This is a genomic window from Paenibacillus sp. AGC31 (assembly GCF_057334655.1).
This window is the reverse complement of record NZ_JBHFJH010000049.1, coordinates 57,672-173,014: the sequence shown is the minus strand read 5'-3', so window position 1 is coordinate 173,014 and position 115,343 is coordinate 57,672. Positions and strand designations below refer to the sequence as shown.

Below are 115,343 nucleotides of genomic sequence, written 5' to 3'. Positions count from 1 at the left end.
TTCGGTTTCAAGAAAGGGAGCATTTCCGGGCACCATCTGTTGACGATCTCAAACAGTTTTACCGTTTCCATATCCACAATAATCACCCTTTCCTACTCGAATTCCAAAATGGTAAGTCATTCGGCGCGATTCGGGAAAGCATATGGCCTGTGAAATTGAAGGGTTGAACCTGCTATACAACATATTTAGGAGCCGTACACCGTTATTATACCACAATGTTGTGAATTGTTAACCGTACAGGTGTCTCAACTTCTGCGGAATGAGCCCATAACACCAACCGTTTCCACAATGTTAACAAAAGCGTTTGGATCAGTATCCTTGATAATACGTTTAATTTCAACCAACTCATAGCGGGTGGTTACGGTCATGAGCATGTCCTTTTCAATATCCGTGTATGCTCCCTGAGTCTTAATTTTGGTAACTCCACGAGGCCGAACAAGTAATTTTTTTAACATGGCTTCGGTTTCGTTAGTAATGATGTACAGTGTTACTTTGACGTGACTGATATGGATCAGATCGAGCACTTTGCCTGTAATGTAGATGGATACCATCGAGGCCAAGGCTGTATTCCAATTGTCACTCAGGTATCCTGCAAGCATAATGATCGTACCGTTCATGCCTGCCATCACTGTACCAATCGGAAAGTCTCGTTTTCGCGTGAAAATAGACCCAACAATGTCGAGTCCTCCTGTGGAGCCGCCGACTCGGAAGGAAACGCCTGTGCCCATTCCAATAAGCACACCGCCAAATACAGAACTAAGTAAAGGGTCTGTAGCCACAGCAAAAACAGGCAGAAGCGCAATGAACCAGGAGGTGGCTGCTACCGAAAGAATACTTAATGTAATGAAGCGTCGTCCAAGAATAAACCAACCTGCAATGAGCAGGGGAATGTTAAGAACAAAATACATTATACTAAGATTCAACGTTGTAAAATAACCCAGAAGCATTGAAATACCGGACACCCCGCCGCTTAAAAGCTGATGGGGGACCAAAAACCAGTTAAAGCCGCAGGCAATAGCTGCAGCACCCAAAATGATCACTAAAGAGTGCCAAATTATTTTGGGCAATTTAATCACCTCATTTATATTTAAAACCAGATTGCTGGTAATCTTGAATTGTTTTGTGATATAATAATTTGTGGATATTCTTGAGTAGGAAACTTTTCCTAAATGGAGCAATAAAATTTTGAAATGTTTCAAACACATGTATGTAGTTTTAGTCTTATGTTGGGGACCCATTCATGGAATTATATTCGTTAGTGAAAATAATTCGTCCCGTTGGGATACCCTATAAATATTAACGCTACTTAAGAATACAGACAACAAAGTGGATTGTCCACCATGTCCACCATATAAAAGGAGCATGAATAATTTTGACAAATTTAAACTTTACAGATTTCAATCTTGAACCACTGGTGCTGCAAGCCATCACTGAGCTCGGGTTTGAAGAAGCAACACCGATCCAATCCAAAGCGATTCCTTTGGCACTCGAAGGCAGAGATTTGATTGGTCAAGCTCAAACAGGTACGGGTAAAACAGCTGCATTCGGTATTCCGTTGATCAGCAAAATCTCAAAAAGTGACGAGAAAATCCGCGCCCTTATTATGGCACCTACACGTGAACTTGCAATTCAAGTTGCTGAAGAGATCGAAAAACTTACTCGCTTCAAAGGTCTTCGCTCCCTGCCAATCTACGGCGGACAAGATATCGTGCGTCAAATCCGTGCACTGAAAAGAAAACCACAGATCATCATTGGTACACCTGGACGTCTCCTTGACCACATCAACCGCAAAACAATCAAACTAGATGATGTACAAACTGTTGTACTGGATGAAGCAGATGAAATGCTTGACATGGGTTTCATGGAGGATATCCAATCCATCCTGAAACAAGTTCCAGACGAGCGCCAAACCATGCTGTTCTCAGCAACAATGCCTCCTAACATTCAAAAATTGGCACAACAATTCTTGAACAATCCTGAACACATTTCTGTGATTCCGAAACATGTTAGTGCACCATTGATTGACCAATCCTATATCGAAGTACCTGAGCGTCAAAAATTCGAAGCATTGAGCCGTTTGTTGGATATGGAATCTCCTGAACTGGCGATCGTATTCGGACGTACAAAACGTCGTGTTGACGAATTGGCTGAAGCTTTGCAAAAACGTGGATATTCTGCAGACGGTCTTCATGGTGACTTGTCCCAGAATCAACGTGATGCGGTAATGCGTAAGTTCCGTGACGGCAGCATTGACGTACTCGTTGCAACAGACGTAGCTGCACGTGGTCTCGACGTATCTGGCGTAACCCACGTTGTTAACTTTGACCTTCCGCAAGATCCGGAGAGTTATGTTCACCGTATCGGTCGTACAGGTCGTGCGGGTAAAGAGGGTGCTGCTTGGTCCTTCGTTACACCGCGTGAGATTGATCACTTGCATTTCATCGAGCGTGTAACACGTCACCGTATTCCACGTAAACCACTGCCAACAATGGCAGAAGCGGTTGAAGGTAAACAACGTTTGACAGCAGAGCGCTTGCTGGAAATCGTACAATCAGGCGAACTGAACGAATACAAAGGTATCGCGATTCAAATGCTTGAGCAGTATGATTCTGTTCAACTGTTGTCGGCTGCACTGAAGCTCCTGACAGGTGACAAGAAAGATGCTCAAGTTGATCTGACTCCTGAAGATCCAATCCGTGCAAAACGTCGTAAACCGGATGTTCGCTCTGGCGGACGTAAACCATCAGGTTACAGCGGTAACCGCACAAGTGGTAGCGGCGGCAGTGGTGGTGGTTACAACCGCGATCGCAACAGCAGTGGTGGCGGACGCGGCGGTTACAACCGTGATCGTAACAGCGGCAGCAGCACTGGCGGTGGAAGCAGAGAAGGTGGTTACAACCGTGACCGCAAACCGCGTCCAAGCAGCAACGAAGGACGTCGTCCAGCGAAAGATTCTTCATTCGAGTAATATAAACGTATGATCTGAAAAATGGAGCGGGCAACTGCTCCATTTTTTTATTTTCAAAGTGACTGCATCATTTTATTTTACTATCAGAAGCGGTCAGAAGCGCTAGCTAAGGGTAATGACGATCTGTTTTCGGGAAGTGCTGGCTTTTCCTATATATAATAAGGTATATTAATATTAGACTTCAGGTAATACGCAAGGCTGCAGAGGAGGAGAAATGTTTGGAATTTAAAGGAGCTATGGGTGGGATCTACCGGCTTACAGAGTGGATTACGAGACTGGCCGCAACCAATCTGTTGTGGGCTATTTGTTCGTCTCCGTTCTTGTTTTTCTTGATTATGAAACTGCTCGTGATGCAGCAGAACCTCGCAAATGAATCATTGCAAATGAACTGGGCTATAGCTATTGTGGCACCGCTTACACTGTTCCCGGCGACTTCGGCGCTATTTACGGTTGTTCGTAAATGGAATATGGGCGATACGGATGTACCGATCTTCCGTACTTTCTTTGTAGGTTACAAGGAAAACTACAAGCAAAGTTTAATTGGGGGCATTTTTTACACACTGCTGTTCGCAATTATGTATCTGGATTATACCGTGTACATGACGCAGTTCCGCAATATGCAGCTCGTGGGAATCATCATGTTAGTACTGCTTCTCTTGTTATTTGTATCACTCTTTAACTTTTTCTCGATGGTTGTACACTATCATATGTCCATCGGACTCATTATCAAAAACGCGGTATTACTTACGCTGATCAGACCATTCCGTGTATTTTCCACATTGCTGGGAAGTGGATTGCTGTTCTACATCGGTTTCCGTTATCCGGTTTTGTTCGTTTTCTTCATTATCAGCATCATTGCTTGGTTCGCTTTCTTTAACTTCTACGCAACCTTCAACAAGATGCAGGAGCAGATGGAGAAGATGCAACTCAAGAAGGAAGAAGAGGAAGCTGCTGCGCTGGCTGAACAATCAGCAGAGAATGGTGAAACATCTGAGCCATCAGACGACAAAAACATTACATTGCAAAAATAAAACATGAAGGATCGCCATTTACTTTTTACACAGTTAGGGATATAATAATTGTACATCCTGCGATGTACGTTTCGGTTATTCGTTGTTTTGAACCAATGATGATGTCTTCGGGAGATCAACACAGAATGTTGCTGAAAAGCCCTGTCTATACGACATGGGGACTTCAAAAAGCATTTTTGCGGTCACCCACCTGCCAAGCAGGTTCATAAGACAATGTAGCCGGACGGCATAGGCGGGTTCCTAAATTTTATGTACAGCACCCTGACTTTTCCTCTTCAGAAGGAATTTCAGGGTGTTTTTAAGTTGTGATGAATGTTTTTGATTGGTTTTATGATAAATATGATGCTTGCCCTTTTGTTACTACTTGAACAATGTTACACTAAGATACATAAATGGAACGGTTACAATCAAAGGAGGAAGGGTCTTGACCTTAAAGAGAACGCTCGTCGGAATCATCCGCAGCATGGAGGGGACCAGCGATCGAGCCAAGGATCCCAAATTAAAAACACGGTATTATAACTTATCCAAAGACAGAGCCTGGGAAGAGGTCTCTTCGACACTCAAAAAGATTCCGGGTTATAAAGTGCTGCATGAAGTGCCTTCTGTTGGAGAAGTTATTCTGGAGAAGCGGACTACCTTTGGACGGACGATGGATATTACAGTTTCCATTATCTCGGTAAGTCCTGTTCGCAGTGCGGTGGATATGTATTCAGCTTCACGTGGTTCACTTGGAGACTTGGGTTCCAATTATCGCACGATTATGAACTTATTCTCTGTACTGGATAAAAAGCTAAGCAAGTATAAAGCAAATGATTGAAATAGATGATAAATAACAAAAAGCGAGAGAAGGTTAACCTTCCTCGCTTTTGTTCTGAACGTATGATTACTTCTACAGCAAAGCTTTTACAGCTGCAATCGCTTGTTCGAAGTTAGGGGAGTCTGTCATTTCAGGCAGATACTCCACATATGTAATCCGGTCTTCGGCATCCAAAACAAAAATGGAGCGCATGTCGAGTTGGAATTCTTTGATCAGAACGCCGTAGTCTTCACCGAAAGAACGTGTTTTGTAGTCTGACAATGTAACTACGCGGTCAACACCAGCTGCTCCACACCAACGGGCCTGAGCGAACGGAAGGTCAACACTTACTGTCAAGACAACAACATTGTCTCCGAGTTCTCCAGCTTCCACGTTGAAACGACGAGTTTGCGCATCGCATACGCCAGTATCCAGGGAAGGAACAACGCTGATTAATTTGATTTTGCCTGCGAAGTCTTTCAGAGAAGCATCTTCAACCAGGTTCTTGCTCAGTGTAAAATCAGGTGCTTGATCGCCCACTTTCAGTTCGGGTCCGATCAATGTAATAGGGTTGCCTTTAAATGTGGCTGCGCCTGTACGTTCTTGTGTCATAATAATGTTCCTCCTTATAAATTGGTGATCCGTGCCAAAATCCATTATAATCTTTTATGAAAGGCATTGTCCAATTCGGACATGTACCATTACGATGGATCAGAGATGTAAGTCCGATCTGAACAGGGTGGAGTGAAAGAAGAAATTTATGATATTTATTCGCTATGAGAACTGGAAAGGTTATTTGAAGTATTTCCCTTTGACGTCGCTTTTTTTAATTGCCAATGTAGTCATGTTTATTGTGTTAACGGTGAACGGTGGATCAACGAACAATATGGTGTTGCTGAAATTCGGGGCACTTACGAATCATGAACTGTTCGCACATGAATGGTGGCGTTACATTACATCCATGTTCCTGCATGCGGGCTTCAGTCATTTATTGTTTAACAGCTTTGCGTTAATCGTATTTGCACCACCGATGGAGCGTTTGCTCGGATCGGTAAGGTATGGTGTATTGTACCTGGGTGGTGGTGTATTAGGTAATATTCTTGCTGTTGCGTGGTACAACTCGGTTGGGAGTATTACGATCTCGGTAGGTGCTTCAGGAGCGATCTATGCCGTCTATGGTGCATTCCTGTATGTAGCACTGTTCCAGCGAACGATGATGGACGAAGCTTCGCGCAAAACGATGTACACGTTGCTTTTGTTCGGAATCATATTCTCCTTCGCCATGTCGGGCATCAATTGGATGGCACACCTCGGCGGATTGCTGGGTGGATTCTTTATTTACGGACTGTTGATTAGATTGTGGAAACCCCGCAGCTTAAAGCGGTAGTCAGAACGTTCTCAAGATGGAATCAAGGATAAGTAGGGTATAACAGATTGGAGCGATCAGGCGAGTGGAATTAAGACAGTTGCATTACTTTTTGAAAGTGGCACAGAAGGAACATGTAACACAGGCTGCTGAAGAGTTGCATGTGGCACAGTCGGCGGTGAGTCGTCAGATTCATCAGCTGGAAGAAGAACTGGGCGTGGACCTTTTTATGCAAAAGGGACGAAATCTGCAGTTGACTGCAGTGGGGCAGCTTTTTTGCAAACGAATTGAAGGTATCTTGAAAGATTTGGACAAGGCAGTCGGGGAAGTTCATGAGTTTCTGGACCCGGAGCATGGAGAGATTCGAATTGGATTTCCGCATAGCCTGGGGATTCATCTCATTCCTTCCGTGGTGGCTGCTTTCCGTCAGCGCTACCCCAACGTGAAATTCAGATTCAAGCAGGGGATGTTCCCTACGCTGATTCGTGATGTGTTATCCGGAGAGGTAGACTTGGCATTCATTTCTCCTTTTCCAGAGAAGCATGATCAAGTAGATGGCGATATTGTACTCACGGAAGAATTACATGCCATCCTTCCTCCTAATCACCCGTTAGCTGGTGAGGAGACAATTGCGCTTGAACAGCTCAAGGATGATAAATTTGTATTGTTTAGCAAAGGTTATTCTCTTCGTCCTATTGTGTGGCATGCCTGTCTGGAAGCTGGTTTTACACCCAAGATCGCTTTTGAAGGGGAAGAGACCGACACCATCCGCGGACTGGTCGCTGCGGGCATGGGGGTCAGTCTGCTGCCTGAGATGGCGTTATTCCAGACGAACCCTTTGCAACCGGCACATGTGGCTATCTCCCATCCAAAAGTAACGCGAACTATCGGGTTAATTCATCGTGCACATGATAAACTGCCGCTGGTTGCTCAGTCCTTTCGTTCATTCTTGCTTGATTATTTCGGTTTACAACAAAACAATACCCCATCCGATTAACGGTGGGGTATTGTTTTTTGTTTTTGTTGTATTAGGTATCCAATTAATCGCGGCTGTTGAAGATTCCGATGTAACGAATCAACTCAAGCAGTGAAATCAACGCTGCAGCAACGTAAGTCAAGGCTGCGGCATTCAGAACTTTTGCAACCCCTTTTTCTTCTTCATTACGGATGTACCCTTCGGATACCATAATCTCTCTAGCACGGTTACTTGCATTGAACTCAACCGGTAAAGTGATGAGTTGGAATGCTACAGTTACGGAGAAGAAGATGATACCGATACCTACAAGGTTCATGGCATTGAAGATGAATCCTGCAATCAACAGGAATGGAGCTAATCCGGATGCAAAGTTCACAATTGGGAAGATCCGGTGACGTAGTGCCAGCATCGGATAACTTTCTTTATGCTGAATGGCGTGGCCAACTTCATGACACGCTACCGAAACAGCTGAGATTGAGTTTTCATAATATACTGGTTCCGATAAACGTACAACCCGATTAATCGGATCATAGTGATCAGAGAGTGTACCACGTACAGGTTCAATTGGAACATCATGCAGGCCGTTAGCATCAAGCATCTGGCGAGCGGCATCGTAACCAGTCATTCCGTTCTGGTTCGGTACCTCCGACCAACGTCTAAACGTACCTTTAACGCGAAATTGCGCCCATAAAGAGAGCAAAAAGGCGATAATGATCAATACGAACATACCGTTATTAAAACTCATATTCATTCCTCCGCTTTCTAAGAATAAGCTACATCATGGTGTTCTCAAGCAAGATTTTTAGTGCCTCCATTGTACCGGCACTTTTGGTGAGGAGTCCTGCCATCATTTTACGTGCTTGTACAGGTTTCATCTCTCCAAGTAGCGGTTTGAGTTCGTTAACCTCTCGCTCAAGTTGTTGTACATGAAGCTCCAACGTTGTCAATTTGCTGGCAACTTGTTCTTCTGTACTAACCAGACGCCACTTCTCAAGAGATTGCTTAATCTCGTCGAGACTATACTTCTCTTGTTTCATCTGTACAATACGTTCAAGCCTCGTTAAAGTTTCATTACTATAGAGACGATAATTTTTTTGTGTACGTTCTTCGGGAGAGATTAGTCCAAGCTTTGTGTAATAATCAATCGTCCGTTCACTAACACCAGCGGTCTTGGCAAGTTCGCCAATCCGAAAAAGTTTCATATCCCCAATGATATTCACCTCGCTTGCAAGTTCAAATGTAGGGAATTGTAGTTTCCACTTGTGAATTTCTAGACTACGCCCAATTTTTCTTACTAATAAGTATGATACATGATCTTTAACCGTACAGTCAAACGTTATGCTTTGGCAATCAGCATACTGCATTTCTATATCTATGTACTCATAGAATGTGATTATGTACTTAAGTGCAAGAAAAAGACGTATGACTTTATTCCCAGAAATAATTTTCAGTTTTGATGAAAATACTCTTGTCAACTTTCCTCTCTTCTGCTTATAATGACATTAAGAGTTTCACGTTATGTGAAGAAACTTAACATAAGAGGGAGTGGGGTATATGAGAAAGAAATGGTTGGTTTCCGTGTTAGTAATGCTTACTTTGTTCGCTTTTCCGGTCAGCGCATTTGCGGCTGCGGAGGGCCCGACTAACATTGAACTTCAAAGTGGTTTGAACTCAGCCTTTACGTTTTTGGCTGTTGTACTCGTGTTCTTGATGCAAGGGGGATTTGCTTTACTCGAAGCGGGTTCAACACGAATGAAGAATGCAGGACACATTGCGGGTAAGACCATCCTGACATTGGGAATTTCAGTAATTGCCTTCTGGGCTTTGGGTTTCGGTCTTGGTTTCGGTAATGGTAACAGCTTCTTTGGAACAACAGGATTCTTCCTGAGTGGTGACAAGATGGCTGCTTCCTTCGAATCACTGGCTTTCTCCGATGTTCCACTGACTATTAAATTCGTATTCCACCTCGCCTTTGCGGCGGTATCTCTGGCCATTGCCTGCGGTGGTATGGCTGAACGTGCAAAGATGAGCGTATATATTGTTTTCGGTACTCTTTATACCATTATCATGTATCCGGTTGTTGCTCACTGGGTATGGGGCGGCGGCTGGTTGGCTGAGCTGGGTATGCAAGACTTTGCAGGATCGACGGTTGTTCACTTGACTGGTGCGACTGCAGCATTGGTAGCGACCATCTTGTTGAAACCACGTATTGGTAAATATAACAAAGACGGCAAACCTAACATCATTCCAGGTCACAACCAAGTGTATTCCGTACTCGGGGTTATTATCCTCTGGATCGGTTGGTTCGGATTCAACCCAGGTAGTACATTATCTGCCATGGGGGATGGATTCTTCGGTTATGTTGCATTAACTACTAACGTAGCTGCAGCAGCTGGTGGTGTTGCTGCGCTGTTGATCTCATGGGCAGTACTTGGTAAGTCCGATATTCCTAGCATGTTAAACGGTGTGCTTGCGGCACTCGTTGCGATTACAGGAGCATGTGCATTCGTTGAACCTTGGGCAGCTCTGGTTATCGGTGCTTTGGCGGGTATCATCACATTCTTCACAGCACAGTACTTCGATCGTAAAGGAATTGACGATCCAATCTACGCTTTCTCCGTGCATGGTATTGCTGGTATGTGGGGTGCGATCTCCACGGGCTTGTTCGCTACTCCTGAACTTGCCGAGAATGCGGGTGTAGGTCAAGCGGGTCTGTTCTATGGCGGTGGATTCCACCAATTAGGCGTACAGCTTCTCGGTCTGGCAGGTGCTTTTGCCTTCGTACTGGTAATGTCCTTCATTATTCTGGGCGGAATGAAAGCGATCATGGGCATCCGTGTTACTGAAGAAGAAGAAACAATGGGTCTGGATATCAGTGAGCACGGTACTTACGGATACCCTGAACAAATGAAAAATGCAGATTCTAAATCCAATGGTGGTACGTTCAGCTCCTGAAGTGAATGATGCTGAATCATGCTTCAAGGAGGCTGGACATGATGGAACCCATCTCGTATACAAACTATTCCTGGTCTTATCAGGGAATCGATGGTGCGGTGTCTTCTCAAGAGCTGCGCCAGGCACGTGTGATATTACAGAACGAGCTCCAGGAATTGTTGTCCGCTTCCTTGTCGCCGATCGAGTGGTACCAAACGGTAAATGAACTGCATGACCGGATTGCACGGAAAGCAGTAGAGTTATGCATTCAGGGGATGGTTGAGGAAGGCTTCGGCCAACCTCCCGTCCCCTATGCCTTTATCGTATTTGGCAGTTCCGGCAGGGAAGAAGCAACGTTATGGAGTGATCAGGATAATGGCATGATCATTAGCGATACTCCGCATGAAGGTAAAGAGGAATATTTTGCTCAGCTCGGACAGCGTATGACGGATATGTTGGAAGAGCTTGGTTACGCCAAATGCGAAGGCAAAGTGATGTGCTCGGAGCCCCTCTGGAGAAAGACGCTGGAATCATGGAAGCAACAATTAGCAGGTTGGAGCTCGGATCTGAATTGGGAGCCAGTTCGTAATCTGATCATCGCTTCAGACATGCGTTTTGTTGCAGGGGAGCGTAGTCTGGCAGAGGAATGGATCACGAGTTTTTATGAACAGTTCAGACTGGTTCCTGAACTTTCGGATGCAGTTCTTCGCAATACGGTTAAACATAAAGCTACATTAAATGTACTTGGACGTGTGGTCACAGAACGATTTGGTGAACATGCAGGCGGATTTGATGTCAAGTATGGTTTGTACATTCCGCTGGTGAACAGTGCCCGTTATTTGGCTTTGCAACATGGGATCAAGGAGTCATCTACGTTAAAAAGAATGGAGAGACTGACTTCGCTTGAAGCTGTTCCGTTTACATTACTGGATGCCTGTCAGCGGGCATTCACAGCCGCTCTGAAATTTCGCAGAAGTACACCGGTTGTCATCCAAGGGGAATTGCAACATAGCAGTGGGTTCCTAGATGAGAAACAGATGAAACAAAAACAGATTCATTATGAGCTCAGGGATACGCTCGGATTGGTACGACGAGTGCATCGTGCTTTGCAAAGACAGTTGCGTTTTGCAGAAAGGAGACGTCCATGAGAGAGCCGGCAAGGGGCAATACAGGATTCTGGAATTCGCTGCGTCAGGGAGGGGTTCCTTCCGCCATCGCTTCCATTATGGGAGCCCCTACGGCGCAACACATGGCGTTTATCCGTTCGATGATGAGAGAACAACGCAGACCTGAGGTTTTGCATACACCTCTAAATGAGCTGGACGCAGTTGTATTTGATCTGGAAACGACGGGGTTTTCACCCCAGCATGGGGATGAGATACTCTCATTTGGTGCGGTCCGTATACATGGTGGTGTAGTTCTGGAAGGAGAACAGTTCTATACGGTGGTGCAGTCCAAGACTGCGGTTCCGGAACATATTACTGAACTTACAGGTATTACACAGGAGATGACGCTGGACGCACCAACTTTGCTGGAAGGGCTGCATGATTTCATGTCTTTTGTAGGTGGAAATGTTCTGATTGCACACGCAAGTGCGCATGACCGAGCTTTTCTGAATGCTGCTCTGTGGCGGACTTCAAAAGTAAGGCTGACACATCGTTTAATTGATACGATGATGTTGGCCCGCTGGCTTGAACCAAGCAGGCCGGGGTATGGTCTGGATGAATTGCTGGAATCCAGAGGGATTCCGATCTATGGGCGTCACCATGCACTGGAAGATTCGAAAATGACTGCGCAGTTATGGTCCTGCTACTTGGAGGACATGACTCGTAAAAATGTGGAAACCTTGGGTGATCTGTATACCCAGCTAAGTCACGCATAACGGAACGGGAAGCAGATTGTATGAAGGTACAACGCGTTGTGCCGGATCCTGCGATTCCTTCGAGGATTCAATCTTATAACCGTTGAGCTGCATATGAGATCGCAACCCGCTTGTTAGGTCAGGTGAGCCGATGAGGTACATTTGAAGCAAACCGGCGAAGGCCGGAAGAGCTTGCATGTCCTCTAAGGAAGGAACAGGCCTTGTCTGCGGATGAGAATGGAAGATACCAATGAGCTTAGGCTCGGAGAATATGCACCGAATCCATTCGGCATCGTCCAGAGTAAAATGGTGCAGCGGGTCAGGTGCTACGTTACGAATGGGCTGAAACCGACTGATTCGTATACCGCCCGCTGCGGTTTCACCCAGCATAACCCCGCAGGCTTCTTGTGGCAGCGAAAGGAACATGTGCTTTGACATCTCTTGTTCTACGGAAGAAGGGATGTAGAAGACGTTTTGCTGCCCGTGAAGTGCTGCCATTTGTATTCACCCCTCTCTCTTTGGCTCCTGCTTAGGCAGGAGTCCTTTTTCATTTTATTTTCTGTAATGCGGATTGTAAAATTTTAAAGGAAAAGGGTACAATAATAAAGAGAACATTGGGGAATCATGTTCTAGTGAACTGTCATAGAGCGTGATAAACACTTAGCATGTGCAGAAATTACGGTTTCAGTTTCAATATGCTAATTATATAAAAGGGTGGCGGGTTATGAAACGAAACATATACATACTCCTTGGTGTTGTGTTGCTGGTTGGTATTGCACTGGCGCAGAATAAGGGTGACGGCATTGCAGCCGTCTTTAAGCAGGAAGAACCCATGCCTACAGAGACGGGACCACGTGCGGGTCTTCTGGCGCCTGCTTTTTCTCTGACAGCAATGGATGGGAAGACGTACAGTGTGGGCGGTGCCAAAGATAAGGCCACGTTTGTAAGTTTCTGGGCATCCTGGTGTGAGCCGTGTAAGCAGGAAGCTCCAGAGCTGAATAGAATGGCTGCAAAATACAAGGATAAGCTTAACCTCTACGGTGTTAATGTAACATCATACGATAAACTCAAGGATGCCAAAGCTTTTGTGGATGAGTACCAACTGGCATTCCCTATTCCTTTGGATGAGAAGGGGACTGTGTATGCTCAATACAATGGGGTGGCTTTTCCCACGAATGTTCTGATTGACTCCAGAGGAGTTATACAGGAGATTGTTCTGGGCATATTGCCCGAAAAAGAGTTGGAGCGTAAGATTAAAAAGTTAATTGCGAATTAATTTTCTGCAAAGAAAGAAGCCTTTGCATCCATGAATCATGGGTACAGAGGCTTCCTTTTTATTTTCCGGGAAATAAGCGTTAAAAGGTTGTTCAAAAAAAGCTTTTTTGGACATGCATTTTAGTGGTTGCTTATCCCATGAGCAGGAATAGGGAGTGTGCCCGGCTCATCCAGCAATTTTTCTTGAAGCAAAGCATAGCGGAAACTGTGTACGAGTGCTTCCCAACTTGCTTCAATTACGTTCTCGGATACACCTACAGTGTTCCATGTGTTCTCCGTATTTTTGGATTCGATCAATACACGAACTTTGGCGGCTGTGGCATCTTTCTCATCCAGTACACGTACTTTGTAGTCCGAGAGGTGCATATTGGCAAGTGAAGGGAAGTATTGCACCAGTGCTTTCCGAAGCGCGTTATCGAGTGCGTTAACTGGACCATTGCCCTCAGCAGCGGTATAAGCGCTTGTTCCAGCGATATTCACTTTGACAAAAGCTTCAGAAACAACGGATTTGCCTGCCGTTTTCTCCACAAGCATTTTGAATGATTCAAAAGTGAACAATTCTTTCATGTCACCGTTCGCTTCACGAATTAACAATTCAAGCGAAGCATCTGCACCTTCGAACTGGTAACCCTGATGTTCCAGGTCTTTGATTTTCTCAATAATCTGACGTGAATTGGCACTGCTTGGATCGAACTCAAGCCCCAGTTCCTGTGCTTTGGATACAATGTTACTTTGTCCGGCAAGTTCAGAGACCAGCACACGTTGTTTGTTACCAACCAGTTCAGGCACGATGTGTTCATAGGTACGTGAATCCCGCAGGATGGCAGAGACGTGAATTCCACCCTTGTGAGCAAAAGCAGCATTGCCAACATAAGGCTGATTAATCGGCATATTCACATTGGCAATCTCGCTAACATAACGAGCCACGTTTGTAAGTTGTCTCATGGAATCCTCAGTAACACATTCATAACCAAGTTTCAGTTGCAGGTTCGGGATAATGGATGCGAGATTGGCGTTACCGCAACGCTCTCCATAACCGTTCATCGTTCCTTGCACCTGACGGGCTCCGGCTTGTACAGCGCTTAGTGTGTTGGCCACAGCCAGTTCACAATCATTATGTGTATGGATGCCGAGATGTGCATAAGGCAGGCTTCTATGCAATGTGGATACGATCTCGTGCACCTCGTTTGGCATCGTCCCGCCGTTGGTATCACACATAACGAGCCAGTCCGCTCCAGCTTCATGAGCCTTGGTCAAGACCGCTTGAGCATACTCCGGGTTATGTTTGAATCCGTCAAAGAAGTGTTCTGCGTCAAAGATCACTTCCATACCATTCTGTTTCAGATATGCGATGGAATCATAGATCATGGACAAGTTTTCTTCCAATGTAGTCTGCAAAGCGGTATGCACATGGAAGTCCCATGATTTACCGACCAAGGTTGCAGCCTGAGCACCAGATTCGATCATGCGCTTCAGGTTGGCGTCTTCACTAGCAACACTGCCTTTTCGGCGGGTACTGCCAAAAGCAACAACCTTTGCGTTCAGGTTTAATTCCTTGACTCTTTTGAAAAACTCAATGTCCTTGGTATTGCTGCCGGGAATTCCGCCTTCAATATAATGGACACCCAGGTCATCAAGCTTCTTGGCAATTTTGAGTTTGTCGTCTGCCGATAAGCTGACACCCTCCCCTTGTGTGCCGTCACGTAAAGTCGTATCGAAGATGGAAATGGCCTTTGACATGAAGATCCTCCTTTGAGATAAAGCGCTCTTTTAAAAGTTTGGATTGTAAGTTGGGAAAAGCTGTTAAGTACGTTAGTGGACGAATCCTTCGATTCGGCAACGCTACACTGTGTTAAACTCGATGCGCTGATTTGTCCTAATGTCGTCAATTTGTATAATTAATTATTATAGCACCATTATAGCCAAATGCTACATAGAAATCGCAGTTTCATGTAACAATTAACGGATTTTAGAGAAAAGAGAAGGATGGTAATCATAATCAAGATGTATGTTATAATCTATTATTAAGTTTTAATTTCAATATATGGAAGAAAAGGAGGGACAATTTTGAGTTTTGTATGGGAAAATACAGTTATTGCCCTGATCACTTTGATTCTTTTTGTAAGTGTAGGCTGGTTGATTATTCGGTCTCTGATCAGATCTCGCAGAAAATAAATGTTCGTGACTGAATTAACATAACGGGTTTGATATACTATAGAAGAAAGAAATTCGTTTCATTAATTAGTGTGCAAGAAAGGGCGGGGGTTCATGATGTCTTCAGACGGCAATCCTCCAGCAAATGTGGATCAATATTACCCTGCAGCCGGACGGGTGATTCTGCATGTCGATATGAATGCTTTCTACTGCTCTGTACATGAAGCCGAGGAACCAGATTTATATAGAGGAAAAGCAACGGCCGTTGCGGGCAGCAGTGAACTGCGAAAGGGTGTAATTGTAACCTGCTCATATGCCGCTCGTAATCGAGGCATCTCAACAGGTATGGTTGTCCACCAAGCCATGAAAAAGTGCCCTGATCTCATTGTGATTCGTCCTGATTTCCATTTGTATCGTCAATATTCAAGAGCGTTCATGCAGATTGCGTATAGTTATACGCCTCAACTTGAGGCTACATCCATTGATGAATGTTATCTTGATATTACAGGTTCAAGGCAATTCGGGAATCCAATGGAGATTGCGGAGAGCATTCAGCGTAGAATCAAGGATGAATTGGGACTGCCATGTTCCATTGGCATTGCACCCAACAAATTATTGGCAAAAATGGCTTCGGATCTGAAAAAACCGAATGGTATCTCCATTTTACGCATGAGGGACGTACCCCGGATTCTATGGCACAGACCATGCAACGAGATGTTTGGCATTGGCAAAAAAACGGCTGAAAAGTTGAAAAAACTGGGCATTGAAACGATTGGTCAATTGGCCAAGTCGGATGAGAACATGTTGACCGAACTATTTGGAGTTAATGGAACATGGCTCAAAAATTCCGCCAATGGCATTAACCACTCCGCAGTTCACGCGGAACGTGAGGCCAATAAATCCATTGGACATACAACCACTTTACCGGCGGATGTATCGGATATGAATGAGATTCATCGGGTATTCCTCAATATAAGTGACCAGGTAGCCAGAAGATTGCGCAAGCACGAAATGTTCAGCCAGGGGATTCAGATTACAATCCGCACACCGGATATGAAGACAATCACCCGATCCCGTCTAATGGAAGTTCCTACGGAGGATGCAACGGTCATTTACCGTGAGGCCTGTAAACTATTTGAGAAGCATTGGGGTAGTGGAAAGCCTGTACGCATGTTGGGTGTGACACTTCAAAACCTGATTCCAAGAGAAGAATCGGCTGTACAGATGGACTTGTTCGAATATGAGCAGAAGCCCAAGAAGGACAATCTCATTCGGATTATGGATCAGTTACGTGATAAATTTGGTGAGAATGCTGTTGTGACCGCCGGCATGCTTGGAGACGATCCTTCCGTGCTGCTTCGTAATCATAAAGTGCGCGGTACTTCCCTGCAAAAAGATAACTTGCAAAGTCTTGATTAAATAAGGGATAATAGAGACTTGTGGTTGCAAAATGTTTGTAATTATCCTTACTTTGTATTAATATGTTTCTAGATAAAAACACTGTACGTTTTGAATTTTAGGAGGAGAGAATGTAAATGAGTAAATATACTTGGGTTGAAAAAGACACATGCATCGCATGTGGCGCTTGTGGAGCAACGGCTCCAGACATCTACGATTATGATGATGAAGGTTTGGCTGAAGTTATCTTTGACGGCGATGCTAACCATGGTGTCAAAGCTATTCCAGACGACTTGTTTGACGATATGCAGGATGCATGCGATGGCTGCCCTACAGATTCAATCAAAGTAGCGGACGAGCCTTTCAATAAAGAAGGCTAAGTATTTCTCACATGAACATAGAGCACTTTCTTTTGTCTTAACGACAAGGGAAGGTGCTTTTTTGCATTCATTTAACTGTGATTATCTGATCTGTGGATCAAGGACGAACATTGTCGAACCCCTTTTTTCCACCGGGTACTCAAGTCCTATGGATTCAACGCTTGGTTATGCCGATATATAACGATATACGGAAAAAGGCGAAATAGTGGAGGATCGGATGCAAAATACTCATCTAAGAACATATGTCAAGAAACATCCCGACAATAAAATGGCTTGGTACTTGCTTGGAAAGGAGTATTTGGGCGAAGGACAGGAGGCCAAAGCCAATTATTGCTTTCAGCAAGCGGGCGAGGTTTATGAGGCATTTGAACGCAGTAAAGCTCCTGCTGACATCTGGGTAGACTATCAGGATAAACTGGTCGAGATGTCCGAGCAAAAAGAGAAAAAACAACGTAGACGCAAAATGTGGCTTACGTTGTTCATGCTGCTTGTGCTGGCAGGTCTGCCACCTGCGGACGCTCCGGGTTTCAGTCGTGAAGCGGCCGACGCACTGTCAGCAGCACTGGAATCCACAGATGATATCGCAGCGCCTGTAGAAGCGGATCAACAGGCTGGGACTGCATCCATTGCGCCAAGCAATGTGTTCACTGCTGCGGCATTTGGTGGAGGTAATCATGGCGAGGCTGCTCTCGCAGCTGCCTGGTCTGGGTCTGGTCCAAAAGTAGAGACTTCTGCTGTACTGGGTATGCAAACCTCGGATGACTGGTCTTTATGGAAGCGAAATATGCCTGTGAAATACATAGTACAAACCAATACAAGCGGGAAATTGACTGCACAGAGTTATGATACCAAGCAATGTAACTGTGAACCTCCTGAAATTACACCGAAAATCAAAAAGATGGCCTTGGCGTGGACCGCCAAGCAGGAAGCAGCTGCATCATTATCAAGTGCAATCGTTGCCTATCGCAAAAAAAATGACGCTTGGCCCAAGAGTGTAACGCAAATGGCCCAGCCATTTCCGAACAATATTCTGGGAGAGACTGCATCAGGGATGACCGAGATGTTTCCGAAGCTGTTAGCTCTGCATCAAGGAAAGGCACAGGAAGGAAAGAACGATTTGAGTGGTAAAGAGAGCGGTTCAACATCTTTGAATTCGTCTCAAGGCAACAATGCCACTTTTGCAGATACGCTGGGAGGTCAGCCTTTTTTGCAGGAACCGCTGGAGATTGTTATTGATAAGGATAAACATAAACTTGCACTAATCAGTGGGGATACCATTGTTCGTATGTATGATGTGGGGCTTGGGGGTGATCGAACACCTGAGGGTTCATTTGTCATCACGGATAAAGTGGTCAATCCGAATGGGCGCTCGAACGGTGAGTTTGGAAGCAGAGGTATGCAGCTCTCGAATACGAATTATGCCATCCATGGGACCAACGAGCCGGACAGTATCGGACTGGATGAGTCCCTTGGATGTGTGAGAATGCGTACAGGAGATGTAGAAGAGTTATTCGCTCTTGCTCCGCAAGGCACTCCGGTACGCATTGGAGAAGATGTACTGCCGGATCTGACGCTTGTTCCAGAAGCGAAGCAGCGTTATCAGCATACACTTGTTCCAAAGCAGAATAATCCGAACAAAACGTATCACTGGCTGAATTGATCTGCTTGATATGTAGAATCAGATGGATTCAGCCTGAATCATCTACATGTTGGCAATAATGATAAGAGCACCAATGATAATGATCAAGCCGCCTACACTGGCTGCAGTCCATGCAATGGCTTTGCGATTCACTTCTTCTTTCTTTTGCTGTAATGCAGGTGGTTTACGTTTGGGAGCCATGAGTTATTCCTCCTTATTTGGAATAGAACTGGTGTAGAGTAACCATGCTCTCATTGTAAAGAATTCAACTCGTCATTACCAGTGGGCGGGTGGATTTCTTGTGAGCATTTTGTATTATTCGATTTGTGCTGTCTATGCGCAAACTACTTTCCTTTTTAATAAGAAACAGATAGACTTGTGTGTAGAGTGTTTTTTACATATGAAAAGACGGAAAACGGCTTTTTGGCGTACCGGACCAGAACGGAGTGAGTGATTTGTTATACAGAAGTCTTGCTAAACCTTTGTTGTTCAAAATGGACCCTGAACAGGCCCATCATCTGATTATTGGCGGCCTTAGTGGCGTGGGTAGCATCCGTCCGGTTCCTTCCGGACTGCGAGTGATGTACGGCGTTCGTGAAACGTCTGATCTGGCTGTTGACATGTTTGGGTGTCATTTCCCTACACCTGTTGGTCTGGCTGCGGGTCTGGACAAAAACGGACAGGCCGTAACGGGCTTTTCTTCCATCGGATTTGGATTCATGGAAGTGGGAACCGTGACACCACTTGCACAGCCAGGTAACGATCAACCACGGCTGTTCCGTTTGCCACCAGATGAGGCTTTGGTGAACCGAATGGGCTTCAACAATCTTGGTGCGGAAGCGATGGCAGGTGAATTGGCACGTCTACAGGATCGGCGAATTCCAGTGGCTGTTAACATCGGCAAGAATAAGGCAACGTCTAATGAGGAAGCTCACCTGGACTATTCGAAGTGCATTCAGGCACTATACGATTATGCTGATCTGTTCGTGGTTAATATCAGTTCACCAAATACACCGGATTTGCGTAATCTGCAACATGGGAATGAATTGAAGGAACTGCTCGCTGCGGTTATGAACGAGATGAATGTGCAGCATGCACGAGCGGGTGGAGCGACCAAATCCGTTCTGGTGAAGATCGCACCGGATGTGAATGATCAGGAACTTGAATATATGGTTCGCACAATTGCTGACAGCGGTGTTGCTGGCATTATTGCAACGAACACAACCATCAGTCGTACAGGACTTTCCCACCAACATGCAAAGGAAACTGGCGGTCTGAGCGGTAAACCTCTGCGTGAGCGTTCTACGGAGATTATTCGCCAGATCTATCGTCAGACCGAAGGTAAACTTCCGATCATCGGCTCAGGTGGTATTTTCACAAGTGAGGATGCATACGAGAAAATTAAAGCCGGAGCAAGTCTGGTCGAAATATATACAGCATTGATCTACGAAGGACCTGAGGTGAATCGGCGTATTCATGCCGGACTGCGTGAGTTACTTCGAAAGGACGGTTATCGTCATATCTCTGAAGCGGTTGGTGCGGAGCATCGTTAAGAAGGAATGTGGATCCCCGGATTGAAAATATAGAAGCATGGAAGAGCGTAAAATGGTTCGGGACTCTTCCCCCCACCAAACATCATGTATAATGGAATAGAACAGGGGACGCTATAGAGACAGGAGGCATAAGCATGGACGGTAGAGACTGGGGTACATTTTTACTTCCTTATGAACAAGCGGTAGAGGAATTAAAAGTCAAGTTTAAGACAATGCGGGCGGAGCTGAAAAAACGGGAAGAATATGCCCCGATTGAATTCGTTACCGGTCGTGTCAAAAAAATATCCAGTATTCTGGAGAAATCCAGACGACTGAATGTGTCGCTTGATGACGTGGAAACAGGCATTGAGGATATTGCAGGTATCCGCATTATGTGCCAGTTCGTGGATGATATCCGTCGGGTTGCCGAGTATATTCGAGGTCGTAAGGATCTCACGGTACTCATTGAGAAAGATTACATTACGAATTTCAAAGAGAGCGGCTATCGCAGCTTCCATATGATTATTGAGTATCCCGTTCAGACGGCTCTTGGACAAAAGAAAGTTTTGGCCGAGATACAGATCCGGACGCTTGCCATGAACTTCTGGGCTACCATTGAACATTCGCTGAGTTACAAGTTTCGGGAAGGGTTACCTGATGAGATGAGAACCAGGCTGAAAAAAACGGCTGAGGCTGCGTTTATACTGGACAACGAGATGTCTGCAATTCGTCTACAGATTTTGGAGGCGCAGAAGGCATTTGAGGATGATTCCAATATCGTGTCAAGAACATTAAATATCATTCATCAATTATACTTCTACCATCTTGTCAGTGAAGCAATTGAAGCACAGAAGCGATTTAACGATTACTGGGAACGGCATGATATGGAAGGGCTCAAAGACTTGCTGGATGACGTGAAGAAACTTCTGAACAACGCCAGAAAGGGCGAAAACCCGGATGAGCATCTATGAGCCACTGTACGTTGACTACTTAATCTACTTCAATCGTGATCAGGATTATTTCGAGTGCCATGAGGTGCTGGAAGAATTGTGGCTTGAACGTAACCGGGATTCTCTCTATAAAGGGTTGTTGCAAATTGCGGTTGGTTTGTACCACTTCAGGAATGGCAATCTCCGCGGAGCAACGATGATGTTACAGAGCTCACTTGATCTTCTGGAACCTTATCCTGCTACGGTTCTGGGCATAGACCTAGGGGCTTTGGTACGGGATGTACAGGAAATCGTGAAGCAACTGTCCCAATCAGATGTTCAGTCTGTGACTTACAGGGATTTGTCCATACGAATTGTTAATGAGGTCTTGGAACAAGAGATATCTAGAAGATCGCTTGAGCTAAAACCTAATATTCCGCAGCGCCGGAGTCCTACCAGAGGGCGAATATACGAAGAGAAGATGAAGGCGATGGATCAGAGTAAAAGTTGAACCGTAATCAGCGTTAACATTCAAATGAGCATCCCATGGATATGAAGTTCCATGGTTATGAAACACCCCGACGATTCCTGTAAAGGGAAAGATCGGGGTGTTTTTGAATGTTGCGTCATATTCAGATGATTGCATGGTGGCACAGCCTGTCCTTCAACAGAACAGTATCGGTGATACAAGGCCTGATTGTAGATATTGTGGAAACGGAACTAGCAGTTAGCTTGCCGAAGGTGCGGCACTGCCTTTATATTTTTGGAAAAATTGTTTGTAATCGTCCAGTGTGTAGCCTTGGTCACTGCCATTCTCTTTCAGTCCGCCAACCATACGGTCTTTCTCGACACCAGCCTCATAATAGACGAGTGTAGGTGTGAACTCGATATTGTAATCGGTCCATCCTGCTTCGAATTCACGCAGATTGAACTGTGGAAGCTCAATACCTTCACTGTCAACCAGTGGCATCAACTGAGGTGTTGTGGCACGGCAGTGCGAGCAGTCGGAAGCAAAGAAATAAACAAAAAAGCTGTCTTTGTTATCGATTTTGGCTTTGAGATCAGTGGGAACAATAATTTGTTGATAGTTGGGATCACTAAGTAGCTCCCTTGTAGCTGGATTAAGCTTGGAAGCAGCGATGCCATAAGCATTTTCCACTGAATCCATCTGTTTCTTGGATTGCTGGTCTACGACAACCAGTGCTGCAATCATAATGATTAAAATACCCAGGAAAATAAGGATCGCAGCACTTTTCTTTTTCTTCTTGGATTTCATTGGACATCCCCCATCGATCATATCGAAATATAGTTTGGGCAAAAATAAAGGTTGGGATTATATGCATAAACACCCGAATTTTTGCTCAGGAATCAATCTACTTGCCATTATACTACATTACACGCTGTAGTGGAATAGATACGATATGATAGGAAAGCAAAGCTTGGATATGATAAAATAAAACGATATTGCAATCTTACCAAGACAGGATGAGTGGGAATATGGGTGTAAAGTTACCTTTGATATTTGCTGAGCGAATGAAAAGTTTGCTGGGCGATGAGTTTGAACAATTTATGAAATCTTATGAACAGTCTCCTCATGCGGGACTGAGAGTGAATACGCTAAAAATATCGATGGAACAATTCGATGAGATTGCTCCGTTTGATCTAAGACCTATTCCGTGGTGTGAGACAGGATTCTATGTACCTCATGGTGTTAAACCGGGGCTGCACCCTTATTATCATGCAGGCTTGTATTATATACAGGAACCAAGTGCAATGGCTCCAGTTGAATTATTGCAGGTGGAGCCTGGGGATCGCGTGCTTGATCTGTGTGCTGCCCCGGGAGGAAAAACAACACAGATTGCTGCAAAGCTGCAAGGCAAGGGCGTGCTTGTCACGAACGATATCCATGCGGAACGCACCAAAGCGCTGGCCAAAAACGTGGAATTGTACGGGGTGCGTAACGCGGTTGTTTTGAATGAGTCGCCAGAGCGGATCGCGAATGCATTTCCTCATTATTTTGACAAAGTATTAATTGATGCGCCTTGCTCAGGTGAAGGCATGTTCCGCAAGGATGAAGACATGGTGAAATCGTGGGAACATCATTCGGTGGAAAAATGTGTGCTTATGCAGCGGGATATCTTGGAGACTGCTGCACGATTGCTGGCCCCGGGAGGAACTATCGTATATTCGACATGTACCTTTGCGCCGGAGGAAAATGAAGCGATGATTGCGGAGTTTCTGAATGTAAACCGTGATTTCGTAGTCATGGACATTCCTAAAGAGACAGGGTTCGCTCCAGGACGTCCGGAATGGGTACGTCAGATGATGCCGGAGAAGGCTGAAGAGACGGAAGTTGTACTGGATCAAACGCGTGGCACCGCAAGATTGTGGCCTCACCTTTTGGAGGGAGAGGGACATTATGTCGCTGTATTACAGCATCGTGCAAGGCAAGGATTAGAAACAGATCAACCTGGAGTAGTTAAAGAAGGAGCAATGGAGTATGGACAGGTCGTGGATGTGTCCAGGATTGAAGCAGAGGGGAACAAGGATCACTCTATTGCTGCTTCTTCAATTGCTATGACCAAGGCTGATCGTAAAAAGGAACGTTTGTTGCGAATCGAATCCCGAGAGTCCCATGACAGACAGGCTGGTGGCGGCAAGAATTCGGATAGACAGAGCAAAAAAGGTAAAGATCACGGTGGACGTAAATCGGAACGGGGTCAGGGACGCGGAGCTGATTCGGCAAGTATTGATCCGGTTGCGATCTACAGTCAGTTTATGAAAGAACAATTGGAGATTGAGTTAACAGGGGAGACGGTATGTTATGGAGATCGTGTGTATCAATCATCGGTTGGTGCAGCTCGGTTGGAGGGACTGAAAGTCATTCGTCCAGGCTGGTTTATGGGCACGATCAAGAATGGACGATTTGTTCCGTCCCACCCGCTTGCGTGTGCTCTGAATGCATCTGAAGCACGGCGAAGCGTAAATCTGTCATCCGCTGATGGCGAAGCCGTGAGATACCTCAAGGGTGAAACGTTAAATATTGAAGAAGAACGGGTGGTGCTCAAGGCGGATACGTTTGCCAAAGGGTACGTTCTTGTATGTGTAGATGGTTATGCTGCTGGCTGGGGGAAATGGCTGGATGGTGTACTGAAGAATGAATATCCGGCAGGCTGGAGGTGGACATCGGTATGAGTGGAAAAGGCAAACAAACGCTGCGTCTGGACAAAATATTAAGCCATATGGGTGTGGGAACACGAAGTGAACTCAAAAAGATGGTGAAACAAGGCAGAATCCATGTGGACGGCAAAGCGGTGAAAGACAGTGGTGTACAAGTGAATCCCGAGGTCAACGTCATTGAAGCCGATGGCGAGCGGATTATGTATCGGGAGATGATCTATCTGATGCTGCATAAACCTCCGGGTGTCGTGTCTGCTACCGAGGATAACAGAGATAAGACGGTACTGGATCTGCTGCGGAAAGAGGATCGGGTCTTCAATCCTTTTCCTGTGGGACGACTGGATAAGGATACGGAGGGACTGCTCATTCTCACGAATGACGGTCCACTTGCCCATGATCTGTTATCTCCACGCAAGCATGTGCCCAAAACCTATGAAGCCCGTGTACTGGGAAACGTGGATAAGGAGGATGTGCAACGTTTCAAGGCGGGCATTCAATTGGATGACGGGTACGAGACGCTGCCGGCCGAACTGACTATACTTGGTCAGGAAGAGACGGAAGAAGGCACGATCTCGTCGATCTCGCTTATTATTCACGAAGGAAAGTTTCATCAGGTGAAGCGTATGTTTCAGGCGGTAGGCAAGCGAGTGATCTATCTGAAACGCGTAGCCATGGGTGAACTGGAACTAGCTTCCGATCTTGCTATCGGAAGCTATCGTGAATTAACCGCAGACGAGTTGAACCTTCTGCGGAAGTAAAAGCTCCCGTCCTTCGCGAAGCGGAGCAGGGAGTCGTGGAGGGAAGCGGAGCCCCGATACTAAAGCCGAAGGCGAAAAAGCTCCCGTCCTTCACGAAGTGAAGCAGGGAGTTGTGGAGGGAAGCAAAGCCCCGATACCAACGCCGAAGGCGAGAAAGCTCCCGACCTTCACGAAGTGAAGCAGGGAGCCGGGCAGAAAGCGAAGCCCTGCCCGTATTGGTCCCGGTTAAGCTTGGGCGGGACCGCCGCTGACCAGCGGTGTGCCCGGCAACAAGCGTTCCTACGACAACCGTGACATAGCAAGACCCGACCTAACACCGGTGAGCAGGACGGGAGTCCAGAGGGCAGAGCCCTCTGGGGCCCTCCCTCGGAAGGGAGGGGTTGGGTGGGTGCGACTACTAACAGATGAGGATGAAGCCAGAATGACTTATAAATTAATTGCACTAGATGTAGATGGAACACTGCTGAATGATCATCATGAACTTACCGAATGGACTCAGGAGACCTTGATCCAAGCTTCCCGTCAGGGAGCGGAGATCGTTCTGTGTTCGGGTAGAGGTCCGGCCAACACGATTCCTTTTATGGAGCAGATGGGACTGGATGGATATGTGATTACACATAATGGCGCCGTTACCGCGCAAGTGGATACCCGTGAGGTGGTTCATCATTTTGCATTAGATGGACAAGGACTGGAGCCAATCATATCCTACTGTCGAACCAATGGAGTACATTTTGACATCAATACAGCATTTGGTCTGTATGTGGATCAACCGGAAGGTTTGGGTTTGCAGGTGCGTGAGATGTATTACAACTTTATGGCAGAGCCACTGAAGTTACCCAAGTGGGTTGACATGACAGAACCGCTGGCGAAATTCACTGCATTTGGTCCGATTGAACAGATGGATGCAGTACTTCAGGAATGGTCAACTTGGAATCTGCCTTATTATATGACACGGAGTGGTGACTTTTTTATTGATCTGATGCATCCCGAAGCGTCCAAAGGCGCTGCGCTGAAAAGGCTTGCCGAATCGAAGGGAATCATGCCTTCGGAGATTATGGCGATTGGTAACTACTTCAATGATATTACGATGCTGACCTTTGCGGGCAAAGGCATTGCCATGGATAACTCACCCGACGAGGTGAAAGCTGCTGCGGACGAGGTTACACTCTCCAATAACGAGCAGGGTGTGGCACACGCAATCCAAAAATATGTGTTATCCATCTAACCTACATCTTATATTTGAAATGCATGCTTCCCTCATATTCTACCGTCCTTAGGGGCATCCTAAGAGAATAACGTTAGGAATAGAGGAGGACACGTGATGAAATACGATGTGGAATTGGTTGCAGACCTACGGACATCAGGTGGAGAAGTACAGGACGTGATGGTCAATGGACAATATGCAGGCTCACTTTTCCTTGTGTACAGAGAAGGAGATCGTTTATCTGGTAGTCTTCAGATCGAGCAGGAGTCTCTGTCAGATGGTACAGAGGAACGTATCGTGGAAAAAGTGCATGCCTATGTCCGATCTCTTGCAGATGCGTTGGAAGCTGCTTATTATGAAGTGCTGGTTAGTTGTGGTTCATTACATTCGGTTCTGCATAAGCCTGAGTCAGAGACCGTGTGGCCGTCTGAAGATATGAATCATGACGAAGGCAGTTATGACGATATAGACAGCAGTGGAAGTAAGGTAATCCCTGTTTCACAAGCCGAATCGTTTACATATGAAGATCGGGATCAGGTTCTGGAGATGGAAATGGTAAGCGCGGGACGCAGCATATCGACGTATATATTCAATGATGTCGAAGGGCAGGAACTTGCAGAAGCTTCCTTAAAACAATATGGCGCTGATGTACAAGGTGAAATACACTGGTATGACGAGCCGGAAGAGAAACAATTGGAAGCTGCGGCAGAGCTGCTGGTCAGAGAGCTGGATGAAGATATCATCGATACGATTACGATCCGCATATGGCATCAGGGCAACGAACTTGAAACGCTAGAGTGGGTACATCGCGATTTCTCCGAGGATTTTGAGGATACCGATGAATCGGATCTGGATGAGCTGGAAGATGCTGAAGAAATATGTTACGTCATGTTGAAGCGTAAGGATCGGGAGTTCCGGGTATATGAGCTGTTTCTTCAGGAACGAGGTGGATTGCCTGTGGGAACAGCAACAATAGACACTTCACATTCCGATCTGACGGGATACATTGATTACGAGGTTCCTGGTACCAGCATTCAGCGAAAGAGCCTGGTCGAAGTGTTGATGCAGGAGTTGGACAAGGAGATGGAGTTTGATACCTTGCACCTGACGATGTTGTATCGAAATCAGATTATCGATGAAGCCAGAATAGATGGGTAAAGGGCAACCGCCTTTTACCTTTTTTTTATTCTCATTTTGACGAAAAATTCATTTCCCGGTATAGTACCATTAGTTTAACAGAGATCAGGAAGCGGAAGGAGAAAAATGATGCACTCATTCAGGATCAGTAGCGAATATATTAACGATGGTTTTCAAGCGGTTCAGGCGAAGCCGGAAGATACGGAGGATGTGATGTCGCTGCTGGTGGAGACAGCCGAGTGGTTACAGAGCCAAGGTTCTTCCCAATGGAACGCTTTGCTTAAAGGTGAAGATTCACATGATACGGCAGGGGCAATCCGGCGTGGGGATGTGTTTGTATTTAAAAAAGGAGCGGACGTAGCGGGGATGGTCATCCTTTTGGTTCAGCCAAGCCCTTGGGATATTCATCTTTGGGGTTCAAAAGCTCATGCCGAGGATGGTGCAATTTATCTGCATCGGCTAGCGATTCGAAGAAAATATGCTCAGAGCGGTCTCGGACGGTCCATTTTGCAATGGTCCAGCAGCGGCATACATTTTGAAGGCAAACATACTGTTCGGTTAGATTGCGGAGCGAGCAATGCTACGTTGAACGCCTTTTACGCGCGGAACGGGTATACTTTTTTGGAAGAGACCGATGGTTACAGTACATATGAGAAGCCCGTGGAGCTACGGAGCTGAAATTCTGGTTATCCAATGAATATGTTGACGACAAGCGCGAGTGGTTGACTGCTGGATTAAAGCTTTTACTTCTGAGGGGAACGTTTCATGAATATGTTGTATATACGAGTTATCGTAATATAGATGTTCCGGCTTCCCTATGTCATAATGGATAGTGGAGCATTACGTAAGTTAGAAAGGGGGAAACTAACGGTGAGATTGCTGCAGGCGCTTTTCTTTCCTCCGGAGCAGCCCGGAGGTGTATCCTCTATGATTCCGTATATGCAAGAGAGATTTACAACCCCGAGGTGGGAAATGGATCTATTCTCGTTGCCAAAGCGAATTCGCAATAAGGGCAGAGAGGAAGTTCAGTTCGAAACGTTTGATTGGACGGAGTATCAGGATAGTCCTGTTGTCCAAAAATATATTCAAACTTATCGTGATTATCTATGGTGGACCAAACTGCGTATTCAGAAGCCCTATGATCTGATCCATGCCCACCACCCAATTGCAGGACTTGCGATGAAAACGGTTTTCCCGGATACACCCCTCATTCAGACGATACACTCCAGTTATGAACGAGAATTAATCCTTAATGGACGCATTGAAACGGATGGACCGGAGCATCGATTCCTGCTTGCGATATATGGTGAGCTCGAACACCAGGCAGAGCGCCTCTTAACGGTGTCGGATTCGTTCCGTCGTTATCTGGCTCCCTACGTGAAGGAACCTGATGTCATCGGTGTGATTCCCAATGGATTTGATGAGAAGCGGTTTAAGCCGATTCCTCATGATAATGCGATACCACAACTGGTCACGGTATGTCGGCTTGTTCCGGCAAAAGGGTTGGATATTCTTTTCAAAGCTTGTGCGGAACTGAAGGGCCGAGGTCATGATTATGTGTTACATATTATTGGAGATGGACCGATTCGTCCTGATCTGGAAGAATTGGCGCAACGATTAGGGATCTATAATGAGACCATTTTCTATGGTTATACACTGCACCCTGAGGAATTCATGCCATTCTTTGATATTTTTGTACTTCCTTCACGGGCAGAAGCATTTGGTTCTGTCTTCGCTGAAGCGGCGCTGAGTTGTCTTGCCCTTGTGGGTACGGATGTAGGTGGAATACCTGAACAGATCGAGAACGGTAGCAATGGGTTGCTTGTACCGGCAGAAGATCCTTCTGCATTAGCTGAAGCGCTTGAAAAAGTGATGCTGGACCCGGCTTATCGTTATGAACTTGCCCGTTCGGCGTGTGAAAAAGCCAAAACACATTACTCGCTTGGCAGATCGGTCAATGAGTTAAAAAAGATGTATCTACAGTTTCCTAGCAAAGCTTAAAACGTAGAGCAAAAAGTGCGAGCCGCTGTGATAAACAGCGGCTTTTTGTCATGTTTAAGGAAAGAGTACCTGCGATGACTTGTGGTTATGAGGCAAACAGATGCTCATATTCATGAAGTACATGGACCGTGAGATTTATATATTGTTGCGTCTACGAAAGGCGCCCCAGCGGTTCAGTACCAATTTGGCAGCCCAGATTAATGCCATACTTCCAAAGATGGGGTAAAGGATGGACAGCAGGGAACTGAATCCAAACTGACTGAGTGAGTAACACAACATCATAATGGTTAATGTAATGAAACGGGGATGGACACGTATATGTTGGCTGAGTTGCAAGGTCATTCCATAGATATCGGCTACAAAGGTACTGAATATTTCCATGAAAATAAGGGATACATATACAGATTGCACTGCCCATCCAAGTTGAAAGGCAATGCTGCCCATCGGGATTTCGAATTGAATGATGCCGGGCATTTGGGCTGACATGGCAAAATGAGCTGCCATCAGCATGAAACCTACGCCAATTCCACCCAATACTCCACCCCACTTCAGCACATTCCGACTACGAATCTGGTTACCTACAGGCACAAGAACAGCTTGAGCCAACACCAGATTGAATGAAGTATACAACAGTGGAGACAGCCACACTTGAATAGGGTTTGAATCTGTCGTCAGTGTGATGAATCGGGAAGCACCTGGATGATGGATGGTACTGGTGATCATGAGCAGAGATAACAGGAGCATCATGGGCACGACAATGCTATTCATTTGTAGGATGGCCTGAATGCCTCGACCGAGAAGCAGATATGACCCTACAAGTGTGACGATCAGACCTGTCTGATAATGCAAACCCAGATGTTCAACAAAAACGGAACCTGCTCCGGCAAGCATGACACTGTTCACGCCAATGAGAATGAGAAGGGTCACCCAGGTAATCCATTTGCCCGCCTTGTGGCCGAATAAATGTTTGTTCAGATCCTCATAAGAACGGGACCCGGTATCGTGAGCGATCAGCATCATTTTGGTACCTAACCAGACAAAGAGCATGGTTGATAAGCCTATGGTGATGGTGGCCCATTTGCCATACTGGGTAAAAAACTGCAAAATTTCCTGCCCTGTAGCGAAGCCGGCTCCGACAACCGTTCCGATGTATGTAAATGCGATCTGCAGCACCCGAAATGCCTGTTTCATGTGTTTCCCCTCTCAGGCCCCTGTATAGTTTGGACATGCGGGTACCATGGTACAAGGTATGCTTGACCCACGAAAGTCATGACAATCGATAATGAGCTTAGGCTTGAAATGCGTCCCAAGGACAACACGCAGGCAATTTCGCTTGAACTTATAGATAGATATATGATACTTTTACCTCATAGGATAGGCTTGGGAGGTCAAATCATGGAATTATTGAAACAACGAATTTTACAAGAAGGTGTGGTTATCTCGGATCAAGTTTTAAAGCTGGATGGTCTGTTGAACCACCAGATTGATCCTGCATTAACGATGGAGATGGGACGTGAGTTCGCTGCCCGTTTTCGTGAAAGTGGAGTAACTCGGGTAATCACGGTAGAATCCTCAGGGATTCCGGTTGCGTTTGCCGCAGCCTATGAACTTGGGGTGCCCCTTGTATTCGCCCGTCGCAAAAAAACACTTCTGGCTGATCCTGATGCATACTGTGAACGTGTACCGTCCTTTACCAAAGGAATTGTAACTGATATTATGGTATCCCGCGAGTTCATTCATGAGAATGACCGCATTTTGTTCATTGATGATATTATTGCCAATGGAGATGCCGCTCGTGGCGTCATCAAAATTATCGAGCGTTCCGGTGCGGAACTTGTCGGATTCGGCGTTGTGGTCGAGAAAAGTTTCCAAGCAGGGGCACGCACGATTCGTGAACAGGGTATTCCGGTGGAAGCCTTGGTACGCATTCGTTCCCTGAACGATGGTACGGTACAATTTGACGATAACGAAATGTGACATTTTAAAGGAATAGGGCCTATTTTTTGAACTATGCCTTTGCATGACCGCAGATTTCATTTATAATGGGGTTATGTTAGGGAGAGGAGGCAACACCATGGGGAACCAACTGGCAACAGAACAATTTTTTAATGATAAGCTGGCGGAATCGAAAGTTCATTTTGAACGTGCCCTGGATTGTAAACATACGGAATTCGATGACCTTTATCCCTATATGATTGAACATCCTCAATTTTTCTGGTACAAACGCTATGTTGCCTGGTCAGAATTACTGACGATTGTAGGCTTGTGCGAAGAGTTGTCCTTCTCTTGGAAAGAACAATTTACACCGCATCAAGTGGAGTACCTTGAAGAACGTGTGATGTCCGCCAAAGTGCTTGATTTTTGGTTTGAGAAGAACGACAGCAAAGAGCACGCGCAGCGGTAACTTTCAGTCGGGACATAATTTCGAATGACATGACAGTCCAATACAGTCACGTGAGACCTAAATGACTTTTCATTTAGGTCTCTTTTTGTAAATAAATTTGAAATATAGGAGCCATGAAGATGATTAGTGATACAGAATTGGACGCCCTGCGTCTGTCAGGTGAGAAAGTTAGAGTCGTACGGGACGAGCTGGAATCGAACGACGTGAAGGGGATTGTGGTTGCCTGGGATGGCGAGCAGGTACTTATCCGTCGTCAGAATCGACGTGTCGTTAAGCTGGACCGAGGTTACAGCTATCAGCTGTTCAGCGAGCCGCGCCAGAGTCCACTTAGTGAGTAACAGCTTATAATTATGGCAGAGCCATGCGCGTTAAATGTTTGGAATTACCATGATTTCTTGGCATAAATGGCTCACTCGGGAGAGAAGATAGGTACAGTGAGGAAGATCTGTAACTATAGCCGAGAGGGTGTGCTACAAGCCATGACATTGATGAATGATAAAGTTCATGCCTACAAGGATCAGATTGGAGCATTAAGCGATGTGCTGCCAGGTGTGGTGAAGTCGTATCATGAGTTTACCGGAGAATGTTTCCAACCTGGCGTGATTGATGCGAAGACAAAACAGCTAATTGCGCTTGGGATTGGATTGTTTGCCAACAATGAGGTATGTACCTTCTACCATGTAGAAGAAGCCCGTGCTAAGGGTGCAACAGATCAGGAGATTATGGAGACCGTTGCGGTGGCCGGAGCTGTTGGAGGAGGACATGCACTGTCTCAGGGTGCGATGCGAGTGCAGAAGGCGCTGCATTAATAAGCAATGCAACAGACATTTTTAAGTACAAAAAAGGCATCCGGTTAATAGACCGATGCCTTTTTGTATGTGAATTACATTTTACCTAACATTTTATCATACATAAACTGTCCAGTTACCCGACGTGCTGTTACATAGCGGTCATTAAAGTATGGATTCGATAACTTTGTGATGCTTACACCTTTACTGCTGGAGGCATGAGCGAATTGTCCGCCGCCGATATATACACCTGTATGTGAAATGCCTTTGCCTGTTGTATTAAAGAACACCAGATCACCTGTCCGAACATTGCTCTTGGATACCGGAGTACCTGCTTTGGCTTGCTGCTGAGAAGTACGTGGCAATTCAATGCTGTATTTGTTGAAAAGATATCTCATAAAACCAGAACAGTCGAAGCCGGCTACAGTTGTGCCACCCCATTTGTAAGGAATACCTGTCATGTTGTTCACTACGGAGTTGATACTGCTTGCCTCTGTGCTTGTTGCCCCGGATGTAAATAATACAGCTGCTCCAAAAATGGAGATAATCAGTTTTTTCAAAATCAATGTTCTCCCTTCGATGCCTACGGAGTTAGCTAAGGGTTCGGTAGAAGGTTCCCTATATTTCCTATGTATAAGAATAATTCACCCAAATTGGTTCCCCCGTTTTCAAACATGAAACTCGGCAATGAATAATTAAGTTTTTGTAACTATTTGAAACTATATTGCATAAATGCGTAATTGTCAAACCTATTTAAAACCCTTCGTAATACCTCAATGTTAGCGGAATTAAGGTTTTTATATGAAAGAAGGGATCAAGTTTGGGTATCATTCATGACAAAAACGTCATTATTGATTCGTTTAAGACGAATTTGGATAAATAAATAGGTTTGTCATGAGTTAAAAGAACTATCCCGTTATGTAGAATTAGAGAGATTATATTCATTAAGTTGCATATATTGACAAAAATCGATTTTTTGCATATTATCTGATTATCCAATCCACATATTGGATTAAAATTGATTTTATTATGCGATAAATACAAATAAAGGAGGTTCAGGGACGCGTATCATAAGTAAAGTATAAGTGGAAGATTTATAAAAACGAACATAGGAGAGTGTTACAATTGAAAGCGAAGAAAATAATTACTTTTGTCCTGGCATGTACGATGGTGTTCTCAGCAGTTGGAATGGCAGTTCTCCCTGTAGGGACGGTATCTGCTGCGGATGCATCGGGTACTACAGCGAGTATTTCTGATATTTTGAAGAACCAGCTGCCCGATGGAGGTTGGAGAAAAGATTATAAACAGACAAGTGGAGAGTGGGCAAAGTCCACGATAGACAACAAGGCTACATACTCAGAAATTAGAAGATTGGCGAAGGAATTTAAAAAGACGAATGATCCGCGATACTCCACAGCTGCAATCAAAGGAATTAACTTTTTGATCAACATGCAGTATTCAAACGGCGGATGGCCACAAGTTTACCAAAGCTCCGGATATCACAAGCACATCACTTACAATGATGATGCCATGATTAATGTAATGATCATGCTGGATGAAGTAGCGACACGTAAAGGTGATTTCTCGTTTATCGACAGCACACTTGCTAACCGCAGTAAAAACTCAGTTGCCAAAGGTGTAGATGCAATTCTGAATACACAGGTTGTTTCAGGCGGTAAGCTGACAGCATGGGGACAACAACATGATTCCAGTTCTCTTAAACCGGCAAGCGCAAGAATCTATGAAGTACCATCACTGACGGCTGGAGAGAGTGTAACGATTGTTAAATTCCTGAAAACCAGACCTGCTACCGCTAAAATTACGGCATCCATTAAGGGAGCTGAAGCATGGTTTAACAAAGTGAAGATTACGGGTTACAAGTATGAAAGAGCAAACGGAGACAGCAAAATTATCGCTGATTCCAAAGCTGCACCGATCTGGGCTCGTTTCTACGAAGTGGGAACGGATAAACCGATCTTTATTGGTCGTGACGGGGTCGTTAAATACAAACTAAGTGATATTGATAAAGAAAGAAGAGGCGGTTATGCTTGGTACGGTAACTGGCCTTCCAAGCTGTAATTTGTATTATGTTTCCGTTATAATGAACCAAACTATTAGCAGTTAAAGGTAAAGCCCGAATCGAAATGGACGTCTGTTTCGATTCGGGCTTTATTGTAATTATTTTCATTGTTGACATGATAGATTCCACATGATATATTACTTCTTGTCGCCGATATTGATCACGGAGATACAATATGCGGTCGTGGCGGAATTGGCAGACGCGCACGGTTCAGGTCCGTGTGGGCTAACCCCCCGTGGAGGTTCGAGTCCTCTCGACCGCATCTAATAAAAATACTCCTTAAGTTAACGCTTAAGGAGTATTTTTTTGCATTTTTTGATATAACACTAACTTTAGACTCGAGTATCCAAGAGGTTAGTGCTTAGCTGCACGTTCAGCAAATGTCTTCCATCAGCCATACGGAACGTTTATTGTGCTGCGGTAACATTAACGCTATCAATATTCGGTCCTTCCGATCCAGTGGTAACCACTTTCAATGTATTGGTCCCCGTGTTCATGGGGACCTGTATTGTTTTTTCAACCCAAGTGGACCAGCTTCCCGTAGCTGGAAAGGGCTCGTTGCTGATGACTTTGGTTCCGTTCACAAAAATGTCGAGGTTCCGAGTGCCGCTTTCCAGCGCATAACGAAACTTTACGTTTTTGGTACTTGTTGTAGTGTTATTAATGCCGTTCCATTGAATGGTCGAACCAGTCATCGCATTGAAGTTAACATACCCGGAGCCAGTGTAACCGGGGTAGATTGTTTCAATGGCAGCTTCCGTAAGTGAGGTTCCGGTCTCTGCTTCATACGTAGTGCCACTGCCTGTATTCCCGCCGCTATTACCGCCAGTAACGTTGGCAACAAACGTTGTTACGCTCTGAGGTGGGAGCTGTGCCGTGAAGGCTCCATTGGATACAGTAAGCGGGGTTCCGCTTGCCAAGTTTCGACCGCTGTCTGTAATCCATGAGGACACAGTGGAGGCATTACCATTCTGCAGAACGAATTTTTGGCTTGTGGCTGAAGTTCCACGGTTAATTGCCACAACGACGACTTTGTTATCACCTTTATAGGCTGAGACAAATGTGTTCGTATCCGGATTTTTCGTTGCATCGACTCGCAGGTAGCCTGGACGAACGAATTTAGAGAAATGAGCCATATTATACCCGCGTTTGCTTATGGTACCGTCCTCTTTCATCGGACCATACTGTCTGCGGATGTACCACCACACATAGGCCTGGAAATCACCTTCTACCATGGCATTGTGCATGTGATAGGAAACGTCTAATGCTTCAGGCCAGCGGTCTGCTGAGTTGTTATCACTGTTTGGAACATACACCTCAGTCATCCACAGTTCTTTACCGGCTCCTTTTTGCTTAAAGAGAGGGTAGGCAAAATTCGAAATCTGTGTTCCATACGTATGCGCTCCCAGAATGTCCATGTTGGCAAGCGCCTGCGGATCATTCAGGATTGGGTCGGATATGTTCTTTAAGTACTGGAAGGATTCAGGCGCCATGACTTTGGTACCTTGAATGGACCCGGCATTTTCTTTCATGAATCGAAGGATCTCTTGTGGAGTCCACCAGGTCCAGTCATGAGCATAATCCGGTTCATTTTGCACAGAAATGGAATATAAATCTACGCCGTTATTTTTCATGTAGGTTACAAAGTCGTTCAGATGTTGCGCATAGGCGGCATATTTGTCGTATTTCAGGCGTTTGGCATTTGTGTCTCCATTGTGGTTGAACGTTTCAACCATGCTGCTTGGAGGATTCCATGGGGATGCGAATACGATAGCACCCTTTTCGATAGCCCGTTTGGCTGTGGCAACTTCACGGTACCAGTTATTAGAATCTGGATCGACGTAAATCCTGAGAATTGAGAAGCCTAACTGATTCTGATCATTACCAAAAGCAGTTTCACGTTGAGCGGGAGTCAGATCACCAATCCAGGCAGGAAGGTTAATGCCTCCAAAGCCCTTGATTAGCTGTTTTTCCGAGGACAAATTAATGTTGGCATCGCTGGCTGCTGACACATGTGTCGGGGTTAACATCAAAGGCAGGGCTGTTAAACAGGCCAAAAGAACATTAATCGTCTTTTTTAGTTTGAATTTCACTACTTTCATCCTCCTCGATAATGGTAAATGGTTACATAGAGAAACCGCGACCAGGGATAACAAACAAAAATATCGGATTTTCTGGCATTTATTTTATGTAAACCCTTTCAAAACCTCCTTCCATAAATCATAGGAATGAAATGAAGCACATAACCTCTTTCATTTGTTGATTCTACTAAATAATTCCTAAACTGAAAACCTGACAAATTACAGTATTTTTTCTAATTAATCTCTATTTTCCAACTGTTCAATGACAGTTCCTGTCTGAATGCAAAGGAGAAAAACTGGCATGATGGGGATCTTCGTTTGAGATAGAGGTCTCCAATGGCGGGGATATTGTTATAAAGGAAGGCTTTGGCTTACATATTCCTCCCTTCATTATCAAACAATGAGATCACAGAAGTTACGGGGAGGGAATCATGATGAAGGAAAAGAGAAAGAATTATCGATTCATTGCAGGTATCATGGCATTTTTGATTGTGTTTTACGCAGGCATATCGGCAGGAGGGCCTACAGCGGCAGCTTCAGAGTCCCCATCGAATGACAAACGGTTAGCGATTATCATCGATGATGTTGGTAATGACATGAGGGGTACGGCAGAGATCCTGGCGATGCCAGTTAAATTAACGGTAGCGGTCATGCCTTTTTTGCCAACAACGAAGAAAGATGCGATAGCTGCACATGAAAAGGGGATGGATGTGATTGTGCACATGCCCATGGAACCCAAGAAAGGACGACCTGAATGGCTGGGCCCGGGTGCAATCACATCCAATCTAACAGATGAAGAAGTCCGCTCACGCGTGGAGAAAGCGATTGATGATGTGCCCCACGCCATTGGCATGAACAATCATATGGGTTCCAAAATTACTTCGGACAAACGCATCATGTCCATTGTGCTCGATGTATGCAATGAGCGGGGCCTCTTCTTTGTAGACAGCCGTACGAACTTTCGCTCCGTAGTGGGGGAACTGGCTGTATCCAAAAATATGCCACCTGTAGGTAATGACATTTTCCTGGATGATCAAAACTCCAAGCAACACATTCGCAAACAACTGGATCTGGCTGCACAGCGTGCGATCGATAAGAATATCTGTGTTGTCATTGGTCATGTCGGTCATTCGGGGATGAACACATCCGCAGTCATTCGTGAATCCGTCTCCCGTCTGCAAAATCAGGTTCAATTTGTGGGAATCGGTGATCTGGTTCGAGATGTGTGGCAATGGCATTCTGCTCCTACACTACCGACAGATAATAAATAATGCCATTGGCAATGGACTGGGCGATTCGTTTTTGCTCAGCGGGATCACTCATTCTGACTCGATCTGTCGCATTGCTCAAAAATCCGGTTTCGACGATAACGGCAGGTTGTTTCACGTAATTCAATAAATAAAAGGGCTTGCCCCATACGATCCTGTGCTCCGTTCCGTACAACTTGTTCATGGCATCCTGAATGGATTGGGCCAGCAAATAACTCCTGCCTTCTTTCTGGTGTAGTACCACCGGGCCGTGTACATTCGATCGGGGACTCCAGTTCGCATGAATGCTGACCACGATATCTGTACTTACTTCTTCGCTAAGGCTTTTACGTTGGGCAAGATCTCTGGTATGACGGGAGCGGTTGTTCAGCCAGCGGTTCTCATCACTAAGTGCATAATCACCAAGTCGATTGATGATAACGGCATAACCTTTGCTGCGAAGCAGCAGATAGACCTTTTGGCTAATGGCCAGGTTGATATCTTTTTCCAACACACCTTGGGCTGACGTACCTCCGTCAATACCGCCATGGCCTACATCGAGCAGGATAACTGGTGCTGCAAAGGCATGATGACTTGAGCGATATGCATCTCCATCGGTCACTGGCAGCATGGATGGACTGTTCTGGGACAGGGCTGCTTTTCCATAAGCCACATGGGGCAGCATGAGAAGGCAATGGAAGCTGATTAGCAAGGCTACCGAAGCGGTCAGCAGCTTATACATGGGAATACACACTCCTTCATGGAATAGGTATCAAATTTCAGATTAATGACTCGATGGATACCTTTGGCATTAGACTGTGCATTCTGAGGGTTTTCATACTTCTTTCAATAAAAAAATGTTTAACCAGTCCACATCCTGCACACAATAGAACTATCGTAAGCTCCGCAAATGTGCAGGAGCGAAGGAGGCAGAATTATGGCCAAAAGTGATGAGTTGGTAAAATACATTACGCAGCGTGTTGTTCATTATATCGATACACCGAAGGATGAGCGGAAAGGGCGCACCAAAAGGAAAGAGCCGTGGGCGATGAAGTGGTTTGGTATGATCCCTTTCGCTGTATCCCTGTGGGTGGGGAAAAAGGAAAAAGAATTCGATACAAAGTCTCATAACCGAAGTTCTTCGGGCGAAGGGTGACCATAGCTTACCTATTTCACTAATGTAAAACCAAAAGACGCAATCCCTTAATATAATGGGAAGGCGTCTTATTTGTTGTTTTACAGGTTATCTGACTGTATCTTAAGAATTTGCTGATGATCAAGGATTTACGATGTAAAAATGGCCATCTTGCTGCAATGTGCTCAAAGGGACAAATCGTTGAATGGATGATTTTCCACCTAGCGCTACATATAGAATAGACTCTGCTTCCTGATCAGTATGCCACAGCTGATAACCGCTAACAGGTAGAGGACCGCCATATACAACGTTACGATCACCCGCTGAGAAAACAATCTCTTGATTCTCCCCGTGTTGTATCACATCTTTTGCCCGGTCGGCATCAACAGGCTTGGAGGTAATCCACAACAGATTGTCAGTCGGATTAAAGACGGGTCGGAGATGAAGTGGGTCGACTGATAAAGATGGTGTTGTGGATAAATCAGTTATGCTGACAGAGGTCTGTTTGGAATCAGCCTCCAGCAGGTTCAGGAACTCTGACGGTAGTAAATCTCCGTTCGTAGCATCAATATAAAGTGCAGGATGGTTAGGTTGTTCCACTTTCCAATAAGCCAGCAGGGGAAGAGTATAACCAAGATGAAGCTCTCCTCCGCCAGCAAGTAATGCCTCAAGGTTCACATGTTGTCGATCCAAGGCTTGTCCAAGAAGTTCATTGTTGTATGGTGACTGTTCTCCATGACCATATTCACTAAGCATCATCTGACCCTGCTCTGTGACTGTAATAATCATATATCCGATCGGTTTGCCTTCAAACTCAGCTTGAACGAGCCAGCTATGTGTACCCGGACCCAGAGGGTAGAAGTCCAGGTCGGCGTTCTTCCAATGCGCTTCGGTATCAACTGAGCCAAGTGCAACAGCTTGTTGCTCTGCAAACCGTTGTACAGCAGCGGGAGCTAATTTGTCATTCTCAACGGCAAGATGTTCGGGACTATACTCTGTTGATGATGCGGGGGACAGTGAAGACGTTTCTTGTTCCTCTGCATTGGCTATCGACCAAAAAGAGAATAGGGCAAGACAACTGAGCAAGCCCAAGGTTATACAGGTTGTTTTCCGAGCGTTGTTCCAACACGTATGAAAGAATCGTTTCAAATTTACACCTACTTTTCATTTATCCGTTACCTGAGCGGCTCCTAGTTTCATTCTAGGGGACAGGCTATGCAAAGGTTGCCGCAACCTGTCGGGCAGCTGATCATGAATAAACACTACTTTTGCCAGCATTTGCAGGAAAAGTAGTGTCTTCGTCTATCTTAAGTGAAACATACCGCTGCTAATGGCAGTCACTTTCACTTTGGGTTCATATTGCCAGATCATCTCGGTCCGGCGTGTCTCATACTGCAATTTCATAGCTTCACGATCTATTACCGCCTGTTTTGTTTTCTCTTCTTCGGCATCTGTCTCGGAGTCGATCGGTACTGCGGCTTCTGCCGCCAGTTCTACATCTGCTCCAATGGGTTTAGCGTTAGTGATATCCAGAACTTTTTTCAGTGGTACAGGTGGCGTGCGGTTAGAATGGACATTCTCCGTGTCTGAGGTTGTCTTACCTGGTGATTCTACCTCAGGCGTATCTTCTCGGAGTACTGCTTCATAGTAGGTGTCCAACACGTCCAGCTCCAGATCAAGCCGCTCTTGGGCTTTCTCGGCCCAGCTATAATCGAGTTCCAGCAAGCGGTTTGTCAAATGAGATTCCAGAGCAGCTCCGGCGTCAAATATCGAAACTTTAGCTGTCTGCACATGCATGTTCTCCGCAAGTCTTGGACTGAGATCACGTCGGTTCAGCTTGGTGCCGAATTTCTCTATAATTTCACCCGAGCGTAGGGAGATGCCGAGAAAATGCAATTCCTCCCGTTTCAAATCACAGGCGAATTCCACCTTGAAACACACACCAAGCCAAGGCTCATATACGGCTGGCGCTGTAGCCCGCAATTGCCGTTTGGCAGCCTGTTCGAACAGATTCACGAAGGCACCGCCTTCACGGGCAGCGCCGAAAATCTGCTGGAGTCTGCGACTGCCGTACACCACTTCTTCACGTAATATTCGTCCTGGCCCCAGCTGTGGCAGTGATGGCGTAATACCGAAGTAACGGCCTAGAATAGTTTCTTTTGGTGGCTCGCCTTGAGGACTGCCGTTGGTTATGCCATTCGTTTCAGCAGGGTTAGGCACAACAGGAGGTGATGCTTGCGCAGCTTTGGCTTCTGCTGCTTCAATGGCCTGCTGATACCTGTCAGGATCAAATATAAATGTAAAGGACATCGTCTCAGCGGGTGCTCCGGTTCGTTCCACGAACCCCCAATAATAGGGGCGATTGGTCAACGCTTTGTCCGCCTCAGGCGAGAGTTTGACTGTAACATGGGCAGGGGAACTCTCCATAATCTGACAATCGAGTGCTTCCAGATAGGTGAGAACATATGCCTGCACTTCATGGGGAGACATGGTCATGAGTTAGCTACCTCCTTTGCGAAGATCTAACAACCCGGATACGTCAGGGCCTTCATCGGCAACCTCACGTTGAATGGAGTTCAGCGATTGTCCAAGTGAGTCCATTTTACTGCGAATATCTTCATCAGTTTGTGATTCCAATATGATTTTGTACAAACTTTTCTCAATAGACTCCTTTTTCTCCAGCCGTTCGAGAATGACATCCAGCCCGCCGATCACCATTTCAAACATATTGATCTTCTCATGCAGCAGACTCAGAATATGTTCCTCAATGGTTCCGGTCGTAGATAGATTGAAGATGTTCACGTCATTTTGCTGCCCAAGCCGGTGTACCCGGCCGATCCGCTGCTCTACCCGCATAGGGTTCCAAGGCAGATCAAAGTTGATCATATGATGGCAAAATTGCAAATTGATGCCTTCACCACCCGCTTCGGTTGCAATCATGGCCTGCACACGCCCGCGGAAGAGATCCATCATCCAGTCTTTTTTGCCACGATTCATACCACCCCGATAGGGTACAGCCGTAAGCCCATTGTTGCGGAAATAGTTTAGCAGATACTCCTGCGTGGCCCGGTATTCGGTGAAGATGATTACTTTTTCATTCATGTTCCGAATCAGTTCCATTGTTTTCTCGGCTTTGGTATTTTCCTTGATCGCTTTAATATGGGCAACGAGTTCCCAAATCTTGTCCCGAAGGGGAGAGTCCAGCGGAAGTTTCTTCGACAGATTAACCAGCGTCACAAATACAGCATCCCGACTGCTGCACACTTCACGCTGCAATGTAACAAGGGAGAGCATGCTGCTCAGATTGCCGCCAGCTTCCTGGTACTGGTCTTTGACAAAGGAAGTCACACCATCATAAAGCGCTTGTTCTTCGGGCGATAATTGCAGATTCACGTTGGAGACGTTCCGTTTGGTAAATTGAACGGGGCCTTCGCCGCGGCGGTTACGAATCATGACTTTGGATAACTCGTTCTTAAGCTGTTCCTGATTTTTCGGAACCCGCTTGTCTACAACAAAGTTGGCCGCAAAGTCACCCTGACGACCCAGTTGACCGGGCTTCAGCAGGTTGATCAGATTGAACAATTCACTCATATCGTTCTGCACAGGTGTAGCTGTGAGCAGCAGGCAATACTTTTTGCGCAATTTCAGCATGAATTGATAGTTGGTTGTTTTTTTGTTTTTGAGCTTATGAGCCTCGTCAATAATGATCATGTCGTAATCGGTATTCAGCAGCATATCTTTGTGCGGGTCACGTTTGGCTGTATCCATGGAAGCAACAACCACTTCATTCTGCCAGGAATAGGCCTTTTTCTGGGCAATAGCAGGGATGCCAAATTTCGAATTCAACTCCCGTACCCATTGCAGCACAAGAGACGCTGGCACGAGAATGAGTACCTTGGATACGAGACCTCGAACCATATATTCTTTCAGAATGAGACCGGCTTCAATGGTTTTGCCAAGACCCACCTCATCGGCGAGAATGGCCCGGCCTGACATTTCAAATAATACTCTGCGTGCAGTGTCCATCTGATGAGGAAGTGGAGTAAGGCCTTGTAGATGCTTCAAACACTGGATCTCGTCAAAATTGGGAATCAGATTGGTTTCTTCGGCTTGAATGCCCAGTTGGAAGAGTCGATAATCCCCCCAAGGACCTCCTTTATCCAGTCGTGATTCCAATTGATTAATCCAGCTTCGATCAAATTCCAGCGGAACGGGCAGCTCGGCTACAGGTTGATTCGTGTGGTGCGGGTTTTTCCGGTTCATGGTGTTTCCTCCCCTGCCATACGTGATGACGTTTTATTCGTAGGTAATAGTATGGACGAATGAGAGTCAGTTCATAACTATATAAGTTGAACTACAGTTTATTTGCACGAACACTACGATGACAGAACAACCTTCCAATCGCTGTTATCCCCAGATTTTTTGTGTGCCAAAAAATTCACAGATATCGTATTCATGCGTATGAGGGTGTGTGAAGAAGTTTGTCCGAGCAGGGGAGTCTATAAAATAAAGTCTGTGATAAAAGTCTTATGGAAAATCAATATATGGTGTAATATACTGGTTTTATATCACTATATGTGGTGTTTTATCATAATTTACTCTTATAGTGAAAATGGAGATTTATTTCGGGAGGTTGAACGTAGCGATGAAATCGAACCAACGATCGTACCCATTAGAAGGACTCAGCGAAAAAATATTTCTGGACCGATACGCCTGGAAGGACGCCGATTCGAATCATGCCAAGGTCGGAGATGTGGTATTGGTATTAACGAAGGATGATCCGAAGTTCCCAACCAAGGAAGTGGGCGAAATCATAGAACGTCAGGGTCAGCTTGTACAGGTAAGGACTCGAAGCGGAGAGATCATCGAGACAAACGTGGAGAAATTGACACTCAACATAGAAAAAACACCGGAAGAGATGTGGGACCGTCTTGCCAAAGCGATGGCTTCTGTCGAATCCACAGCGGATCAGCGGGCAACGTGGGAGTCCAAGTTCCGCTCCGTGTTGGAAGATTGGAAGTTAGTACCCGGAGGCCGCATTGCTGCGGGCGCGGGGGCAAGCGATGAGCTGACACTCTTCAATTGTTATGTCATTCCGTCTCCGCAAGACAGTCGGGGTGGCATCATGAAGACTTTGACTGAGATGACGGAGATTATGGCACGTGGGGGAGGCGTTGGCATTAATTTGTCCTCTTTGCGTCCTCGCCGAGCGGTGGTGAAAGGTGTCAACGGATCATCCAGCGGTTCCGTATCGTGGGGCGGATTGTTCAGTTATACGACTGGACTGATTGAACAGGGCGGAAGCCGCCGAGGTGCGCTTATGCTCATGATGAATGACTGGCATCCGGATGTGCTTGATTTTATTACCGTGAAACAAACGATGGGGCAGGTGACCAATGCCAATCTGTCTGTATGTGTGAGCAACACATTTATGGAGGCTGTCAAGCAGGACGGTGATTGGGACTTGGTTTTCCCCGATACAAACGATCCGGACTACGACACCGAGTGGAACGGGGATATGCAGCAATGGAAAGACGCAGGTCATTCGGTGGTACACTATCGTACACTGAAGGCTCGCGAAATCTGGCATACCATTATAGAATCAGCCTGGAAATCGGCAGAGCCTGGTGTGGTATTCATGGAGTACTATAACCAGATGTCCAACAGCTGGTACTTCAATCCGATCATCTGTACTAATCCTTGTTTTCATCCAAAGACCAGAATTACAACTGAATACGGACTTATAACAATAGAAGAACTATATAACCGGACTGCAGGCAAATCATTTCTAGTTGGAACAGATCATCGTCTTGTTGAGCAGGCAAAGATTGTAGGTGGCAGAGCATATGAAATTCCGGGATTACATTTGAGAACAGCAAGCGTTTATCCAACCGGAATAAAAGAGACGTTAACAATTCACCTTCAAAATGGATTGGAAATTAGCGTGACATCTGACCATCAGTTATATACTAATTCAGGTTGGAAACAAGCTAAAGACTTGACCTCCGAAGACTATATCTATATCCAATCGGCCGAAGGAGCTTTTGCCAAGGAAGATCAGCTAGGAGAGGAATGGGGACTTTTCCTGGGATGGTTAACCGGAGATGGCTGGGTCTCTAAGCGTGGTGAGGTTGGTATGGTTTTTGGTGCAGAGGATGAGGAAGTTATTCCACGGTTGATTGATGCTGGAGAAAAAATATCAGGCGTAAGAGCAAAAGTATATCAAAGAACGAATGGAACAAAACAAGTGTATTGGTGGCGCAAAAAGCTGATTGAAGAAATTGTAAGATTAGGTGTGAAGGCAGTTAAGGGACCTGAGAAGGAAGTTCCAGAAATGATATTTACTTCATCTAAAAAAACCATTACGGCTTTTTTACAGGCTTTATTTAGTGCGGATGGTACTGTATACGAAAGAGATGAGATGCATCGTACCGCAAGATTGACTTCATCTTCCAAAAAACTATTGCAGGGCGTTCAGCTACTTTTGCTGAACTATGGAATCAACAGCTCTATTTACGCACGCCCTAAGTCATCACAAGCCATGTTTAAATACACAACAAAAGATGGAGATCACAGGACATATTCCAGTAATGGTTTCTACGAATTGGTCGTGTCAGGGAACAACTTACTTTTGTTTAAAGAGAAGGTTGGTTTTAAATATGTAACAAGAAAACAGGATGCTTTAGAACGAATTTCCAGACCTTCTAGAAAATCAGAAAAGTTTATGTCGAAAGTTAAAAAAATAGGAAAGGGAGAGCAAGTAACTGTATATGACATAACTGAGCCTGTGACTCACTCCCTGATCGCTGGTGGAATTGTTGCTCATAACTGCGGGGAACAAGGCCTGCCTGGCTGGGGTGTATGTAATCTGTCTGCGATCAATCTGTCCAAATTCTACGATGAAACAAATCATGATGTGGCATGGGATGAACTGGCGGAAACCACTCGTATCTCGGCTAGATTTTTGGACAATGTCATCGATGCAACACCATATCATTTTGAGGAAAATAGACTGAATCAGCAGCGTGAACGCCGGGTTGGGCTTGGCACGATGGGACTGGCAGAGCTGATGATTAAGCTGCGTATTCGATACGGCAGTCCTGAATCTCTTGTTTTTCTGGATAAACTGTATGGATTCATGGCGAAGGAGGCCTATCTGGCATCGGCAGAGATTGCAGCAGAGAAGGGAGCTTTCCCAGCTTTCGAAGCTGAACCGTATTTAAAGAGTGGATTCATGAAAAATATGGTGACGACGTACCCTGAAGTGGGAGAGGCCATTCGTAAACAGGGCATTCGAAATGTCACACTGATCACACAAGCGCCAACGGGAAGTACAGGTACGATGGTGGGCACATCAACAGGTATTGAGCCGTATTTCGCCTTCAAGTATTTCCGTCAAAGTCGTCTAGGTTATGATGAACAGTTCGTACCGATTGCACAAGATTGGCTGGATGAACATCCGGGTGAAGCCTTACCAGATTATTATGTAACGGCGATGGATCTGTCGGCTGAAAATCACATCCGGGTGCAGGCTGCCATTCAGCAATGGGTGGATAGTTCGATCTCGAAGACGGCAAACTGTCCGGCTGATTTTACAGTGGAGGATACGGCTGAGCTGTACGAACTGGCCTTCGACCTTGGCTGCAAGGGAGTAACGATATACCGCGATGGCAGCAGGGATGTGCAGGTGTTGTCCACGTCGAAGAAGGAAGCGACCCAGGCTGAAGATCAGAACACGGCGGAAGCTGAAGAGAAGACAGTCGTATCTGTAATAGAAAACCCGAATAATGCTGAAGTACAGGCAAGTGATGGAACTTCCAATAGCCAGGATGGTGTTAGCACGCATTCTTCCGAGCAAACCCCTTCCTCTTCTACAGTGCTGGATAAACAATACAGAAGCCGTCCTCAAGTACTGCGCGGTGCGACATACAAAATCAATACGCCATTCGGTATGGCTTACATTACGATCAATGATCTGGAGGGAACGCCGGGTGAGATCTTCCTGAACGTGGGCAAAGCGGGATCGGACGTGTTTGCCATGGCTGAGGCACTCGGTCGAGTATGCTCTCTGTTCCTTCGATACGGAGATCATGGGCACAAGGTTGAACTGTTGATCAAACATCTCAAGGGAATCGGTGGTTCGGGCGCGATTGGCTTCGGAGCCAACCGGGTGGAATCAATTGCTGATGCCGTCGCCAAAGCATTGGAAAGTCATGTACAGAGCAATGTGCAGGAGAACGAAACTGATGCATTGAAAGAACAGAACCAAGTGGAGAGCGCATATCCACAAGTGGAGGATCAGAAAACCTTTATCGAATCGAGAGATTTATGTCCTTCATGCGGCTCGGCATCCCTGATGAATGTGGAAGGTTGCAAAACTTGCAGCAACTGCGGGTACAGTAAGTGCAATTAAATAGCATTTGGAAAAAGTAAAAAAGAAAAGGCACTCCTGACTTCTTCATGAAGTCAGGAATGCCTTTTTGTCATTTAGCTAACTAACACCAATCCTGGCATCGATCTGCAAGTGATTGCAATTCATTAAATAAAACGCCAGCATGGTAGCCGTCACACACGGCGTGATGTAACTGAACGGATAAGGGAAGATAGACGTTATCGTTTTGTTGAACATATTTTCCCATCGTGAAGATAGGCAACAAGTAGGTTCCCTCATTGTAAATATTCAGATTAAATCCCGTAAAGTTCACCCATGGAATGCTGGAAACGGGAAATGTATTTGGCTGTTCATTGGGTTTGGCAACAAATTGTTTGTGATCTTTGTAATTCTTCATATCTTCCAGATGTCGATTGTGGAACGTCTCGAAATCTTCATGGAATGCTGTCCAGATTGTTGAGAAACTTTTGTTGTCCTCATGAAAAATCGTATAACTCGGAGACATTTCGTCCCAGTAGCCCAATTTCCCCTCGGCATCAAAACAGGTTCGAAATTCCCTGTGTGCATTGACGACTGTAGAGATCATATGAATAAGAGCGGGATAGAACTTCAATCCTTTAAGCTTGAGTTCGGTGATCAATAGCGTGATATCCAGATTAGCAGTTATGCTGTAGGTACATCTGACCTGATTCAAGTAGTGGTCAAAGTATGGCTTTCGATCCCACTGATCTAACACGATTGAATTAAACATAAGTTATAACCTCCTAAATTTTGAATAATGTCTTCATTTAGGAGGTATATTTGACTGATTTGACCATATCCTATCACATTCCCAGTATCGTATTTTTAGAAATTGACCATCTCAGTATAACATGATAGTGAATGTGTTGCTTATAGCGAAATCCTCTGCAAAGCGCTTTTTCAACCTGCTTCTTTACTTTATAATTAAAGTTGTCTTTATAACGAAGAAGAGAGGGGATTAGATGCGTCAGCCGATAGAAGAACCCATATTTTATTCTTATCCTGGAATGGTAGCGGTGGTGACTTCACGTCATGAGGGAGTTCAGAATGTGATGGCGTCCGGATGGCATACATACATCGGATCATCACCAGGTGTATATGGCATCTCCCTTCGTAAGGAAACATTCTCCTATGAACTCATTGAGAAGAGTGGCGTATTCGGTGTTCATTTCCTGCCAGGTCATCGATCGGAGTGGATTCAAGCTGCAGGAACGTTCAGCGGAAGAGATACGGATAAATTCACAAGATTCGGCATTCCGTATGAGGAAGGGATCAGGGTAAGTGTACCGATTTTGACAGACGCTTATTTTGCTTATGAATGCAAGGTTATGGAGATTACGACATATGGTGACCATGAATGGATTGCAGGGGAAGTGTTGCAGCGATATCAGGATCAGAAGTACTTTCTGGAGAATGGAATGGTTGATCTGGAGAAGTTGCAAATCCCAATGTACACAGGGCGTTCAGCATACCGGATCATGGATGCGAGGACAGAAGAAAAGATTCACCCGTTCCACCTCTAGGGTCCTAGGCAAGAAGAAGCAATTATGAGCAAAACTTTCAATCCGGTCTGACATAGGTTTATAATGGATATTGGCTGCTGAGCAAGTCGGCAGCCTTTTGTTATGAATTCAATTGTTTCAATCGATGTGTGCGTGGGTATGCTGGTTTGCGCAAGCGGGACAGGTAATTTTAGCCACTCGATGAAAAGTACTATATTTAACGACAAAATTAGAGTATGATTTTACAGCTATATGAGCTGGCAGGAAAGGTTACATCGGTTTAATCGTTTGTAACTATTCCTGTAAAGTATGAGGCTTATTTCGGGCGTATAATGCTAAACGTGAACTCACGAATGAATATAAAGAATATTTTAATAATTAAACTTAATGGACAGGCAACTCGTCTTCTTTAAGATTATAGAATTCACACAGAATGTCGCATCATCGGATCGTGCTTCAAACAGAAGCTTTTCTTATGTTGTAAATGAAAGATGGAAGGTGCAATACGTATGTTAATGACAACCAGAACGATCAGGAGTTCCTTTATGCCCCCAACACCGATGTTGTTGACTCACAGTAACAAGGAGGGGCATGCATGTCACAATCGTTAAATCGTAAGAGACATATGAACGGACTTGACGGCTTGCGAGCCATCGCTGTACTTGCGGTAATCGCGTATCATCTGAATTTGGATTTTATTCCGGGCGGACTGCTCGGTGTAGGTATATTCTTTGTTCTCTCGGGATATTTAATTACAGATATTCTCGTGTCACAGTGGCAGGAACATGGACGCATTTCACTCGGTGATTTCTGGGTAAGACGGGTAAGGCGTTTGCTTCCAGGCATGCTGACCATGACAGCTGTGGTGATGATCTGGTTGGCCTGTACAGACCCATCCCGGCTTGCTGCGCTTCGTGGTGATATCGTTTCGGGTGTATTATACATAAGCAATTGGTGGTATATCTTTCACAACGTTTCCTATTTCGAAAGTTTTGGCCCTCCATCACCGTTTGGACATTTCTGGTCGCTGGCTGTGGAAGAGCAATTTTATCTTATATGGCCTCTTCTACTGATCGCAGCAATCGTAGTGTTCAAAAGAAAGGGATGGCTGGTCGTTTTCATTGTCGTCGCAGCTGAATTATCTGCTGGCGCAATGGCCATCATGTATAATCCGGATTTGGACCCGAGCCGTGTATATTATGGAACAGACACGCGGGCATTTGCACTGCTTGCTGGTGCTGCTCTTGCCGTGGTGTGGCCTAGTCGCAAGCTATCGAGCTCTCTGTCTGGCATGAACCGGCTTGTGCTCGATGTGTCGGGACTTGCTGCGCTTGTTTTGTTAATCTACATGATGCTGAACAGCAGTGAATATGATCCGTTTCTGTATCAAGGGGGCATGGTGCTTCAGGCTATTGCAACAACGTTGCTGGTAGCGGTGTTGGCTCACCCATCGTCTTTCCTGGCACGTATCATTGGCGCGAAGCCATTACGCTGGATCGGAGAGCGATCCTACGGCTTATATCTGTGGCATTATCCTGTCATTATGTTAACCAATCCCGCGGTGGATACGGGAGGAACACACCCTGTACGCATCATTTTACAGGTTGCTGCAACGGTTGTACTGGCCTCATTGTCCCTTAAATATATTGAAAATCCGATTCGGTACAATGGATTCCGTGATTCTTGGTCCCGATTATGGGGAAGAGGGCGGTCATCAATAGGTATACGTAACGTATGGTGGAAGCGGGCAGGTCTGTTGATGACGATTCTGCTGTTGTCCTATACGGTATCTCAGATGATGGTCTCACATGCAGCGAACTCCGACTCCCATTCGGTATCGATGTCCAACACATTGAATGGAGAGAATTCCGTAGCGGAGGAACAGGGACAGGATGTGTTACCAGCTATTACAGCAACGTCAGGCTCTGGCGAAAAGAACGATGCTCATACCCATAAACCGGAAGCAGGAACGAAAGATGATCCGGGGAAAAATGAGAAGCCAACAGGAGAGTCTGCTCCAGACTCAAAACCTGACGACCAAGACAATTCAGTCAATGCTGGCAAGGACGGTCAGTCTGAAGATAAGCCGGCTGATGACTCCGTGACGAACGAGAATGATACATCGGATGACGACGGAGCGAATCAATCCGATAATACGGATAATACGGATGATACACCTGATTCATCTCAGGACAATGAAGAAACGGCTCCTCCTGCCCAGGATGGTAAGGTTCATTATACCGTCATTGGAGATTCAGTGATTTTGGATGCAAAACCGTATCTGGAACAAAGTATATCGGGAGTGTATGTGGACGGACATGTCGGTCGTCAGATGTGGCAGGCAGGCGATGTATTGGAAGGTCTGAAGCAAAACAACCAAATGGGCAGCAAAGTGGTGCTGGAGCTCGGGACGAATGGTTCCTTTAACTCCAAAAACTTGAATGCTGTGCTTGATTATCTGAAGGATGAGGATCGGGTATATCTGGTTACTGTGCGCGTACCTCGTCCGTGGGAACGAACGGTGAACAGGGCGTTAAATGAGGCTGCATCCAAATACAGCAATGTCTCGTTGATTGACTGGAACAGTGCAAGTGAGGGACATGACGAATATTTTGAAAAAGATGGCGTACATCTCACTACGCAAGGGTCCGAAGCTTTTGCAGAACTGGTGAAGAACAGTATCCAATAATACGCAATCCATATTTAATACGATTTAGCACTTATTCATTATATATAGCCTGGGTGAAGCTACCGACGGCTGCAACAAGAAAGAGCTCTCATTGTGAGGGCTCTTTTTATATGTTATGAACAATAAGTCAGCAAAGTAAGTTCCAAACAGGGGAACCGATATTTTTCACCCCTGCATCCGTGGATCGTCACCTTACGGTATGATAGCGTTACCATTTACAATAAGTGTATTCAAATCGCCGAGGGGGATTATAGAGATGTTGAAAAAATGGCTTTCGGGTTTCCTGGCAATAACATTGTTCTCCATTATTCTGGCTGGCTGTGCTGGCGGGGACACTTCAGAAGGAGGCAGCGGCAATGACAAAGTAACCGTCACACTCTGGCACAACTGGACCGGACAGGATGCAAAGGCGGTTGCGATGCGCAAAATAATTGAAGATTTTCGCACGGCGCATCCAGATATTGAAGTTGTGGATGAAGGCCTGCCAACAGATGGTCTCAAAACCCGGCTTCGCACGGTGGCAGCTGCTAACGAGATGCCAGATCTGTTCGTGATGTGGCCGGATGCCATGACTAAGGAATTTGTCAAAGGGGATCTGTTACAGCCCATTAATGCAGAGCTGGATGCAAAGCCGGAGTGGAAAGACAACTTTATCCCGAATGCATTGGACGGATACACCGTAGACGGGAATATCTACTCCGTGCCGATGAATCTGGCGCCGAGTTCCTTCATCTATTACAATGAAGCTCTTTTCAAGCAGTACAACGTAAAAGTGCCTGAGACATGGGCGGAACTGGAACAAGCGATTGCTACTTTTAATCAAAATAAAGTCATTCCCATGGCACTTGGCAACAAGGCCAACTGGGTAGCTCAATCAACGATATTCAGTACACTGGCTGATCGGATTACCGGTACGGACTGGTTCCTGAAAGCGGCAGCACAAGATGGTGCAAGTTTTACCGATCCACAATTTATTGAAGCCTTGAACAAGATGCAGGAGCTTGGCAACACCAAGGCATTCCAGGATGGATTCAACAGTATCGATGAGACACAGATGATGCAGCTTTATTTCCAAGGTAAGGCAGCGATGGTCATGAACGGCGGATGGGCCTTGGCTAATCTGGTGAACAATGCACCTGAAGAGGTGTTGAACAACACCCATATTACGATTCTTCCTCCAGTGGACGGAGGTCAGGGTGAACCAAGAACAACATCCGGTGTAGTAGGAACCGGGTTGGGTGTAAGTAAAAAGCTGAGCGGTGCACAAAAAGAGGCAGCGATGGAGCTGTTCTATGCGCTGGCAGGACCTGATGGTCAGAAGGCCACATTGGATAGCAGCACATTGGTGAGTTACAAGATTGATTTGGACAAAACCAAAGCACATCCATTGTTCGTTGAATTATATGATCTGATGCAGGAAGTGAAAATCACGCCAGTATACGATTCCAAGCTGGGATCGGCAACGGTTGAGGTTATTAATAATGCATTGCAAGAGCTGCTAATGGGCGGCAAGGCGGAAGACATCGCAGCCAAAATTCAGGCGGCTCAAGCCAATGCAGTTAGTCAGTAATCATTCGTTAGAACCCCTTCCCGGCAGGGGAGGGGTTTTGAGTCTGGACGAGATAGTCAGTTGCAAGTTGAGAAAGGCATTCATTCAAGGAGAGGAAGTGAACAGATGAACGCACTGCGAAGTCGGCGTTTTATTATGCTGGGGCTGGCCCCGGCAGTCATCATTTATGCATTGTTTGTATTTGTACCGGTCGTATGGTCGGCATACTACGGTTTCTTCAACTGGTCCGGCATTGGCGCATCCAAATATATTGGTATGGATAATTACGTAGAGATCTGGCATGATCCTGTATTTTGGCGGGCACTGAAAAATAACGTTATTTTTGTGTTGGCATCGGTATTTGGACAAATTCCGTTAGCACTGATGTTGGCGGTCATCTTACACAAAAGCAATCCATTACAGCGGTTTCTGCGCTCAGCCGTATTTCTGCCGATGGTGTTATCCACTGTCGTTATCGGTATGATCTGGCAGTATATCTATCATCCGCAGATCGGGATATTGAATTTTCTGCTGGACGCCATGGGGCTGGAAAGTTGGAAGCTGCAATGGCTGTCCGATGACAAGATTGCCATTTTCTCATTGGTACCACCGCTGCTCTGGAGCTTTGTTGGGTTGTATCTGATTATCTTTATCTCGGCACTGCAAAATATTCCCGGCGAGATTCATGATGCTGCCAAAATAGACGGTGCTTCAGGAATCCGGAAGCTGGTATCGGTCTCTTTGCCCATAATCTGGGGTACGGTTCAGGTAGCGATGATTCTATGTATTTCGGGTAGTCTGAAATCATTCGATCTGGTCTACATCATGACCAAGGGTGGTCCGGCACATGCGACGGAACTGCTTGCAACGTATATGTACAATTCAACCTTTACAACATATCGATATGGTTTTGGTAGTGCGATCTCCACAACCATCGTACTGATCTCCCTGCTGCTGATCGGAACAAGCCAGTGGCTAACCAGTCGCAAACGAAAAGAGAATCAATAGAGAGGAGGGGCTATCATGCGCGTGACACCTGTATCCATGCCATCACCACGAAGCAGCACGGGCCATCCGATTCGTCGCTTACGTAGCGGAATTGTTTGGACGCTGCTAACGGTCTATGGTATTTTAACATTGTATCCGTTCTACTGGCTCGTGATTAGTGCATTCAAAACAAATGAAGATTTCTATAGCAGGCCTTTCGGACTGCCGGAAAACTGGAACGTAGCCAATTTTAGCAATGCATGGGAAAGCTCCAAGCTGGGGACCGCTTTTAGCAATTCACTCATTGTATCAGTTGGATCATTAATTCTGACGTTGTTTATTGCAGCGCTGGCTTCATTCATCCTGGCCCGCTTCCAGTTTCGCTGGAAAGGGTTGATCATGACTTTCTTTGTTGTAGGCATGCTCATACCGATCCATAGTACACTTGTTCCTTTATTTATTCTGATGAAACAGATGTCATTGCTGAATACGTACTGGGCATTAATCTTACCGTATACGGCCTTTGCATTACCTACGGCTATTTTCGTGCTTACTGCCTATTTAACAAGTGTTCCACGTGACATTGAAGAGGCGGCTTTTATTGATGGAACAGGCCTGTGGGGGCTGTTTACCCGAATCATGCTGCCGATGTCCGTCCCTGCGTTGTCCACGGTGACGATCCTGAGTTTCCTGCATGCGTGGAATGACTTTTCATTTGCGCTTGTGTTCATCAACAAAACCGGGTTGAAAACGTTACCGCTGGCGATTGCGAACTTTGCGGATGGATATCAGACGGATTACGGATTAACGCTTGCCGCCATGACCCTGTCAGTCATTCCAACCATTATCTTGTATCTTATATTCCAGGAACAGGTTATGAAAGGCATGACCGCAGGAGCTGTCAAAGGGTAAACGAAAGCGCATCCAGAGGAGGAGAAACGTTTGGCACGCTGGCTCACATCTTCATTACAAAGGAAGCTATCCGTCGTTGTGACGGCTTCAATGATTGTGCCTTTGCTGGCCTTGGGCCTGTTCGCCTTTCTGATCTCTTCCCGCATCACAGAGCAAAAAACAAAGCTGTCCGGCATGGATACGCTGAAACAGGTAGAAGCAAATCTTCGTTATATGTTGCAGGATGCCGAGAATCTCTCCATTTTCCTGATTGGAGAACGGGACATCCAGCAGTATCTTAGCCACAATGAAGATCATGAGCTGGACCGGGTGGATATCCTGGGCAGGATGACCAATCTGGCGGCTTCCAAGAAATATATCGCCAACATCGCCATATATCCGGGACGTTTTGATGCTACATTGTCAACCGCTACCTGGTATGAATCCAATGAATCCAATCTTTCGTATCCCTCTGTTCCCAGCGGTGAAGCAGTCAAACAATGGACAGGGGTATACCCCGTGCAGAATTACGCGGGTATTCAAAATGTGATCACATTGGTTCGGCCGATTCGTAGTATCCATGATTATCGACCCATCGGCTGGTTAGCCATTAGTCTGGATGAGAAGGCCATATCCAAGGGTTGGGCAGCTCTGGGATTAGGCAGAGGGCAAGGCAGACTGGAGCTCATCGGCAGTTCTGGAGAGATTCTGTCTTCGATGGACAAATCCCGGCTTGGACTTAAGCTGGAGCAGGCCGAACCAGGAGTCACAACGTTAATTCAGGATGGCGGTAGCGGAACAACCACACATGGCAGTGGTGACGATAAACGGACATTGCTCTATTATCCGGAAGAATTGACGGGGTGGACGTTGGTTGGAACAGTCCCTTATGACCAGTACAAGTCGGAGAATCGGTATATCCTTATTCTAACCGGGTGTGCCGTTGCCATGTCTGCTGTGATCAGTGCTGGCTTGGTCTGGTTTACGGTGCGGCGTGTGACGAGGCCGCTTCGTGTGCTTACCCGGCATCTGTCCCGAATTGATCCGGAACGCCCGCTTCCTTTGTTTCGATCTGAAAGTGATGACGAGATTGGCAGGCTTGGGGAGAGTTACAATCTGCTCGGTGCACATATTCAGTTATTGAAGGAAGAGGTTATTCGAGGTGAGGCTCGCAAAAAAGAAGCGGATCTTCGGGTGCTTCAGGCGCAGATTAACCCGCACTTTCTGTATAACACGCTCTCTTCAATTCATTGGATTGCCTTGATGTCTGAAGAGAAGCGGATCGCGGATATGGTTGAGGGCTTGAGTGACTTTCTACGCATCAGTTTAAACAATGGTCAGGATTATTGCCTTGTGGAACAGGAGATTGCTCATATTCGCCATTATGTGCGTGTGCAGTCGATTCGTTTCCCTGATCAATTTGTTTTGCATTATATCGTAGATCCAGCGCTTGAGAAGCGAATGATGCTGAAGCTATTGCTGCAACCGCTTGCTGAGAACGCCATGATTCATGGCATTCAGCCCAAGGCAGGCGTGGGCACCATCACCATAATGGTTCGCAAGGACCCGGATAATGAACGGATGAATGTGCTCGTGCTGGATGATGGTGTCGGCATGGAGTCGGACAGACTGGAGCAATTAAGGATAAGCATTAGGGAATGGAAGGGAAAACAGCCGGAAAAACAGCTAAACCAAGGCGGTTATGGGCTCTGCAATGTGAATGAGAGGTTGCTGCTCCATTATGGAGCGGATGCACAGCTTGAAGTAGACAGCAGGGTTGGGGGAGGTACTCGGATTTCGTTTTCCATTCCAATCTTGGAGGGTTCGCCATGAGACTATTAATTGTTGATGATGAAGTGATTATCCGTACAGGGCTTGCCAGCGTTATCGCTTGGCATGAACTCGGAATTGAACTTCTTCAACCTGCTGCTTCGGCAGAGGAGGCGTTAACACGCATGGCTGAGGAACGTCCGCATATCCTGATGACGGATATTCGGATGACAGGTAGATCAGGGCTGGAACTGGCAGAAGAGGGCCTGCGATTGCTACCTGAGCTGGAGGTCATTATTTTGTCCGGATACGATGACTTTTCTTATGCGCAACAGGCGATTCGCCAAGGCGTTACAGATTATCTGCTCAAAACAAGCAAGCCGGAAGAGATCATCAAAACCGTATTACAGGCCAAACAGCGCATCACGGAACGTTGGGCAGAGAAGTCCAGAGAGGGCCAGCTTATGCGGGAGAATCGGGAGCGGTTATTTGCTGGATGGATCATTGATGGTGACACCGCTTCGGGCCATTTTCCCTCATTCTTGCGATCTGATGCTGGAAAAGAGGCAGGGGTTGGTGGCCTTGATGATGAACAGCTTCTCAGACAAGTCATTATTCTTCGAGCAGAGGGTTGGGATCGATCCTCGGATGCGCTATTACGATTTGCGGTGCAGAATACCCTGGAGGATATGTTACCTGGTGCCATTGCTCATGTAGAGAAACAGCAAATTATTTGTGTAGTTTCATGGCCGCTTGTGGAACATGAAACTACGTTCAGGCTGGAGAGTGCATTACGTCGGGTGGAGCAATTACTGAAGTGCACCCTGCGCGTAGCGGTGGGTCTGCCTGTGCGTGGATATGCAGATCTGCACGAAAGCTACAGTACTGCCTCAGCTGCATTCCGATATCGGGGTTTGATGGATTATAAAGTATGGCATTATGAGCACATTCAGGATCGTCAAGGTGGCAAAACCGTACTTACGCACGAAGAGGAGACCACACTTGGTACATTATTGCTGGATAATGATTCAGTCACGTTAACGACATGGACGCGAGAACTTGTGGCTAATTTGATTACAGAACCAGAGGTCACACCAGAATCTCTCAGTGCTTGTCTGCACTCCGCCGTTATTGCAGGTCATCGCTGGCTGACTCGCACAATGCGAGCCACAGGGCGTGAAGAACCCGCAAGGCTCGAGCCCTGGTTGCCGGAACCGGATGCCGAAGCTGCGGAGCTCGGGGATATGCTGTTCCATCATCTGTATGGTCTGATGCATGTCTATCATAGCCGAATGGGTCAGGGACAGGCTGCCCATGTGCAGAAGGCTATCGGTTATATTGAATCTTCATTGGTGCAGGATATTAATCTGCAGCAGGTAGCTGGACATGTTCATTTGCATCCGGGTCATCTCAGTGAGCTGTTTAAAAAAGAAATGGGTGTGACCTTCGGAGATTTTGTCACCGATATGCGTATACGAAGAGCGATGGATATGCTCGCGGTGTCTCCAGCGAAGGTCAGTGAAGTAGCTGCCATCAGCGGCTACGAGGACGTGAAATATTTTAGCAGACTGTTCAAAAAACATACCGGCAAAACCCCGAGTGAATATCGCGAAGAGGCGTTGTCGTTCAAGCCTTCGGGAAGTTAGAAATGAGCAGATTAGGAAACATGTCTTGCCTTTCTGCAAACGTTTTCGATATGGTATTACTCAGGGTTATTGGAGAGTGAGGGCATACTGATGAAGACCTATAGTTCAAGTCAGGATTTATCGGGACAATGGAAGATACAGCATTTTGAAGTTGGAGAGAAGCGGGCAATGGATGTGGCAGCTGCTGCACTGGATGACCGTTTCTGGATCGGGGCTGAAGTGCCTGGCGATGTACATGCTGCATTGGTTGAGCGTAGTATCATTGATCCGCCCTATTATGGACATAATGATGCCAAAAGTCGCTGGATTGAGCAAAAGGAATGGTGGTACCGCACAACCTTCAATCTGGTGAGAGATACAGAGATCGAGGAGCACTTTGAATTGGTGTTCGAAGGATTGGATACGTTTGCAACGATATATGTCAACGGCCATGAGGTCGGGAAAACGGCCAATATGCTTATGTCACATACGTTTAATGTAACGTCACTGGTACGGAGCGGCTGGAATGCGATTGCTGTCAAGTTTGATCCGCTTCACCTGCATCACCGGGACAAAGAAACCTTCGATTGGTCCTCGTATACGAAGGAACGGCCATGGTTGCGCAAAGCAGCGATGAACTTTGGCTGGGACTGGGGGCCACGCATGGTTACGGTGGGGATCTGGGGTGCTGTACGGCTGGAAAAACGAACAATCGCCAAGCTGGAAAGTGTGTATGCCCGAACGGAATCAGTCAGTACAGAGCTGGCTGTATTACATGTCACGGCGGATGTGAAGTCGGTCTTGTCTTACCGTAGCAGACAGAAACGTGAGCAGGCTGTGGTTGCGACCTGTAATATTCGTCTGTTGGATCGCAGCGGACACGAAGTGGCATGTGCCACTGAACTACCTCTAGAAGGTGGGAAGGCAGACACCACATTAAACGTTACGTCACCTCAGTTATGGTGGACTCATGATCTGGGTGACCCTTATCTGTACACACTGGAGGTTACATTATACGCCGATGGCGTTGAGGTGGATCGTTATAACGAGCCTTATGGGTTACGAACGATTGAGCTGGCTCTTCACAATGAACAGGGTGAAGATGCATTTACTTTTATTCTGAACGGAGTCAAAGTATACGCCAAGGGTGCCAACTGGATTCCGGCTGATCATCTGATTGGAGCCATCCCAAACTCCCGGTATCGTGAGCTTGTCGAGCTGTCGGTGGAAGGGCATATGAACATGCTGCGTGTCTGGGCTGGTGGTATATATGAGAAGGATGTCTTCTACGATGAGTGTGATCGGCAAGGGGTGCTGGTGTGGCAGGATTTTGCATTCGCGAACGCATTGTTCCCGGATTTCAATCGTGATTTCGTGGATAATGTGCGGCAAGAGGTAGAAAACAATGTCTTGCGCCTGCGTAACCGTGCCTCGCTTGCCATCTGGTGTGGGAATAACGAGATTGACTGGCTCTATGATATGAAGTCGGCGAGTGGAGATATTACCAGTCCGTTCTACGGCGAACAGATATATCATGAGCTAATCCCTGAAGTGCTGGAGCGCTTGGATTTGTCTCGTCCGTACTGGCCTTCTTCGCCGTTCGGGGACAGCAACGGTCAGGATGCGAATGACCCGGATGTGGGGGATCGTCACAACTGGCAGGTATGGCATGGTTCGGTCTATCCAAGGAAGCATGGAGAGCCGCCGTTGCTGGACTACAGTATTGAAGGTGTAACGTTCAAAAATTACAAAAACGATCATGCGTTGTTCAGCAGTGAATTTGGCATGCATGCCTCGGCCAATCGTTACACGCTGGAGAAAAATATGCCTGCAGGGCAGTTTTACTGGGGTAGTCCGGAGATGGCCTATCGTAACAAGGATACCAATCACCAGAAAGGCATTTTGCTAATGGAGGGTTATACAGGGATTCCGCAAAATATAGAGGAATACATGAACTATTCCATGCTGACTCAAGCAGAAGGATTGCGCTATGGAATTGAACATTTCCGACGTATTAATCACCGTAACAGCGGTGCGCTTGTGTGGCAATTGAATGACAGTTGGCCAGGGACAAGCTGGTCCATGATTGATTATGAACTGCTGCCGAAGGCATCTTTTTATTATGGGAAAATATTTTTTCATCCTGTCCTGTTGTCACTGGAGCATGAGCCGGGGGAGCCGCTTGCGTTGTGGGTTGTGAACGATACATGTGACGTCTTGAAGGGGGAGCTTCGACTCAATGTCTATACATTGAATGGAGAGAAGATCTACTCCAGCTCACATGCTGTTGAGGTAACATCCCAATCCTCACGGTGTATTGCTGAATTAACTGAAGTAGAGGTGTTACAGGGCAGACGTGCGGAGGAAGTAATGGTTGAGTTGGTATCTGAAGGGTTTGCGGCACCGAGCAATCGATACTTCTTGCGTGATCCCAAGGATGTGACGTTGCCAGAGTCGCAATTGAGCGTACATGTGAACGAAGAGGAGCAGTCTGTCACGGTTACGGCCAGTGGAGCGATTGCACGATTGGTGAAGCTGGAGCTTCCCCTTGGGCGTGTCCGATTCAGTGACAATTATTTCGATCTGCTCCCTGGTGAGAGTCGAACAGTAAGGCTTCGTCATCCAGAGCAGTCGTCTCTGCCTCTGAAGGAACTTCGAGTTAGTGCCATGAACGGCAGAGAAGGATAAAATAATAAGAATAGACTTCGAATCTTATTCGAGGTTCAAGGTGGTGATCCTGAACAGGGATGCCACCTTTTTTACTTTTGCAGCAGGTGAGATCATGTCGTCGTGTCAAGGTAGTTTTGTCCTTAGTCCACAAGTGGTACTTCCCATCGGGTTCACATCTTGGATCGTTAAGGGTAGAATGATAGAAAGAAATCGTTTTCAAAAGGAGGTGGATTCATGTCATTTGTCTTTTATCCCGAGATGGTCATATTCATTCTGATGTTGATCCTGCTGATTATTGGTATTGTATATATCGTTCGTAAAAGCAAACAAGTATTGCGCCGCTTAAGCAATCTGGAGAAAGCAGTATATGAAAAAGATAACATCTCATCCTATCCGAAGGACGTCGATACTGTACAAGAAACACCCAGAGAAGACACGTTTGCTCCACGCAAACGAAAATGAAGAAGGATACGGAATTACATAAAAAAGATAAACCAACAAGCCAAACAGCCGATTCTTCTCTATGAGGGAGTGATCGGCTGTTTGGGCATATAGGCATTTAATCCGTATTAACTGGGTTTAGAGAAAGGATTCATAACGCTGTTGGAAAGAGGATTCCATCTCCACTTGCCGAGCAAGTTGCTGCTGTACCTTTGCACCGCGAATCGTCTGAAGTTCCTGAAGTTGTGCAGTGGAACGGAATTGATCTGCAGCCATTTGGACAAGTAATTCGGAGAGCACATCCGCATCTTCGAGCGCAGCATTAAGTCCAAACGCACCGGTTGGTGTCATGGTATGAGCGGCATCACCGATGAGTACAACATTGTCCTGTGCCCACGACTTGCAATAGCTGCTTTCAACAGATAACAGAACAAAATCACTCCAGCTCTGGATGTTGGCTGCTACTGAATCAGACAGGCAAGGAAAAGCAGATACAAGTTTATCTACAAAAGGAGCAATCGGCTGCTCTCGCAGCTTGGAGTAAGCCCCCTCGGGAATGTTCCATCCAATCTGAACATAACCGCCGAACTGTGAGAACAGGGCGAGCTGTTGACCATCCATGCTGGCCATTCGAACAGCGGGTTCCCAGCCTACGGGTGCCGGAATGCGCGCCCAGAGCAGATCATACCCGTGCTTGCGAATCTCCGGGGTCATACCGGAATGTTTACGTACAGCAGAGTATCTGCCATCAGCACCCACAATAACAGATGCCTCAATGGAGGCAGGAACGCCGTTCTTCCGAATGTTAATACCCACGACCTGGCCGTTCTTGTCTCGTAACAAACCGGTCATAATCGTATTGAACAGTACTTGTTCATATGAACTGTGCTGCTGAGCATGCGACACGATGGCTTCCAGGAGATGATCTTGGGGTACATGAATACCAACATGAGATTCTCCATAGCCCGGTGATACCGTATGAATAATCTGCCCATTTTCCCAATACTGAATCTGCTCCAAGAGCAGCGCTCCGCGTTGCTGAATGAGGGAATAGAGGTCGTGTTTATTTAAAATGGCTTCGCCGTCCACATTGAGCAACTCCCCGCGAAACGACTTGTGCAGATGGGGCTGCCGCTCAATGAGCATCGTGGAAATTCCTTTTTGATTCAGTAAATAAGAAAGCAAAGCACCGCCAGGTCCAGCGCCGACGATGCAAACATCTGTTTTGAGTTGAGATTGTGTATTCTGATTCATGTGCATAAGTCCCTTGCAGTATAATGGTGATGCTTTATTTACTTTATAACAACAGATTTATTAAAATCATTAAGTAACTAAAAGTAACTTTAGATATAGGTTATTATAAACAATCCCGTTGCCATAATGCAATAGGTGAAAACCAAAATAAAACAAGAGTCTTGCAGTCAACGATAGGGTGTCGGATACAAGCGCATTTTTCACAAACATCATAGTGTAAATATGTTACAATATAAGGTAGGTTATGATGAAAGGCGGAGGAACGTTTATGAGCCCGGATACGGAGCGAAACTCTCAATTGGCAAATGTGGATCAATTGTTGGAGGCCTTCTTCAGATATAAAAATAAAGTATTGGATCAGCAGCAGAAGAACGAAACCAACTGTAAACTGAATCCGACAAAAAGTCATATATTGGGCATGATTTTACGTGAAAAACGCTGCATGGCGGTTGATGTGGCCAGACAACTCAGTTTGTCTTCCGGCGCAACCACCATTGTACTGAATCAACTGGAGACGGAAGGGTTGATCCAGCGGGTGCGCAGTGAAGAAGATCGGAGAATTGTGTGGCTGTCCTTAACGGATGAAGGCGTGCAGCTTGCCAAGACACTTAATGCGAATCGCGGCCGAATGACGTGGGAATTGTTGCAAGCACTTTCCGAAGAGGAGCAACAGCAGATGTTTGGCATGCTGAAGAAAATTGAACTGAAACTGCTGGAGAACATGAAGTCGTTTGAGCAGATCCACCGATAGTCCATATATGACTTGATTCCTTGAATACGTCAGTCCTCATGAGTTCGTCCCTAATTGCGGGGGGATGAACCTTGAAGACTGGCGTTTTTGAGTTGGTTACAAATGAAAGCGAACCACATGATCCGTAAAGCCTTCCTGGATCAAAACTTCTTTTTGTTTGCTGCCCATCAGGTCAAAGTGGGGGAATGGCTGCCGCCGATGAATGTATCGTGGGTTCAGCCCATGATCATTGCACCAACGCTCGAGACGTTCCAGATCTGCACAGCCAACTTTGGTGACACTGGTGATACCGGGGAATCGGTTGTCAATCCAGAAATGAGTGAGGTACGCAATCTCACCACGAGCCACTTGTTCCTTCCACGCAGCGAGCTCCTGTCGTTTAATTCCAAATGCCATAGATGCAAGTTCCTTTCCAAACGGGTATTGTCCTGAGCATATTGTAACATCTTATATACAGAATCCATCAGAAATCTTTCATTCAGACTGGTCTGAGGCCAGTTGAATGGGTATATGAATATGACAACATTTTTATAACAAAGTCTGGATTATGTTAAAATAAACCTATACAACAAAGGTTTCACCACTTCTATAGCGGAAAGGGATTGTCATCATGGAAATATTTATTGCCGTACTTGTCTTACTGGTCCTGATCGGTTTATCCAATATTTTAAACCGGTTTGTACCCTTTATTCCCGTTCCGCTCATTCAAATCGTGCTTGGTGTAGCTATAGCTTTGCTTCCTGCAGGTGTTCATCTGCCGTTGAATCCGGAATTGTTCTTTGTGCTGTTCATCGCACCTTTGTTATACAACGACGGTAAGCGAACACCAAGGAATGAATTATGGAATTTGCGTGCACCTATACTTCTGCTTGCGCTGGGGCTTGTATTCGTGACGGTGGTCGTGGCGGGATATGCCATTCACTGGCTGATTCCTTCGATTCCGTTACCTGCTGCTTTTGCTCTTGCAGCCATACTGTCGCCGACAGACGCTGTTGCCGTTGGCGCCATGGCAGGGCGGGTACATTTGCCCAAAGGCATACATAGGCTTCTTGAAGGTGAAGCATTAATGAATGATGCATCCGGCCTCGTGGCCTTCAAATTCGCGATTGCAGCCACGGTTACAGGTGTGTTTTCCCTGGCGCAGGCAACCTTCAGTTTTATTCTGATTGCGATTGGCGGACTTCTTGTCGGGGCATTGTTATCTTTTCTGTTAATCAGGCTCGGGGTATGGATCCGTAGACTGGGCATGGAAGATGTGACCATTCACATGTTGCTGCAAATCCTGACGCCATTTATCATCTATCTGGTGAGTGAAGAAATTGGAGTATCAGGTATTCTTGCGGTAGTGGCAGGCGGTATTATCCACGCCATTGAGCGTGACCGCGCTGAATCGGTTCAGTTGAAAATGCAGGTGGTATCTGCGAGCACATGGTCAGTCATTTTATTTATACTAAATGGCCTTGTGTTTGTTATTTTGGGTGTACAGGTACCGGATGTGCTGAGTACCATTTTTGAAAATGTTTCGTTTAATAATCTGCAGGTGTTGGGATATGTGTGCTTGATCTCGGTGTTACTGCTGGTTCTGCGCTTCCTCTGGATCTATCTGTTCTGGCAAGGGAATGAATTGCTTCGTACCAAATCCTCTATTGGCAGGCCCAGATTCAAGGATATTACGATCATTTCCCTCTCTGGGGTGCGGGGGGCTGTAACATTGGCGGGTGCGTTCTCCATTCCTTATGTGCTTCAGGATGGATCACCTTTCCCTGAACGGGATCTGATTATTTTCCTGGCGGCAGGGGTTATCCTCTTCTCTCTGATTGCGGCGAGTGTGTTTCTTCCAGTTCTGGCCAAGGACGATGGGAAATCCACAGAAGAAACCCCGCAGAAGTCAGAACGAAAAGCACATGACATTATGCTGAATGCGGCAATACGAGCTGTCAAATCCGAAATGAACGATGAGAACAAAGCTGCGGCTCTCGCGGTCGTCTCAGATCTGTCCAAATACATCAGGCAGGCCGCAGGTCAGCTCACCGCCGGTAAACGCAAAGATATTCAGAAACAAGAAACGGCTATTAACCTGATCGCCACCCGGGCGGAGCGTAAAGAAGTTGAAGTAATGCTGGACGAAAATGCAATTGCTTCTGATGCGGCCTTCAAATGTGATAGCTGGCTGGATCGCAAGGAAATGATGCTGGCGAATCGCGCAAACACTCAGTTCATGACGTCGATCAGCGAGATCGGGCGTGTGTTAGGACATCTGTTCACCAAACGGTCCCAGAAGCCGAATCAACCATTCATGCTTGAAAATGCAGAACTGTTCCGTCAGGTGAAGCTGCGGACCTCCGAAGCGGCAATTAAGGCCATTCGTGCTCATATGAATGATGGGAATCGAGTCGTCGCACTGTCGGTCATTGCCAAGTATGAGCGTGTAATTGCCAAATTGCGCACCTGGAACCAGGGTAAAACGGAAGATCCGTTTAATCAGGAGAAATTGGAGTTGCAGATGGTGGCGATTCAGGAACAGCGCAATACAGTGCAACAACTGTATGAAAACGGCGAAATCACCCGTGATGTGGCTGCGAAACTGCGCCGGTTTATTAACGACGTGGAAGCAACTGCGCTGAAAAATACCTAATCCGATAAATCCGATATTTTAAATATGCTAAATGGTTTGATATAATATGGGACAAGAAAGACGTTACAACTAAATTGTACTTATTCGATCAGTGAAGGAGAGATGAGACATGGCAGAACAACAAATTCGGTTGGGCAAGACGGATCTGATCGTGAATCCCATTGGATTGGGTGCGAATGCAGTAGGCGGACATAATATATATCCGGACATGCTGAATGATGAGACAGGTAAGGAAGTGGTTCGTACAGCTTTGAAACAAGGTATTAACTTTGTGGATACGGCGTACATCTATGGACCGGAGCATTCCGAACGACTGATTGGTGAAGTACTGAAGGAAACCGGTCAGCGGCAGAATACCATCATTGCAACCAAGGCAGCTCATAAATTAGTGGATGGCAAAATTGTCATAGATAACTCACCTGCTTTTCTGAAAACATCCGTGGATGAGGCGTTGAAACGTCTGCAAACCGATTACATTGATCTGTTCTACATCCACTTTCCGGATGAACTTACACCTAAGGATGAAGCGGTAGATACGTTAAAACAATTGAAAGACGCTGGCAAAATTCGTGCCATTGGTGTATCCAACTTCTCCATCGATCAGTTGCGTGAAGCCAACAAGGACGGGCATGTAGACGTACTGCAATCTGAATATAATCTGTTCAAAAGAGATGCGGAGAAAGAGCTGTTGCCGTATACGGCTGAGCATAACATTTCTTTTGTTCCTTACTTCCCTCTGGCAGCGGGACTGCTGGGCGGGAAATATAATCGCAATACAACTTTTCAGGATGGACGGGCAAAGAACCCGCTGTTCACAGGTGAAGCTTTCATTGACAATCTCGATAAAGTTGAGCAACTGCGCAGCATAGCACAATCCAAGGATGTTGAGGTCGCCCATCTGGTTCTGGCCTGGTACCTGACTCAGCCTTCTATTGATGCATTGATTCCGGGTGCCAAGCGACCTGAGCAGGTCATTAACAATCTGCAAACATTAAATGTGGAATTAACTGCTGAGGAAATTGCAGTCGTGGATCAGATCTTTCGTTAATGAGTTCGGGTGAATCGGGAAATGCTAACAGGGAGTTTACGTATGAAGACAAAGTGAGGACACCACATGAACCTGAAGGCAGCCCGAGTCATCGGAATGTTCACGCTAATTATTTTGCTGGGTAGCAGTTCTGCCTATGCAAAGCCTGTACAGAAGAACCGTCAGTATTATGAGGAACGAGGAGAGATTGTGTGGGAAGTTCCCACACAGGATAAACTCATCGCCCTTACCTTTGATGATGGGCCAGATCCGATTCAGACTCCGCAGATCCTGGCTTTGTTACAGCAGTATCATGCTAAAGGAACTTTTTTTGTACTTGGCAAATGGGCAGATAAATTTCCTAAACTGATTAAGCAGGAACAGCTCGAAGGGCATGAAATCGCCAATCATACGTATGCGCACACGTATGCAGTTCGATCAACTAGTGCGGACAAGTACATGAAGGATATGAACGAAGCAGAAAGTTCCATCATTCAAGCAGGCGCGGAGCGTCCCCTGTTGTTCAGGCCACCGGGCGGCTATTACAATGACATGGTCATCCAGGCTGCCAAACAAAAAGGGTATACCATTGTACTCTGGTCCTGGCATCAGGATACACGGGACTGGGCTTCTCCAGGTGTATCGGCTATCGTTAAAAAAGTACTGAATAACGCGCGCAATGGGGATATTGTACTTTTCCACGATAAGGTGGAGGGCAAGTCCCATACGGTAGCTGCACTCAAAACAATCTTGCCGAAGTTACAGCAGCAGGGATATCAATTCGTGACGGTGTCTGAGCTGCTTGCTGTGAAGGCACGCGAAGCTGCGAAGGAGGGAACTTCGCCTTCGTCTATTCTGAAGCATGTGCAGCCCGAACATGGCCAATCCAAATAGAAACCGTAGGTCTCAGATGAAGAGACCTGCGGTTTCTTTATCTTGGTCTTCATATCAACCATGGAATCAGCCTTAGGAGGTTATTGCCGTGTCCCTTTTGTTTTGAAACCAAAACGTCTACAATAGATGGAGCTTTGTGTTTAAGGGTTATATAGTATACATGGTATGAATCACGACATAGAGGAGAGCGAACATAATGAATGGACAACAACGTGTAAATATTAAACCAGGTCTGGAAGTGGACATTGTGCTGAAGCAGGACCAAGCTACAGGAAAGCTGACGCGTGGCATTGTGAAGGATCTGTTAACCAAGTCACCTACGCATCCACACGGAATTAAAGTACGACTGACGAGCAGTCAAGTGGGACGTGTGAAACAGGTCATTACAGGAGGCACGAACTAACTGTGGCCCAAGGCGGGGAGATGAGTACTACCGCAGAAGTAATGGCACATCTGGTTTCGGGTAATTCACGTCAGCAGGACGCCTATCATGTGTTGCAGAGCAGTGGATTGCTCGATATATTAGCTGACTATCACCCATATCCAGCAGGAACGGTACCGATTGATATTGATCTTCCGGGCAGTGATCTGGATCTGCTGTGTTATGCAGAGGATCTGGATATGTTTGAAGCCGAGATATACGATCGAATCGGAGCCGTTGCTGAATTTCAATGTGTACGTGGTGGGGATCTTCCAGACCAACGTCCTTATGTGACTTGTAATTTGCAAGTGGGACATTGGCCTGTGGAGATTTTTGCCCAATCCGTGCCAGTTAACAGGCAGAATGCATACCTACATATGATCGTAGAGTGGAGATTGTTGCAACTGTGGGGAGACGCGGGACACCGTGAGATCCGCAGACTGAAACAGGCAGGGTGGAAGACGGAGCCTGCATTTGCTTCTGTTCTTGGATTACAGGGAGATCCATATGTGGACATGCTGCATCTGGCCGAGATGCAGCGAGAAGATCTCTGGAACTGGGCACGTTCACGCACGTCTTTTTAAACGGTTTAGCATAACTTTTGGTCAGATTAGAAAGATGGCTACAATTGTTGTTACCGTAAGTCCCAGCAGTACAGGCTTCAGGTTGCGTCTTGCAAGTTCAAAAGGATTGACTCCGCAGATTGCAGCAGCAGGAATCAATGCCCATGGAATCAAGGTTCCACCACCCACCCATATAGCTGCAACCTGACCTAATGCTGTCAGCACAGGTGCGGAATCTGCCGATCCTGCAAACATGGACGCAATCGAGCCAACCAGGGATATCCCCGAGAACCCCGAACCATCCATTCCAGTAACTGCTCCGGTCACCGTCATTGTAATGGCGCCCACCGTATCATTTAATGGCACCAGCCCAGCAAGTGCGACCCCCAGGTCATTCACGATCCCGTGTGAACCTTCAGGAAGAGGGGTGATGAACAACTCCGTAATCGCAGCATCTCCCAGATAAAAAAATGCAGCTATAGGAATAACCGGTCCAAACACCTTGAAACCAAACTGAAATCCTTCTATTAAATAATTGGTCGTTTCCTCTGGTCCGGCATGACGATGTGCGGCAAGGGTGACAGCGATCAATATAACCACAGCGGTTCCGCCAATCAGAGCTGTTGCGTCGCCGCCTTGCAACTTCAATACAAACATCAGAATCACATCAACTGCGAATAACAGAGGGATAAGCAGAGCGAATGCTTTTTGCAAACGGAGTGAAATTGCTTGACGTTCAACAGACAAATTGCCTGGTTGAGAAGTAGACACAGCCTCTGATGAGGAAGAAGGTTCCGTGCTCATGGTACCTGATATAACGTTTGGGGAATGAGCAGGTGAACCTGATTTCATCTCTTTGCGCAGCATCCAGAAGGCTGTAAGTGTAGATACCGTTCCCATGACGATGACCAGAGGTATGCTGGCCGTCATGACGGAAGTAACCGGTATACCCGCCGCATCAGCTGTAAGTTTGGGAGCCCCCTGAATAATGTAATCCCCCGACAGTGCAATCCCATGTCCGAACAGGTTCATGGCAATAGCAGCTCCAATCGGAGGAAGACCTACACGCACGGCTACAGGAAGCAGTACTGCACCGACGAGTGCTACGGCTGGGGATGGCCAGAAAAATAGTGATACTACCATCATGATCAATCCGATACCCCAATACGCGACCTGAGGAGAACGGATAAACCGGGTGACGGGTGTTACCATGACCTCATTAATGCCTGTTCTGATCAGAACACGGCTCATTGCCACAATAATCGAGATGATGAAGATCGTACTCAGCAATTCTTTTGTTGCATAGATAAAACTGCTGAAGATCCCAGCAACTGACCCGCTTAAGGTTTCGGTTGCCAGAAGTCCAATGGTCATAATACCCGCAACACAGATGATCGTGGTGTCCCTGCGCCGGATCATTACGGCGATGATCAAGACGATAAATGCCAGATAGACATAGTGTAACGCAGTGAGTTGAATATTCATCGAACAGGCCTCCCTACATCCTGGTGACTAACCCGAGGAGTGATATATCGTATGCATGTCAAGATCGGGCGTTCATGGAGTCCGGGGCTTGCCGCAGCATTTATTTTTAGGGAGAAGCTTCTGAGCTATAAATGAAGGATTTATTTTACAACTGGAGAATTTATTACAACATGGAGCGTGTTACTTTTGAAATTGGAGCGGATGAAAGTCACCAGAATTGATATGTGAAGGTCACGGGACCCCATAGACAATGGCAAGCAGGGGTGATTACAATAAACATGCCATCATAAGGAAGAAAATAGAAAAACTATGTTGAAATAAAGTGTGTGTTCAAAAAGTCTGGTTCAGTACAGCGGACTTTTTGAACTACCTCTAAGAGGGCGGGAATCCATAATCCATGAGTTTAATCCGTTCACTTCGTTTTAAATTTATAGTGGGTCTTACATTGATCATGCTGCCATTATTCATGCTGCTTTATTATAACAATGTCTACGCCATGAAAGTTGTACGTGACAAAGTATCCCTCACCAATATGAATCATCTCGCCAAGAGTGTGGAGCAGAATGAACGTGTGTTACAGGAGACGAATCGGTATTTATATAGTCTGGGCGAGCGGGACCCGGATATTATCTCTCTGTTTTTTCTGAAATACGGCAGCGGTGATTATATCATTGCAAAGCAACGGATTATGAACAAATTCATGACAGATATCGGTTTTTATAATCTAATCGATTCTTTTTTTCTATACGATGCCGTGAATGATGATCTTCTGCTCGCCACTTCAGGCAATTATGATGTCAAAAAGTCGGTTGTGCAGGAGAGTATGCCAGTCCAGATGCAGCAATTGGAAGGGGATATCCAGAAGCCGGAATGGAGCATCGTGCGTGGCGGGACGTGGAATGCGCTGGTGAAAACGGTGCGAATCAACCAACAGTTCTATGCAGGTGCACTTGTCGATATGAATGCACTGAATCATACACAACAATTCACTGAATCCGGAGATCGGGGAGGTGCAGTCATTGTTGGAACAGATGGTGGGGCACTATCGGATTCCACATTGAATACTGCACAGATTCAGCTGGCTGCAGCACATCTTCCCGGCTTGAAGAATCCGTATCAGGTGATCTCTGAAGTTGTGAATAAGGGAGAAGCACGTCAATATTTGATGTTGGGTACTGCCTCGGCCATGTCCCAGATGAATTATATCGTGCTGCTGCCTGAGGAAGACATGATGCGTAACCTCCCGTTTTTCCAGCAGATCATTCGTCTGCTCCCCATTGGTGCGGCAGTAATTCTGGTTACTGCACTGATCTTTTTGCGGCATCTGTTATTCCGCCCGATGAATGCGTTAATTCGAGGCATGAGAAGGGTGAGTCGTGGAGATCTCGATGTGAAGCTGGACCCGCCATCTTCCTCTGAGCTTGAATTTATGACACGAAGTTTCAATCAAATGACCAGTGAAATCAGGCATCTGAAGATTGATGTGTATGAGGAACAGCTGCGGACGCGGGAGGCCGAGTTCAAACAACTGCAGATGCAGATCAATCCTCACTTTTACCTGAATTCACTCAATATTATTCATAGTCTGGCTTCCTTGCAAAAGCATGAGTTGGTGCAGCAGATGGCGGGTCATCTGGCCGATTATTTTCGATTCAGTCTGCGTGCAGGCAAACGTATTATTCGTCTGGATGAAGAGCTGGAGCACATTCGTCATTACTTAGAAATTCAAAAGCTGAGGTTTCCAAGCAGATTCGATTTTGAACTGGATGTTGAACCGAATCTGGGACATTATGTGATTCCGCCATTAACCATTCAGCCTTTTGTGGAGAATGCCATTATTCATGGATTTCAGCGCCGGACACAAGCCTTTGTCATTCGGATCGTGGCGCGCCTCGATGAGAAGTCGTCCGGTCAGGTCGATGGGACGGTGCTTCAACTGATGATTGTGGACAACGGCGTCGGATTTGATGAGGAATTGTTGGGGCGTCTGCAACATGGACAATACGCTGAAGACCCGAATGGACAGCATATCGGGATATGGAACGTGGCTCATCGGCTATTAGTGAAGTATGGTGATCAAGCCAGTTTGCAGTTTGGCAATGAGGTGGATCATGGCGCCAAAGTCATCATTGATTTACCCGCTCAGACCGAAGAGGAAGAAGGGGGAGCCTATGCGGAACCTGTTGATCGTGGATGATGAAGTGTATGCATTACAAGCAATGGTTGAAGGAGTCGATTGGCAAGCAGCAGGCATTGACCAGGTATACAGTGCTGGTGATGCCGAAGAGGCAAGAAAGATTTTAAGGGCAGATGCTATTGATATCATGATCTGTGATATCGAGATGCCTGGTGAAACAGGGCTTGACCTGCAAAGTTGGGTGTTGAAACATGATCCAGGTATACTGACCATTTTCCTGACAGGGCATGCTTTATTCGATTATGCTCAGACAGCAATTAAGCTAAACAGCTTTGATTATGTGTTGAAGCCGGCTCCAGCGGATCAATTGATTAAGGTAGTAACCCAGGCGGTGGAGAAGATCAAGGATGGAGAGCAGCGTACCCGTACCAACGAAGTTTATGAGACCGTATACAAACGCTGGAAAACCCATAAACCGCTGCTGACAGAACGCTTCTGGAAAGATGCCATCTCTCAGCGTATCACGTTAACCGAACAACGGCTACAAGAGCTCGCAGAATTGTATGGTGCCGAGATTGACCCGCAAGCTCGTGTGTTACCCATTGTGATCTCGGTAGAGGAATGGGTGCGTGACTTTGATTTGCGTGACGAAGAGGTATTGGAATATGCCCTTCGTAATGCAGCCAAGGAGATGCTGCTTGGCGACAAGCCCGGTGAGGTATTTCAGGATCAAAGTGGATTAAATATTGTCCTTGCTTACGAGCAAGACAGTATCATTCCGAGTGCGAGCGAAGTGGCACAACGTTGTCAGGGGTATATTCAGGAATGTGGTACGTATTTCTACTGCCGGTTGTCCTGTTATGTTGGAGCCCCGGTTGCTGTAACTGAGCTGCAAGGCATGTTAAATGAACTGATGGATATGGAGCGGCGCAATATTAAGGAGCTTGAAGAAGTGTTTGTCTATGATGAGCGGGGAAGAGATCAGGAAGATCGCTTTTTGCCTATTCCATGGTTTTCGGAATTATCTATTCTTTTTGAGACGGGTAAAGTAGGGGATTTGCGAGAACGTGTGGATGAGATTTTTGAGTTGCTTGCTGCCCAGGAGGGTTTGTCTCCTGAAATGCTGCATCTCTACTATCATGCCATGCTGCATGTGGTCTATCCGTTGCTTCATCAGAAAAACGTGTCCATACGCAGTCTGTATCCGGGTGAACGGGAGCCGGAAGAGGGGATGGTGACAAGGTCGTTGCCGCAGTTGAAGCAGTGGACGTCTGATCTGATTGATCGTGTTATCCCGGTGTTGTACCCGGACGATCATAGCCCCATGACCATTGTGGATCAGTTGTGCGTTTATATTGAAACTCATATTGGTGAAGAACTTATGCGAGAGGAGCTTGCAGCTTTTGCCGGATTCAATCCCGCTTATCTATCGCGTCTGTTTCGGAAAGAGAAGGGGATGTCCCTATCTGAGTTTATCCTGCAGGGCAGAGTAGCCAAAGCGAAGACATTGTTGTCCCAGTCCACCGTCAAAGTGACGGATATCGCTGGCAAGGTGGGGTACTATAATTACTCGCATTTCACCAAAATGTTCAAAAAGTGCACGGGTATAACGCCACAGGAGTTCCGAAAACAGTCACGTACCGTATAGTTCAGGGCGCAGCATGCTGCGCCTTTTGATTTGTTTATTTTGGCACTAAAGTCATAATTTGATAAGTCAACAGGTCACCACAGCAGATAGAGGTCTTACTCGCCCCGCCGTATACTTGAACCACAGGAGCCGCAACGGAGCTTCATCCTGAGGAAGAATTCAAGAGGAGTGAGGGAGAACAAGTTATGAAGACACATCCCCAGGCGGGTAAGGGAGTACGGATATCGGAAATACCGGGAGAAACAGTCCGAAAGCGCAAGTCGGTGTGGCACAATCTTGGCAAATTCAAGGTGCTGTATCTCATGTTCTTGCCAGGTGTCCTGTTTCTGCTGGTGAACAACTATATGCCGATGTTCGGCGTTCTGATCGCATTCAAAAATGTAAACTATGCTGATGGTATTTGGGGTAGCCCATGGAGTGGATGGGACAATTTTAAATATTTGTTCTCAACCAGTGATGCATGGGAAATTACCCGAAATACACTCGCGTATAACACGGTGTTTATTGCACTAAATCTCTTAGTAGGTGTCGGGCTTGCTATTCTGCTCAATGAAGTGAAGAACAAGGCAATGTCCAAGTTATATCAATCACTTATGTTATTGCCGTATTTCCTGTCCATGATTGTGGTCAGTTATCTGGTACTGGCTTTTCTGGGCAAGGATTCAGGCTTCATGAACTCAACGGTTCTGCAGATGTTTGGCGGTCAGCCGATCGATTGGTATTCAGAGCCGAAGTATTGGCCGTATATTTTGCCACTGGTGAACACATGGAAGAATATTGGATATTATGCTGTCATTTATCTGGCAGCTGTCGTGGGTATCGATGAAGAATATTATGAAGCAGCTGTGCTCGATGGAGCAACCAAATGGCATCAGATACGCTTCATTACCATTCCGTTTCTCGTGCCATTAATCGTCATTATGACGTTATTGCAAATTGGTCGTATATTCTATGCAGACTTCAGTCTGTTCTATCAGGTTCCATTGGAATCGGGAGCGCTGTTCCCTGTAACGAATGTACTGGATACCTACGTATATCGTACGTTCCTTATCGGTGGAGATATCGGGATGTCATCAGCAGCCGGTCTATATCAGGCAATCGTTGGATTTGTGCTGGTTCTTGTATCCAATACCATCGTAAGGCGAATTGATAAAGATAATGCATTATTTTGAGAGGAGGCAAGTCAGCTGTGAAATCACGTGATCCACTAGCCGTATCGAAGCGTTCCGCATCCGTTATTCATGCGATGTTTCTATTCTATGCCATTGCCTGTATCGTGCCGATCCTGCTTGTCTTCGCCATCTCATTTTCGGACGAGACAACAGTAATTGCCAATGGATATAAGCTTATTCCAGAAAAATTCAGCCTGACGGCTTATGAGTTTCTGTTCAGAGATATGGATCAGATCATTCACTCGTATGGTATATCCTTTATTGTTACCGTTGTAGGAACCATTACAAGTGTTGCGTTGACCGCATTATATGCGTATCCGCTCTCACGGAGAGATCTGCCTTACCGGGGCTGGTTCGCCTTTTTCATCTTCTTCACAATGTTGTTCAATGGGGGTCTGGTACCTTGGTACCTGGTCTATGTCAACGTATTGGATCTGAAAAACTCCCTACTGGCACTCATTATGCCGCTACTGCTATCCCCATTCTTTGTACTGGTCATGCGTACATTCTTCGCGAACTCCATTCCGGTGTCCATTCTGGAATCGGCTCGGATTGATGGTGCGGGAGAATTGAGAACGTTTGCACGTATCGTGCTTCCGCTCTCTCTTCCCGTAATGGCAACCGTCGCGTTGTTCAGTACATTGAATTACTGGAATGACTGGTACCTTAGCATGATTTTTATATCAGATAACCGGACGATCAGCCTTCAGTACCTTATGTACCGGACGCTGCTCGATATTCAATATTTAACAACCAACTCCAACGTCTCTTCACAGATTTCGTCGCAGGGTGGATTGCTGAATCTGCCTAACAAAACTCTGCAAATGGCGATGGCTGTGGTCGGTATTGGTCCAATTGTACTGGCATATCCGTTCTTCCAGCGTTATTTCATCAAAGGTCTTACGGTTGGCGCTGTGAAGGGATAACTCTGAACCGGTTAGCGGAGTGGGCAAGGTAAATGAAGATGGACTGAAAGGGCATATACAGAAGTAGTTATCGGTTTAATTGTGAATTGGGGAATTCGGTTGTATGGTTCAACACATGACAGGAGGGGTTCAATTGGTTAGATCATTAAAGGTATGGTCACGCATGATGGCAACGGTGATGACGCTGAGCCTGGTGCTGGCAGCTTGCTCATCAGACAAAGGTGGAACAACAACACCTGGCGCAGAAGGCGGAGGAGCAAGTGAAGGTGGGGGCAAACCCTATGAAGTGACACTGTTCTACCCAGGGACACCACAGAAGGATGTCGCTCTGGTGGAAGCTGAGATCAACAAAAAGATGGAACCAAAGATCGGGGCCACGCTTAAGATCAATGCGATTGACTGGGGACAGTGGGATAACAAGCTGAATCTCATGATTTCTTCAGGTGAAAAATCAGACATTATCTTCACAGCAGCTTGGCAGAACTACACGGTGAATGTAGCTAAAGGCGCATTCTTGCCGTTGAATGATCTGCTTGATGCACATGGTCAGGATATCAAGAAAAACCTGGACCCTGCCTTTCTGGAAGGTTCTCAGGTGGACGGCGTGAATTACGGCGTTCCTACGAATAAGGAACTCGCGGCCACACGTGGTGTGTTGGTACGTAAAGATCTGGCTGACAAGTATAAACTGGACCTGACAGCTGTTAAGACATGGGCTGATCTGGAGCCACTTCTCAAAACAATCAAGGAAAACGAGCCAGCCATTACACCGTTCTATATGTCCAATACCAATGGTAACGGGCTATTGGAGAATCTGGATTGGGATTATCTCGGTGATGCCTCCGTACCTGGAGTGATCTCCAAAACAGCAGGAGGAACAACCGTTCTGAATGAAGTGGAGACCCCTGAATTCAAAGAAGCGGCTGAACTCGCTCGCAAGTGGTATCAAGCGGGATATATCAACAGTGATGCTGCTACGTCCAATGTGTTCCCGAAAGACCAGGCGAAGGCTGGAAAAGCGTTTCTCTGGACGGATGGCATGAAGCCAGGCAAGGATAAAGAAGAAGAAGGGTATGTGGGTTTCCCGCTCACTCAGATTGAGATGACACAGCCAACAATCACGACGGGTGATGCATCTGGAGCGATGCTTGCAATCTCCCGTTCTTCCGAGCAACCGGAGAAAGCGATGCAGGTCATTAACCTGCTGCATTCCGACAAGGAAATTAACAACTTGCTGAACTTCGGAATTGAAGGTACACATTATGTGAAAAAAGACGGACAGGATAATATCATTGCTCTCCCTGATGGCGTAGATGCCAACAGTCGTACCTACAATCCAGGTGCACAATGGCAACTGGGTAACCAGTTCCTGAACTTCCTCTGGGATAATGAAGATCCCCAGAAATGGGAGAAGTTCAAAGAGTTTAACGCCAAAGGTGTGAAGTCGCCAGCACTGGGCTTTACGTTCAACAGCCAATCTGTCAAAAATGAAATTGCTGCGGTCAACAACGTGAACAAACAGTTCAAGCCGGGTATGACATCGGGCGCCGTTGATCCAAATGAGATGATTCCGAAATATCTGGAGAAATTGAAAGCAGCGGGAATTGATAAAATTATTGCAGCCAAACAGGAACAACTTGATACATTCTTGTCTAAGCAATAAATGATCGTCAGCCATGCCAGAGAGACCTGTGTTACTACAGCTCTTGTCAGCGGTGAAAATGGAGGACGTTTTCGGTGAACAACCGAAGACGTTCTTTTTATTGTTGTTTTTTGATTTGGATTGTTAATCATAAATAGGAAAAATATGATATAATAAGGTGGTTGATTAGGGGGTGTTCGTGTGTCGAGAACCAGACTTGTGTTCTCAGGGGCTTTATTGCTATTTGCTATCATCTTTACATTTAACCATCATCTTGGTTTTTCTATTGGGGATACCATGCTGTCAGCAATAGGTATATCACCGTATACTACGTCTTATTTAAGTGGTGTACATATCACACTTTTCCTCGGATTGGGGATTTTCGCCTGCGGCTTCTACCTTACACGCAAAGAAATCGGGAAATCATTCCCCGGTCTTGCAAAAGGGTTATGGATCGTAGTTATCGCTATTATTCTCAGTTATTCGTACATGACGGATAAATTCATGTATGTAGCCAAGTGGGGAGCTACAGGCATTGATGCGGTATCCTATGTACAGAATGCAAGCTCTTGTACCTTTAACGTGCTGAAAACGGGTGAGACCCGAGCCACCTGTGACCTGACACTCAAAAATTACGGCAGAGATTCCGTATCCGCCGTGTTATTGCCTGATCTCGCACGCAGTTATAAGTTTAAGGACGATCCACTGTTGGAAGCCTTGCAGTCTGTCCAGTTAAGGCCGGTACATGTTGAGATTGAACCCCATGGAACGTTTACAGGCAAGTTGGAGTTTTACGGGAAAGCGGAATCCCCTCTGTTCGTCAATGGGAAGCTTATGGATATTGTGCTGGATGTAGGCGTGGATGGAGCGAATACGGTATTTGATTATGATATTCCATAGTTGATATTTTTATAGTAAAAAAGAATAATTACATAAACAGAAGTGGAATAAGGTTTGAGTAGAATAGAAAGATCAAAGGCATATACTGAAATTAGAGAGAGCTGGCTAATCGCTGGCTCTTTTTGTGCGTGGAAGTTGCAATTAGTGCAGAAATGTTGGTTTTATCTCCTTCCCCCTTGAATTGGTAACGCTTACGCTAGATAATGAATCGGTTTGTCTCAAAAAAATAGTTTGTCTTTAGCGCTTACATCATTACAATTAATGTCACGACAAATTTAGACAAGGTGAGATGAAAAGATGTCATATCGGACAAACCTGTTTTCCAAAATGGTCATTCTTATTCTGATTATGCTGATTCCTGTAGTGCTTCTGTACTGGTACTCCAATCACAAAACAACAGCTGTTCTCAGAGACGAGTTGAATCGATCGAATAGTAACCAGCTTGAATTTTTCCAAAATCAAGTGAACACACACATCGAACTGTTATCCTCATGGCCAAATCTGCTCATACATGATCCTGATATTGCCAGCTTCCGCCGAATCTATGCGGACAGTAATTACTTTGACCTAGATGCGATCAACCTGGTCAAACGTATTCAGAATAAGCTGAGTATTCAGGAAAGCTCATCCAATTGGGCCACGAAATTATATCTGTACTCCCCTTCGCTAGGCAGGGTAGTTTCCGAAAGGGACGCACGTTCTTACGATAAACAAGCGTTAAGGGAGAATATCAGTTCCGGCTGGGATGTACGCAAAATTCAGGATGGGGAAGAAGATCGGTTCATGTTTAGCTGGATTACAGTATCTCCGTACGGCATTAAAGACCCAGCTAATAATGCGGAAACGATTATCAAACTGGAGTTTGATAGTGACAACATTCGGGATATGCTCGACAAATTCAAAGACGATGGCAGGCATGATCCCTTCTATTTCCGAGAAGAGTCGGGGGTTATCTATAATCGGACTTCAGACCATTCATTAACGAATCAATTGATGGAAGAACTGTCCGCCCATAAACTTCAGGACGTTGATAATCGTACAGTAGTGATCGGGAATGAACCTTACATGGTTAACACCGTGAAATCCAGTACAACAGGCTGGTATTTGGTGGACTACATGCCCCTGTCAGATATTCTGAAGCCCATTCATCAATCCAATATGTTGTTCTATTCTTCCATGATTTGTTTGTTGTTAATGAGTTTTGGTGTGGCGTACTTGTTCTATGTTCAGGTACAGGTACCAGTGAAACAACTCATTCGCGGGTTCCAGCGGTTGAAGCAGGAAGATTATTCAGTGAGGATTAAGCCAAAAGGCCGCAATGAATTCAGTTTTCTGTCCGAACGTTTCAACTTGATGGTGGAGCAGATCCAGCAGTTGTTTGAACACGTTTACCTGGAACAGATTCATGTGCGTGAAGCCCGGTTGAAGCAGCTGCAGTCGCAGATTAACCCGCACTTTTTCTACAATTGTTTCTCCTTCATCACAAGTATGGCGAAGCTGAAGCGTATGGACGCTGTTGTAGCGATGTCGCATAATCTATCGCGATATTATCGGTATACGACAAGACAGGAGCGGGACGTGGTACCGTTGACAGAAGAGATTGAATTTGTCAGCTGTTATCTGGAGATCCAACGGATGCGTATGGACCGCATTCATTACAAGATTGATCTGACTGATGAGATGTTAAGACAGGAGGTACCGCCACTCATCGTGCAACCACTAGTGGAGAATGCGGTGATTCACGGTATCGAGGCGGACGCGGAAGCCGGAGAAATAAGAGTATCCGGGGAAAAACAGGGTGGTGTCATGGTTCTTGTGGTAGAAGATGATGGGCAAGGCATGACGCAGGAGGCACGTGAGGCGCTTCTGAATAAGCTCAGGGGAACGATGGATCAGGAGATGGGCTGTGGCCTGTGGAATGTGAATCAGAGACTCCAGCTTCGATATGGGGAGCAGGCAGGGCTTGATATAACGGAATCGGAACTTGGTGGATTACGAGTTACGCTGTCATGGCCTGCCGAGCAGGAGTTTCTTCTGGAGAATGAAGGATAAGCACTTGGAATGTGCAGCGTATGATGAACGATGGAATCTATTGGCAGAATGAACGAAATAGGGAGTGAATCACTTGATTGATATATTACTGGTAGATGATGAGACATACGTAACAGAAAGTCTGGAACTTACGATCCCCTGGGGAGAACTTGGGGTAACGACCGTGCTGCGTGCCGCATCCGGTAAGGAAGCGCTGGAGATTATGGAGGAAAATGCAGTAGACATCGTAGTTACCGATATTCGAATGCCTGGTATGTCGGGATTGGATCTCATTACAGAGGTAAGCAAACGCTGGTCTCATATCCGCTGTATCTTGCTGACCGGTCACAGTGATTTTACTTATGCGAAGAAAGCTATTCAATTGCAGGCAGCGGATTATATCCTGAAACCCGTAAACGATGATGAATTTATGAGTTCCGTGTCGGCAGCCATCACGTCTCTTCGCGATGAATGGGATGAATTCGATAAATATCACCGGCTCTTATACAGCCGGAAGTCTGACTATAAAATTTTACGGGAAAATCTCATGCATGATCTGCTGCTGGGACGTGAAATCACGGCGAGGGCACTTCGGGAACAACTGCAACAGTATGAGATTCATATTGATCCGGAACAATCGGCTGTGATGATGCTGATTCGCCTAACAGGACGTTTCTCATCAATGGACCAGCAGTCTCTGGATCTGATGGATTTTGCGGTAGGTAATATTGCTGAGGAAGTACTCGGAGAGCAATTTAACGTGTGGTTTGGTCGCGGACCCCATGAGTGTCTGGTTATGTTCTTGCAGAATCAAGATCAGATCGAATCTCCGCAGATGGACTTGGAGACGTTGAGAATCTCCGCTGAAACATTCCGTGAGCATGTCATTCGATATTTACAGGGAGATCTGTCCATGGTAGTTACCCCGTCATTTCCCTTTAATGAGTTGACAGCAGCTTATCGAAAAAGTCTGGGTTCGCTTGTCCTTTCTGGACCGGAAGAACACAAGATCATATATATGGACATGGATCAGGCACTCAGCAAAAGACCGGAGAATGATGCGACGCAGGCGCTCGAAGAGCTGTACAAACCGCCTGTACTTCCGCAATTGCTTGAGACCAAGCAATGGGAAGCGGCAGCCCGTAAGCTGAACATGGTCTTTGACGCGGCAGAACAGGTACGATTGTCCAGAGAACATGTGTATGAGATGTATCTGTCGGTAACCAATGCATTTATGTATATCGCCCATAAACAGGGGCATCTGGTGCATGAGATTGATCATGCGGGATTCGACCTGCTCCTTGCCCATCAGTTGATTCAATCACCCGAGAAGCTGCGGCGCTGGGCAACCGAGATGCTGGCGAAGCTTCAGGAAGAGTTGTCCGATCAGGAAGGTGTACAGAGCCGCAGACATGTGATCAAGCAAGTTCAGGAGCTGGTGACAAGAGATACAGGACAGGATCTGTCGGTGAAGATGATTGCGGACAAGGTATATTTACACCCCGTATATCTATCGAAAATTTACAAGGCAGAGACTGGGGAAGGTCTTGGGGACTACATGATTCGTATGCGCATGGAACGTGCCCTGTATCTGCTTAAGAATAGCAATAAAAAAATATACGAGATTACGAGTGAACTTGGCTATCAAAATCCGCAATATTTCAGCAAAATGTTCAAAAAGCATTATGGCATGACACCCAATGAATTTCGGGATCAGGCATAATTACAACAACATTCCAGAATATAGGTTGGCAAAGGTGCAGAAATCTTGATTTCGTATCATAGGCTCAAAGGCCTGGTCAGCCTATAATGAAAGGGTAACCAAAACGATTTAAGGGGGAACAACATGAGAGCGCAATCAACGAAAAAGAGATTCTTGTCGCTTCTCGCTACAACGCTGTGTCTGACTGTCGTTCTTGCAGGATGTTCAGGAGGCAGTGGAGGCGGAGATAATGCAGCTTCAAACACAACAGGAACTGAAAACGAATACAAAGAGAAATACGATCCGCCAGTTACGATTACAACAGCCTGGGGAATCGATCCAGAGCTGAAATTCAAAAATGGCGAATCCATGGAAAATAACGTGGCAACCAAGTGGGCCAAAGATCAATTCGGTATTGAAATCAAATCGTTGTGGTCAGTAACAGACACAAACGGAGCATTTGCAACCAAGCTTCGTCTTGCGATGTCATCAGGACAGGAAATGCCTGATATTGTAAACGTGGGTGATAATCTGCTTGCTCAGGATCTGATTGATTCTGGAATGTATCAAGAAGTAGGGCCACTGTTCGATAAGTATGCTTCGGATACATGGAAAAAAGCAATTGAACAAGATCCAAACGTATGGAACCAATATAGTCGTGATGGCAAAAGAATGGGTATCCCTGTTCTGGACTATGCCTACAACAATGATTATCTATTGTGGATTCGTCAGGATTGGCTGGACAAGCTAAATCTGAAAGCGCCAAAAACAATTGATGAATTAGAAGTTGTTATGGAAGCATTCAAAAATAATAACCCTGACGGCTTGGCTCCTGATAAAGTCACTCCGCTCAGCATTGGCTTCAAAACTTCCATGAATACATGGATGGGAGACCCATCATGGATCTTCGGAGCATATGGAACATTGCCGTTCCAATGGAATCTGGGGGAAGACGGCAAGCTGGAGTATGGCTCCATCAATCCGGGTATGAAACAAGGTCTGACCAAATTGAGCGAATGGCTCAAAAAAGGATATATCCCGCAGGAAGCAGCTCTATGGGATGAGAACAAAACAGCAGAGCCAGCAGTTGCAGGAACTGCCGGTATTATTCCAGGACCTTACTGGATGAGTGGATGGCCACTTCTCGATACAGTGAAAAATGTACCGAGTGCCGTGTGGAAACCGATTGAAATTCCGTCTGGTCCTGAAGGCAAAGCGATGCGTCACGGGACACAGTTCGTTAATGGTGTTACGTTGATCAAAAAAGACATGGCGCACCCAGAAGCATTCTTTACGTACCAGAACTACCTGTTCGACAATTATGCAGACCCGGCACCAGGTAGCCCTTATGACAATGGTCTGTTTGCAGGCTATGACTATCAATTAGATGCAAATGGAAAACAAATGCCGATTGACGAGATCGAAGGCGGATATGTTAACGTTGTACGTTATTTGCTTGTTCGTGACGGTGCTCGTATTCCAGATGCACAGATGAAAGCTCTGATGAATTTGGCCAATGGCAAAGAGCCTGAAACCAAGCTTGAGAAAGATGTTGCTGTCAACTACGGTAAAGAAACTCCAGCAGCAGCGAAAGTCTTGCTTAGCCAAGAAGAAATTTCCTTCAAAAACATGTTCACAGGTCCGACAACAAAGACGATGAAATCCAAGCTTGACTATCTGAACAAAATCGAGAATCAGGCATTTAACGAAATTATCTATGGCAAAAATCCGGTTGATGCGTTTGATACCTTTGTACAAACGTGGAAATCGGGTGGCGGCGACCAAATCACGCAAGAGGTTAACGAATGGTATGACAGTGTGAAAAAATAGTTACAAGCAGCGCCCAGACGACTAACGTCAGGGCGCTTTTTTTTGTTTATTCATGCTAAGGCAAAGTGGTTGAATTTGTGCCATTTATATTGCTTTTATGTGCTGTTTGGACCCCGTAAAAGGTTGATATAATCGCTTTATAAGCCACTCAGGGAGTACTTGAGTAGGAAGAAATACAGGGGGAGCAATCATGAGAACTTTGAAACGCACTTGGCCATTCCACGTTATGCTTTTGCCAGCCATTATCTTTCTGATTATCTTCAGTTATGTGCCTATGGGCGGGATTATTATGGCATTCCAGAACTACAAGCCATGGCTTGGGATTAGCGGTTCTGAATGGGTTGGGCTGGACAACTTTAGATATTTGTTTGAACGTGAAGACAGCTTACAGGTCATCTGGAACACATTGATTATTGCTGTACTTAAACTGATCTTTAATTTATTTGTTCCATTTGTTTTTGCCATTCTTTTGAATGAGGTTCGCAAGATGGCTGTACAGCGAACGATTCAAACACTTGTCTATTTACCTCACTTCTTGTCCTGGGTCATTCTGGGCGGGATTTTGATAGATCTGTTGTCAACAGGCGGCTTGGTTAACCGGGTTCTGGGAACCTTCGGACTCGGGCCATATTTCTTCCTGGGAGACAACAGTTGGTTCCGATCTACGGTCATTCTGACAGATGTGTGGAAAGAATTTGGCTATAACATGATCGTCTTTCTGGCTGCCCTTGCCGGAATTAATCCAGCATTGTACGAAGCAGCGGAAATTGACGGAGCAGGACGCTGGAAACAGACACTGCACATTACAATCCCTTCGCTTGTGCCGATGCTGATGGTTGTAGGAACACTGGCACTTGGTAACGTACTGAATGCCGGATTTGACCAGATATTCAACTTGTATAACCCGCTCGTATATCAAACGGGTGACATCATTGATACATTCGTATATCGTTCCGCAATGCAGAATGGTGAGATGGGCTTTGCAACCGCGATCGGATTATTCAAATCGGTCATTAGTATGATCTTGATTCTTGTATCGTACAGCTTAGCCAAAAAATACGCCGGATATCGCATATTCTAAACGAATGAACAGAGAAAGAAGGGACCACGATGTATCATAAATCATTGCCTTATCGCGTGTTTAATATAATCAATACCTGCTTTCTGATTTTGGTCGCCATTATGTGTATTGTACCAATGATTCATGTACTGGCAGTATCCTTTAGTACAAAGGCTGCTGCCGACGCCAATCTGGTCAATCTCTGGCCCGTAGGTTTTTCACTTGAGGCATACAAAAAGACGATGAACAATCCAATTTTCTTGAACTCGCTCTGGATTTCACTTCTACGTACAGTAATTGGTACAGCGATTACCTTGCTGATTACGTTCCTGGCGGCGTATCCGTTGTCCAAAGAGAATAGTGAATTCAAAGGCAGAACGATCTACTCCTGGATTTTTGTATTCAGTATGATTTTTAACGGGGGACTGGTGCCATTTTACATGGTTATCCAGAAGATCGGGTTGATGGATTCCTTCTGGGTACTGGTACTCCCAGGGGCAGTGAACACATTCCTTGTCATTTTGATGCTGAACTTCTTCCGCGGTATTCCAAAAGAGCTGGAGGAAGCGGCGCTGATGGATGGAGCTAACCATTTCAGAACATTATTCAGGATCTTCCTTCCCATTTCGATGCCGTCCATTGCAACCATTGCATTGTTCAGTATGGTGTTCCACTGGAATTCCTGGTTTGATGGATTACTCTACATGAATAACGCCAAGGATTATCCACTTGCTACATTTATGCAAACGGTCATTATTGGACGTGATATGAGTAGCATGAGCATGAATCCAAAAGAAATGGAAGCTCTCTCTCAAACCACGGTAAGGGCAGCTCAGATCTTCATCGGAAGTGCACCGATATTGATTGTGTATCCTTTCCTGCAACGTTTCTTTGTCAAAGGTATGACGTTGGGCTCAGTTAAAGGCTGAGCCTGTACCCCAAATTAATGGAGGTTGATACAGTGAGCAACTTGACGGAAAAGACATTCATTCTGGGAATGGATGTGTCCTTTATGGATGAAATCGAACAACATGGCGGGAGTTATAGTGATGTGGATGGCAAGGAACAAGACTTGCTGTCCATCCTGAAGATTAATGACACTAACGCGATACGACTTCGAATCTGGAATGATCCTGTTGGTGGATTCTGCAATCTGGAGCGGACGGTGGAGGTAGCCAAACGGATCAAGAAACAGGGATTGAAATTTTTGCTTGATTTCCATTATTCCGATCGCTGGGCTGATCCAGCCAATCAATGGAAGCCGAAAGCATGGGAGAATCTGTCCTATGAAGAGCTTCAACGTGCGGTATGCATGTATACGGCTGACGTTCTGAGAACGTTGAAGGAACACGATGCACTTCCAGACATGGTGCAGGTGGGCAACGAGATTACACCAGGCATGTTATGGAATGAGGGACGTGTCGGTGGAGAAGAGCATGATACGGATGAACAGTGGGAGCGTTTTGCAGGCCTTGTGAAGTATGGAATTGCTGCGGTCAAATCCGTTGACGCGGATATTCAGATTATGATACATATTGATCGTGGTGGAGATAACGCCGAGAGCCGCAAGTTTTATGATCGCTTTGAAGCACTGGGTGTGGAGTTCGATATCATTGGGCTCTCATATTATCCTTGGTGGCATGGCACACTCGATGCCTTACGTGACAATCTGCATGATCTGGCTGAGCGTTATGGCAAACCCATCAATGTAGTTGAAACCGCTTATCCATGGACGCTGGAGCAGCCGGAAGGCATTGAATGGATTTTGAATCAGGAAGATATGTTGTTACCGGGATACCCTGCAAGTGTAGAGGGACAGACCAAATATCTGAAGGATCTATTGCAAATTATTCGCGAAGTTCCTGGTGGTTTGGGGCACGGATTCTATTATTGGGAACCTGCCTGGATACCAAGTAAAGAAGAATGGTCCGTCGGTCATCCGAATAACTGGGGCAACCTCACCATGTTTGATTTTAAAGGTCGCAAGTTGGAATCGTTTACAGCACTCGCTTCTGTTGAAGAATCAGATGTCGTGACATACGTGTAATCTAGCGTAATACGTATCTTCTGTGAAGTCGTTGTTATCGTATATAAATTTAAAAAACAGCAATTAAAGCAAGGGAGTTGTCCTTATGACATACAAATTTCCACCTGTAAGTTCCAAAGCCCCGCACATGTTGCATGGCGCAGACTATAACCCGGAGCAATGGCTCCGCTATCCTGAAATTCTGGAAGAAGATATTCGCTTGATGAAGCTTGCCAAGTGTAACGTGATGTCCATTGGTATCTTCTCGTGGGTATCCCTTGAGCCGGAAGAGGGCGTATACACGTTTGAATGGCTGGATCAGGTGTTGGATCGTTTTGCAGCTAATGGCATCTATGCATTCCTGGCTACACCAAGTGGTGCGAGACCAGCATGGATGTCCGCCAAGTACCCAGAAGTACTCCGTGTCTCTGAGAAACGTGTCCGTAATCTCCACGGTTTCCGTCATAATCATTGTTATACTTCCCCGGTATACCGTGAGAAGGTTACTGCGATCAACACAAAACTGGCAGAACGTTATTCGGATCATCCGGCTGTAATTGGCTGGCATATCTCGAACGAGTTCGGCGGAGACTGTCATTGTGATTATTGTCAGGAAGCATTCCGTGGTTGGGTGCAGAAGAAGTATAAAACACTCGATGAACTGAATCATTCGTGGTGGACCACATTCTGGAGCCATACGGTTACAGACTGGAGTCAAGTGGAATCTCCGGCTCCACACGGTGAGACACAGGTACACGCAATGAATCTGGACTGGCGCCGTTTCGTTACGGATCAGACAGCTGATTTTATCGTGCATGAAACGAAACCATTAAAAGCTCAGAATCCTGATCTGCCAGTCACAACCAACCTGATGGAATTCTATGGCGGTCTGAACTATTGGAAGTTCGCTGATATTCTGGATTTCCTCTCTTGGGACAGTTATCCGACTTGGCATGATGCAGATGACGACGCGAAACAGGCATCACGTATCGCGATGATGCATGATATCGTTCGTTCCATCAAAGGCGGTCAGCCGTTCTTGCTGATGGAGAGTACTCCAAGTTCGACGAATTGGCAAGATGTCAGCAAACTGAAAAAACCTGGCATGCATCTGCTCTCTTCTCTCCAGGCTGTGGCACACGGCTCCGATAGTGTTCAGTACTTCCAGTGGAGAAAAAGCCGTGGGTCTAGTGAGAAACTTCATGGTGCGGTGGTAGACCACGTAGGAACGGAACACACTCGAGTGTTCCAAGATGTCACCGACGTAGGAACGGCTCTTGAAGGCATGGAAGCTATTGTAGGAACAGCGGTTCCGGCAGAAGTTGCAATCATATTTGATTGGGAAAACCGCTGGGCCGTTAATGATTCCCAGGGTCCGCGTAATATCGGTGTGAAGTATGAGCAGACGGTGGAAGAGCATTACGAAGCGTTTTGGAAAAAGGGAGTCGCTGTAGACGTTATTGATATGGATGCAGATCTGTCCAAGTATAAGTTGCTGATTGCTCCAATGCTCTATCTGGTACGTGAAGGTGTCGGGGAACGTATTGAGAAGTTTGTAGAACAAGGTGGTACGTTTGTAGCAACTTACTGGTCTGGTATTGTTAACGAAAACGATCTGTGTTTCCTGGGTGGATTCCCAGGCCCGCTGCGTAAGACACTTGGTATCTGGTCCGAGGAAATTGACGGACTGCATGATCGTGATCTGAACGGAATTATCCCTGAGAAGGGCAATGAGCTTCAGCTCAATACAGCGTATGATGCAATTGAACTGTGTGATCTGATTCATCTGGAAGGCGCGAAGTCCCTGGCTACGTACCGTTCAGACTTTTATGCCGGACGTCCGGCATTGACCGTTAACCAGTTGGGTTCAGGGAAAGCATATTATGTAGCGACACGTCTGAAGGCACCATTCTATGATGATTTCTATGCGAAACTAATCGCTGACCTGAACATTGAGCGTGGACTTGAAACAGAGCTGCCTGCCGGAACAACGGCGCATACGCGTACAGATGGTACAGCTGATTATGTGTTTGTACAGAACTACACACCAGATGAGAAGCTGGTTGAATTAGATGGACAGTCCTATACCGATCTGCTCAGTGGTGATGCTGTGGAAGCAAGTCTCAGCTTGAAGCCATATGACATTTGTGTTCTGCGCAGACCAGTTGCACGGAAATAATATAGATTCTATATGGTACTAAATGAATGAAGTTAGTATTGAGAAAAGATGGCTTGAACGCCTGCATTGGTGTTCAAGCCATCTTTTTTATTTATGCATTTGGCTGTTGAACCACTTTTTCTGGACAAGATAAAGGATAAACGTGTCCGCGCAGCGAAGACAAACACGTAACATGTAACTCAAGACTTTCAGTCTGGGAGGAATGGAAATGAATCAAAGGAATCTGGATGGTAACAGCATTATTATTCGACTGGAAATGACAACTAAGGATATCAAGTTTGGCGAAGTGGCTTCGGCCATCTCGGAAGCTGGGGGAGACATCATTGCCATCGACGTGATTTCCACCAATCAGGATGTAAGCGTGCGCGACTTGACGGTCGCAGTTACAGATGCACAAGATAACAGTAAAATTATAGAAGGGGTGCGCCAGCTTAAAGGTGTATCCATCATTAACGTATCGGATCGCACGTTCCTGCTGCATTTGGGCGGCAAGATCGAAGTGACCCCAAAGACCCCGATTCAGAATCGGGAAGACCTGTCGCGTGTGTACACTCCGGATGTAGCCCGGGTATGTTCAGCGATTGCGGAAGAACCGGGGAAAGCATTCTCGCTGACAATCAAGCGGAACACGGTAGCCGTGGTATCCGATGGCAGTGCAGTGCTTGGACTGGGCAACATAGGTCCCCGTGCAGCGATGCCGGTCATGGAAGGTAAAGCGATGTTATTCAAACAGTTTGCAGGCGTCGACGCCTTCCCCATCTGTCTGGACACACAGGATACCGAGGAAATCATACGCACTGTGAAAGCGATATCACCTGGTTTTGGCGGCATTAATCTGGAGGATATCTCTTCACCGCGTTGTTTCGAAATTGAACGTCGTCTGAATGAGGAATTGGACATTCCTGTATTTCATGATGACCAGCATGGCACAGCGGTTGTGTTATATGCCGGTCTGATCAATGCGCTTAAACTGGTGGGCAAGTCCATTGAAGATGTGAAGATTGTGGTCTGTGGTATCGGTGCAGCAGGTGTAGCATGCAGTAACATCTTATTGTCCGCAGGAGCCAGTCGACTTATAGGTGTCGATCGTGAAGGTGCGATTGTACGGACACAAACCTATGAGAATGAAGTCTGGAGTGACTATGCAGCTCGTACTAACCCCGAACTGGAGACTGGCTCGCTGCGTGATGTCATTCGCGGAGCCGACGTGTTCATTGGCCTGTCCCGAGGGAATCTGTTAACTCGCGAAGATGTGCAGACCATGGCGGAAGATCCAATCGTGTTTGCAATGGCAAACCCGGTACCAGAGATTATGCCTGCCTTGGTGGAAGACATTGTGGCTGTAATGGCAACAGGCCGATCCGATTATCCGAATCAGATCAACAACGTGTTATGTTTCCCGGGCATGTTCAGGGCAGTTCTGGATTGCCGAGCCACCGAAATTAATGAAGAAATGAAGCTGGCAGCCGCTCAAGCGATCGCTTCGGCCATTACGGATGAAGAGCGTACACGCTATTACATTATTCCGAGTGTGTTCAATGATAAAGTGGTCAAATCGATGCGCAGTCGCGTGATTGAAGCAGCTGTTAAGACGGGTGTAGCTCGGCGTATTCCTCGTGAACAGGCCCGTGAAGGTGGGGAATCGTAAGATGCCAGAGAACCCTCTTCAACCTGGTGGGAATTTGCAAGAATCAGGGCACATGCATAATATAGATGGAATAACGGCAGGAGAGGCTGTTCTGCGCGCCGCGCGATCCTTTGTTCAAGGGGACTCATCCAAGCATCGTGATGGTCATGACTGGCCGCACATTGAACGGGTAACGGCACTTGCGGTTGAACTCGCTCACCGCATGGGTGCAGATCCATTTGTCTGTGAGCTTGCTGGATTATTACATGATGTACCGGATGAGAAGCTGAATGAGAGCTTGGAAGCCGGGATGGCCAAACTGAATGACTGGCTGGATACCCAGCCTCTTGACCCGGATATACGTAATAAGGTTGTGGGTATTATTAGCACCATCTCATATGCGGGAGGTCAGCGTCCTGCGGTCAGTTCGCTTGAAGCACAGGTTGTTCAGGATGCAGATCGACTGGATGCACTGGGTGCGATTGGGATCGCGCGAACCTTTGCCTTTTCAGGCGCCAGAGGGCGCGAGATGTACGATCCGTCCCTTCCCCCACGGGAGCAGATGACCCGTGAGGAATATCGCAATGGGCGCAGCACAACGATAAATCACTTTTACGAGAAGTTGTTCAAGCTCAAGGATCTGATGAATACCTCCTATGGCAGGGAGCTGGCGGAACAGCGTCATGATTATATGGTGCAGTTCGTGGACCAGTTCAAAAGGGAATGGGAGGGCACGGACCGTTAGGCAGGCATAATAAGCATGAGTATTCCACAGAGGTATAATTAGTAACCGAGGCGAATCTTTGAAGTGGCGAAAATCCATTTTGAAGATTTGCTTCTTTTTGGGTTAATAATGTGTATTAACATACATAAAGAAATTAATTTCACAATAGCTCTGACTTATGACATGGCAACGGAAGACCTTACATGGTACAATAAATCGTTCTCCTGAATGAATTCAGGCAAAAAAAGAAATATGGGGTAATAATGAACATGATTATCAAATGTAAAATTTCAGGTTCGGTAAAGAGGAGGGGTCACCACCATGTCGTTTGGTGCACGTGTACTTAAGACGGGGATCGCGGTTACGCTTGCCTTGTACCTTAGCAGCCTGTTCTTGAACCCGCAATCTCCCGTGCCTGCCGCAATCGCGGCTATATTCGCCATGCAGCCTTCCATCTATCGTTCCTGGAAATACTTCCTGGATCAATTGCAAACGACCACGCTGGGAGCTATTGTCGCCCTGGTGGGGGGCATGGTGTTGTCCAATGAGCCAATCGCTGTTGGATTAATTATTGTACTTGTCATCATGATCTGTCTTAAATTGAATATGGGTGAGACGGTTGGCCTGACACTGGTCACGGTTGTATCCATTATGGAAGCATCGGGTGACTGGCATTTTGCACTCAATCGTTTTCTGTTGACACTGGTTGGTATTGTATCGGCGTTTCTCATCAACATTACGGTATTTCCGCCGAAACCGAAGGTTCAGTTCGTGAAGCAGATCCATAGTGTATTCAGCGGTATGTCGTTGCTTCTGCGAACCTCGATCTCGGATGAGATCAAGGAAGTTGTATTCCGGGAGGAGAAAAGCAACCTGGGCGGTTCCATTAAGTCTTTGTCCGACAAGTATAACTTGTTCGAAGAGGAACAGAAAAAGATGAAACGTTCGAAATTCAGCGAAACTCGTCAGATGGTGGTCTACAAACAAATGCTGCTGAGTCTGCAAAAAGGGTATGAGGTGCTGGATTCGGTGGAACGCCACTATTTCCAGGCACCGCGGACAACGGCCATGGATCAGTTTTTTGACTCACATCTTGAACTGGTTATCAAATTCCATGAGCATGCACTGCTCAAGTTCGAGGATAAGCTGAAGCCTAATGGTGAAGAGGCCGCACAGTTTGTATTGGATAATGACCGTTTCATGGAGCAGGCGATCACCCAGTTTGATATCGACAAGGAAGGGATGTTACGATTGTCCATCGTGGCCGCTGCGATCTATGATTACGGATATCAGCTGGAACGTTTGAATCGACTTGCCGAACATGTGCATAGCGCTAGCGAAGACAAAGAATCACAGGATAAAATTTTGAATTGGCTTAAGTGGCCTTAAATTCAAGTTCAAAAAGTCTGGTTTTCAGTACCAAGAAGATGGAATGAAGATAGAAATGGAGTAGCGGAGCGTAGGACAACTACGTGAGCAACGGACATTTCGGCTGAATTTCATATTCGATGCTGATGATGCCGTTAGGCATGATTTGTAATCAAAATTAGACTTTTTGAACAACCTCTAAGTGCGAATTGCGCACCTGCTTGGCGATCATATACAATGTAGTTACAACATTGCCCGGACAATCGTGTCCGGGTTGTTTTGTCATACATACGGCTGAAGGGCATGAATGAATATTAACGAACTGAGGGATAGAGACATGATTATTGAGGAATTGGACGCTGAACTAATGGAAAGGTTGAGTGGGACAAATCTGGCGCATAAACAGCATGAAGCCATGCAACTGCTGACCGTATCTGAGGATCAATGGCCCCATCAGGCGATGATCAGTATGGGGGAAGTGATTGCGATAAATCCGCATCAGCTTAGACTGGCTCTATGGCAAGGTACACAGACAAGTATGAACATGAGCAAAACAGGCAAGGCTACCTTGATTGCGGTTCAAGGACATCGATTGTTGCATATCCGTATAGAAGTAGAACGGCTGCCTGAGATGAAGGGGGCTGTTCATCCGAGAGATCGTTTTGAAGCACAAGTGCTTCAAATACGTGTGGATCACGCGCCATATGCGGAGATCACTTCAGGAATAACCTTTCAATTAAAAGATGAACTTGGAGCAATTACACGCTGGAAAGAGACAATTGAAGAATTACGAAAATAGGCAGAAGTAGCTAAGTCAGATGAGGGCCCGGTGATTGGGTAATAATGAAGAAGAAAACAACAAAAAACGCCTCCGCTTGCATCGGGAGGTTGTCACTGGTACAATAAAAAATGGTTTTCAGAAAATTAGAACTAATTAACATATAATTAAAATGTTTACTTTCTAATAATTATACCATTGCCTTTTCGGGCTTGTCAAATGGGATTTTGAGGACACAATCCGGGGAAAGAGGGGCTATTAACATATGAGTACAGAGCAGCAATGGAATGAGGAACAACAACGGGTCAACACGGTGACCGATCAGATTGAGCGCAAGATCACAACGTTAGAAGATGAAGTAGGTTCCTTCCGGGACGAAGTGGTTGGCATGAGAAAAGATTTCTGGGACGAAGTCACAATGAACTTTAGTGAAGCGGATGATGTCGGGGAAACTTCAACCAGTATGCGGCAGCAGTCACAGGTACTGTCCGATCGGGAGCGCAGTCATCTCAATACAGCGGCTGCGTTGGATAAAATGAAACGACTGCATCATTCACCGTATTTTGGGCGCATTGATTTTAAGGAAGATGGATATCCAAATACAGAACGCATTTATCTCGGCATTGCATCGTTGCTGGATGAGAAGGAAGAATCTTTTCTGGTCTACGACTGGCGTGCGCCAATCTCCAACCTGTATTATGACGGAGCACCGGGTCCAATCACGTATCATACACCCAGTGGGGAGATCAGCGGTGATATAGAGATGAAGCGGCAGTTTGTCATTCGGGATGGACGTATCCGGTTTATGTTTGACACGGGGGTTACGATTGGTGATGAGTTGTTGCAGGCCGTGCTCAGTCGAACTTCGGATGCACAGATGAAGAGTATTGTAGCGACCATTCAGAAGGAGCAAAACCGGATTATCCGTAATGACCGGACACGTATGCTCATTGTGCAAGGCGCAGCCGGCAGTGGCAAAACATCCGCGGCGCTCCAGCGTGTGGCATATCTTCTCTATAAATACCGCGAGCATCTGCAAGCGGATCAGATGGTTCTTTTTTCACCAAATCCCATGTTCAACAGTTATGTCTCCACGGTACTGCCTGAGCTTGGGGAGGAAAACATGTTGCAAACGACCTTCCAGGAGTATCTGGAGCGCCGTTTGGGTCGTGAATATCAATTGGAAGATCCGTTTATTCAACTCGAATATGTACTTACAGGGACGGAAGATCCCGATTACGATGTGCGTATGTCCAGCATTCGCTTCAAGTCATCCGAATCTTTCCTGAAAGTCATTACACGTTATAAGGAAAGCATGTTGTCAGGTGGCATGAAATTCAAGCCGGTACGCTTCCAGGGCCGAGCGATTGTCACGTCAGAGGCTATGGCTGAGAAATTCTACAGTTTCGAGTCGTCTGTCAAGCTGGTGAGTCGACTGGAGATGCTGCGGGACTGGATGCTGAAAGAACTGTCTGCCTTTGGTAAAGGTGAACTGGATGCGCCTTGGGTGGATCAGCAACTTGATCTGATGGAGCCGGAGGATCTGCAACGTGCGTATCAACGGTTGAAGCGCAAACAAAAAGGAAAGACCCATACGTTTAATGACTTCGATCAGGAAAGAGAAATTCTGGCACGTATGGTGGTCAGTGACCGACTCAAACCGTTGCGTAAATGGATTAAGTCCTTACGATTCGTTGATATAAGACAATTATATGCACATCTATTCAACGATCAGGCTCAGATGGAGCGATTGCTGGGTGACGAAGCGTTGCCTGCTCAATGGGATGAAATCTGTAAGATGACTTTACGCAGATTGAAGCTTCAGGAGTTGGCATATGAAGATATTACGCCATACTTATACTTGCGTGAGCTTATGCTTGGATTCCATATTAACTCCAATATTCGCCATGTCATCATTGATGAAGCCCAGGATTATTCTGCGTTTCAGTTGGCATTTATGAAGAGACTGTTCCCACGGGCGAAAATAACAGCACTTGGTGACTTTAATCAGGCAATCTATGCCCACTCTTCAGTACTTAGCGGAACAGGACCCTTGACTAACCTGTACGGACCAGACAATACGGAAGTGATTGAGCTGACCAGAAGTTATCGATCTACCCGGGAGATCGTGGAGTTTACACGTGGCATGGTGCCTGGTGGGGAAGAGATTATTCCATTTAACCGTAGCGGTGAGAAACCTAAAGTGATCGTTTCTTCTGATTCAGAGCGTCATATAAATGTCATCACAACAGACCTTAAGCACTTGATTAAGGAAGGGTATGAATCGGTTGCAGTCATCTGCAAGACCGCCGAACAGAGCAGAGACGTCCATGCTGCATTGAGCAAGGCACTGCCCACAGCACCGAAGTTAATCAAGAAAACGACGCTGGCTTTTGAGCAGGGTGTTCATGTCATCCCGGCGTATCTGGCCAAAGGCGTGGAGTTCGATGCTGTCCTGATCTATGACGGCTCTGCGAAGCAGTATGCCCAGGAGCATGAACGCAAGTTGTTCTACACGGCTTGCACACGAGCGATGCATCTACTGCACGTATACTGTGTCGGCACACCGAGTCCGTTCATTACCGCCCAGTCGGAAGAATGGTATGATCTTGGCAAGGTGTCTGCTGTGCAAGTGGACTGACCTAACATTTCATATGCATGAAGAAGGCTTCCGTTCAATGGAACGGGAGTTTTTCTGTATATGATACATATCTCGGGAAGAAGCTAGCTTAGCGAGAGAAGTGTACATGATGAGGTTTCGGCCATATATAGTTGATCGTATGAAATGGAAATACCTAACGTGAATCCGTAAGGATTGGGTCCCGTGAATAAATACGACGGCATAATTTGTATTGAAGCACAATGGATGTGATTTTTCTTTACACATGAGGTCCGGACTCATATAATCGTAACAATATATTTTTTTGGATCGTTTATTAAAGGAGGCAACAAAATGAACAAACCATCATTTGAACGGCCACTTATGGCCGATTGTGTACCTGATCTGGTCGCTACAGCACGGGGAGATTTGCCAGCGACTTTGGTCATTCGGGGAGGTACGCTGGTAAACGTGATATCGGGTGAGATTTTGCCTGAGATGTCCATAGCTGTACAGGGAGCTCGAATCGCTTATGTCGGTAAAGATGTAAGCCACACCATCGGAGAACATACCCGGATTATTGAAGCGAACGGTAAGTATATCGCTCCTGGTCTGCTGGATGGACACTGCCATATCGAAAGTACACAGATGAAAGTAACCGAGTTTGCGAGAGCGGTATTGCCTTCAGGTACAACCGGAGGTTTCTTTGACCCTCATGAGATCTCTAACGTACTTGGTCTCAAAGGACTGAGACTGATGCTGGATGAAGCACGGACCACACCGATGGCTGCTTATATGCAGGTGGCTTCCTGTGTGCCTTCCACTCATCCAGGACTGGAGACAACAGGTGCTTATATCGGGCCTGAAGAGGTAGCGGAGGCTCTTTCCTGGGGTCCGGACATGATTGGTCTTGGTGAAGTGATGAACTTCCCTGGGGTAGTCTATGGGGACGAGACGATGATCGGTGAGATACAGGCGACCCTCCGGGCAGGTAAAGTGGCAGACGGTCATTTCACCTGGGCTGCAGATGACTGGCGTCTGCCAGCGTATGCAGCGAGTGGCGTTACGGGAGATCATGAATGTGTGACCAAGGAAGATGTGGTTGAACGTCTGCGACTCGGAATGTACGCGAAGATGCGCCAAGGTTCGGCATGGCATGATGTAGCAGAGACGATCAAAGCTTGTACTGAGCTGGGTCTGGATACACGCCGGATGATGCTGGTGACCGATGACCGAAGCTCTGAATCCCTGCTCAAGGAAGGACATATGGATTTTGTTGTTCGTCTCGCAATTTCCCAAGGGGTGAGGCCGGTTACGGCTTTTCAGATGGCAACCATTAACACGGCTGAGCGCTTCGGAGTTGCGCGCGACATTGGTGCGGTCATTCCAGGTAATATAGCCGATATTATTCTGCTGGACGGCCGATTGGCGGATGTGCGTGTGGGCATGACGATTGCTGCCGGGCAAGTTGTAGCCGAGAATGGGAAGATGACGGCGGTATGGGACAGTTTCACGTACCCTGAGGAAGCGCTGAACACGGTGAAGTTAGAAGCTAATATTCAGCCGGAAGATCTGGAGTTGGCTGCACCGATTCAAGAGGGGACGATTGGTGCCAAAATCATTCATGTGACAGAGAACCATGTGGATACTAAGGAGAAACACCTGCCAGTCTCCGTAGAGAACGGCAAGGTTGTGGTTTCAACTTCAGGGGAAGTATGCAAAATTGCGGTCTTGGAGCGTCACAAACAAACCGGGAATCGAGCGGTAGCGCTTGTTGGAGGCATCGGCTTCACATCACCGGCAGCGATTGCAATGACGGTTGCTCATGATAGTCACAATCTGTTGATTATCGGTAATGATGATGCGTTAATGGCTGAAGCCGGTAATCGCGTCATTCGTATGCAGGGCGGGGTCGCCGTGGTAACGGTAGCAGGTGTAACCGAATTCCCGCTGCGGATTGCAGGTTTGATGTCAACCGAGCCATTCGAAGTCGTTGCAGCCCAATCGGCAGCAGTCAGTGAAGCTTTACAGTCCGCAGGATGTACGTTGAATAATGCGTTCATGACGCTTTCGTTGCTGGCGCTGGTTGTAATTCCGGAATTACGTTTGTCCGACAAGGGGCTTGTGCGGATCTCGGCAGAAGGTATAGAACTGGTGTCCCTTTTCGATGAAGTGGTTGAGAATACACCTGTAGCTCCATCGGGTAATGAATGAACGGAAATGTCGACTAGAACATCATTAAATAGGGTTCCATATAAAGCCGCCTTAGGGCGGTTTTTTGGTGTGTTTTAGGAGAAAACGCTTTCTAGGTCTTCTGGAGCTTGGTGTACATATGGCAATAATGACTGAAGTCATGCTGAAATAAGGATTGAATTTGAAAATAATGAATAATTGCGACTTTTGAACTATACATACAGAACTACGAATTCCCGAAATATAGTTATATGATTCTTTCGTCGTAAGTCTTGAAGATGATATTGCATATAAAAGCAATCCAAATTCGTCGTACCTAATAAGTATCCATTAAATGAATATGAAACGACACAATTTCATCCAGATTTGCACGTCAGAGCTGATAACTTCAGAGGGAGTGTACAAATATGAAAAGCAAAAGGGGTTACCGTTTTATCTTATTACTGAGTTGTTTGATCCTGTGTGTGAGTACAGCCTGTTCTTCCAAAGCCATTGCGGATGGTTCAGTCGACAGTTATGCAACGATTCATGGAGAACTTGATGTGCCGGTGAGAGCGACTTGGGTGTGGGATACGACCCAGATCCGAAGTAATCCTCAAGAGGTGTTAAATTACGCTACAGCGAACAAGATCAATACGATCTATCTGCAGATAAACCGGGATATAAAGATTCCTGAGTATAAAAGTTTTATCCGCCAGGCGAGAGTCAAGAATATTGCGGTGGATGTCATGGACGGAAGATCAGCCTGGGGTTTGACGGAAAGCCGGGAGCAGATTGCTTCTTTCCTGGACTGGATCGAGACATATCAGGCGCAGGCGTTGCCTAATGAGAAGTTTGCTGGTATCCATCTGGATATTGAGCCACATGTGCACCCGCAGTGGAAAATCAATCAGGCTAGTGTAATTACCCAGTGGCAAGGCAATGTGGAGTACATTGTTGAGCGAGCATCACGGATGAAGATGCCGGTAGCGGCTGATCTGCCTTTCTGGCTCGATAACTACAAAATCCCGGGTTCCACGATGGCCGTAAGCAGTTGGATGATTCGCAAATTTGATTCCATCACCATTATGGCTTACCGCGATACAGCTGCTGCAATCTATAGTGTAGCGAAGGATGAACTTGCAGAAGCAGCTCTGCTTGGCAAGACGATCTCGATCGCGGTGGAGACAAAGCAAAGTAAGGAAGGCGACTTCATTACTTTTTATGAAGAGGGATCTGCTTATATGGAAACACAATTAAAGTTGGTCGAAAAAATGGCTTCAGTACATGCCTCCTTTAACGGTTTCTCCGTACATGAGTACACTTCATGGAAGACCCTGAAAAAGTAAGACACCAATAAGCTCCTTAGCGCAATGCTCGAAGTAATATATGAAAGAGTTCTAACTGAAACAACGTGTCTCAGAGCGTTACTTTGTTAGTTTTCGGGAATTGGAAGTTGATAAAAGAAGGTGTTTGCAGCTGAATAGCTGCGAGCACCTTCTTCTTTTACACCTGAACCAGGGCAGAATCCATGGCCACGTTCTCATAGAACATTTTGCGATACTGTGAAGGTGTGGTGGCTTTATGCTTTTTAAATGTAGTGATGAAGTAGCTTAGATGCTCAAAACCCACATCCATGGCGATATCAACAATCTTGTGATCTGTATTCTCAAGCTGAACGCAGGCCTGTTGAACACGGTAATAGTTAATGTAATCTACAGGGGTTTTCTGCACCATCTGTTTGAAGAAACGGCAGAAGTGTCCCTCGCTCATATTGGCTTCATCGGCCAGTTCTTTCAGCTTTAATGGTTCAGGATAACGTTTGTGGATATAACCGAGCACGGATTTCAGGCGCTCTACCTTGTCATGACTCCCTGTAGCCACGGTGCCTTTGAGCGGAGCAGGTTTCATATGTTCGAACATTCTGGAAAATATGAGGTACAGGTACGCTTTTGTTGACATTTCACACGTTTCGGTTCGGGTAGCATGGTCTGCAAATATACGTTTCAGAAGATCCAGAATTTCTTGTCCCCAATCCTCATCTGCCTTGATATGACTGGGGGGAATCACCGTTTTGCGTACTAGTGGACCGATGAATTTCTCTTGAACTGTATCGAAGGTACGGCTGCCAAGCAGCTCGGGATTAAATACAATGGAAGAGAATACACAGGGAACATCGCCCTTCAGATACCCCGCATGAATCTCGCCTCTATTAATGAAAATGGCTTCTCCAGCTTGGACCTCAACAGTGTTCATATCAATCTGAAAGACAGCGCAGCCCTTGGTCACCATGGTGAACTCCATCTCATCATGCCAGTGGCAATCGAGAATGCTATCCCCGTTCAGTTGTTGAATATCCGGGTACACACTGACGGGATACATGGCATTGCCGTGAATCCGGTCTTCCCGTAATCGTTCACGTTCCATATCAGATTCTCCTTTTGTATCAATATTAAAGTAATCGTTTCCATAGATTGGTGATGATGTTCAAGAATCGGATGTTTATTATCAAAATCGTGATATATTTGGTCAAAATAAGAGAAGAAATTCATTATTAATATCAATATTATTATAATATAACCAAAGGGGGAAAGAAAACATGAAATTTACTGATGGATTCTGGATGACTCGTGAAGGGTACCAGATTCAAAACCCGACTGACATTCGTGATATTGTGCAAAAAGACAATTCTGTGACCGTATATGCGGCAACTAAATATATTCGTAGCAAAGGCGACACTCTGAACGGTACATTGCTGAAAGCAACGTACAGCTCACCAATGCCTAACGTTATTCGTGTAACTCTGAATCACCATAAAGGCGGCGTGAAAAAAGGACCTGTATTTGAGCTTAACACACAAGAAGCCAACGTTGAGATCGCAAAAAATGAACAAGGTGCTGTTTTGAAAAGCGGCAATCTGGAAGTTCAAATCGACAAAACAAATGGTTGGGACATTAGCTTCCTGTATGGAGGAAAACGGATTACAGGTAGCGGTCAAAGAGCTGCTGGTTATATTACAGGTCCAAGCAAGGAAGCATATTTCCGCGAACAGCTTGATCTCGGTATTGGTGAATACGTTTACGGACTCGGTGAGCGCTTCACGCCGTTTGTTAAGAATGGTCAAATCGTAGATACCTGGAATGAGGACGGCGGTACAAGCAGTGAGCAGTCTTATAAGAACATTCCGTTCTATTTGTCCAATAAAGGATATGGCGTATTTGTAAATCATCCTGAACGCGTATCATACGAGATTGCATCCGAGAATGTATCCAAAGTGCAGTTCAGCGTAGAGGGCGAGACGTTGGAGTACTTCATTATCGGCGGTGACAATCCTAAGGATGTACTTGATAATTATACGAAATTAACAGGTAAACCAGCGCTTCCACCAGCATGGACATTTGGTCTGTGGCTGACAACATCATTCACAACGGATTATGACGAAGCAACGGTTAACCATTTCGTAGATGGCATGGCTGAACGTGATCTTCCGCTGTCTGTATTCCATTTTGACTGCTTCTGGATGAAGGAATACCAATGGTCTGATTTTGTATGGGATGAAGCGATGTTCCCGGATCCGGAAGGCATGCTTGCACGTCTGAAAGAAAAGGGACTTAAAATCTGTGCTTGGATCAATCCATATATTGCAGAAAAATCCTACTTGTTCGATGAAGGTATGGAGAATGGTTATCTGGTTAAAACAGCCGATGGCAGCGTATGGCAATGGGATATGTGGCAAGCAGGTATGGCTCTGGTTGATTTCACGAATCCGGATGCTGTGAATTGGTATAAGAGTAAGCTTGAAGTCCTTCTGGATCAAGGTGTAGATTCCTTCAAGACCGACTTTGGTGAAAGAATTCCGACTGATGTTGTGTACTTCGATGGCTCTGATCCGGTTAAAATGCACAACTATTATACACAGCTCTATAACAAAGCTGTATTTGAATTGCTCGAAGAGAAGATTGGCAAAAACGAAGCTGCCCTGTTTGCACGCTCTGCAACAGCAGGTGGGCAACAATTCCCGGTTCACTGGGGCGGTGACTGCTCTTCTACGTATGAATCCATGGCTGAATCACTTCGCGGTGGCCTTTCACTGGGACTTTCCGGTTTCGGATTCTGGAGCCATGATATCAGTGGTTTTGAAAGCACGGCGAGCCCTGACGTATACAAACGCTGGGTACAATTCGGATTGTTATCTTCACACAGCCGCCTGCACGGAAGCACTTCGTATCGTGTGCCTTGGTTGTTTGACGAGGAATCCGTGGACGTTGTTCGCGACTTTACCAAACTCAAAATCAGCCTGATGCCATATCTGTACAATTCTGCGGTGGAGTCAACGGTAAAAGGGATTCCGATGATGCGCGCTATGTTGCTGGACTTCCCAGAGGACCCAACAACATACAGCCTGGATACGCAATATATGTTTGGTGATTCAATCCTGGTGGCTCCGATCTTCAATAAAGAGGGTGATGTTCGTTACTACCTGCCTGAAGGAACTTGGACGAACTATCTGACTGGAGCGAAAGCACAAGGTGGACGCTGGATCAGTGAAAACCATGACTTCAAAACACTGCCAATGATGGTTAAGCCAAACAGCCTGATCGCTGTCGGTGCGGTGGATAGTAAACCGGATTATGACTTTGCGAATGATGTGTCCTTGCACTTGTTCGAACTGGCTGATGGTCAAACGGCTCAAGCTGTCGTTGTGAACCAAGCGGCTGAACAGGAGCTGACAGTTAACGTTACACGTAATGGATCAGTGCTGGATGTTCGTGCAGAAGGTGCGGGCAAACCATGGAGCTTGGTGCTTCGCGGCATTGAGAGTGTATCCAGCGTTGAAGGCGGTTCCCAAGTGTCTGGTGCAAATGGTGTTGTCGTTACGGCAGCAACAGGCTCAAACGCGCTTACAATCCAACTGTAACATGATATAGTAGAAGAAAAGGACGGTGCCGAAAGGTGCCGTCTGTTTGTCTACGATGATAGGAGATTGAATGAAATGAGCACAATGAATTCGGGTTTGCACTGTACGATATCAGCAGAGATGCTGCATCAACTGGTAGAAATTCATTTTGGAAGCGATACCAAAGTGAAGGGGTTTGGTCTCCTGCAAGGTGGACTTTTTAATACAACCTATCGGATTCACCTTGAACATACATCCTATACGGATGTGATTTTACGTTTGGCTCCAGAGCGGGGAGAGATGGCCGCTGGTTCTGCGGGGGATCCACTATTTTCGTTCGAACGCACGATGATGGCGGCTGAACCGATTGTATATGAATATTACCGCAAGGCAGGCATTCCTGCTCCCAACATTATCGCCTGTGATGACAGCGGGTCCATCATTCCGAGAACGTACATGTTTATGGCGTTTATCCCGAGTAAGCAGCTGGATCACGTATCAATTTCAGACATAGACAAAGAGCGATTGTATCATCAGCTTGGTGTATATACCGCCATCATGCATCAGATCGAGGGTACATCGTTTGGCTGGCCGCAGGGTGATGGGACGATTAAAGGCTCGGATCAATGGTCCGAGGTGCTGCACTCTTTTGCAGAAGAAACTGCTCTTAAAGCGGCCCAAGCCGATTATATGCTAGGTGTAGGGGAAGAGATCGCCGCTATTTTCATCAAAAATAAAGACTTATTTGATCAAGTGACCCGCCCGGTACTCGTTCATAATGACCTCTGGGAAGCAAATGTACTTGTTCATCAGGAAAAGGGTGAGCTGAACATTGCGGCAATCATTGACGGGGATCGATCCATGTTTGCCGACAGGGAGTTTGAAGCCATATTGTCGACAGAGTCGGTGGCTTTCCATGAAGGATATGATCGTCCTCTGGACTCATCTATTGAAGGACAGGCACGCAGGCTTGCCTACCGAATACTGTCTTCGTATTTTAATGCCTACGTTCATGAACATCAGGTTAATCAACCTGAAGATGGTCAGAAGTATCGCCAGCGTACGCTGGATTTATTGGAGCAATGGAAGCGACTGGAATACAACTAACTCGTAGGAGGAATGAAGGATGAAGGAGTATCATCAATACCCGATGTGGGACGCGTCACGTTCACTTGAGGAACGTTTGGATGACCTGATTGCACGATTGACAACGGAGGAAAAGATCAGACTAATTCCTACACGCGAAGCAGCTGTACCAAGACTGGGCATTCCCGCCTACAACGTTGGGGGCGAAGCTGCCCACGGGGTTGCATGGAAAGGGGAGGCAACGGTATTTCCGCAACCTCTCGGTCTATCAAGTACCTGGAATACGAGACTTATGCGGGAGATTGGTTCAGTCATTGGCGATGAAGCGAGGGCATATCATCACCGTGATCCTGAAGTTCATGGGTTAACACTGTGGGCACCAACAGTTGACTTGGAACGTGATCCACGCTGGGGCAGAACGGAAGAGGGATATGGCGAAGACCCGGTCCTCACGGGAGAAATGTCGGCAGCACTCGTTAAAGGCATGCAGGGAAATGATCCTTTTTATCTGAAAATGGTCGCGACATTAAAACACTTTTTTGCCAATAATAATGAGAAAGATCGTCTGAATTGTTCATCCAGCATCGACCCTCGCAATCTGCGGGAATATTATTTAAAAGCATTTGAAACGCCATTTGTGGAAGGCGGAGCCTTGTCCATGATGACAGCTTACAATTCCATCAATGGTACACCTGCTATTGAAAGTCCATATGTGAATGATGTGGTTAAGGGTGAGTGGGCGATGCCAGGTTTCATTGTATGTGATGGTGGAGACCTGTCACAGACGGTGAATTATCATGGTTATCATACCAGCCATGCCGAGTCAGCAGCAGGTGCGTTGAAGGCAGGAGTGGATTGTCTTACAGATGAAGTTGATCTTGTTGTGTCTGCTCTGGAGGAGGCTCTTGACCGGAATCTGTTGGATGTCACTGATATGGACCGAGCGATTCGTAACATCTTTGGTGTGCGGATGCGACTTGGACAACTGGATCAGTCGGGGCAAAATCCATATGCGTCTATTCCCGAGTCGGTATTATGTGCACCGGAGCACGCCAAACTCAGTTATCGTGCCGCTGCCGAATCCATTGTTTTGCTCCAAAATGATGGATTGCTTCCATTGCAGCCAGAAGCGTTGCAGAAAATCAGTGTGATTGGACCCCTTGCGGATGTTGTCTATACCGATTGGTACAGTGGCACACTGCCTTATCGTGTATCCGTCCTCGATGGACTGCGTAATCGACTACCTCAATCAGACATAACGTATGCAGATGGGAATGACCGTATTCAGCTGAAGACAACAGACGGACAAGTTGTAACTCTTGGTGCGCAAGGTACACTCGTCGCTGTACCGGAAGCCAGTGCACCTACAGCCGCCGAATTTGTACATCAGGATTGGGGTTGGGGAAGTCATACGCTGAGAAGTGTGAACAATAATCGATACGTTAGCTTAACCGAGCAAGGTATCTATCAGGCAAATGCACCGGAGATTGGTGGCTGGTTCGTGAAGGAAGTTGTTCGCATAGATCCTCTAACGGATGGAAGTAACACCTTGCGGGCGTGGAACGGTATTCCTGTTGGGCTGAGCGAATATCAGGGACAGTCTGCTGTATCTCCACTCCGGCCACAAGGAGAACAGACTACAGCTACAGGTACAAATCCGAATGATATTGGTGACTCTGGACACGCAAGTCAATCACCTGGCAATACACAGATACCTTCTGCATTCAATATTGATATTGTGACAAATGGAATACAACAAGCTGTAGAAGCTGCACGTAGCAGCCAGGCATCTGTCGTTGTTGTTGGCAACAGCCCATACATCAACGGCAAAGAAGAAATTGACCGCCCAAGTCTGCTGCTTCCGCCGAGTCAGGTCGAACTTGTCAAAGCTGTGTGTGAAGCCAATCCCAATACAGTGGTTGTCATTATGGGCAGTTATCCATTTGCCTTGCAGGAGTTGAAAGGTATTGCCCGCGCAATCGTTTATATGACACATGCAGGTCAGGAATTGGGGAACGCGCTTGCAGATGTGCTGTTAGGTCATTATGCGCCAGCAGGCAGATTGAACATGACATGGTATGAAGATGAATCACAGCTTCCTGACATGATGGATTATGACATCATTCAGAATGGCATGACCTATATGTATCATGAAGGACCGGTTCAATATGCATTTGGTCATGGCCTGACGTATTCTGAATTCGAATACGAAGCGATTCGTGTAAGTCGCAGTGCTACAGAGGAATCCACCAATACAGATCAATTGAAAATTGAAGTGGAGGTACACAATACAGGTGAACGTGACAGTGATGAAGTCGTACAGATCTATGGATCTTCGCATACCTCCCGAGTGAAACGTGCTCAGAAGCAACTCCTTGCTTTCCGCCGTGTTCATGTCAAAGCAGGGACACGTGTTACGATAAGTCTAGAAGTCCCTGTTCAGAAGCTGGCGCTATGGGATGTTACCCGAGATCGATACTGCCTGGAGACAGCAACATGGGCCATCCTGGCAGGGCGTTCTTCCGCAGATATACGTCAGTCGGCTGATATTGAAATTGAAGGTGAGACGATTCCTGATCGTCCGCTGCACTTGCTTACCTTTGCCGAGAATTACGATGCTTGTGCAGGTGTTCTACTGGATGAATGTCTGGAAGGGCGTTCGGCAGTTCGGGCAATCATTCGGGAAGAACCCTTATATCAAGAGACGCAGTTGTCCTGGATCGCTTTCAACCATAATGCTGTTCAAGAAGTGCAAGGATTTGAAGCCAGAGTGGCAGCTTTTGGGGAAGAGGGCAGTCTGGAGATTCGTTCTGGAGGACTGGAGGGCGAACTGCTCGGTGTATGTGAAGTTTCTGGACCTGGAGGCAGTGTGAATGGGAAAGATATCAAGTGGACAACAGTCCAGTGTTCGCTTGAGGCGCCACATAAGGTGAATGAGCTGTATATTATTTTCAAAGGCGGAGCAGCGTTACGGCACTTTAGATTGTTGTAGTTGTAGCATGTCCTGAATAATCAACCTCCGAAACAAGCACAATAATGCTGTTGTGTGTAGAATCTGTAAAGGTGGTTGTGGTATGAATGATAAAAAGTGGGACCTCGTCGCACTTGCTTCCATCCCTTTAATTATGACCTTGGGTAACTCCATGCTTATACCGATCTTGCCACAGATTGAACGTGAATTGAAGGTATCTGCATTCAAGGTCAGTATGCTTATTACAGTCTACGCTGTAGTTGCCATCCTGCTTATTCCAATAGCAGGGTATTTGTCTGATCGTTTTGGCAGAAAAGCAGTCATTATTCCCAGCCTCATCATTGCAGCCGTCGGGGGTGCTGTAGCTGGTGTAGGTGCATGGATGCTGGATGGAAATGTAGCTTACTGGACCATTTTGGGTGGCAGGTTATTACAGGGGGTTGGAGCAGCCGGCGCATTCCCTATTGTCATTCCATTGGTTGGGGACATGTTTAATGATGAAGATCAGGTTAGCAAAAGCCTGGGAATCATTGAAACCTCGAATACATTTGGTAAAGTGTTAAGTCCGATTTTGGGTGCAGCACTGGCTGTTTGGCTATGGTTTTTACCATTTATGGCTATTCCTGTATTGTGTTTAATCTCGGTGATTCTGGTTATTTTCCTGGTGAAGTCTCCCAAGAAAAAAGAAAAGCCACCCACCTTTACGGAATTTGTGGCTTCCATTCGGGACGTATTGAAAGAAAAAGGTCGATGGTTATATGCTTTGTTTGCAATCGGTGGAATTTGCATGTTTATTCTTTTTGGTGTGCTTTATTATCTATCCGAGACGTTGGAGAGTGAGTTCGGCATGAAAGGGGTCGTAAAAGGTCTTGTACTTGCGATTCCGTTGGCAGCCTTATGTCTTTTTTCCTTTTTCGGAGGAAAGTGGATTGGAAAGAGTAAGCCTCGCATGAAATGGCTCGGATTCGCAGGACTAGTTCTTGTAACCGTTTCGCTGGGTGTTATTGGGATTTTTGATAATATCTACGTTGTGTTGGGACTGTTCACATTAGGAAGTGCCGGAGTAGGAGCAACCTTACCATGTCTGGATGCTCTTATTACTGAAGGTGTGGATAAGAAACAGCGTGGTACAATTACAGGTTTGTTCAGCAGCATGCGATTCATCGGTGTATCGCTTGGTCCTCCTGTTGTGTCCCTGTTGATTGGCACACAACATTTTTGGCTTTTTGGTGTGCTCGCCGCATCTGGAGCTGTAGGGGCATTGCTCACCTTATTTGCGGTCAAACCCGATAAGGGAGACCAACCTACTTCAGGAAGCGGACATAAACAGGATGAACGACATATCGATCGGATTGAGACGAGTCGAGGTTATGCTCCTATACGGCGCAAGAAAAGTCCACTCTAGATGGATGGTATTAGCCGACAATTCATTCTTATCTTTAATTGAATACCATGAACCATAAAAAACGCGTTTACGCCTGAGAAAGTTTGCATCCTCGGTGTAAACGCGTTTTCTTGATCATGAGAATAAACCACGTAATCGTGTCACTCCCATTGACGGGTTTATTTTTTATTTTTGGTATCTTGCGTATTATGTTCCGAATCCTTGGGCTGACCTGTATTTGTTGCAGGTATATGCGTATGAGCGAGCAGAGCATGAGGTTCAATGGAGAAGCTGCCGCTTCGTTTTCCCTGAATCAGATAGATAAGCAAGAACAGAATCATAAACATCACGGAATATCGATACATATCGGTATAACTGGTTATGGCTGCAATGGCGCCAAGAAGAAGGGCACCGGTTGCGATACCCAGATCCAGCGAGTTCAAAAACATACCATTAGCCATACCCCGCTGAGATGGAGATACAACTTGAATCATCCAGGTCTGCAGAGATGACTGCATGGAACCATAGCCGATCCCGTAGATAAAGGCAGCAATGAACAAGATGGACATGGAGGTTGCATACGAGAGCAGAATGAGGCCAACAGCAATAAATATAGCCCCTGGAATGAGCAGTGCTTTTGGACCCTTAGTGTCATAGATCCGTCCTGCAAAGGGTCTAACCAATAACACGGCGAGTGCATTGAACAAAAAGAACAGCGCAGGATTGGCCAGATTGGCTTCCTTGCCATACAGAACGATGAATCCAACAAGCCCACCATAGGTGATGGATAACAGGCAATTCAGCACACTGGGCAGAATCAGCTTGCGGTTGAAAGGTGTCTTCTGTTTTGGGTTGGACCCTGAAGCACTTGTTGTGGCTTGTGGCATGATGGTTGTACTGTTATCGGTTCTGACTGCTTTTTTGCGTGTCAGCGAATAACTCAGTGGATAGATCACAGCGAGGACACCCGCAGTACATAACATGAGGGTTACAAATCCAGCACCCTGTAGCAGAGTGACCCCAATAATTGGCCCCATAGACATAGCCAGGCTAGTCGATAGACCAAAGTAACCCATACCTTCACCCATTCGTTTGACAGGCACAATGTCCGAGGCCATCGTTGGAAAAGCGGTACTGCTCATACCAAACCCGATACCAAACAACATTCTCAGCAACAAGAGCACAGCTATACCGGCAGCAAAATAATAGCCGAGCGTTGCCAGCAGGGCTACGGACAGGCCTATATAGATCATGGCGTTACGAAGGCCCTTCTCCAGTGCTTTCGCGGAATAAAGACGGGCTGCAATGGCACTTAGTGCAAACAGACAGGTGAATAAACTTACTTCAAATGCATTGGCGTGAAATCGCTCCTGAACGTAGGACGGAAGCGGAGAGACGATCATGTGCAGTTGCAAGAACAACAAGAAGTTGCACAGCATCAGCAGAATAAAATCGGTGGTCCATAGTCTAACTTGTGTAGATTGTTCTTTCATGATGATGTATTCCCCCTGAGTTGTGATTCATTACAAGTTGCGGTTAATGAGGGAAAGAGTATGTTTAAATGCTTCCATCTGGTCTTCGGGTATACCTTCAGCAAGTTCTTTATTCATTTCTCTTTCAATCGGAACGAGGATATCAATTAACGCTTTGCCTTCTGTGGTGAGATATAACAGATAGGCTCTGCGATCCTGTTCACTGGTCCGGCGTTCTACCCAGCCTTTTTTCTCAAGCAGATCAATAATCCGCGCAGTGGTGGGTTGGTCTTTGAAGACACGTGCAGCGAGCTCCTTCTGATTCACACCTTCACCGCGGTCAACATTAAAGAGAACAGAAAATTGCTCTGTCGTAATATCATAAGGTTTGAATCGTGTTGCAAGTAAAGCTACAGCTTTACGATGTGTGAAACCCAGCATGAATCCAACAGATTGTTCCAGTGTATAGTCCATGTGATTGCTAGACCTCGCTTCCCTAATAAAATGTCCCAATCAATTAGTTGTTATAACAACTATATGTTAAACAAGTATTTTTGTCAAAATGAAATATTCTCATATTGAACGTACGGGTACGCTGTGCAATGATCTGAAAATACTGTTAGAATAGTAATGAAACCGCTTTTATGGAATCGATGTCTAGAGTGCTTGAAAAATGTAGAAAACCAATTTGCTCTAACAAATGTTGGAGATGACCAAGGAGAGCTGTGCATGCTAAAGAATATACCCGCAATATTACCTCCAGAGTTACTCAAAATCATGTCCGAAATGGGCCATGGAGACGAGTTGGTTCTGGCGGATGGCAATTTCCCCGCAGCCAGTCATGCCAAGCGACTGGTACGCTGTGATGCACTGGGAGTCGTTGAACTGCTGGATGCCATCCTGCAATTATATCCACTGGACACCTATGCTAAGCGTCCCGCTGCTGTCATGCAGGTTGTGGAAGGGGACCAGGTGATCCCGATCATATGGGAAGACTATCGCCGGTTGATTGAAGAATATGAAGGAATAACGGATGCTTTTGATCATGAAGAGCGATTTGATTTTTATAAACGTGCTTCGAATGCCTATGTGATTGTTGCAACTGGTGAGCGAGCGCAATATGCCAATCTGATTTTGAAGAAAGGTGTCATTTTCCCCGATGCTGATCCTGGTCAGGAACAGCAGAATGCTGAATCGAACTGAATAATTACGGCGACGGAGCAGTGGATGCTCTGGTCGCCTTTTTATTTTTGCCATTGCGGAGCCAGTATACCAGAACGTACAGAATGGGCATGGATTCGATAAGTACCGTGTACAAAGGTACAGCGTAAGAGCGGATAGCCAACTCGTAAGAGGCGGCATCTCTGGCATATTGAAGGACAATGGCAGCAGCCGTTCCCCCAATTAGATACACAACAGATTTTTGCTGCCTGATCCCGCTGAGTTTGGAGAGACAGACGGAAGCGACATACAACAGAAATGAGCTGCGAGTGAACATCGTTGTTGACCAAATTGCGATCAGAACAGGGTCCAGATTATCCAGAAAATCTCCGTATCGCGCAAAGCGTACCATCTCAAGTAAAGGATAGCGAAGCCCGGCGGCAACATACGGACCAAAATTCATCAAGATGAATATCCAGAATACAACGATGAATATAACAACGGTGATGCCGGCAAATAACATGCTTTTCAGCATAGGACGCCTGAAAGCAACGACCGGTGCGAGGAAGAGGAAAAACATCCATTCGGAGAACCATGGCATGGTGGACAAAGAACCCATCATGATCTCACCCAGATCATGATGGGTTGCCATCGCAAGCAGTATGCCAGGATTGCCCCCACCCCCAACCGCCGGAATAAGTAAGCCGGAAGTGAGAAGCTGTACCAGAAAAATACCTTCCGACATAAATACAATGGTAACCAATCCTGAACGCGCAGTCAGGCAGATGCACAGCAAAGTGAGGGTTGATGTTAACCATATCGGAGTCTGTGGCAGATACATCGATTGCAGGAAGATAATGAAATTCTCCACATCAATGGACAACAAGTAGATACACAACATTACAATTAACCCGATATAAAAGCGATGCACAACCTTGCCCACGATATCTTCTCCATAGGAAATCCAGGGTTTGTCGGGGTTAATGGAACCCAAACGGTATGTAAAGAACAGAAAAATCAGACTGATTAAAAATCCGCCGATCGTGGATAACCATCCCTGATAGCCACTCATTTTGAATAAACGTTGCAGAAGAAAGGCAATGGGTTCGGAATACAGGTAAACAAACATGAAGCGGTAACCCTGCCCCGCAGTCAGATGGTTCATGGTTAATCTCCTTTCTTAATCATGTGATCAGCCCAGCCAAAGACCAACTGGATTACATCATTGGGATTAGGCCATGCTGACCAGCTTACAGCGAGCGTGTTCCATACGAGAAATAGGCCGAGCAGTATGAAATAGGCACGTCTGATTGTTTTTTTGCTTGTTTTTACAGATGACCAATCCAGTAAATACAGTCCCGCAAATACTAAAACGGCTAACACGTATGTAACCTCCTTAAAAATCCATTCCCGTGCAAGCTAGAAGCTTGACTCCGAGCCAACAAACTGAATGTTGATATTTGTGTTGACAGTAAACTGAAGATCATTCTTTACATAGTCGATCCATGTAGGCCGCAGCTTCTTCCATACCTTCGGATATCTCCATTCGAGCCGATATCCAAGCATGAGTATGTCGGAGCCTTGGTGTTTCGCGGTTTGAATGGCCTTAGTAAGATGAGCACTCACTTTTTCATTAGCAGCTTGTTCAATGTCCTTAATCCCAACAATATCTTCGGCCTTTAGTACAGGAATGACCGAATTCAACTCCGCTTTGCCCGACAAATTGATTACAAAATGTGGTTCACCATTCTGGAGCTTTACATGTATATCCGAATGCATGCGGTATAACTTCATGCTTGCTTTTTGTTTTTTGGTTCTAACCGAAATGGTCATCGAATCCAGGTTTTGTCCTGCCCAGGCAACAGCGCGTGCTTCATCCGGTGAGAGTGTTCCAACCATCCGCATCTGACTGAATATGGAGCCACCGATTTGACTGACCCACTTTTTGGATTCTCCCTCTTCACTGACCATGTTGGTTTGTTTGCTGCCTAACATCGATGAGGCAAATCCCTGATTCATTTTATCGGATGTAAATATGCTTAACACCTGGGTTTTTAGCAGGTTTTCCTCGGTGGAGAATTCCCGAAGCACGTCACTCGGCGTTTCTTCGAACACCGGAGTCAGATCAGAAACGTCCTTGGCTCTGCCATTCGCAACCATTACGTAGCTGCTCAGGTGGAAAAGGGGCTGACGTGCAATCCATTCCATCGTGTCTTCAATCCCCTCACGTGCATAAGCTTGGCCAAAGACAATCACTCGCGTATGTCCCCAGGATATTTTACGTGTCAAGTCTGTCTGGATACGCTCTATCGCATCGGCAATTGTCGGTGCAGTTGCCGAAACCGCTGCATAGGGATCTTTGCCTGTACCCCCACCTTCGGGAGAAAGACGATTGGGGAGCGGCATGCTAAGGGTGACCTCGATCTCTCCAGGAGTATCTGCTTTGTCCACGTACATGGCCGTAATAAAGGTGCGCTCATTAATCTCGACTTTCGACCAGCATCCGGTACATAACAGACAACAAATAATGACGACCATAAGTGGAAGGGGAGACTTTCGAAATATTATGATGTATCCTGCCTCCTTTCATTATCGGTCGCATAGGCTTTGGTTCGTTTTTTCATCAAGAACCAAGGTACCCGAATAAACGTATCCTTAAAATCACGCAGGACGAGTGGGGCAAAAGGCTGCATGTACGGAACACCAAATGAACGCATGCTGACCATATACCAGTACAACAGATAGATAGAAATGACTACACCGAATAGGCCCAGTGTTCCACCCATCAACAGGACAGGAAAGCGGAGCAGTCGGAAGGCCAGACCTAACTCGAAATGCGGAATAATAAAGGCTGCAATGCCTGTAATGGACACCACAATAACCAAAGGGGCAGAGACTATACCTGCCTGTACAGCAGCTTGTCCAATGACAATACCGCCAATAATAGAAACCGTCTGTCCAAGCGGCTTGGGAATACGTATTCCGGCTTCACGTAATCCTTCGAAGGTAATCTCCATAATGAAGGCTTCA

Annotated in this window: 96 protein-coding genes, 1 tRNA gene, 1 other RNA gene and 1 riboswitch (2 of these 99 cut by a window edge); of the genes, 71 read left to right on the top strand and 27 right to left on the bottom strand. The window is 46.1% G+C overall.

Features of this window, described 5'->3' with window-relative positions:
- Both ACE04G_RS29320 and ACE04G_RS29315 read right to left on the bottom strand, forming a co-directional pair.
- On the bottom strand, positions 1 to 71 hold the start of the coding sequence (locus tag ACE04G_RS29320) for a hypothetical protein (protein WP_029880762.1). It extends 118 nt beyond the left edge of the window; the window shows 71 of its 189 coding nt (coding positions 1–71); the start codon lies at positions 69 to 71; its stop codon lies off the left edge, out of view.
- 174 nt (positions 72 to 245) lie between these two features.
- Positions 246 to 1,067: a YitT family protein gene (locus tag ACE04G_RS29315; RefSeq protein ID WP_036609659.1), complete on the bottom strand. Its 822-nt coding sequence runs from the start codon at positions 1,065 to 1,067 to the stop codon at positions 246 to 248.
- Between the two features lie 305 nt (positions 1,068 to 1,372).
- Between ACE04G_RS29315 and cshA the strand changes: the two genes are divergently transcribed.
- The 4 genes from cshA (at position 1,373) to ACE04G_RS29295 (ending at position 4,816) form a co-directional block, all read left to right on the top strand.
- Positions 1,373 to 2,968, top strand: a complete 1,596-nt coding sequence (cshA, locus tag ACE04G_RS29310) for a degradosome RNA helicase CshA (protein ID WP_076209022.1) — start codon at positions 1,373 to 1,375, stop codon at positions 2,966 to 2,968.
- 218 nt (positions 2,969 to 3,186) lie between these two features.
- Positions 3,187 to 3,999: a YesL family protein gene (locus tag ACE04G_RS29305; protein WP_017689383.1), complete on the top strand. Its 813-nt coding sequence runs from the start codon at positions 3,187 to 3,189 to the stop codon at positions 3,997 to 3,999.
- Positions 4,000 to 4,050: 51 nt separating this feature from the next.
- A non-coding RNA gene (gene ssrS, locus ACE04G_RS29300) (6S RNA) lies at positions 4,051 to 4,242 on the top strand.
- Between the two features lie 181 nt (positions 4,243 to 4,423).
- Positions 4,424 to 4,816 carry a DUF1499 domain-containing protein gene (locus ACE04G_RS29295; protein ID WP_017689382.1) on the top strand — a complete coding sequence of 131 codons (393 nt, stop codon included), beginning with the start codon at positions 4,424 to 4,426 and terminating at the stop codon, positions 4,814 to 4,816.
- Positions 4,817 to 4,888: 72 nt separating this feature from the next.
- On the opposite strand, the gene tpx is transcribed toward ACE04G_RS29295, so the two are convergent.
- Entirely contained in the window at positions 4,889 to 5,407 is a 519-nt protein-coding gene (gene tpx, locus ACE04G_RS29290; RefSeq protein WP_036609653.1) for a thiol peroxidase, read from the bottom strand.
- Positions 5,408 to 5,555: 148 nt separating this feature from the next.
- Here tpx and ACE04G_RS29285 point away from each other — a divergent pair, with 148 nt between their 5' ends.
- Complete coding sequence (locus tag ACE04G_RS29285; protein ID WP_036609651.1) at positions 5,556 to 6,182, top strand: rhomboid family intramembrane serine protease; 627 nt, start codon at positions 5,556 to 5,558, stop codon at positions 6,180 to 6,182.
- 64 nt (positions 6,183 to 6,246) lie between these two features.
- Positions 6,247 to 7,158, top strand: coding sequence for a glutamate biosynthesis transcriptional regulator GltC (gene gltC, locus ACE04G_RS29280; protein WP_036609648.1), 912 nt, complete (start codon positions 6,247 to 6,249; stop codon positions 7,156 to 7,158).
- A gap of 43 nt (positions 7,159 to 7,201) precedes the next feature.
- On the opposite strand, the gene ACE04G_RS29275 is transcribed toward gltC, so the two are convergent.
- Both ACE04G_RS29275 and ACE04G_RS29270 read right to left on the bottom strand, forming a co-directional pair.
- The gene (locus ACE04G_RS29275; RefSeq protein ID WP_036609646.1) at positions 7,202 to 7,882 is read right to left on the bottom strand and encodes a zinc metallopeptidase; all 681 of its coding nucleotides are present in this window, start codon (positions 7,880 to 7,882) and stop codon (positions 7,202 to 7,204) included.
- Between the two features lie 28 nt (positions 7,883 to 7,910).
- On the bottom strand, positions 7,911 to 8,339 hold the full coding sequence (locus ACE04G_RS29270; RefSeq protein ID WP_076209500.1) for a MerR family transcriptional regulator: 429 nt from the start codon (positions 8,337 to 8,339) through the stop codon (positions 7,911 to 7,913).
- A gap of 352 nt (positions 8,340 to 8,691) precedes the next feature.
- On the opposite strand from ACE04G_RS29270, the gene ACE04G_RS29265 reads away from it, so the two are divergent.
- The 3 genes from ACE04G_RS29265 to ACE04G_RS29255 are packed head-to-tail and all read left to right on the top strand — an operon-like array spanning position 8,692 to position 11,953.
- Complete coding sequence (locus ACE04G_RS29265) at positions 8,692 to 10,092, top strand: ammonium transporter (RefSeq protein ID WP_221823363.1); 1,401 nt, start codon at positions 8,692 to 8,694, stop codon at positions 10,090 to 10,092.
- 41 nt (positions 10,093 to 10,133) lie between these two features.
- Entirely contained in the window at positions 10,134 to 11,219 is a 1,086-nt protein-coding gene (locus tag ACE04G_RS29260; RefSeq protein ID WP_449003954.1) for a DUF294 nucleotidyltransferase-like domain-containing protein, read from the top strand.
- Positions 11,216 to 11,953 carry an exonuclease domain-containing protein gene (locus ACE04G_RS29255; RefSeq protein WP_339183841.1) on the top strand — a complete coding sequence of 246 codons (738 nt, stop codon included), beginning with the start codon at positions 11,216 to 11,218 and terminating at the stop codon, positions 11,951 to 11,953. The genes ACE04G_RS29260 and ACE04G_RS29255 overlap by 4 nt, the downstream gene beginning before the upstream one ends.
- Here the strand turns inward: ACE04G_RS29255 and ACE04G_RS29250 are convergent.
- Entirely contained in the window at positions 11,939 to 12,430 is a 492-nt protein-coding gene (locus ACE04G_RS29250) for a M67 family metallopeptidase (protein WP_339183843.1), read from the bottom strand. The two genes, ACE04G_RS29255 and ACE04G_RS29250, sit on opposite strands and share 15 nt — an antisense overlap.
- Positions 12,431 to 12,656: 226 nt before the next feature.
- Between ACE04G_RS29250 and ACE04G_RS29245 the strand changes: the two genes are divergently transcribed.
- Entirely contained in the window at positions 12,657 to 13,208 is a 552-nt protein-coding gene (locus tag ACE04G_RS29245) for a TlpA family protein disulfide reductase (protein WP_339183846.1), read from the top strand.
- A 119-nt stretch (positions 13,209 to 13,327) separates the two neighbouring features.
- On the opposite strand, the gene cimA is transcribed toward ACE04G_RS29245, so the two are convergent.
- Complete coding sequence (cimA, locus tag ACE04G_RS29240) at positions 13,328 to 14,947, bottom strand: citramalate synthase (protein ID WP_449003900.1); 1,620 nt, start codon at positions 14,945 to 14,947, stop codon at positions 13,328 to 13,330.
- Between the two features lie 531 nt (positions 14,948 to 15,478).
- On the opposite strand from cimA, the gene ACE04G_RS29235 reads away from it, so the two are divergent.
- The 3 genes from ACE04G_RS29235 (at position 15,479) to ACE04G_RS29225 (ending at position 18,799) form a co-directional block, all read left to right on the top strand.
- A complete protein-coding gene (locus ACE04G_RS29235) occupies positions 15,479 to 16,780 on the top strand; it encodes a DNA polymerase IV (RefSeq protein ID WP_221823544.1) in 1,302 nt (433 codons plus the stop codon).
- A 116-nt stretch (positions 16,781 to 16,896) separates the two neighbouring features.
- The gene (locus ACE04G_RS29230; RefSeq protein WP_017689369.1) at positions 16,897 to 17,139 is read left to right on the top strand and encodes a ferredoxin; all 243 of its coding nucleotides are present in this window, start codon (positions 16,897 to 16,899) and stop codon (positions 17,137 to 17,139) included.
- A gap of 217 nt (positions 17,140 to 17,356) precedes the next feature.
- Positions 17,357 to 18,799 carry a L,D-transpeptidase gene (locus tag ACE04G_RS29225; RefSeq protein WP_449003899.1) on the top strand — a complete coding sequence of 481 codons (1,443 nt, stop codon included), beginning with the start codon at positions 17,357 to 17,359 and terminating at the stop codon, positions 18,797 to 18,799.
- 42 nt (positions 18,800 to 18,841) lie between these two features.
- On the opposite strand, the gene ACE04G_RS29220 is transcribed toward ACE04G_RS29225, so the two are convergent.
- The gene (locus tag ACE04G_RS29220) at positions 18,842 to 18,979 is read right to left on the bottom strand and encodes a hypothetical protein (protein WP_017689367.1); all 138 of its coding nucleotides are present in this window, start codon (positions 18,977 to 18,979) and stop codon (positions 18,842 to 18,844) included.
- Between the two features lie 254 nt (positions 18,980 to 19,233).
- On the opposite strand from ACE04G_RS29220, the gene ACE04G_RS29215 reads away from it, so the two are divergent.
- From ACE04G_RS29215 to ACE04G_RS29205, 3 genes are all read left to right on the top strand, one after another.
- The gene (locus ACE04G_RS29215) at positions 19,234 to 20,331 is read left to right on the top strand and encodes a quinone-dependent dihydroorotate dehydrogenase (RefSeq protein ID WP_076209015.1); all 1,098 of its coding nucleotides are present in this window, start codon (positions 19,234 to 19,236) and stop codon (positions 20,329 to 20,331) included.
- Between the two features lie 134 nt (positions 20,332 to 20,465).
- Positions 20,466 to 21,281: a GTP diphosphokinase gene (gene yjbM / locus ACE04G_RS29210; protein WP_036609636.1), complete on the top strand. Its 816-nt coding sequence runs from the start codon at positions 20,466 to 20,468 to the stop codon at positions 21,279 to 21,281.
- Complete coding sequence (locus tag ACE04G_RS29205; protein ID WP_449003898.1) at positions 21,268 to 21,750, top strand: DUF309 domain-containing protein; 483 nt, start codon at positions 21,268 to 21,270, stop codon at positions 21,748 to 21,750. Before yjbM ends, ACE04G_RS29205 begins: the two co-directional genes overlap by 14 nt.
- 216 nt (positions 21,751 to 21,966) lie before the next feature.
- Here ACE04G_RS29205 and ACE04G_RS29200 read toward each other — a convergent pair whose 3' ends face one another.
- Entirely contained in the window at positions 21,967 to 22,515 is a 549-nt protein-coding gene (locus tag ACE04G_RS29200; protein WP_036609632.1) for a thioredoxin family protein, read from the bottom strand.
- Between the two features lie 221 nt (positions 22,516 to 22,736).
- On the opposite strand from ACE04G_RS29200, the gene ACE04G_RS29195 reads away from it, so the two are divergent.
- The 6 genes from ACE04G_RS29195 to ACE04G_RS29170 all read left to right on the top strand — a co-directional run bounded on the left by ACE04G_RS29195 (position 22,737) and on the right by ACE04G_RS29170 (position 29,519).
- Positions 22,737 to 24,434 (top strand): RsmB/NOP family class I SAM-dependent RNA methyltransferase, encoded by a 1,698-nt coding sequence (locus ACE04G_RS29195; protein ID WP_449003897.1) that lies wholly within the window; start codon positions 22,737 to 22,739, stop codon positions 24,432 to 24,434.
- Positions 24,431 to 25,177 carry a pseudouridine synthase gene (locus tag ACE04G_RS29190; RefSeq protein WP_449003896.1) on the top strand — a complete coding sequence of 249 codons (747 nt, stop codon included), beginning with the start codon at positions 24,431 to 24,433 and terminating at the stop codon, positions 25,175 to 25,177. The genes ACE04G_RS29195 and ACE04G_RS29190 overlap by 4 nt, the downstream gene beginning before the upstream one ends.
- 421 nt (positions 25,178 to 25,598) lie before the next feature.
- Positions 25,599 to 26,402: a Cof-type HAD-IIB family hydrolase gene (locus ACE04G_RS29185; RefSeq protein WP_076209498.1), complete on the top strand. Its 804-nt coding sequence runs from the start codon at positions 25,599 to 25,601 to the stop codon at positions 26,400 to 26,402.
- Between the two features lie 96 nt (positions 26,403 to 26,498).
- A complete protein-coding gene (locus ACE04G_RS29180; protein WP_449003895.1) occupies positions 26,499 to 27,539 on the top strand; it encodes a hypothetical protein in 1,041 nt (346 codons plus the stop codon).
- A gap of 108 nt (positions 27,540 to 27,647) precedes the next feature.
- Complete coding sequence (locus ACE04G_RS29175) at positions 27,648 to 28,196, top strand: GNAT family N-acetyltransferase (RefSeq protein WP_221823548.1); 549 nt, start codon at positions 27,648 to 27,650, stop codon at positions 28,194 to 28,196.
- Positions 28,197 to 28,388: 192 nt separating this feature from the next.
- Positions 28,389 to 29,519 (top strand): glycosyltransferase family 4 protein, encoded by a 1,131-nt coding sequence (locus tag ACE04G_RS29170; protein WP_221823387.1) that lies wholly within the window; start codon positions 28,389 to 28,391, stop codon positions 29,517 to 29,519.
- A gap of 135 nt (positions 29,520 to 29,654) precedes the next feature.
- Here ACE04G_RS29170 and ACE04G_RS29165 read toward each other — a convergent pair whose 3' ends face one another.
- A complete protein-coding gene (locus tag ACE04G_RS29165; RefSeq protein WP_449003894.1) occupies positions 29,655 to 30,710 on the bottom strand; it encodes a YkvI family membrane protein in 1,056 nt (351 codons plus the stop codon).
- Positions 30,711 to 30,914: 204 nt separating this feature from the next.
- On the opposite strand from ACE04G_RS29165, the gene ACE04G_RS29160 reads away from it, so the two are divergent.
- The 4 genes from ACE04G_RS29160 (at position 30,915) to ACE04G_RS29145 (ending at position 32,732) form a co-directional block, all read left to right on the top strand.
- Positions 30,915 to 31,496, top strand: a complete 582-nt coding sequence (locus ACE04G_RS29160; protein ID WP_036609617.1) for a xanthine phosphoribosyltransferase — start codon at positions 30,915 to 30,917, stop codon at positions 31,494 to 31,496.
- Between the two features lie 97 nt (positions 31,497 to 31,593).
- On the top strand, positions 31,594 to 31,923 hold the full coding sequence (locus ACE04G_RS29155; protein ID WP_074094470.1) for a hypothetical protein: 330 nt from the start codon (positions 31,594 to 31,596) through the stop codon (positions 31,921 to 31,923).
- A 119-nt stretch (positions 31,924 to 32,042) separates the two neighbouring features.
- Positions 32,043 to 32,261 (top strand): hypothetical protein, encoded by a 219-nt coding sequence (locus ACE04G_RS29150; RefSeq protein ID WP_036609613.1) that lies wholly within the window; start codon positions 32,043 to 32,045, stop codon positions 32,259 to 32,261.
- 141 nt (positions 32,262 to 32,402) lie between these two features.
- Entirely contained in the window at positions 32,403 to 32,732 is a 330-nt protein-coding gene (locus ACE04G_RS29145) for a carboxymuconolactone decarboxylase family protein (protein WP_017689352.1), read from the top strand.
- Between the two features lie 74 nt (positions 32,733 to 32,806).
- On the opposite strand, the gene ACE04G_RS29140 is transcribed toward ACE04G_RS29145, so the two are convergent.
- Complete coding sequence (locus tag ACE04G_RS29140) at positions 32,807 to 33,271, bottom strand: C40 family peptidase (RefSeq protein ID WP_036609611.1); 465 nt, start codon at positions 33,269 to 33,271, stop codon at positions 32,807 to 32,809.
- A 5-nt stretch (positions 33,272 to 33,276) separates the two neighbouring features.
- Positions 33,277 to 33,408: riboswitch (cyclic di-AMP (ydaO/yuaA leader) on the bottom strand.
- Positions 33,409 to 33,836: 428 nt separating this feature from the next.
- Here ACE04G_RS29140 and pelA point away from each other — a divergent pair.
- Together pelA and ACE04G_RS29130 are read left to right on the top strand one after the other, a co-directional pair.
- Entirely contained in the window at positions 33,837 to 34,790 is a 954-nt protein-coding gene (pelA, locus tag ACE04G_RS29135) for a pectate lyase (RefSeq protein ID WP_221823391.1), read from the top strand.
- A 178-nt stretch (positions 34,791 to 34,968) separates the two neighbouring features.
- A tRNA-Leu gene (locus ACE04G_RS29130) sits at positions 34,969 to 35,053 on the top strand.
- Between the two features lie 145 nt (positions 35,054 to 35,198).
- On the opposite strand, the gene xynC is transcribed toward ACE04G_RS29130, so the two are convergent.
- Positions 35,199 to 36,893, bottom strand: coding sequence for a glucuronoarabinoxylan endo-1,4-beta-xylanase XynC (xynC, locus tag ACE04G_RS29125; RefSeq protein WP_449003893.1), 1,695 nt, complete (start codon positions 36,891 to 36,893; stop codon positions 35,199 to 35,201).
- Between the two features lie 455 nt (positions 36,894 to 37,348).
- Here xynC and ACE04G_RS29120 point away from each other — a divergent pair, with 455 nt between their 5' ends.
- Positions 37,349 to 38,143, top strand: coding sequence for a divergent polysaccharide deacetylase family protein (locus tag ACE04G_RS29120; RefSeq protein ID WP_405132416.1), 795 nt, complete (start codon positions 37,349 to 37,351; stop codon positions 38,141 to 38,143).
- On the opposite strand, the gene ACE04G_RS29115 is transcribed toward ACE04G_RS29120, so the two are convergent.
- Positions 38,118 to 38,861 carry an N-acetylmuramoyl-L-alanine amidase family protein gene (locus tag ACE04G_RS29115; protein ID WP_405131975.1) on the bottom strand — a complete coding sequence of 248 codons (744 nt, stop codon included), beginning with the start codon at positions 38,859 to 38,861 and terminating at the stop codon, positions 38,118 to 38,120. The genes ACE04G_RS29120 and ACE04G_RS29115 overlap by 26 nt on opposite strands.
- A 195-nt stretch (positions 38,862 to 39,056) precedes the next feature.
- On the opposite strand from ACE04G_RS29115, the gene ACE04G_RS29110 reads away from it, so the two are divergent.
- Positions 39,057 to 39,275, top strand: a complete 219-nt coding sequence (locus ACE04G_RS29110; protein ID WP_449003892.1) for a YqzE family protein — start codon at positions 39,057 to 39,059, stop codon at positions 39,273 to 39,275.
- Between the two features lie 120 nt (positions 39,276 to 39,395).
- On the opposite strand, the gene ACE04G_RS29105 is transcribed toward ACE04G_RS29110, so the two are convergent.
- The 3 genes from ACE04G_RS29105 to ACE04G_RS29095 all read right to left on the bottom strand — a co-directional run bounded on the left by ACE04G_RS29105 (position 39,396) and on the right by ACE04G_RS29095 (position 43,517).
- Positions 39,396 to 40,403, bottom strand: coding sequence for a hypothetical protein (locus ACE04G_RS29105; protein WP_486095355.1), 1,008 nt, complete (start codon positions 40,401 to 40,403; stop codon positions 39,396 to 39,398).
- A gap of 153 nt (positions 40,404 to 40,556) precedes the next feature.
- Entirely contained in the window at positions 40,557 to 41,750 is a 1,194-nt protein-coding gene (locus ACE04G_RS29100) for a YqhG family protein (protein WP_339307803.1), read from the bottom strand.
- Positions 41,751 to 41,753: 3 nt separating this feature from the next.
- A complete protein-coding gene (locus ACE04G_RS29095) occupies positions 41,754 to 43,517 on the bottom strand; it encodes a DEAD/DEAH box helicase (protein WP_339307805.1) in 1,764 nt (587 codons plus the stop codon).
- Between the two features lie 382 nt (positions 43,518 to 43,899).
- Between ACE04G_RS29095 and ACE04G_RS29090 the strand changes: the two genes are divergently transcribed.
- Positions 43,900 to 47,667, top strand: coding sequence for an LAGLIDADG family homing endonuclease (locus ACE04G_RS29090; RefSeq protein ID WP_449003890.1), 3,768 nt, complete (start codon positions 43,900 to 43,902; stop codon positions 47,665 to 47,667).
- 82 nt (positions 47,668 to 47,749) lie between these two features.
- On the opposite strand, the gene catA is transcribed toward ACE04G_RS29090, so the two are convergent.
- Positions 47,750 to 48,397, bottom strand: a complete 648-nt coding sequence (gene catA / locus ACE04G_RS29085) for a type A chloramphenicol O-acetyltransferase (RefSeq protein ID WP_076208998.1) — start codon at positions 48,395 to 48,397, stop codon at positions 47,750 to 47,752.
- 232 nt (positions 48,398 to 48,629) lie between these two features.
- Here catA and ACE04G_RS29080 point away from each other — a divergent pair, with 232 nt between their 5' ends.
- The 9 genes from ACE04G_RS29080 to ACE04G_RS29040 all read left to right on the top strand — a co-directional run bounded on the left by ACE04G_RS29080 (position 48,630) and on the right by ACE04G_RS29040 (position 61,812).
- Positions 48,630 to 49,190 carry a flavin reductase family protein gene (locus ACE04G_RS29080; RefSeq protein WP_449003889.1) on the top strand — a complete coding sequence of 187 codons (561 nt, stop codon included), beginning with the start codon at positions 48,630 to 48,632 and terminating at the stop codon, positions 49,188 to 49,190.
- A gap of 574 nt (positions 49,191 to 49,764) precedes the next feature.
- Positions 49,765 to 51,858 (top strand): acyltransferase family protein, encoded by a 2,094-nt coding sequence (locus ACE04G_RS29075; protein ID WP_449003888.1) that lies wholly within the window; start codon positions 49,765 to 49,767, stop codon positions 51,856 to 51,858.
- 256 nt (positions 51,859 to 52,114) lie between these two features.
- Entirely contained in the window at positions 52,115 to 53,428 is a 1,314-nt protein-coding gene (locus ACE04G_RS29070; protein WP_449003887.1) for an extracellular solute-binding protein, read from the top strand.
- Positions 53,429 to 53,533: 105 nt separating this feature from the next.
- A complete protein-coding gene (locus ACE04G_RS29065; protein WP_449003886.1) occupies positions 53,534 to 54,415 on the top strand; it encodes a carbohydrate ABC transporter permease in 882 nt (293 codons plus the stop codon).
- Positions 54,416 to 54,451: 36 nt separating this feature from the next.
- Positions 54,452 to 55,306 carry a carbohydrate ABC transporter permease gene (locus ACE04G_RS29060; RefSeq protein WP_449003953.1) on the top strand — a complete coding sequence of 285 codons (855 nt, stop codon included), beginning with the start codon at positions 54,452 to 54,454 and terminating at the stop codon, positions 55,304 to 55,306.
- A 30-nt stretch (positions 55,307 to 55,336) separates the two neighbouring features.
- Positions 55,337 to 57,118: a cache domain-containing sensor histidine kinase gene (locus ACE04G_RS29055; RefSeq protein WP_449003885.1), complete on the top strand. Its 1,782-nt coding sequence runs from the start codon at positions 55,337 to 55,339 to the stop codon at positions 57,116 to 57,118.
- Complete coding sequence (locus ACE04G_RS29050) at positions 57,115 to 58,701, top strand: helix-turn-helix domain-containing protein (RefSeq protein WP_449003884.1); 1,587 nt, start codon at positions 57,115 to 57,117, stop codon at positions 58,699 to 58,701. Before ACE04G_RS29055 ends, ACE04G_RS29050 begins: the two co-directional genes overlap by 4 nt.
- Positions 58,702 to 58,791: 90 nt before the next feature.
- Positions 58,792 to 61,368, top strand: a complete 2,577-nt coding sequence (locus ACE04G_RS29045) for a beta-mannosidase (protein ID WP_449003883.1) — start codon at positions 58,792 to 58,794, stop codon at positions 61,366 to 61,368.
- A 216-nt stretch (positions 61,369 to 61,584) separates the two neighbouring features.
- Complete coding sequence (locus ACE04G_RS29040; RefSeq protein ID WP_449003882.1) at positions 61,585 to 61,812, top strand: hypothetical protein; 228 nt, start codon at positions 61,585 to 61,587, stop codon at positions 61,810 to 61,812.
- Positions 61,813 to 61,929: 117 nt separating this feature from the next.
- Here ACE04G_RS29040 and ACE04G_RS29035 read toward each other — a convergent pair whose 3' ends face one another.
- Positions 61,930 to 63,045 carry an FAD-dependent monooxygenase gene (locus ACE04G_RS29035; protein WP_449003881.1) on the bottom strand — a complete coding sequence of 372 codons (1,116 nt, stop codon included), beginning with the start codon at positions 63,043 to 63,045 and terminating at the stop codon, positions 61,930 to 61,932.
- Positions 63,046 to 63,313: 268 nt separating this feature from the next.
- On the opposite strand from ACE04G_RS29035, the gene ACE04G_RS29030 reads away from it, so the two are divergent.
- The gene (locus ACE04G_RS29030; RefSeq protein ID WP_221823428.1) at positions 63,314 to 63,796 is read left to right on the top strand and encodes a MarR family winged helix-turn-helix transcriptional regulator; all 483 of its coding nucleotides are present in this window, start codon (positions 63,314 to 63,316) and stop codon (positions 63,794 to 63,796) included.
- Positions 63,797 to 63,892: 96 nt separating this feature from the next.
- On the opposite strand, the gene ACE04G_RS29025 is transcribed toward ACE04G_RS29030, so the two are convergent.
- Entirely contained in the window at positions 63,893 to 64,192 is a 300-nt protein-coding gene (locus ACE04G_RS29025) for a hypothetical protein (RefSeq protein ID WP_221823430.1), read from the bottom strand.
- A gap of 214 nt (positions 64,193 to 64,406) precedes the next feature.
- Here ACE04G_RS29025 and ACE04G_RS29020 point away from each other — a divergent pair, with 214 nt between their 5' ends.
- From ACE04G_RS29020 to ACE04G_RS29000, 5 genes are all read left to right on the top strand, one after another.
- Positions 64,407 to 66,431, top strand: a complete 2,025-nt coding sequence (locus ACE04G_RS29020) for a Na+/H+ antiporter (protein WP_221823432.1) — start codon at positions 64,407 to 64,409, stop codon at positions 66,429 to 66,431.
- Positions 66,432 to 66,540: 109 nt separating this feature from the next.
- On the top strand, positions 66,541 to 67,479 hold the full coding sequence (locus ACE04G_RS29015; protein ID WP_221823434.1) for an aldo/keto reductase: 939 nt from the start codon (positions 66,541 to 66,543) through the stop codon (positions 67,477 to 67,479).
- Between the two features lie 66 nt (positions 67,480 to 67,545).
- The gene (locus tag ACE04G_RS29010) at positions 67,546 to 68,352 is read left to right on the top strand and encodes a polysaccharide deacetylase family protein (RefSeq protein WP_449003880.1); all 807 of its coding nucleotides are present in this window, start codon (positions 67,546 to 67,548) and stop codon (positions 68,350 to 68,352) included.
- Between the two features lie 196 nt (positions 68,353 to 68,548).
- The gene (locus tag ACE04G_RS29005) at positions 68,549 to 68,755 is read left to right on the top strand and encodes a YwbE family protein (RefSeq protein ID WP_449003879.1); all 207 of its coding nucleotides are present in this window, start codon (positions 68,549 to 68,551) and stop codon (positions 68,753 to 68,755) included.
- Positions 68,756 to 68,775: 20 nt separating this feature from the next.
- A complete protein-coding gene (locus ACE04G_RS29000) occupies positions 68,776 to 69,357 on the top strand; it encodes a DUF4269 domain-containing protein (RefSeq protein ID WP_221823440.1) in 582 nt (193 codons plus the stop codon).
- Positions 69,358 to 69,378: 21 nt separating this feature from the next.
- Here ACE04G_RS29000 and ACE04G_RS28995 read toward each other — a convergent pair whose 3' ends face one another.
- Positions 69,379 to 70,821: a hypothetical protein gene (locus ACE04G_RS28995; RefSeq protein ID WP_339307824.1), complete on the bottom strand. Its 1,443-nt coding sequence runs from the start codon at positions 70,819 to 70,821 to the stop codon at positions 69,379 to 69,381.
- Positions 70,822 to 71,218: 397 nt separating this feature from the next.
- Between ACE04G_RS28995 and ACE04G_RS28990 the strand changes: the two genes are divergently transcribed.
- The 20 genes from ACE04G_RS28990 (at position 71,219) to ACE04G_RS28895 (ending at position 100,691) form a co-directional block, all read left to right on the top strand.
- Positions 71,219 to 73,018 (top strand): sensor histidine kinase, encoded by a 1,800-nt coding sequence (locus tag ACE04G_RS28990; protein ID WP_221823444.1) that lies wholly within the window; start codon positions 71,219 to 71,221, stop codon positions 73,016 to 73,018.
- Positions 72,993 to 74,606 carry a response regulator transcription factor gene (locus tag ACE04G_RS28985; protein ID WP_221823446.1) on the top strand — a complete coding sequence of 538 codons (1,614 nt, stop codon included), beginning with the start codon at positions 72,993 to 72,995 and terminating at the stop codon, positions 74,604 to 74,606. Before ACE04G_RS28990 ends, ACE04G_RS28985 begins: the two co-directional genes overlap by 26 nt.
- 185 nt (positions 74,607 to 74,791) lie before the next feature.
- Positions 74,792 to 75,778: an ABC transporter permease gene (locus ACE04G_RS28980; protein ID WP_221823448.1), complete on the top strand. Its 987-nt coding sequence runs from the start codon at positions 74,792 to 74,794 to the stop codon at positions 75,776 to 75,778.
- A 17-nt stretch (positions 75,779 to 75,795) separates the two neighbouring features.
- Complete coding sequence (locus ACE04G_RS28975; protein WP_017689303.1) at positions 75,796 to 76,704, top strand: carbohydrate ABC transporter permease; 909 nt, start codon at positions 75,796 to 75,798, stop codon at positions 76,702 to 76,704.
- Positions 76,705 to 76,837: 133 nt separating this feature from the next.
- Positions 76,838 to 78,367: an ABC transporter substrate-binding protein gene (locus ACE04G_RS28970; RefSeq protein WP_221823450.1), complete on the top strand. Its 1,530-nt coding sequence runs from the start codon at positions 76,838 to 76,840 to the stop codon at positions 78,365 to 78,367.
- A gap of 180 nt (positions 78,368 to 78,547) precedes the next feature.
- Entirely contained in the window at positions 78,548 to 79,246 is a 699-nt protein-coding gene (locus ACE04G_RS28965; protein WP_221823452.1) for a hypothetical protein, read from the top strand.
- Between the two features lie 297 nt (positions 79,247 to 79,543).
- A complete protein-coding gene (locus tag ACE04G_RS28960) occupies positions 79,544 to 81,298 on the top strand; it encodes a sensor histidine kinase (RefSeq protein ID WP_339307827.1) in 1,755 nt (584 codons plus the stop codon).
- 73 nt (positions 81,299 to 81,371) lie between these two features.
- Positions 81,372 to 83,000, top strand: a complete 1,629-nt coding sequence (locus ACE04G_RS28955) for a response regulator transcription factor (RefSeq protein WP_449003877.1) — start codon at positions 81,372 to 81,374, stop codon at positions 82,998 to 83,000.
- A gap of 123 nt (positions 83,001 to 83,123) precedes the next feature.
- Positions 83,124 to 84,809 (top strand): type 2 periplasmic-binding domain-containing protein, encoded by a 1,686-nt coding sequence (locus tag ACE04G_RS28950; RefSeq protein ID WP_221823458.1) that lies wholly within the window; start codon positions 83,124 to 83,126, stop codon positions 84,807 to 84,809.
- A gap of 190 nt (positions 84,810 to 84,999) precedes the next feature.
- On the top strand, positions 85,000 to 85,890 hold the full coding sequence (locus tag ACE04G_RS28945; protein ID WP_017689297.1) for an ABC transporter permease: 891 nt from the start codon (positions 85,000 to 85,002) through the stop codon (positions 85,888 to 85,890).
- 29 nt (positions 85,891 to 85,919) lie between these two features.
- Positions 85,920 to 86,798 (top strand): carbohydrate ABC transporter permease, encoded by an 879-nt coding sequence (locus ACE04G_RS28940; RefSeq protein ID WP_339307833.1) that lies wholly within the window; start codon positions 85,920 to 85,922, stop codon positions 86,796 to 86,798.
- A 32-nt stretch (positions 86,799 to 86,830) separates the two neighbouring features.
- Entirely contained in the window at positions 86,831 to 87,916 is a 1,086-nt protein-coding gene (locus tag ACE04G_RS28935) for a glycoside hydrolase family 53 protein (RefSeq protein WP_449003876.1), read from the top strand.
- A gap of 85 nt (positions 87,917 to 88,001) precedes the next feature.
- A complete protein-coding gene (locus ACE04G_RS28930) occupies positions 88,002 to 90,074 on the top strand; it encodes a beta-galactosidase (protein ID WP_313771491.1) in 2,073 nt (690 codons plus the stop codon).
- A gap of 208 nt (positions 90,075 to 90,282) precedes the next feature.
- The gene (locus tag ACE04G_RS28925; RefSeq protein WP_221823463.1) at positions 90,283 to 91,722 is read left to right on the top strand and encodes an NAD-dependent malic enzyme; all 1,440 of its coding nucleotides are present in this window, start codon (positions 90,283 to 90,285) and stop codon (positions 91,720 to 91,722) included.
- A gap of 1 nt (position 91,723) precedes the next feature.
- On the top strand, positions 91,724 to 92,446 hold the full coding sequence (locus tag ACE04G_RS28920) for an HD domain-containing protein (protein WP_339183928.1): 723 nt from the start codon (positions 91,724 to 91,726) through the stop codon (positions 92,444 to 92,446).
- A gap of 300 nt (positions 92,447 to 92,746) precedes the next feature.
- Positions 92,747 to 93,814 (top strand): FUSC family protein, encoded by a 1,068-nt coding sequence (locus tag ACE04G_RS28915; RefSeq protein WP_017689291.1) that lies wholly within the window; start codon positions 92,747 to 92,749, stop codon positions 93,812 to 93,814.
- Positions 93,815 to 94,100: 286 nt separating this feature from the next.
- Entirely contained in the window at positions 94,101 to 94,592 is a 492-nt protein-coding gene (locus ACE04G_RS28910) for a pyridoxamine 5'-phosphate oxidase family protein (protein WP_449003875.1), read from the top strand.
- 244 nt (positions 94,593 to 94,836) lie between these two features.
- Entirely contained in the window at positions 94,837 to 97,212 is a 2,376-nt protein-coding gene (gene helD / locus ACE04G_RS28905; protein ID WP_449003874.1) for an RNA polymerase recycling motor HelD, read from the top strand.
- Positions 97,213 to 97,524: 312 nt separating this feature from the next.
- The gene (locus tag ACE04G_RS28900; RefSeq protein ID WP_449003873.1) at positions 97,525 to 99,384 is read left to right on the top strand and encodes an adenine deaminase; all 1,860 of its coding nucleotides are present in this window, start codon (positions 97,525 to 97,527) and stop codon (positions 99,382 to 99,384) included.
- A 386-nt stretch (positions 99,385 to 99,770) separates the two neighbouring features.
- Complete coding sequence (locus ACE04G_RS28895; protein ID WP_405131995.1) at positions 99,771 to 100,691, top strand: hypothetical protein; 921 nt, start codon at positions 99,771 to 99,773, stop codon at positions 100,689 to 100,691.
- A gap of 157 nt (positions 100,692 to 100,848) precedes the next feature.
- Here the strand turns inward: ACE04G_RS28895 and ACE04G_RS28890 are convergent, their stop codons facing one another.
- Positions 100,849 to 101,769 carry a helix-turn-helix domain-containing protein gene (locus tag ACE04G_RS28890; protein ID WP_405131996.1) on the bottom strand — a complete coding sequence of 307 codons (921 nt, stop codon included), beginning with the start codon at positions 101,767 to 101,769 and terminating at the stop codon, positions 100,849 to 100,851.
- A gap of 172 nt (positions 101,770 to 101,941) precedes the next feature.
- On the opposite strand from ACE04G_RS28890, the gene yicI reads away from it, so the two are divergent.
- From yicI to bcbE, 4 genes are all read left to right on the top strand, one after another.
- Positions 101,942 to 104,260, top strand: coding sequence for an alpha-xylosidase (gene yicI, locus ACE04G_RS28885; protein WP_449003872.1), 2,319 nt, complete (start codon positions 101,942 to 101,944; stop codon positions 104,258 to 104,260).
- Positions 104,261 to 104,335: 75 nt separating this feature from the next.
- Positions 104,336 to 105,346 (top strand): aminoglycoside phosphotransferase family protein, encoded by a 1,011-nt coding sequence (locus ACE04G_RS28880; protein ID WP_221823479.1) that lies wholly within the window; start codon positions 104,336 to 104,338, stop codon positions 105,344 to 105,346.
- A 19-nt stretch (positions 105,347 to 105,365) separates the two neighbouring features.
- Positions 105,366 to 108,317, top strand: a complete 2,952-nt coding sequence (locus ACE04G_RS28875; protein ID WP_260632898.1) for a glycoside hydrolase family 3 C-terminal domain-containing protein — start codon at positions 105,366 to 105,368, stop codon at positions 108,315 to 108,317.
- Positions 108,318 to 108,399: 82 nt separating this feature from the next.
- Positions 108,400 to 109,701: a bacillibactin exporter BcbE gene (bcbE, locus tag ACE04G_RS28870; protein WP_339183940.1), complete on the top strand. Its 1,302-nt coding sequence runs from the start codon at positions 108,400 to 108,402 to the stop codon at positions 109,699 to 109,701.
- A gap of 158 nt (positions 109,702 to 109,859) precedes the next feature.
- Here bcbE and ACE04G_RS28865 read toward each other — a convergent pair whose 3' ends face one another.
- Both ACE04G_RS28865 and ACE04G_RS28860 read right to left on the bottom strand, forming a co-directional pair.
- On the bottom strand, positions 109,860 to 111,173 hold the full coding sequence (locus ACE04G_RS28865; protein ID WP_221824278.1) for an MFS transporter: 1,314 nt from the start codon (positions 111,171 to 111,173) through the stop codon (positions 109,860 to 109,862).
- Between the two features lie 30 nt (positions 111,174 to 111,203).
- Entirely contained in the window at positions 111,204 to 111,626 is a 423-nt protein-coding gene (locus ACE04G_RS28860; protein WP_076208963.1) for a MarR family winged helix-turn-helix transcriptional regulator, read from the bottom strand.
- Between the two features lie 255 nt (positions 111,627 to 111,881).
- On the opposite strand from ACE04G_RS28860, the gene ACE04G_RS28855 reads away from it, so the two are divergent.
- The gene (locus ACE04G_RS28855) at positions 111,882 to 112,355 is read left to right on the top strand and encodes an RbsD/FucU family protein (RefSeq protein ID WP_221824276.1); all 474 of its coding nucleotides are present in this window, start codon (positions 111,882 to 111,884) and stop codon (positions 112,353 to 112,355) included.
- Positions 112,356 to 112,359: 4 nt separating this feature from the next.
- Here the strand turns inward: ACE04G_RS28855 and ACE04G_RS28850 are convergent, their stop codons facing one another.
- The 4 genes in view from ACE04G_RS28850 to ACE04G_RS28835 are tightly spaced (at most 36 nt apart) and all read right to left on the bottom strand, a layout consistent with a single transcriptional unit that may run on beyond the window.
- Positions 112,360 to 113,478, bottom strand: coding sequence for a GerAB/ArcD/ProY family transporter (locus ACE04G_RS28850; protein ID WP_339183945.1), 1,119 nt, complete (start codon positions 113,476 to 113,478; stop codon positions 112,360 to 112,362).
- A 2-nt stretch (positions 113,479 to 113,480) separates the two neighbouring features.
- Positions 113,481 to 113,696 carry a hypothetical protein gene (locus tag ACE04G_RS28845; RefSeq protein WP_221824272.1) on the bottom strand — a complete coding sequence of 72 codons (216 nt, stop codon included), beginning with the start codon at positions 113,694 to 113,696 and terminating at the stop codon, positions 113,481 to 113,483.
- A gap of 36 nt (positions 113,697 to 113,732) precedes the next feature.
- Positions 113,733 to 114,851: a Ger(x)C family spore germination protein gene (locus ACE04G_RS28840; protein ID WP_221824270.1), complete on the bottom strand. Its 1,119-nt coding sequence runs from the start codon at positions 114,849 to 114,851 to the stop codon at positions 113,733 to 113,735.
- A gap of 26 nt (positions 114,852 to 114,877) precedes the next feature.
- On the bottom strand, positions 114,878 to 115,343 hold the 3' end of the coding sequence (locus tag ACE04G_RS28835; protein WP_221824268.1) for a spore germination protein. The gene runs 980 nt beyond the window's last position; the window shows 466 of its 1,446 coding nt (coding positions 981–1,446); the start codon falls outside the window, past its right edge — the gene reads right to left on this strand; the stop codon is at positions 114,878 to 114,880.

Excerpts from the sequence above, each read along its gene's own strand:
- tpx (WP_036609653.1), bottom strand. The coding sequence starts at position 5,407 with ATGACACAAGAACGTACAGGCGCAGCCACATTTAAAGGCAACCCTATT.
- ACE04G_RS29285 (WP_036609651.1), top strand. The coding sequence starts at position 5,556 with ATGATATTTATTCGCTATGAGAACTGGAAAGGTTATTTGAAGTATTTC.
- ACE04G_RS29275 (WP_036609646.1), bottom strand. The coding sequence starts at position 7,882 with ATGAGTTTTAATAACGGTATGTTCGTATTGATCATTATCGCCTTTTTG.
- ACE04G_RS29270 (WP_076209500.1), bottom strand. The coding sequence starts at position 8,339 with ATGAAACTTTTTCGGATTGGCGAACTTGCCAAGACCGCTGGTGTTAGT.
- ACE04G_RS29265 (WP_221823363.1), top strand. The coding sequence starts at position 8,692 with ATGAGAAAGAAATGGTTGGTTTCCGTGTTAGTAATGCTTACTTTGTTC.
- ACE04G_RS29260 (WP_449003954.1), top strand. The coding sequence starts at position 10,134 with ATGGAACCCATCTCGTATACAAACTATTCCTGGTCTTATCAGGGAATC.
- ACE04G_RS29255 (WP_339183841.1), top strand. The coding sequence starts at position 11,216 with ATGAGAGAGCCGGCAAGGGGCAATACAGGATTCTGGAATTCGCTGCGT.
- ACE04G_RS29250 (WP_339183843.1), bottom strand. The coding sequence starts at position 12,430 with ATGGCAGCACTTCACGGGCAGCAAAACGTCTTCTACATCCCTTCTTCC.
- ACE04G_RS29245 (WP_339183846.1), top strand. The coding sequence starts at position 12,657 with ATGAAACGAAACATATACATACTCCTTGGTGTTGTGTTGCTGGTTGGT.
- cimA (WP_449003900.1), bottom strand. The coding sequence starts at position 14,947 with ATGTCAAAGGCCATTTCCATCTTCGATACGACTTTACGTGACGGCACA.
- ACE04G_RS29235 (WP_221823544.1), top strand. The coding sequence starts at position 15,479 with ATGTCTTCAGACGGCAATCCTCCAGCAAATGTGGATCAATATTACCCT.
- ACE04G_RS29230 (WP_017689369.1), top strand. The coding sequence starts at position 16,897 with ATGAGTAAATATACTTGGGTTGAAAAAGACACATGCATCGCATGTGGC.
- ACE04G_RS29225 (WP_449003899.1), top strand. The coding sequence starts at position 17,357 with ATGCAAAATACTCATCTAAGAACATATGTCAAGAAACATCCCGACAAT.
- ACE04G_RS29220 (WP_017689367.1), bottom strand. The coding sequence starts at position 18,979 with ATGGCTCCCAAACGTAAACCACCTGCATTACAGCAAAAGAAAGAAGAA.
- yjbM (WP_036609636.1), top strand. The coding sequence starts at position 20,466 with ATGGACGGTAGAGACTGGGGTACATTTTTACTTCCTTATGAACAAGCG.
- ACE04G_RS29205 (WP_449003898.1), top strand. The coding sequence starts at position 21,268 with ATGAGCATCTATGAGCCACTGTACGTTGACTACTTAATCTACTTCAAT.
- ACE04G_RS29200 (WP_036609632.1), bottom strand. The coding sequence starts at position 22,515 with ATGAAATCCAAGAAGAAAAAGAAAAGTGCTGCGATCCTTATTTTCCTG.
- ACE04G_RS29195 (WP_449003897.1), top strand. The coding sequence starts at position 22,737 with ATGGGTGTAAAGTTACCTTTGATATTTGCTGAGCGAATGAAAAGTTTG.
- ACE04G_RS29190 (WP_449003896.1), top strand. The coding sequence starts at position 24,431 with ATGAGTGGAAAAGGCAAACAAACGCTGCGTCTGGACAAAATATTAAGC.
- ACE04G_RS29185 (WP_076209498.1), top strand. The coding sequence starts at position 25,599 with ATGACTTATAAATTAATTGCACTAGATGTAGATGGAACACTGCTGAAT.
- ACE04G_RS29180 (WP_449003895.1), top strand. The coding sequence starts at position 26,499 with ATGAAATACGATGTGGAATTGGTTGCAGACCTACGGACATCAGGTGGA.
- ACE04G_RS29175 (WP_221823548.1), top strand. The coding sequence starts at position 27,648 with ATGCACTCATTCAGGATCAGTAGCGAATATATTAACGATGGTTTTCAA.
- ACE04G_RS29165 (WP_449003894.1), bottom strand. The coding sequence starts at position 30,710 with ATGAAACAGGCATTTCGGGTGCTGCAGATCGCATTTACATACATCGGA.
- ACE04G_RS29160 (WP_036609617.1), top strand. The coding sequence starts at position 30,915 with ATGGAATTATTGAAACAACGAATTTTACAAGAAGGTGTGGTTATCTCG.
- ACE04G_RS29155 (WP_074094470.1), top strand. The coding sequence starts at position 31,594 with ATGGGGAACCAACTGGCAACAGAACAATTTTTTAATGATAAGCTGGCG.
- ACE04G_RS29150 (WP_036609613.1), top strand. The coding sequence starts at position 32,043 with ATGATTAGTGATACAGAATTGGACGCCCTGCGTCTGTCAGGTGAGAAA.
- ACE04G_RS29145 (WP_017689352.1), top strand. The coding sequence starts at position 32,403 with ATGACATTGATGAATGATAAAGTTCATGCCTACAAGGATCAGATTGGA.
- xynC (WP_449003893.1), bottom strand. The coding sequence starts at position 36,893 with ATGAAAGTAGTGAAATTCAAACTAAAAAAGACGATTAATGTTCTTTTG.
- ACE04G_RS29120 (WP_405132416.1), top strand. The coding sequence starts at position 37,349 with ATGGCATTTTTGATTGTGTTTTACGCAGGCATATCGGCAGGAGGGCCT.
- ACE04G_RS29115 (WP_405131975.1), bottom strand. The coding sequence starts at position 38,861 with ATGTATAAGCTGCTGACCGCTTCGGTAGCCTTGCTAATCAGCTTCCAT.
- ACE04G_RS29110 (WP_449003892.1), top strand. The coding sequence starts at position 39,057 with ATGGCCAAAAGTGATGAGTTGGTAAAATACATTACGCAGCGTGTTGTT.
- ACE04G_RS29100 (WP_339307803.1), bottom strand. The coding sequence starts at position 41,750 with ATGACCATGTCTCCCCATGAAGTGCAGGCATATGTTCTCACCTATCTG.
- ACE04G_RS29095 (WP_339307805.1), bottom strand. The coding sequence starts at position 43,517 with ATGAACCGGAAAAACCCGCACCACACGAATCAACCTGTAGCCGAGCTG.
- ACE04G_RS29090 (WP_449003890.1), top strand. The coding sequence starts at position 43,900 with ATGAAATCGAACCAACGATCGTACCCATTAGAAGGACTCAGCGAAAAA.
- catA (WP_076208998.1), bottom strand. The coding sequence starts at position 48,397 with ATGTTTAATTCAATCGTGTTAGATCAGTGGGATCGAAAGCCATACTTT.
- ACE04G_RS29080 (WP_449003889.1), top strand. The coding sequence starts at position 48,630 with ATGCGTCAGCCGATAGAAGAACCCATATTTTATTCTTATCCTGGAATG.
- ACE04G_RS29075 (WP_449003888.1), top strand. The coding sequence starts at position 49,765 with ATGTCACAATCGTTAAATCGTAAGAGACATATGAACGGACTTGACGGC.
- ACE04G_RS29070 (WP_449003887.1), top strand. The coding sequence starts at position 52,115 with ATGTTGAAAAAATGGCTTTCGGGTTTCCTGGCAATAACATTGTTCTCC.
- ACE04G_RS29065 (WP_449003886.1), top strand. The coding sequence starts at position 53,534 with ATGAACGCACTGCGAAGTCGGCGTTTTATTATGCTGGGGCTGGCCCCG.
- ACE04G_RS29060 (WP_449003953.1), top strand. The coding sequence starts at position 54,452 with ATGCCATCACCACGAAGCAGCACGGGCCATCCGATTCGTCGCTTACGT.
- ACE04G_RS29050 (WP_449003884.1), top strand. The coding sequence starts at position 57,115 with ATGAGACTATTAATTGTTGATGATGAAGTGATTATCCGTACAGGGCTT.
- ACE04G_RS29045 (WP_449003883.1), top strand. The coding sequence starts at position 58,792 with ATGAAGACCTATAGTTCAAGTCAGGATTTATCGGGACAATGGAAGATA.
- ACE04G_RS29040 (WP_449003882.1), top strand. The coding sequence starts at position 61,585 with ATGTCATTTGTCTTTTATCCCGAGATGGTCATATTCATTCTGATGTTG.
- ACE04G_RS29035 (WP_449003881.1), bottom strand. The coding sequence starts at position 63,045 with ATGAATCAGAATACACAATCTCAACTCAAAACAGATGTTTGCATCGTC.
- ACE04G_RS29030 (WP_221823428.1), top strand. The coding sequence starts at position 63,314 with ATGAGCCCGGATACGGAGCGAAACTCTCAATTGGCAAATGTGGATCAA.
- ACE04G_RS29025 (WP_221823430.1), bottom strand. The coding sequence starts at position 64,192 with ATGGCATTTGGAATTAAACGACAGGAGCTCGCTGCGTGGAAGGAACAA.
- ACE04G_RS29020 (WP_221823432.1), top strand. The coding sequence starts at position 64,407 with ATGGAAATATTTATTGCCGTACTTGTCTTACTGGTCCTGATCGGTTTA.
- ACE04G_RS29015 (WP_221823434.1), top strand. The coding sequence starts at position 66,541 with ATGGCAGAACAACAAATTCGGTTGGGCAAGACGGATCTGATCGTGAAT.
- ACE04G_RS29010 (WP_449003880.1), top strand. The coding sequence starts at position 67,546 with ATGAACCTGAAGGCAGCCCGAGTCATCGGAATGTTCACGCTAATTATT.
- ACE04G_RS29005 (WP_449003879.1), top strand. The coding sequence starts at position 68,549 with ATGAATGGACAACAACGTGTAAATATTAAACCAGGTCTGGAAGTGGAC.
- ACE04G_RS29000 (WP_221823440.1), top strand. The coding sequence starts at position 68,776 with ATGAGTACTACCGCAGAAGTAATGGCACATCTGGTTTCGGGTAATTCA.
- ACE04G_RS28995 (WP_339307824.1), bottom strand. The coding sequence starts at position 70,821 with ATGAATATTCAACTCACTGCGTTACACTATGTCTATCTGGCATTTATC.
- ACE04G_RS28990 (WP_221823444.1), top strand. The coding sequence starts at position 71,219 with ATGAGTTTAATCCGTTCACTTCGTTTTAAATTTATAGTGGGTCTTACA.
- ACE04G_RS28985 (WP_221823446.1), top strand. The coding sequence starts at position 72,993 with ATGCGGAACCTGTTGATCGTGGATGATGAAGTGTATGCATTACAAGCA.
- ACE04G_RS28980 (WP_221823448.1), top strand. The coding sequence starts at position 74,792 with ATGAAGACACATCCCCAGGCGGGTAAGGGAGTACGGATATCGGAAATA.
- ACE04G_RS28960 (WP_339307827.1), top strand. The coding sequence starts at position 79,544 with ATGTCATATCGGACAAACCTGTTTTCCAAAATGGTCATTCTTATTCTG.
- ACE04G_RS28950 (WP_221823458.1), top strand. The coding sequence starts at position 83,124 with ATGAGAGCGCAATCAACGAAAAAGAGATTCTTGTCGCTTCTCGCTACA.
- ACE04G_RS28945 (WP_017689297.1), top strand. The coding sequence starts at position 85,000 with ATGAGAACTTTGAAACGCACTTGGCCATTCCACGTTATGCTTTTGCCA.
- ACE04G_RS28940 (WP_339307833.1), top strand. The coding sequence starts at position 85,920 with ATGTATCATAAATCATTGCCTTATCGCGTGTTTAATATAATCAATACC.
- ACE04G_RS28930 (WP_313771491.1), top strand. The coding sequence starts at position 88,002 with ATGACATACAAATTTCCACCTGTAAGTTCCAAAGCCCCGCACATGTTG.
- ACE04G_RS28925 (WP_221823463.1), top strand. The coding sequence starts at position 90,283 with ATGAATCAAAGGAATCTGGATGGTAACAGCATTATTATTCGACTGGAA.
- ACE04G_RS28920 (WP_339183928.1), top strand. The coding sequence starts at position 91,724 with ATGCCAGAGAACCCTCTTCAACCTGGTGGGAATTTGCAAGAATCAGGG.
- ACE04G_RS28915 (WP_017689291.1), top strand. The coding sequence starts at position 92,747 with ATGTCGTTTGGTGCACGTGTACTTAAGACGGGGATCGCGGTTACGCTT.
- ACE04G_RS28910 (WP_449003875.1), top strand. The coding sequence starts at position 94,101 with ATGAATATTAACGAACTGAGGGATAGAGACATGATTATTGAGGAATTG.
- helD (WP_449003874.1), top strand. The coding sequence starts at position 94,837 with ATGAGTACAGAGCAGCAATGGAATGAGGAACAACAACGGGTCAACACG.
- ACE04G_RS28900 (WP_449003873.1), top strand. The coding sequence starts at position 97,525 with ATGAACAAACCATCATTTGAACGGCCACTTATGGCCGATTGTGTACCT.
- ACE04G_RS28895 (WP_405131995.1), top strand. The coding sequence starts at position 99,771 with ATGAAAAGCAAAAGGGGTTACCGTTTTATCTTATTACTGAGTTGTTTG.
- ACE04G_RS28890 (WP_405131996.1), bottom strand. The coding sequence starts at position 101,769 with ATGGAACGTGAACGATTACGGGAAGACCGGATTCACGGCAATGCCATG.
- yicI (WP_449003872.1), top strand. The coding sequence starts at position 101,942 with ATGAAATTTACTGATGGATTCTGGATGACTCGTGAAGGGTACCAGATT.
- ACE04G_RS28880 (WP_221823479.1), top strand. The coding sequence starts at position 104,336 with ATGAGCACAATGAATTCGGGTTTGCACTGTACGATATCAGCAGAGATG.
- ACE04G_RS28875 (WP_260632898.1), top strand. The coding sequence starts at position 105,366 with ATGAAGGAGTATCATCAATACCCGATGTGGGACGCGTCACGTTCACTT.
- bcbE (WP_339183940.1), top strand. The coding sequence starts at position 108,400 with ATGAATGATAAAAAGTGGGACCTCGTCGCACTTGCTTCCATCCCTTTA.
- ACE04G_RS28865 (WP_221824278.1), bottom strand. The coding sequence starts at position 111,173 with ATGAAAGAACAATCTACACAAGTTAGACTATGGACCACCGATTTTATT.
- ACE04G_RS28860 (WP_076208963.1), bottom strand. The coding sequence starts at position 111,626 with ATGGACTATACACTGGAACAATCTGTTGGATTCATGCTGGGTTTCACA.
- ACE04G_RS28855 (WP_221824276.1), top strand. The coding sequence starts at position 111,882 with ATGCTAAAGAATATACCCGCAATATTACCTCCAGAGTTACTCAAAATC.
- ACE04G_RS28850 (WP_339183945.1), bottom strand. The coding sequence starts at position 113,478 with ATGAACCATCTGACTGCGGGGCAGGGTTACCGCTTCATGTTTGTTTAC.
- ACE04G_RS28840 (WP_221824270.1), bottom strand. The coding sequence starts at position 114,851 with ATGGTCGTCATTATTTGTTGTCTGTTATGTACCGGATGCTGGTCGAAA.